This window comes from Simiaoa sp. (assembly GCF_051972595.1).
Classification (GTDB): Bacteria; Bacillota; Clostridia; order Lachnospirales; family Lachnospiraceae; genus Acetatifactor; species Acetatifactor hominis.
Window position 1 is genome coordinate 1 of sequence record NZ_JBOKRY010000004.1, and the last position, 115,343, is coordinate 115,343.

At 45.1% G+C, this 115,343-nt stretch carries 112 protein-coding genes, 1 pseudogene and 1 other annotated feature (1 of these 114 running past the window's edge); of the genes and pseudogenes, 91 read left to right on the plus strand and 22 right to left on the minus strand.

Translation table 11 applies throughout. The features are described 5' to 3' along the window. Positions 1-14 precede the first annotated feature (14 nt). A complete protein-coding gene (locus ACTRDR_RS02130) occupies positions 15-956 on the minus strand; it encodes a helix-turn-helix domain-containing protein (RefSeq protein ID WP_440525994.1) in 942 nt (313 codons plus the stop codon). Positions 957-1,120: 164 nt separating this feature from the next. On the opposite strand from ACTRDR_RS02130, the gene ACTRDR_RS02135 reads away from it, so the two are divergent. The 5 genes from ACTRDR_RS02135 to ACTRDR_RS02155 all read left to right on the plus strand — a co-directional run bounded on the left by ACTRDR_RS02135 (position 1,121) and on the right by ACTRDR_RS02155 (position 7,399). Then, positions 1,121-2,857, plus strand: coding sequence for an ABC transporter ATP-binding protein (locus ACTRDR_RS02135; protein WP_440525995.1), 1,737 nt, complete (start codon positions 1,121-1,123; stop codon positions 2,855-2,857). Further along, positions 2,854-4,488 carry an ABC transporter ATP-binding protein gene (locus tag ACTRDR_RS02140; protein WP_440525996.1) on the plus strand — a complete coding sequence of 545 codons (1,635 nt, stop codon included), beginning with the start codon at positions 2,854-2,856 and terminating at the stop codon, positions 4,486-4,488. The genes ACTRDR_RS02135 and ACTRDR_RS02140 overlap by 4 nt, the downstream gene beginning before the upstream one ends. Before the next feature lie 199 nt (positions 4,489-4,687). Beyond that, the gene (locus tag ACTRDR_RS02145) at positions 4,688-5,347 is read left to right on the plus strand and encodes a helix-turn-helix domain-containing protein (RefSeq protein ID WP_440525997.1); all 660 of its coding nucleotides are present in this window, start codon (positions 4,688-4,690) and stop codon (positions 5,345-5,347) included. Between the two features lie 12 nt (positions 5,348-5,359). Next, positions 5,360-6,082: a LytR/AlgR family response regulator transcription factor gene (locus tag ACTRDR_RS02150; protein ID WP_412194902.1), complete on the plus strand. Its 723-nt coding sequence runs from the start codon at positions 5,360-5,362 to the stop codon at positions 6,080-6,082. Between the two features lie 465 nt (positions 6,083-6,547). Next, complete coding sequence (locus tag ACTRDR_RS02155; RefSeq protein ID WP_440525998.1) at positions 6,548-7,399, plus strand: sensor histidine kinase; 852 nt, start codon at positions 6,548-6,550, stop codon at positions 7,397-7,399. A gap of 137 nt (positions 7,400-7,536) precedes the next feature. On the opposite strand, the gene ACTRDR_RS02160 is transcribed toward ACTRDR_RS02155, so the two are convergent. After that, entirely contained in the window at positions 7,537-8,109 is a 573-nt protein-coding gene (locus ACTRDR_RS02160) for an accessory gene regulator B family protein (protein WP_440525999.1), read from the minus strand. A gap of 280 nt (positions 8,110-8,389) precedes the next feature. Here ACTRDR_RS02160 and ACTRDR_RS02165 point away from each other — a divergent pair, with 280 nt between their 5' ends. From ACTRDR_RS02165 to ACTRDR_RS02305, 29 genes and pseudogenes are all read left to right on the plus strand, one after another. After that, complete coding sequence (locus tag ACTRDR_RS02165; protein ID WP_412194897.1) at positions 8,390-8,713, plus strand: helix-turn-helix domain-containing protein; 324 nt, start codon at positions 8,390-8,392, stop codon at positions 8,711-8,713. Between the two features lie 387 nt (positions 8,714-9,100). Continuing rightward, complete coding sequence (locus tag ACTRDR_RS02170; RefSeq protein WP_412194895.1) at positions 9,101-9,526, plus strand: RNA polymerase sigma factor; 426 nt, start codon at positions 9,101-9,103, stop codon at positions 9,524-9,526. A gap of 647 nt (positions 9,527-10,173) precedes the next feature. Continuing rightward, positions 10,174-10,569: a hypothetical protein gene (locus tag ACTRDR_RS02175; RefSeq protein WP_440526000.1), complete on the plus strand. Its 396-nt coding sequence runs from the start codon at positions 10,174-10,176 to the stop codon at positions 10,567-10,569. A 64-nt stretch (positions 10,570-10,633) separates the two neighbouring features. Further along, complete coding sequence (locus tag ACTRDR_RS02180; protein WP_440526001.1) at positions 10,634-11,086, plus strand: hypothetical protein; 453 nt, start codon at positions 10,634-10,636, stop codon at positions 11,084-11,086. A 92-nt stretch (positions 11,087-11,178) separates the two neighbouring features. Continuing rightward, positions 11,179-12,294, plus strand: a complete 1,116-nt coding sequence (locus ACTRDR_RS02185; protein WP_440526002.1) for a tyrosine-type recombinase/integrase — start codon at positions 11,179-11,181, stop codon at positions 12,292-12,294. A gap of 12 nt (positions 12,295-12,306) precedes the next feature. Beyond that, positions 12,307-14,133: a tyrosine-type recombinase/integrase gene (locus tag ACTRDR_RS02190; protein WP_440526003.1), complete on the plus strand. Its 1,827-nt coding sequence runs from the start codon at positions 12,307-12,309 to the stop codon at positions 14,131-14,133. Continuing rightward, positions 14,036-15,568 (plus strand): tyrosine-type recombinase/integrase, encoded by a 1,533-nt coding sequence (locus ACTRDR_RS02195; protein WP_440526004.1) that lies wholly within the window; start codon positions 14,036-14,038, stop codon positions 15,566-15,568. Before ACTRDR_RS02190 ends, ACTRDR_RS02195 begins: the two co-directional genes overlap by 98 nt. Beyond that, the gene (locus ACTRDR_RS02200; protein WP_440526005.1) at positions 15,537-15,920 is read left to right on the plus strand and encodes a DUF6262 family protein; all 384 of its coding nucleotides are present in this window, start codon (positions 15,537-15,539) and stop codon (positions 15,918-15,920) included. Before ACTRDR_RS02195 ends, ACTRDR_RS02200 begins: the two co-directional genes overlap by 32 nt. Positions 15,921-16,097: 177 nt before the next feature. Continuing rightward, positions 16,098-16,643 (plus strand): annotated as a pseudogene (locus ACTRDR_RS02205) (ABC-F family ATP-binding cassette domain-containing protein); the annotation flags it as partial. A gap of 412 nt (positions 16,644-17,055) precedes the next feature. Next, on the plus strand, positions 17,056-18,459 hold the full coding sequence (locus ACTRDR_RS02210) for a putative bifunctional diguanylate cyclase/phosphodiesterase (protein ID WP_440526006.1): 1,404 nt from the start codon (positions 17,056-17,058) through the stop codon (positions 18,457-18,459). Positions 18,460-18,788: 329 nt separating this feature from the next. After that, positions 18,789-19,904 (plus strand): ATPase, T2SS/T4P/T4SS family, encoded by a 1,116-nt coding sequence (locus ACTRDR_RS02215; RefSeq protein WP_440526007.1) that lies wholly within the window; start codon positions 18,789-18,791, stop codon positions 19,902-19,904. Between the two features lie 23 nt (positions 19,905-19,927). After that, a complete protein-coding gene (locus ACTRDR_RS02220) occupies positions 19,928-20,866 on the plus strand; it encodes a type II secretion system F family protein (protein WP_440526008.1) in 939 nt (312 codons plus the stop codon). Positions 20,867-20,913: 47 nt separating this feature from the next. Continuing rightward, the gene (locus ACTRDR_RS02225; RefSeq protein ID WP_440526009.1) at positions 20,914-21,738 is read left to right on the plus strand and encodes a hypothetical protein; all 825 of its coding nucleotides are present in this window, start codon (positions 20,914-20,916) and stop codon (positions 21,736-21,738) included. Between the two features lie 57 nt (positions 21,739-21,795). Continuing rightward, complete coding sequence (locus ACTRDR_RS02230; RefSeq protein WP_176862468.1) at positions 21,796-22,017, plus strand: hypothetical protein; 222 nt, start codon at positions 21,796-21,798, stop codon at positions 22,015-22,017. Between the two features lie 13 nt (positions 22,018-22,030). Continuing rightward, on the plus strand, positions 22,031-22,396 hold the full coding sequence (locus tag ACTRDR_RS02235) for a hypothetical protein (protein WP_440526010.1): 366 nt from the start codon (positions 22,031-22,033) through the stop codon (positions 22,394-22,396). Continuing rightward, complete coding sequence (locus tag ACTRDR_RS02240) at positions 22,356-22,991, plus strand: hypothetical protein (RefSeq protein ID WP_440526011.1); 636 nt, start codon at positions 22,356-22,358, stop codon at positions 22,989-22,991. Before ACTRDR_RS02235 ends, ACTRDR_RS02240 begins: the two co-directional genes overlap by 41 nt. Continuing rightward, positions 22,969-23,652 carry an SAF domain-containing protein gene (locus tag ACTRDR_RS02245; RefSeq protein WP_440526012.1) on the plus strand — a complete coding sequence of 228 codons (684 nt, stop codon included), beginning with the start codon at positions 22,969-22,971 and terminating at the stop codon, positions 23,650-23,652. The genes ACTRDR_RS02240 and ACTRDR_RS02245 overlap by 23 nt, the downstream gene beginning before the upstream one ends. A gap of 77 nt (positions 23,653-23,729) precedes the next feature. Then, a complete protein-coding gene (locus tag ACTRDR_RS02250) occupies positions 23,730-28,046 on the plus strand; it encodes an InlB B-repeat-containing protein (protein ID WP_440526013.1) in 4,317 nt (1,438 codons plus the stop codon). Between the two features lie 38 nt (positions 28,047-28,084). After that, positions 28,085-28,576: a hypothetical protein gene (locus ACTRDR_RS02255; RefSeq protein ID WP_440526014.1), complete on the plus strand. Its 492-nt coding sequence runs from the start codon at positions 28,085-28,087 to the stop codon at positions 28,574-28,576. 87 nt (positions 28,577-28,663) lie between these two features. Beyond that, on the plus strand, positions 28,664-29,503 hold the full coding sequence (locus ACTRDR_RS02260) for a basic amino acid ABC transporter substrate-binding protein (RefSeq protein WP_440526015.1): 840 nt from the start codon (positions 28,664-28,666) through the stop codon (positions 29,501-29,503). Positions 29,504-29,657: 154 nt separating this feature from the next. After that, positions 29,658-30,347: an ABC transporter permease subunit gene (locus ACTRDR_RS02265; protein WP_176862454.1), complete on the plus strand. Its 690-nt coding sequence runs from the start codon at positions 29,658-29,660 to the stop codon at positions 30,345-30,347. Continuing rightward, positions 30,334-31,056 carry an ATP-binding cassette domain-containing protein gene (locus tag ACTRDR_RS02270; protein WP_176862453.1) on the plus strand — a complete coding sequence of 241 codons (723 nt, stop codon included), beginning with the start codon at positions 30,334-30,336 and terminating at the stop codon, positions 31,054-31,056. The genes ACTRDR_RS02265 and ACTRDR_RS02270 overlap by 14 nt, the downstream gene beginning before the upstream one ends. 41 nt (positions 31,057-31,097) lie before the next feature. Beyond that, positions 31,098-32,123, plus strand: a complete 1,026-nt coding sequence (locus ACTRDR_RS02275; RefSeq protein ID WP_440526016.1) for a glycosyltransferase family 2 protein — start codon at positions 31,098-31,100, stop codon at positions 32,121-32,123. 63 nt (positions 32,124-32,186) lie between these two features. Further along, positions 32,187-33,248: a histidinol-phosphate transaminase gene (hisC, locus tag ACTRDR_RS02280; RefSeq protein WP_440526017.1), complete on the plus strand. Its 1,062-nt coding sequence runs from the start codon at positions 32,187-32,189 to the stop codon at positions 33,246-33,248. Positions 33,249-33,277: 29 nt separating this feature from the next. Continuing rightward, positions 33,278-33,754, plus strand: a complete 477-nt coding sequence (locus ACTRDR_RS02285) for a small multi-drug export protein (protein ID WP_176862451.1) — start codon at positions 33,278-33,280, stop codon at positions 33,752-33,754. A 21-nt stretch (positions 33,755-33,775) separates the two neighbouring features. After that, positions 33,776-34,588, plus strand: a complete 813-nt coding sequence (locus ACTRDR_RS02290) for a class I SAM-dependent DNA methyltransferase (RefSeq protein ID WP_440526018.1) — start codon at positions 33,776-33,778, stop codon at positions 34,586-34,588. A gap of 19 nt (positions 34,589-34,607) precedes the next feature. Beyond that, complete coding sequence (gene hslO / locus ACTRDR_RS02295; protein ID WP_440526019.1) at positions 34,608-35,477, plus strand: Hsp33 family molecular chaperone HslO; 870 nt, start codon at positions 34,608-34,610, stop codon at positions 35,475-35,477. A 25-nt stretch (positions 35,478-35,502) separates the two neighbouring features. After that, entirely contained in the window at positions 35,503-37,413 is a 1,911-nt protein-coding gene (locus tag ACTRDR_RS02300; RefSeq protein WP_440526020.1) for an NAD(+) synthase, read from the plus strand. Between the two features lie 116 nt (positions 37,414-37,529). Next, positions 37,530-37,880 carry a transcriptional regulator gene (locus tag ACTRDR_RS02305; RefSeq protein WP_176862443.1) on the plus strand — a complete coding sequence of 117 codons (351 nt, stop codon included), beginning with the start codon at positions 37,530-37,532 and terminating at the stop codon, positions 37,878-37,880. Between the two features lie 65 nt (positions 37,881-37,945). Here ACTRDR_RS02305 and fliD read toward each other — a convergent pair whose 3' ends face one another. Beyond that, the gene (fliD, locus tag ACTRDR_RS02310; protein ID WP_440526021.1) at positions 37,946-39,241 is read right to left on the minus strand and encodes a flagellar filament capping protein FliD; all 1,296 of its coding nucleotides are present in this window, start codon (positions 39,239-39,241) and stop codon (positions 37,946-37,948) included. 435 nt (positions 39,242-39,676) lie between these two features. On the opposite strand from fliD, the gene rpmG reads away from it, so the two are divergent. The 5 genes from rpmG to rplA all read left to right on the plus strand — a co-directional run bounded on the left by rpmG (position 39,677) and on the right by rplA (position 41,938). Beyond that, positions 39,677-39,826, plus strand: a complete 150-nt coding sequence (gene rpmG, locus ACTRDR_RS02315; protein ID WP_022153716.1) for a 50S ribosomal protein L33 — start codon at positions 39,677-39,679, stop codon at positions 39,824-39,826. Between the two features lie 27 nt (positions 39,827-39,853). Beyond that, positions 39,854-40,057, plus strand: a complete 204-nt coding sequence (gene secE, locus ACTRDR_RS02320) for a preprotein translocase subunit SecE (RefSeq protein WP_176862439.1) — start codon at positions 39,854-39,856, stop codon at positions 40,055-40,057. A 15-nt stretch (positions 40,058-40,072) separates the two neighbouring features. Then, a complete protein-coding gene (gene nusG / locus ACTRDR_RS02325) occupies positions 40,073-40,591 on the plus strand; it encodes a transcription termination/antitermination protein NusG (RefSeq protein WP_022153714.1) in 519 nt (172 codons plus the stop codon). Positions 40,592-40,760: 169 nt separating this feature from the next. After that, a complete protein-coding gene (gene rplK / locus ACTRDR_RS02330) occupies positions 40,761-41,186 on the plus strand; it encodes a 50S ribosomal protein L11 (RefSeq protein ID WP_117465604.1) in 426 nt (141 codons plus the stop codon). Between the two features lie 62 nt (positions 41,187-41,248). Continuing rightward, positions 41,249-41,938, plus strand: a complete 690-nt coding sequence (gene rplA, locus ACTRDR_RS02335) for a 50S ribosomal protein L1 (protein ID WP_118503843.1) — start codon at positions 41,249-41,251, stop codon at positions 41,936-41,938. Between the two features lie 41 nt (positions 41,939-41,979). Here rplA and ACTRDR_RS02340 read toward each other — a convergent pair whose 3' ends face one another. Next, on the minus strand, positions 41,980-42,651 hold the full coding sequence (locus tag ACTRDR_RS02340) for an FCD domain-containing protein (RefSeq protein WP_176862437.1): 672 nt from the start codon (positions 42,649-42,651) through the stop codon (positions 41,980-41,982). Positions 42,652-42,893: 242 nt separating this feature from the next. On the opposite strand from ACTRDR_RS02340, the gene ACTRDR_RS02345 reads away from it, so the two are divergent. From ACTRDR_RS02345 to rpoC, 14 genes are all read left to right on the plus strand, one after another. Further along, complete coding sequence (locus tag ACTRDR_RS02345) at positions 42,894-44,519, plus strand: M20/M25/M40 family metallo-hydrolase (protein WP_440526022.1); 1,626 nt, start codon at positions 42,894-42,896, stop codon at positions 44,517-44,519. A 13-nt stretch (positions 44,520-44,532) separates the two neighbouring features. Then, positions 44,533-45,687, plus strand: coding sequence for an iron-containing alcohol dehydrogenase (locus ACTRDR_RS02350; RefSeq protein WP_176862433.1), 1,155 nt, complete (start codon positions 44,533-44,535; stop codon positions 45,685-45,687). 21 nt (positions 45,688-45,708) lie between these two features. Next, positions 45,709-46,992, plus strand: coding sequence for an aspartate aminotransferase family protein (locus ACTRDR_RS02355; RefSeq protein WP_440526023.1), 1,284 nt, complete (start codon positions 45,709-45,711; stop codon positions 46,990-46,992). Beyond that, positions 46,989-47,900: an AEC family transporter gene (locus ACTRDR_RS02360; protein ID WP_440526024.1), complete on the plus strand. Its 912-nt coding sequence runs from the start codon at positions 46,989-46,991 to the stop codon at positions 47,898-47,900. Before ACTRDR_RS02355 ends, ACTRDR_RS02360 begins: the two co-directional genes overlap by 4 nt. Positions 47,901-47,935: 35 nt before the next feature. After that, positions 47,936-48,931 carry an arginine deiminase family protein gene (locus ACTRDR_RS02365; RefSeq protein WP_176862511.1) on the plus strand — a complete coding sequence of 332 codons (996 nt, stop codon included), beginning with the start codon at positions 47,936-47,938 and terminating at the stop codon, positions 48,929-48,931. 2 nt (positions 48,932-48,933) lie between these two features. Beyond that, complete coding sequence (locus ACTRDR_RS02370) at positions 48,934-49,572, plus strand: cytidylate kinase family protein (RefSeq protein WP_176862429.1); 639 nt, start codon at positions 48,934-48,936, stop codon at positions 49,570-49,572. A gap of 166 nt (positions 49,573-49,738) precedes the next feature. Next, a complete protein-coding gene (locus ACTRDR_RS02375) occupies positions 49,739-50,479 on the plus strand; it encodes an amino acid ABC transporter ATP-binding protein (RefSeq protein WP_440526025.1) in 741 nt (246 codons plus the stop codon). A 12-nt stretch (positions 50,480-50,491) separates the two neighbouring features. After that, positions 50,492-51,193, plus strand: a complete 702-nt coding sequence (locus ACTRDR_RS02380; protein WP_440526026.1) for an amino acid ABC transporter permease — start codon at positions 50,492-50,494, stop codon at positions 51,191-51,193. A 56-nt stretch (positions 51,194-51,249) separates the two neighbouring features. Further along, entirely contained in the window at positions 51,250-52,149 is a 900-nt protein-coding gene (locus tag ACTRDR_RS02385) for a transporter substrate-binding domain-containing protein (RefSeq protein WP_440526027.1), read from the plus strand. Between the two features lie 8 nt (positions 52,150-52,157). Beyond that, a complete protein-coding gene (locus ACTRDR_RS02390) occupies positions 52,158-53,132 on the plus strand; it encodes a C-terminal binding protein (protein WP_440526028.1) in 975 nt (324 codons plus the stop codon). 64 nt (positions 53,133-53,196) lie between these two features. Beyond that, positions 53,197-53,319 (plus strand) — a sequence feature (ribosomal protein L10 leader region). A gap of 52 nt (positions 53,320-53,371) precedes the next feature. Next, on the plus strand, positions 53,372-53,908 hold the full coding sequence (rplJ, locus tag ACTRDR_RS02395) for a 50S ribosomal protein L10 (RefSeq protein WP_176862420.1): 537 nt from the start codon (positions 53,372-53,374) through the stop codon (positions 53,906-53,908). Positions 53,909-53,961: 53 nt separating this feature from the next. Continuing rightward, positions 53,962-54,333 (plus strand): 50S ribosomal protein L7/L12, encoded by a 372-nt coding sequence (gene rplL / locus ACTRDR_RS02400; RefSeq protein WP_022153710.1) that lies wholly within the window; start codon positions 53,962-53,964, stop codon positions 54,331-54,333. Positions 54,334-54,669: 336 nt separating this feature from the next. Next, positions 54,670-58,599: a DNA-directed RNA polymerase subunit beta gene (rpoB, locus tag ACTRDR_RS02405; RefSeq protein WP_440526029.1), complete on the plus strand. Its 3,930-nt coding sequence runs from the start codon at positions 54,670-54,672 to the stop codon at positions 58,597-58,599. A gap of 36 nt (positions 58,600-58,635) precedes the next feature. Then, complete coding sequence (gene rpoC / locus ACTRDR_RS02410; protein ID WP_176862416.1) at positions 58,636-62,334, plus strand: DNA-directed RNA polymerase subunit beta'; 3,699 nt, start codon at positions 58,636-58,638, stop codon at positions 62,332-62,334. A gap of 84 nt (positions 62,335-62,418) precedes the next feature. Here the strand turns inward: rpoC and ACTRDR_RS02415 are convergent, their stop codons facing one another. The 9 genes from ACTRDR_RS02415 to ACTRDR_RS02455 form a co-directional block, all read right to left on the minus strand. Next, positions 62,419-62,835 carry a hypothetical protein gene (locus tag ACTRDR_RS02415; protein ID WP_440526030.1) on the minus strand — a complete coding sequence of 139 codons (417 nt, stop codon included), beginning with the start codon at positions 62,833-62,835 and terminating at the stop codon, positions 62,419-62,421. Further along, positions 62,828-63,280 carry a type IV pilus modification PilV family protein gene (locus ACTRDR_RS02420; RefSeq protein ID WP_440526031.1) on the minus strand — a complete coding sequence of 151 codons (453 nt, stop codon included), beginning with the start codon at positions 63,278-63,280 and terminating at the stop codon, positions 62,828-62,830. Before ACTRDR_RS02420 ends, ACTRDR_RS02415 begins: the two co-directional genes overlap by 8 nt. Positions 63,281-63,315: 35 nt before the next feature. After that, the gene (locus tag ACTRDR_RS02425; protein WP_176862412.1) at positions 63,316-63,819 is read right to left on the minus strand and encodes a DUF4860 domain-containing protein; all 504 of its coding nucleotides are present in this window, start codon (positions 63,817-63,819) and stop codon (positions 63,316-63,318) included. A 14-nt stretch (positions 63,820-63,833) separates the two neighbouring features. Further along, complete coding sequence (locus ACTRDR_RS02430) at positions 63,834-64,172, minus strand: hypothetical protein (RefSeq protein ID WP_440526032.1); 339 nt, start codon at positions 64,170-64,172, stop codon at positions 63,834-63,836. A gap of 11 nt (positions 64,173-64,183) precedes the next feature. Further along, positions 64,184-65,236, minus strand: coding sequence for a type II secretion system F family protein (locus tag ACTRDR_RS02435; RefSeq protein WP_440526033.1), 1,053 nt, complete (start codon positions 65,234-65,236; stop codon positions 64,184-64,186). Between the two features lie 19 nt (positions 65,237-65,255). Beyond that, positions 65,256-66,104: a transglutaminase domain-containing protein gene (locus ACTRDR_RS02440; RefSeq protein WP_176862406.1), complete on the minus strand. Its 849-nt coding sequence runs from the start codon at positions 66,102-66,104 to the stop codon at positions 65,256-65,258. Positions 66,105-66,320: 216 nt separating this feature from the next. Then, positions 66,321-66,833: a hypothetical protein gene (locus ACTRDR_RS02445; protein ID WP_176862404.1), complete on the minus strand. Its 513-nt coding sequence runs from the start codon at positions 66,831-66,833 to the stop codon at positions 66,321-66,323. Between the two features lie 16 nt (positions 66,834-66,849). Beyond that, complete coding sequence (locus tag ACTRDR_RS02450; protein WP_176862402.1) at positions 66,850-67,413, minus strand: sigma-70 family RNA polymerase sigma factor; 564 nt, start codon at positions 67,411-67,413, stop codon at positions 66,850-66,852. A gap of 32 nt (positions 67,414-67,445) precedes the next feature. Next, a complete protein-coding gene (locus ACTRDR_RS02455) occupies positions 67,446-68,147 on the minus strand; it encodes a diguanylate cyclase domain-containing protein (RefSeq protein WP_176862401.1) in 702 nt (233 codons plus the stop codon). 144 nt (positions 68,148-68,291) lie between these two features. On the opposite strand from ACTRDR_RS02455, the gene ACTRDR_RS02460 reads away from it, so the two are divergent. From ACTRDR_RS02460 to ACTRDR_RS02560, 21 genes are all read left to right on the plus strand, one after another. Then, a complete protein-coding gene (locus tag ACTRDR_RS02460) occupies positions 68,292-68,657 on the plus strand; it encodes a hypothetical protein (RefSeq protein WP_176862400.1) in 366 nt (121 codons plus the stop codon). A 20-nt stretch (positions 68,658-68,677) separates the two neighbouring features. Then, on the plus strand, positions 68,678-71,929 hold the full coding sequence (locus ACTRDR_RS02465) for a hypothetical protein (RefSeq protein ID WP_440526034.1): 3,252 nt from the start codon (positions 68,678-68,680) through the stop codon (positions 71,927-71,929). Positions 71,930-71,941: 12 nt separating this feature from the next. Next, on the plus strand, positions 71,942-72,139 hold the full coding sequence (locus ACTRDR_RS02470; RefSeq protein ID WP_176862398.1) for a hypothetical protein: 198 nt from the start codon (positions 71,942-71,944) through the stop codon (positions 72,137-72,139). Between the two features lie 96 nt (positions 72,140-72,235). After that, a complete protein-coding gene (pssD, locus tag ACTRDR_RS02475) occupies positions 72,236-72,694 on the plus strand; it encodes a PssD/Cps14F family polysaccharide biosynthesis glycosyltransferase (RefSeq protein WP_440526035.1) in 459 nt (152 codons plus the stop codon). After that, the gene (gene pssE, locus ACTRDR_RS02480; RefSeq protein WP_440526036.1) at positions 72,694-73,197 is read left to right on the plus strand and encodes a PssE/Cps14G family polysaccharide biosynthesis glycosyltransferase; all 504 of its coding nucleotides are present in this window, start codon (positions 72,694-72,696) and stop codon (positions 73,195-73,197) included. Before pssD ends, pssE begins: the two co-directional genes overlap by 1 nt. After that, a complete protein-coding gene (locus tag ACTRDR_RS02485; RefSeq protein ID WP_440526037.1) occupies positions 73,190-74,569 on the plus strand; it encodes a polysaccharide biosynthesis tyrosine autokinase in 1,380 nt (459 codons plus the stop codon). The genes pssE and ACTRDR_RS02485 overlap by 8 nt, the downstream gene beginning before the upstream one ends. Next, positions 74,547-75,299 (plus strand): CpsB/CapC family capsule biosynthesis tyrosine phosphatase, encoded by a 753-nt coding sequence (locus ACTRDR_RS02490; RefSeq protein ID WP_440526038.1) that lies wholly within the window; start codon positions 74,547-74,549, stop codon positions 75,297-75,299. The genes ACTRDR_RS02485 and ACTRDR_RS02490 overlap by 23 nt, the downstream gene beginning before the upstream one ends. A gap of 12 nt (positions 75,300-75,311) precedes the next feature. Beyond that, positions 75,312-76,301, plus strand: coding sequence for a glycosyltransferase family 2 protein (locus ACTRDR_RS02495; protein WP_440526039.1), 990 nt, complete (start codon positions 75,312-75,314; stop codon positions 76,299-76,301). Between the two features lie 4 nt (positions 76,302-76,305). Next, entirely contained in the window at positions 76,306-77,238 is a 933-nt protein-coding gene (locus tag ACTRDR_RS02500) for a glycosyltransferase family 2 protein (RefSeq protein WP_440526040.1), read from the plus strand. Positions 77,239-77,283: 45 nt separating this feature from the next. After that, the gene (locus tag ACTRDR_RS02505; RefSeq protein WP_176862392.1) at positions 77,284-78,639 is read left to right on the plus strand and encodes a hypothetical protein; all 1,356 of its coding nucleotides are present in this window, start codon (positions 77,284-77,286) and stop codon (positions 78,637-78,639) included. Continuing rightward, positions 78,636-79,652 carry a glycosyltransferase gene (locus ACTRDR_RS02510; protein ID WP_440526041.1) on the plus strand — a complete coding sequence of 339 codons (1,017 nt, stop codon included), beginning with the start codon at positions 78,636-78,638 and terminating at the stop codon, positions 79,650-79,652. The genes ACTRDR_RS02505 and ACTRDR_RS02510 overlap by 4 nt, the downstream gene beginning before the upstream one ends. A gap of 13 nt (positions 79,653-79,665) precedes the next feature. Continuing rightward, complete coding sequence (locus ACTRDR_RS02515; RefSeq protein ID WP_440526042.1) at positions 79,666-80,616, plus strand: capsular polysaccharide synthesis protein; 951 nt, start codon at positions 79,666-79,668, stop codon at positions 80,614-80,616. A gap of 16 nt (positions 80,617-80,632) precedes the next feature. Beyond that, positions 80,633-81,481 (plus strand): glycosyltransferase family 32 protein, encoded by an 849-nt coding sequence (locus ACTRDR_RS02520; RefSeq protein ID WP_440526043.1) that lies wholly within the window; start codon positions 80,633-80,635, stop codon positions 81,479-81,481. 29 nt (positions 81,482-81,510) lie between these two features. Beyond that, the gene (locus ACTRDR_RS02525; protein ID WP_176862388.1) at positions 81,511-82,101 is read left to right on the plus strand and encodes a VanZ family protein; all 591 of its coding nucleotides are present in this window, start codon (positions 81,511-81,513) and stop codon (positions 82,099-82,101) included. Then, complete coding sequence (locus tag ACTRDR_RS02530; RefSeq protein WP_440526044.1) at positions 82,094-84,187, plus strand: CotH kinase family protein; 2,094 nt, start codon at positions 82,094-82,096, stop codon at positions 84,185-84,187. Before ACTRDR_RS02525 ends, ACTRDR_RS02530 begins: the two co-directional genes overlap by 8 nt. Beyond that, entirely contained in the window at positions 84,180-85,694 is a 1,515-nt protein-coding gene (locus tag ACTRDR_RS02535) for a lipopolysaccharide biosynthesis protein (RefSeq protein WP_440526045.1), read from the plus strand. The genes ACTRDR_RS02530 and ACTRDR_RS02535 overlap by 8 nt, the downstream gene beginning before the upstream one ends. A 24-nt stretch (positions 85,695-85,718) precedes the next feature. Next, positions 85,719-87,770, plus strand: a complete 2,052-nt coding sequence (locus ACTRDR_RS02540) for a glycosyltransferase (protein ID WP_440526046.1) — start codon at positions 85,719-85,721, stop codon at positions 87,768-87,770. Positions 87,771-87,796: 26 nt separating this feature from the next. Beyond that, complete coding sequence (locus ACTRDR_RS02545) at positions 87,797-88,966, plus strand: nucleotidyltransferase domain-containing protein (protein WP_440526047.1); 1,170 nt, start codon at positions 87,797-87,799, stop codon at positions 88,964-88,966. 17 nt (positions 88,967-88,983) lie between these two features. Next, positions 88,984-89,421, plus strand: a complete 438-nt coding sequence (locus tag ACTRDR_RS02550) for a lasso peptide biosynthesis B2 protein (RefSeq protein WP_176862377.1) — start codon at positions 88,984-88,986, stop codon at positions 89,419-89,421. A gap of 49 nt (positions 89,422-89,470) precedes the next feature. Further along, entirely contained in the window at positions 89,471-89,737 is a 267-nt protein-coding gene (locus ACTRDR_RS02555; RefSeq protein WP_176862375.1) for a PqqD family peptide modification chaperone, read from the plus strand. Positions 89,738-89,755: 18 nt separating this feature from the next. Further along, positions 89,756-91,441, plus strand: coding sequence for an ABC transporter ATP-binding protein (locus ACTRDR_RS02560; RefSeq protein WP_440526048.1), 1,686 nt, complete (start codon positions 89,756-89,758; stop codon positions 91,439-91,441). Here the strand turns inward: ACTRDR_RS02560 and ACTRDR_RS02565 are convergent. From ACTRDR_RS02565 to ACTRDR_RS02590, 6 genes are all read right to left on the minus strand, one after another. Continuing rightward, positions 91,438-92,412, minus strand: coding sequence for a glycosyltransferase family 2 protein (locus tag ACTRDR_RS02565; RefSeq protein ID WP_440526049.1), 975 nt, complete (start codon positions 92,410-92,412; stop codon positions 91,438-91,440). The two genes, ACTRDR_RS02560 and ACTRDR_RS02565, sit on opposite strands and share 4 nt — an antisense overlap. Positions 92,413-92,517: 105 nt before the next feature. Continuing rightward, entirely contained in the window at positions 92,518-92,697 is a 180-nt protein-coding gene (locus ACTRDR_RS02570) for a hypothetical protein (RefSeq protein WP_176862368.1), read from the minus strand. A gap of 62 nt (positions 92,698-92,759) precedes the next feature. Then, a complete protein-coding gene (locus tag ACTRDR_RS02575; RefSeq protein ID WP_440526050.1) occupies positions 92,760-93,680 on the minus strand; it encodes a hypothetical protein in 921 nt (306 codons plus the stop codon). A gap of 2 nt (positions 93,681-93,682) precedes the next feature. After that, the gene (locus tag ACTRDR_RS02580) at positions 93,683-95,578 is read right to left on the minus strand and encodes an asparagine synthase-related protein (protein ID WP_440526051.1); all 1,896 of its coding nucleotides are present in this window, start codon (positions 95,576-95,578) and stop codon (positions 93,683-93,685) included. A gap of 85 nt (positions 95,579-95,663) precedes the next feature. Then, the gene (locus tag ACTRDR_RS02585) at positions 95,664-95,837 is read right to left on the minus strand and encodes a hypothetical protein (RefSeq protein ID WP_176862362.1); all 174 of its coding nucleotides are present in this window, start codon (positions 95,835-95,837) and stop codon (positions 95,664-95,666) included. A gap of 85 nt (positions 95,838-95,922) precedes the next feature. Beyond that, entirely contained in the window at positions 95,923-97,857 is a 1,935-nt protein-coding gene (locus ACTRDR_RS02590; RefSeq protein ID WP_440526052.1) for an asparagine synthase-related protein, read from the minus strand. A 149-nt stretch (positions 97,858-98,006) separates the two neighbouring features. On the opposite strand from ACTRDR_RS02590, the gene ACTRDR_RS02595 reads away from it, so the two are divergent. Next, complete coding sequence (locus tag ACTRDR_RS02595; RefSeq protein WP_440526053.1) at positions 98,007-98,927, plus strand: hypothetical protein; 921 nt, start codon at positions 98,007-98,009, stop codon at positions 98,925-98,927. On the opposite strand, the gene ACTRDR_RS02600 is transcribed toward ACTRDR_RS02595, so the two are convergent. Both ACTRDR_RS02600 and ACTRDR_RS02605 read right to left on the minus strand, forming a co-directional pair. Then, positions 98,909-99,718: a sensor histidine kinase gene (locus ACTRDR_RS02600; RefSeq protein ID WP_440526054.1), complete on the minus strand. Its 810-nt coding sequence runs from the start codon at positions 99,716-99,718 to the stop codon at positions 98,909-98,911. The genes ACTRDR_RS02595 and ACTRDR_RS02600 overlap by 19 nt on opposite strands. A 21-nt stretch (positions 99,719-99,739) precedes the next feature. Continuing rightward, on the minus strand, positions 99,740-100,438 hold the full coding sequence (locus ACTRDR_RS02605) for a response regulator transcription factor (RefSeq protein ID WP_440526055.1): 699 nt from the start codon (positions 100,436-100,438) through the stop codon (positions 99,740-99,742). Between the two features lie 189 nt (positions 100,439-100,627). Between ACTRDR_RS02605 and ACTRDR_RS02610 the strand changes: the two genes are divergently transcribed. The 7 genes from ACTRDR_RS02610 (at position 100,628) to tuf (ending at position 108,180) form a co-directional block, all read left to right on the plus strand. After that, positions 100,628-102,028, plus strand: coding sequence for a sugar transferase (locus tag ACTRDR_RS02610; RefSeq protein WP_440526056.1), 1,401 nt, complete (start codon positions 100,628-100,630; stop codon positions 102,026-102,028). A gap of 147 nt (positions 102,029-102,175) precedes the next feature. Beyond that, entirely contained in the window at positions 102,176-102,424 is a 249-nt protein-coding gene (locus tag ACTRDR_RS02615; protein ID WP_440526057.1) for a hypothetical protein, read from the plus strand. Then, positions 102,381-103,223: a dTDP-4-dehydrorhamnose reductase gene (gene rfbD / locus ACTRDR_RS02620; protein ID WP_440526058.1), complete on the plus strand. Its 843-nt coding sequence runs from the start codon at positions 102,381-102,383 to the stop codon at positions 103,221-103,223. The genes ACTRDR_RS02615 and rfbD overlap by 44 nt, the downstream gene beginning before the upstream one ends. Before the next feature lie 233 nt (positions 103,224-103,456). Then, on the plus strand, positions 103,457-103,879 hold the full coding sequence (gene rpsL / locus ACTRDR_RS02625) for a 30S ribosomal protein S12 (RefSeq protein ID WP_022153693.1): 423 nt from the start codon (positions 103,457-103,459) through the stop codon (positions 103,877-103,879). A 348-nt stretch (positions 103,880-104,227) separates the two neighbouring features. Beyond that, positions 104,228-104,698, plus strand: coding sequence for a 30S ribosomal protein S7 (rpsG, locus tag ACTRDR_RS02630; RefSeq protein WP_118545676.1), 471 nt, complete (start codon positions 104,228-104,230; stop codon positions 104,696-104,698). A 15-nt stretch (positions 104,699-104,713) separates the two neighbouring features. Next, positions 104,714-106,876: an elongation factor G gene (fusA, locus tag ACTRDR_RS02635; protein ID WP_176862346.1), complete on the plus strand. Its 2,163-nt coding sequence runs from the start codon at positions 104,714-104,716 to the stop codon at positions 106,874-106,876. 116 nt (positions 106,877-106,992) lie between these two features. Further along, a complete protein-coding gene (gene tuf, locus ACTRDR_RS02640) occupies positions 106,993-108,180 on the plus strand; it encodes an elongation factor Tu (protein ID WP_117465564.1) in 1,188 nt (395 codons plus the stop codon). A gap of 258 nt (positions 108,181-108,438) precedes the next feature. Here tuf and ACTRDR_RS02645 read toward each other — a convergent pair whose 3' ends face one another. Further along, positions 108,439-108,921 carry a helix-turn-helix domain-containing protein gene (locus tag ACTRDR_RS02645; protein WP_008790928.1) on the minus strand — a complete coding sequence of 161 codons (483 nt, stop codon included), beginning with the start codon at positions 108,919-108,921 and terminating at the stop codon, positions 108,439-108,441. Positions 108,922-109,153: 232 nt separating this feature from the next. Between ACTRDR_RS02645 and ACTRDR_RS02650 the strand changes: the two genes are divergently transcribed. From ACTRDR_RS02650 to ACTRDR_RS02690, 9 genes are all read left to right on the plus strand, one after another. Further along, a complete protein-coding gene (locus ACTRDR_RS02650) occupies positions 109,154-109,348 on the plus strand; it encodes a hypothetical protein (RefSeq protein WP_004850599.1) in 195 nt (64 codons plus the stop codon). 11 nt (positions 109,349-109,359) lie between these two features. Then, the gene (locus ACTRDR_RS02655) at positions 109,360-110,451 is read left to right on the plus strand and encodes a site-specific integrase (RefSeq protein WP_117598183.1); all 1,092 of its coding nucleotides are present in this window, start codon (positions 109,360-109,362) and stop codon (positions 110,449-110,451) included. Positions 110,452-110,620: 169 nt separating this feature from the next. Next, positions 110,621-111,703 carry an AAA family ATPase gene (locus tag ACTRDR_RS02660; RefSeq protein ID WP_015541740.1) on the plus strand — a complete coding sequence of 361 codons (1,083 nt, stop codon included), beginning with the start codon at positions 110,621-110,623 and terminating at the stop codon, positions 111,701-111,703. 67 nt (positions 111,704-111,770) lie between these two features. Further along, the gene (locus ACTRDR_RS02665; RefSeq protein WP_004850590.1) at positions 111,771-112,010 is read left to right on the plus strand and encodes a hypothetical protein; all 240 of its coding nucleotides are present in this window, start codon (positions 111,771-111,773) and stop codon (positions 112,008-112,010) included. 174 nt (positions 112,011-112,184) lie between these two features. After that, positions 112,185-112,412 carry a DUF5348 domain-containing protein gene (locus ACTRDR_RS02670; RefSeq protein WP_008373546.1) on the plus strand — a complete coding sequence of 76 codons (228 nt, stop codon included), beginning with the start codon at positions 112,185-112,187 and terminating at the stop codon, positions 112,410-112,412. 201 nt (positions 112,413-112,613) lie between these two features. Further along, the gene (locus ACTRDR_RS02675; RefSeq protein WP_330672975.1) at positions 112,614-114,029 is read left to right on the plus strand and encodes a plasmid recombination protein; all 1,416 of its coding nucleotides are present in this window, start codon (positions 112,614-112,616) and stop codon (positions 114,027-114,029) included. 4 nt (positions 114,030-114,033) lie between these two features. Then, positions 114,034-114,408, plus strand: coding sequence for a TnpV protein (locus ACTRDR_RS02680; RefSeq protein WP_396569842.1), 375 nt, complete (start codon positions 114,034-114,036; stop codon positions 114,406-114,408). 132 nt (positions 114,409-114,540) lie between these two features. After that, positions 114,541-114,864 (plus strand): PadR family transcriptional regulator, encoded by a 324-nt coding sequence (locus ACTRDR_RS02685; protein ID WP_004850579.1) that lies wholly within the window; start codon positions 114,541-114,543, stop codon positions 114,862-114,864. Then, on the plus strand, positions 114,861-115,343 hold the 5' portion of the coding sequence (locus ACTRDR_RS02690) for a DUF2812 domain-containing protein (protein ID WP_440526059.1). Its footprint extends 105 nt past the window's final position; only the first 483 of its 588 coding nucleotides appear in the window; the start codon lies at positions 114,861-114,863; its stop codon lies beyond the right edge, outside the window. Before ACTRDR_RS02685 ends, ACTRDR_RS02690 begins: the two co-directional genes overlap by 4 nt.

Sequence of the window (115,343 nt, forward strand, 5' to 3'; positions counted from 1 at the left end):
AGAGGCTTATAGCCTCAGAGCAAACCACCCGTTAGACGGGTGGTGGTGATTTTTTTCCCATCGTAAGCAGAATATGTTAGTGGATTCTTCCGATATATTGCTGGTGATATTCCCAGTTTGGCTGTAAATTGCTTGATAAAGTAGCTGTCATATTTGAAACCACAGCATTCTGCTATTTCATGTATTTTCATATTGCTGTTGGACAGCAACTCCTGGGATATTTTTAGGCGGTAGTTTAACAAGTATTCCATGCAAGTACAGGAAAACTGTGCTTTGAATTTCTGATTTAAGGAGGTGCGGTTGAGATTTACCAATTCGCACAAAGCACTGAGGGTAATGTTTTCAGCATAATGACTGTGGATATATTCTGCACAGATAGTAGCCGAATTGTAGCTTTCAAGGGGCTCAAATAATTTGAGTTTTTGTTGATCAATAAAAATATCATATAAACTATTCAAAAGTTGCAGGAGCATTCTACGAATTCTACAAGTCCAGAATCCATCACTCTGGGAAAAGGTTTCTGCACCAATCATCAGCATAAGTTCATTAATGTGAATATAGCTTTGAGGGGTGAGAGAGAGGATTCCTTGAAAATGCTCTGTGTGCTTGGTAAACATGTAAAGCTTTGTGCGATCATATGTGTATTGAGGATCGATAGGGATGGAGTCCTCCAGATTGTCAAAACAAAGACATGCTTTAATATACCACGGGTCAAAATGAAAGGATTTAGCACTAAGATTTTCACAGTGAATAAGTTCCACAGCATCGTATTGGGACAGGCATATTACGCAAGGAGAATTTAGCCTGCGAATATGGCTGTTTATTTTGATTGTAGCAGAGCCGCAAGTAATTAAAACAATGGAACAGCGTTTTTTTGCAGGAAGATGGTCTAATATGTCGTAAAAATTAAATTCAATAGGAATAACTCGTTCTTTATGGCGATCCTGTTGTGGCATAAAAAGCTCCTTTAAAATTATATAGTAAAAATGAAGAGTTCTGCAATTTATTGCAAGACTGTTGCAAAAAGTATATAAAAAACATGTATATTTGCAATTGCTGTGGAGGCTAATAGTTGATAAGCTGTAAAAAAGTATAACAAATAAAAGAGGGGATGTAAAGGATGAGACGTATTCTAGGCTACGCAAAGCATTATTGGACATGGATTATGGTGATTATATTGTCCGATCTGGGTTGTTCCATAGCAAATGTATACATAATCGATTTGTTAAAGAGAGTAATTGATTTTTCGATTGCAAAAGAAAGTGATTTACCCTTATGGATATTGATTGTCCAAGCACTTATGGCGGTTTTGGTTGGAATGTTGTCCAATTATCTCGTAGTTCGGATGACAGGAGCCTTTGGAGCTGCCATTTTAAGAGATTTACGTCGTGATATGGTAAATCATATTATGAAGGTTGCACCAAATGATATGGAAAAACAGAATTTCGGAGAAATCATGGAACGATTGTCTTCGGATATCTCGGTCGTAGCCGGATATATGGAGACTTATTTCAAGGATTGCTTGTATGTACCTATTGTAGTAACTGTATTTACAATATACTTGATTGTTATGAATCCCATGCTTGCTGTGTTATGTCTTAGTCCGTTATTTATTATGGTACCTGTTAGTATCAAACTCTTAAAACCGGTAAAAATGGCACAAACCGAGTACGTTAAAAAACTGGGTCTTACAAATAATCAAATACAAGAGGCTTTTGATGGTGTAGATGTAATTAAGTCCTATAATTTGCAGGAGAAAATGCAGAAAAAGTATTATGATGCATTGAAAGAAACATTAGATATTTCGAATAAAAATGATTTATGGCAATACAATATTGAACCGTTGTCGGCTTTGATTAGGGAAGCCCCTACAGCTATTGCATTATGTGCAGGAGGTTATTTGGCACTGAAAGGAGAGTTAACAATTGGTATCCTTGTAGCTTTCATCAGTGGTATCAACAAGATAAACGAGCCTCTGGTGTACGCATATCAATTGGTTGTCAGGACACAGATGGCAATGATATCTGCAAATCGTGTCTTAGAAATTCTGGATATTCCTGTAGAATGTAACAAGGAGAGTGTGCAAGCTTTTAACAAGTCTTCCGGAAAAGTATTTGAATTTAAAAATGTATCCTTTTCCTATATAAATTCAGAAAACGCCAAGCCTGTTCTGGAGCAATTTAATTTATCTGTTCACGAAGGTCAGAAAATTGCGTTAGTTGGAAAAAGTGGTTGCGGTAAAAGTACCATCATGAAGTTGCTATGCAGGCAAAATGAAGTGGATTCAGGGGAAATTTATTTCTTTGGAAACCGTTTTTCGGACATAGCTCCTAATAATGTGAGAGAACAGTTGTCGATAATTGCCCAGGAATCTGTGATATTTCCTATGAGCGTGTCAGATAATATTCGTATTGGCAGACTGGAGGCTGAAAGAGAAGAAATTATAGATGCAGCACAGAAAGCTGGCTGTCATGATTTTATTATGAAATTGCCAGAAGGATATGATACTTTATTAGATGAGCGGGGAAACAATCTTTCCGGTGGACAGAGGCAGAGAATCGCTATCGCCAGAGCTATTTTAAAGGATGCACCGATTATTTTGCTGGACGAGCCTACATCTGCATTGGATGAGGAAACCGAAGAATATGTAAATCAGACACTTTTGTCAATTTCCGAAAGTAAGACATTGATTACTGTTGCACATCGTTTGAATACTATTGTAGATTATGATGAAATTATTGTGTTAGAGGAAGGAAAAATCGTGGAATCTGGAACCCACGAAACACTTATGGAGAAAAAAGGCGTTTATTGGAGAATGTATAATGAATACATTCTGTCAGGAGGTGTTAGCAGATGAAAGAATTAAAGAGATATTTTTCTTATATAGGAAAGTATAAGGTTGCCTATTGGACAGTATTTGTATTTACTTTGGTCAGTTCTGCTGTATTAACCTTTGCCTATCCCTATATGAATAAATTAATTTTCAATGCTTTGGAATATAGAGATATAAAGATTTTTTGGCGTGCATTAGCTCTATGCATTGTGCTTGTGATTTTGAATTGTTTGGCTCCGTACAGAAGATATTTTCAGATAAAAATTGTGCGAAAAATAGTTTTTGACATCAAAATCCGACTTTTTGAGAAGCTTCTAAAATTGGATATGGAATATTATGAAAAAAATCATAGTGGCGATGCTCTCAAGACACTGAATTGGGATGCCAATTCTCTTAAGGATAGCTATTTTTCCCATGTATTCTGGGTGTTTGGAAGATTGGTCAATGGTATAACCTCTATTATGGCAATGTTTATTTATAGTCCTTTACTTATGTTGGTTTCGGTAGGCTTTTGTTTCATAACGGTATTTTCTTCTGTTCGGATTAATAAGCAGATAAAAGAAATGGACAAGGGGATTCAGAAAAAGATTTCTCACCTTACAACACGTTTGAGTGATATTTTATTTGGCTTTACGGAACTTAAAATGTATAAAGGAGCAACTATTGTCTGTGACTATTTTTATGAGGAAAATGGAAATCTTTTGAAGGATGAGCGAATAAGGGCAAGTCGAGCCGGAAGACTTGAGATGATAACTTTTTTCTTGGGAATTCTTGCAAGCTTTGGAACTATTGGTGTAGGTGCGTATCTGGTTTCTTGCGGAAGAATGGATTATGGAACGGTTATGGCAATTGTATCGCTTCAAATGGGTGTCTGTACGATGATTCAAGGTTTTGGTTCTGCACTTACTACGCTTTCTGCATCTTTGGTAAAAGCTGGAAGGGTATTCGATTTTCTTGAGATGGATTGTGAGGAGGGGCGGACAGAAGGAACTTTGTCACTGTTGAAGGACACAACTCCTATAGAGATAGATCGTCTTACTTTTTCTTATGATGGGGAGAAAAGGATATTGAATGATTTTTCTCTATGCATTAAAAAGGGAGAAAAAGTCATACTTATGGGAGAGTCAGGATGTGGCAAAAGTACTTTAATTAAGCTGCTGCTGGGTTTTTATCAAAAGATAAATGGTTCCGTAAAGCTGTATGGACGAGAGCTTAAGGAGTATTCACTTATTCAATTAAGGCAAATCATTACCTATGTCCCACAAAGAAATTATCTTTTTGAAGGAACGATACGAGAAAACATTATGATTGGCGGGATTGGCAGGGAACCTATTACGGAGGATGAAATAGTACATGCTGCCAAAATGGCTTATGCAGATGAATTTATTCGGACACTTCCGCAGGGATACGATACGCCATTAGTTGCAGGTGGAAATAACCTTTCAGTCGGACAGAAACAGCGAATCGCTATAGCGAGAGCATTTTTGAAAGATTCGCCAATTCTTTTATTGGATGAACCATCATCCGCGTTAGATGTTCATAGTGGAAAAATGATAAGTCAGGCATTGAGAGAATTAATGAAAGACAAGGTGGTGATTATGGTTAGTCATAAGAGGGATGGTTTTGACACATTTGACAGAGTGATAAATATGTAAATGATAGTTTCAAAAGTTAATTTCTGATAGGGGTTCATTTCTTAGAAAATAACTATCGTACTAGTTGATATTTAACTAGTATGATAGTTATTTTTTGCAATTGCACTACAATGGGATAGTCTCATATAGGTGCAAAATAGGAATATATGTTGACTTAAAATAGGTATAAATAGAATTATAGTTCAAAGGAAGATTACCTATGAGTGCAACGTATAATGAAATGTTAAAAAGGCTGATAGAAGAGCGAAAACGCTTGGGGTTATCTCAGCAACAAATGGCCCGTTTGGTTCATATTACGCAAAGTAACTACAGTAAAGTGGAAAAGGGGCTACACCGTCTGAGTTATGAAGAGTTAAAATATCTTTCCAAAGCAAACATAGATATTTTTTATATATTTACAGGATATAGATGTGCTGGAAAGTATGTTGCGTATTTCCAACAATGTGCATATGTTGAATTGTGCTGTTATTTAGGCATTATTTATCTACTGATAGTTTTGAATGATTGCAGATCCAATACAGAGCAATGGAAGGATATCGTGAAGAGGGTAAAATATGTGCCATTAGTACTGGATTGTAAAAAGTCTTCCAATATATTTCTTGTTATTAGACACACGACTTGTAGTCGGCAAGAGCCAATGGCTGAAAAATTAGGAGTTGATATCAAAAAATTTCGCGAATTAGAGAAGGACAGATGTTTGCCAGATAGCGAAATTATTTGGAAATTATACAATTTGTTTCATATATCTCCGGCAGTAGTACTGAAGGATAAAAATAGCATGATTAATGAAATATCTTCTCTTCTGGAAGCTGCTGAAGAAAACGGGGCAGAAATAATGGATATTATCAAACAGATATGATAAGGACACAATATGAAAAAGATATTGATACTGGAAGACAACCTTACCACATTAAAAAATCTTACGAAGATTGTTCGGGATCTTGATGAACGGAATGCAGTATTTTCATTTTGCGAGTTGAAAGATGCATATCAGTGTGCTATGGATAGGGTAATTGACTTGTTTATTGTGGATATTATTCTAGATAGAAACAGGCCAGGAGATTCATCTGGACTAAAGTTTGTGGAAAATATCAGAAAAATAAATCACTATGAGTTTGTGCCGATCATATTTGTTACATCTTTAGAAGACGCAAAATTATACACTTACGAGAATCTGCATTGCTATAGTTTTATTGAAAAGCCATTTGATGTAGAAAGACTTAAGCAGTTGGTGGAACAATGCCTACGTTTTGAAGAATCCCGGAATATATCCAAAACGCTATATTTTAGAAAAGACGGAATTATTTTGGCTGTTGAGCGTGAAGACATTGTTTACGCAGAAAGTATTAATCATATAATGCATATTCACACTAAGCAGAGTGACCCTCTTGAGATTCCATATATAACTTTAAAGAAATTTTTGGACGATTTGGATTGCTCGGATTTTATTCAATGCAGTCGAAACACCATAATTAATCAAAAATATATTGATAATTTAGATATTCCTAATCAAGTGATTAAATTGAAAAATGGCTATGGTCGAGTTGGAATAGGTATTAGATTTAAGAAAAATCTAAAAGGTATAGATGTATAGATCGTGCATATCCACAAAAAAGGAGGAAGAGAAGGAGCTTTGTAATAAATGTTATATCATGCGGGACTGATGCTCGAATATATTGCAATAATTGTTACACTTCAAAGAATATACAATAGAAAAGTATGCTTGAATATTGACTCAGTCGGGCTGTGTTTGATGTCTTTAACTATTGTAGAACTTGTGAGATATTACGGACTTAGTAATTTGTTCACAATAATAATATACATACTCATAGGGATATATTGTGTTCGTAAATATAATGACTCAGTCATTGGATCAATAGTAAGCGTTTTACTGTTACTAATAGTTATAGTAGTTTTGCAATATATAGCGATATTTCCTTGTTCATATTTCTTTTCAAATAATTTGGAATTGCAAATGTTAAGTACAAATGGGTTGGTTTTAGCTGCTGCAATATGGATTCTACCATTAGTTAGGATACATAAACTGCATGAGATTTTTATGAAGAGAGATACTTATATTGCTATAATATTGGGAACAGTTATGGCTGTTATTCTGATGATCATGTTAGAAGATAAAATTGGTAAACAAATACATTTAGCATTCTTCACTATTTCGGTACCTATGTTGATTGTTCTTCTCTGGGGGCTAAGTAAATGGCATATTGCTAATGAAGAAGCTAAGAATTCTAAAAATGAATTATCGCTAAATCGGACGATGCAGGGAAAATATGAAGATTTATTGACTTCTGTAAGATTACGGGAACACGGATTTAAGAATCATTTAGCAGCTTTACTGTCTATAAAATATACAAGCCGTTCATATGAGGAGCTAGTTGCAGAACAAGAGCGGTATTATTCTAAGATTTGTGACGAAAATAAATACAATAAGTTGCTATACTTGAAAGACAGTGTTGTTATTGGATTTCTATATGAAAAATTTCGCGTGGCGGAAACAATGGGAGTGAAAATACGCTGTGATATAAAAGGTACTTTTTCTCAATGCGTAATGCCAACCTATCATTTGATTGATATATTGGGAATATTAATTGATAATGCGGTAGAGGCACAAGAGAGTTCAAAAGAAATAAAACAACTAAAATTTCAATTTATGGAAAAAGAGGTAACATATATATTTACTGTTTCCAATCCTTATTTGTATGTGAGTTATGCCGAAATCCAATCTTGGTTCCAAATAGATAAAAGCAGTAAGGGAAAGCATCGTGGACTTGGACTATATAATGTTAAAGAGTTATGTGAGAAATATGACGCCAATATTGTATGCAGAAATAAATTAGATGACAGCGAAAACTGGGTAGAATTCACTCTGGAAATAGCGAAGGCGGATAAGTAATAAAAAACTTATCCGTCTTCCTGCTAATTATTCATTTTCTTCAGAGGGGTAGGGATATTCTCCAAATAAAACAATACTGGGTAGTGAAGTATCCACGATCCATGAAAAAGCAGCAACAGTTACTAAGATATGCGCTATCATTGTGTTGTCTCTCCTTTCTTTTGTATTTTCGCAACAAACAATTGGAGCGAATGCAATATAATCATCCAAACCCCTGCTGTAAGATAGGGATTTTCAGGGATTATATATAGGATTAATGCATACATAAAAATGTTAAGGCAGGTGATATTACGACAAAAATATAATTGCTTTCTAGGAAAATGAGTTCGGTATTTAGAGAGAACCGGACCTATTGAATAGCAGGACATAATACACACAGTTAATAAAAGCAATTGTACATATAAAGGAAGCAATATTTTTGAAAAAAAGAAGATGATAATTCCCATATATGTGGTGGATGCCAGTAGGCACTTTTTGTATGTGTAAAAATGAAGACCACCGGAAAATGTTCTTAAAAAACACATTATTATTAATAAGAAGATATATAGTTTTAGATGGTATTGAAACGCAATACCCATCAGTAGTATTTTGCTTAATTCTGATGAAGTACTTTTGATTACAAAGGTAAGTTGAGCCATTTGATAATTACTTAATCCATATTTGTCTTTAATATATATTTTTATCTTGTCCATACGAAGATCTCCCTTCATCTATTCCAAGAATATCCCATAAAACTGAAAAAACCTCATTTTGAACTGAATATATTGTTTTTTTTACTGACATACAAAAATGGGTAAATAAGCATATGATAAAGCTTTCAGAGAGGAATTCCTTGGATTTTCGGACAATTTTTTTATTAATTAAGTAAATAAGTTATGGCTTATTTGTTTATGATGTAAACTTAGAACTGGAGGTATAGAGCGTATGAACAACGGACAGTTTAACACTACTGGTAATAAGATGTAGAATTATAGCATCTGGAGGTAGATTATGTCGAATATAGAAGTTGGGGCAAGGATAAGAGAACTCCGGGAAATACAAAATTATACAAGAGAAGGTTTGGCTGAAAAAGTGGATATTTCTGCTAAATTTCTTTATGAGATAGAAATGGGCAAGAAGGGATTTTCTGCTGATACATTATGTAGAATATCGAAAGCTTTATCTGTAAGCTGTGATTATATTATGCTTGGTGAGGATGCGGGAAGTGGCGGCAAAGAAAAGATTATTTGTGTATTAGAAAAGCTGGAACCAAAACAAACGAGTAAGATTCAGGATATACTTAAAATTTTATCCGAATTGTGTGAAGTAATATAAATTCAGTTAATAAATAGCATTGTTTAGTAAAAAAGGAAATATTGTCCTCCGCTTTGCAGGATAATGTGAAAAACATTAGTGAGGTGGAGGGTTTTATGAAATTTTGTAGAAGAAAGTCTTTTTGGTGGACAAATAGTATTTTTTGCTCACGATATATAGGATTGAATAGTTTAAAAAAAACAGAAAAGTATACCCTTCCGAAAGTAATTTTGGAAGGGTTTTTGATATTTATCCAAAGTAAGACACCATATATACAATCATTACGTTTTTAGTATACATCCGGAGTAATGGATTGTGTTTTTAGTCGGAGTCTTCTGGGGTATACATAGAGGCAGAGGTCCGCCATGTGTTCTTCACTTCAAGAATTTTAGGAATGGAGAATACAAAATGTCAAAGTGTATAAAGATTAGAATAAAGGATTTCTACAAAGATGCAGTCGGCGAAACTGAATATACATATGTCACCGAGGAGGTCTATGAAGCTTTGGTTAATACTTTCCGAAAAGAAACTCATGCAGAAGAAATGAGAGATTTACGGCACATAACAGTAAACGGTTATGTGGAGGGAATGACAGAAGATTTAATCAAGGAAACGGGAATCTCTCTGGAGGATATGGTAATCAGGCAGATTGAAATAGAGATTTTACAAAAAGCGATGCAGTCACTCACGGAAGTACAAAAAGAGCGACTGCATCTTTATTTTTTTAAGGGAATGACAACTAGAGAAATTGCTGATAAACTGGGTGTTTCTCAAAATGTTGTTTGGAAGTCTATCCGGGGATCTATAAATACTTTAAAAAAATTTTTTGAGTAGAGGGGTGTCAAACGCCGATTTTGTGTGAGTACCTTATGAGAGGTGCTTTATCGGACGGATGGTCTCTTCCGAAAATCTTCTCATGATACGCACATTGACAAATGCCGGAGAAGAGTTTTTACACTTACTTCGAGAGCAACACAGAATTACACCGTGCTTTGCCAGCCATACCCAGCAATCCAGATACATTAGCCATTTCTTGAGCCGTAAACGGGGCGCGAAGATACTCCTGCATTTGTATGTCAAATGTAAAAAAAGATTGCATCTAAGGAGTTGAGCGAGACAACCGAGGATACAGCCGGTCTGTGGTAGACAGGTGCGAAGAAAGAAATGGTCTATAATGATACTCCTTGAGATTAGCCAGCACGCAGTGGTGGAGGTGAGATTCCTGTGATGTCTGTCTGCCTTTTACGGTAGGAACCGCAGACAGTCTGGATTGACTGCCCAGCAAATGCCTTGATGTTTATTCTTTCTGTCTTTGCGGCATTTCGGTTCCGGGGAGTAGTGTCGAATAGGAACCAAAGTATTAAAAGTGAAGGATTATGGCAGTAAGACTTAATAACAGAATTCATGCGGCGGAGGGAGACTTCCGCCGTATTCTTGTGGTATTAAGGTTACCCAAAGGACAAAACGGAGGAAAGCAGAAAATGAAAAAAGAAGATCGGGAAATGATTGAGAAAATCATGGCAACAGAGAAAGTGGGGTATGCGTATGTGTACCCGATGGATGGTGGGGCAAGGAAGGAGCATTACATTTCCATGACTCCAGAGAATATTGCAAATTACATCGGAACGTATATGGTAGAAGCGGAAAGCATGGTGTTCACAGATATCGCAGATAATCTGGAACTGAATACCTTTGGCTGCTTCATTAATACCTGTCCGAGCCGGAAATTATGTATGGAATTACAGGAACTTCTGTTTCCAATCCAGTGTGGAGACGAAGAACCGGGAAAAGTACTGGCAGTAGACAGAAGCGTGGCGGATAAGTATTTTCAGCAAGAGGACGAAGCGGTGACAATGGCAGAAATGAGTATGCCGTAGGAACGCGGGAGGTATTACAAATAATGAGGTTATTCCTTAAAAACAGGGGAAGGAGAAAAGAAAAATGGATTTGAAAAAAACAGAAGAACTTACTGTGAGTAAGATGAAAAGAACATTATCTGTGATTTTAGAGTATGCAAATTCCCTTGCATTAACCGATTTAGAAGAAAATCGGGACAAACTGAAGAGGTGGAAGCGGTTCTCAACTGGAATGGCACAATACTATTGTGTCGAAGGACATGAAGCAAACTGTGATGACATTATCGCAGAAAAGTATACAAATCCTTTTGAGAGAATGCTGGAAGGGAGCAGGGAGGCATTACAGGGTGTTGAGTGTGAGAAAGTTTCCGACGAAATCAAAGAGGAAGCAATTAACGGAATTAACAGATATCGGGAAGATATGCTTATGGAGAATGTTCCGGGATACGAGACTGATATTGAAACGTGTAGCAGTCTCATTGAGGAATTATCGGAGTGGAGTAGACATGTAGAAGAGCAGCAGATGATGGGAATGTAAAAGGAATGATAGGAGAATAATTAGCTGGATATAATTACCGGTATGTGGTAGTGTATGGAGTAGAAAAGCCCGAAATACAAGGAGAACGGATCGTGAAACAATATGCGGTAAAGACGCTGACGGAAGGTAGACATAAGCTGTTCTACATACAGGATAACGAAAGCTATGAAATAGTTTTACATCCCAGTAAGTATCTGAAATACAAAATAGATACGAACTGTTCTCCCAATACGGTGAGAAGAATTGCCTTTGCATTGAGCTATTATATGGAATATCTCAGTCAGCAGGAACTGGAACTGATTGAGGTAGGAGAACTGGGGTATGAGGAGCAAAATAGACACTTTGTACAATTTTTGTATTGGCTGTTAGAAGGCAGACATTTAGAAAAACATAGGAAACAAAGCACTGGAAAAGGAACCTGCAACGCATATTTAAAAAGTGTGTTCGGGTTCTTTTTATATATGGCGGAGTGTGGGCAGATCAAGTATTTAAAGGTTTTAAGCTACAATCAAGTGACGGTGGCAACAAGTGTTGGAATTAAAAGGACGATCCGATCACAGACTTTTAGGGGGTATTTCAAACCAAAAGAGAGAAATGTCCGGGCGGCCGAGGAAGTAGAGATTATAGAGATCCTACAAGCGTGTACAAATACAAGAGATCAGTTGCTTTTACTGATGATTGCAGAAACGGGTTTTCGTATTGGAGAAATCCTGGGTGTAGATTATACAAGGGATATTGATTATCAACGCAAGACTGTTAGAGTATATTTTCGTGATGACAATGAAAATGAAGCCAGAGCGAAAAACGCAGAGCATCGGAGAGCGAGAATCAGTGATGAAACATTTGAGTTTTTGCTGAGTTATCTGAACGAGTACCGGAAGCTGCTACAACGTGGGACATTTTTATTTATCAATATTGAAGGGGATAGGGCTGGCAAGCCCATGATGGTAGGGAGCGTATATGATATGCTCAAACGAATGGAGAAAAAGACAGGACATAAGATTACTCCACATATGCTCAGACGATATTTTGCACGATCCAGAAGACAGGAGAATTGGAATCTGGAAATGATCAGCATGGCATTAGGTCACAAGCACCTGGATACTACTATAAAATATCTCGGGAATCTGGATGACAAATTACTGGAAGCGAGTAAAGAGTTTTATGAAAAACATTCGGAACTGTATGGGATTGACAGATTACTGTAAAGGAGAAAATCTATGCTTGCGGAAGCACTGCGGCTGACAACATCACAGGAAGACATAGACGAATTAACAGCGCAGTTGGAGACAGAGCTTAAGGAATGCGAAGCAACTACAGTTTCCTATAAGAATAAGCTAAAACAGTTCATGATGGAAAATGAGATTTGGCAGATCAGTGAACTGAATTACTATTGGAGAGAGAAGTACTGTGAATATTTAAAGCACAGGATGAGCAAAACTTCCTGTGAATTATACATAAAGACATTTGACCGGGTAAAATTACATTCTCTTAGAAAGCAACCGCAGATAATTCTTGCAGGGAAGAGACAGAGACCAGAGTATGCGGATGAAATACTCTATCTTCCATATCACCCCAATATAGAAATAGCAGAAAGATTTTGCAAGGAAAACAATAAAAACCTGCTAGCATGGGATTTTACCTTAAAAACGGCTGAAAAACTAAAAAGGCAGATATTTCAGGTATTGCATTATTTTATAGAAAATGCCGCTAACAGTGAGAGGATGCATGCACAGCTTGGTGGACTGGCAAGATTATACGATTTCTGTGTGTTGGAACAGATCGAAGATCTGGAGAAATTGGAAATAGATCAAATCGAAAGATTCCAGAAAACATTTACAACAGAATATCAGCGTCACTATTATGCAGGGGTCACATACTGGTGTGGCAGAGCGCTTTTTATGGAAGCAGAAGAAATTCACTGGGATGCGAATGTATGGTATATGGATCGGATGCATCTGCAGCCGGAGAGAATAGATCCAGCGGCCCCCGTAATGTCGCTGTCCTTTGCAGAGGTTACGAATAAAGAGAATCGAAAACTACTACAAAAGTATTTAAGATATGGCATCGGAATTACAAACATCTCTATCAGCAGTTTAAGAACAGAGTTTCTTGTGGTAAGAAAATTTCTGGGAGATATGAATCAGCCGGAGAAGGAAAATATCTGTATGGTGACAGAACAGCAGATGGATGCATGGCTCAGAAGTGAACAACAGCGGGAAGTGCAGGCGGATACATTTAATAAGAAGGTTATGTGTATTCTGCACTTTTTCCAATATTTACAAATTAAAGACTATATCACAGCCATACCGTTTGACCCGAATTATTACCTCAAGAAAACCTTTATGCAACATCATGACCGAAGTGTTGCGCAGGAAACCATGGATCAGATTCGACGGAATCTATATCGATTTCCAGAGGAAGTGAGGTTGATGTATCTGCATCTGTGGGGAGTAGGGCTTCGGATCAGTGAAGTATGTACATTGAAGGGAAACGCCTATTATCTTCAGGGGAAGGATGCCTGGATACAGGTATATCAGATCAAAATGCGAACCTATAAACGCATACCGATACCGATGACTTTGTATCGACTGATGCAGGTTTATATTACAAAATACAAACGTAAGGCTGAGGAATATATATTTCAGAATCGAAATGGTGGGGCGTACAGAAAAACAACTTTTCAACAAACAATGAAACGACTCTGTGAAGAATGCAATATTCAGAATGGCGAATATCTTTTCAAAAGTCATGACTATCGTCATACGCTGGCAACAACATTTTATGATGCCGGTGTTCCTATACAGAGTATTCGGGATTATCTGGGGCATGAGTATGAAGAAATGACACTTCAATATTTGGATTATATGCCAAAGAGAATAGAAAACGCTAATGAAGAGTATTTCAAGAGAAAAAGTCTGGCAAGTTGTCTGAGAAAGGGGGTGGAAAATGGAGAACAGAATCTATATCAGGGAAATGACACAGTACAGAGCGATTGCGTTGACGAAACAGCAGGAGAAGTATATAACTGGGGACCCGTTCTATGATCTGAATGAATTGACAGCAGCGAGTATACGGACAGAAGTGAGAGATTTTCTTGTGGACAGAAGTCAAAAGGTGAATATAGTGACTTTTTGTGCAGAGAGAGTCCGATACAGAAAAATATGCTGTTTTTTAAACAGGTATGCTCAAAATGTGGAAAGTCTGGCTGATATAGAAAAAGAAGTGTGGATGAAAAAGCTGAAGGCATGGATGCTTCAGGAAGGAATAGAAATTACCAAAAAGCGGGAAGGCGTATATGGAACCGCCACTTTTCCAAAGACGAGAGAGTTTGGATATCTGGATGCAATACTGGATTTTGTCAATGAACGAAGGATGATGCAGAGTGGGGTGGCGGAAAAAGAGAAGGATATTTGGCATCTGGAGAAATTGGACATACCGTATAAGGACAATCCTGTTAAAAATGTAAAATCAATCGATTTCACTGCAATATCACAGAAATGTATACGGGAGGAACTAAAAAAAGGAATTTATCTAAATCTTCAAAGTGAGGCGATTGCCTGCGTAAAAAAGGAAATGACAGCCATAAGGCGGCTGTCGAGATATTTAAAAGAAAAACAACCACAAATACAATCTTGCGGGGAACTGAATCGCAATATTATAGAAGAATATCTGACTTACTTGAAAACGGAAGATGTTGGAATGAAATATTTTCATGCAGAGTTGAACCGACTCCGGTCTATATTGGAAAGTATAGGTCACGCCTGTGAATATGGAAATCTGAGTATGCTGTTTCTGAACAGAGATATTCCGCCTGCACGCAGAGGAGAGTTTAGGACATATTCCGATGAAGAACTGAAGAGATTGAACGCAGCGATTGTGGAGATGGATGAGCAGACGGCCAGAATTATGATCATCCACCAGATGTTGGGAACCAGAATATCAGATACACTTACGCTGGAAACGGACTGCCTGTATGAAAAAGAAGAGAATATTATCATACGGATACGGCAAATGAAAAGTAGTACTTATGAGAAACCAATCAGCGCAGAACTGGCGCAGTTAATCAGAATGGCCATTACTTATGCCAGAGAGAAGTACGGAGAAACAAAGTACATTTTTGTTAATGATAAGGATCCTGCAAAACCATTGCAATATGGTACGATACAAAGTCGGATTGTGAAAATGATCCATGAGAAGGATATCCGGGATGATAACGGTAATTTATTTGGATTCGGATCTCATTTGTATAGACATTATTACAGCGTGAAATTGTCAGAGATGCATCTGGACGATTGGACAATAGCACAACTATTGGGGCATAGATCTGTCAGAAACGTAAAGTATTATCGAAAGATGAGTAACCAAGCTCTGGCAGATGATACGAGAGAAGTGCTGAAGATGTTATCAGATCAGATGAAAGAAAGCTTGGATGGTTGGGAGGAAGAATATGAGCAAATACGACAAAATGGTGGAATGTAACCAAAAGGTCAGCAGGGAGAAAATCGACCTCGCCAGAAAAACGATATTGGATATGATGGAAGAAGGGGAAAAGGTGACAATTCCAAAGCTGATGGCACAGACAGGACTGTCGAGAGGTTTTTTCTACAAAAATCCTACCGTGCGAAATCTGCTGGATGAAGCGATGCAGAAACAGGTTGGCATGGTTGATCCTCGGAGAGAGATACTGGATATGGCTATGGACAATGAAATTGTGAAGCTGCATGAACAGATGAAAATACTGCGGGGAGAAAATGAGGAACTTAAGATGGAAAACCAAAGAATGCAAAAAGCGTTGGAAAAGAAAAATGCAAATATTTTAAGAATGCTGTAGGTAGAACAACATAACTGAAATCGAATATTATGGCTTCGCAAGAAGCCATTTACAAACGCATGGTTGGATTGACTATGCGTTTTCTATTATATAAAATGAAAAGAAGAACATGAAACACAGTTGTACATTCTGTTAAGTCCAGTAAAATAGAGAGGTATAGGGAAGGAGCTGCATTTTCTGGATGAGCCGACTAACGATCTGGATATTGCCACCCTGCAGGTACTGGAGGATTATCTGGACACGTTCCCGGGCATCGTCATCGTCGTGTCCCATGACCGGTATTTTCTCGACCGCGTGGTCCGCAGGATCTTCGCCCTGGAGGATACCCGCATGGTGCAGTACGAGGGCGGCTACACGGATTATGCCAATAGAAAAGCCGCAGAAGGAACTACGGAGAGCACGGGAGCGGCGGCAACATCCCAGCCGAAGAACGCCGATGAGGAAAATACTTCTAAGAACTGGAAAAGCGGACAGAAACGCAAATTAAAATTCACCTACCAGGAACAGAAGGATTATGAATCCATCGAAGGGGAAATGGCGGCGTTAGAAGAAAAAATCGCGGCACTGGAAGCGGATTTCTCAAAATACGCCAGTGATTTTGTAAAGCTGAATGAATTAACACAGGAAAAAGAGGCTGCGGAACAGCAGCTGGAAGAAAAAATGGAACGCTGGATGTACTTAGAAGACCTGGCAGCGAGAATTGAACGGGGAGAAGAAAACTGACAGTCAGAAAAATCAGACTGTCAGTCTTCTGCATCGTCGGTAGCTGCTGCCACTGCGGATACCACGGAGGATACCACTGCGATCACTACCGCTAAAAGGATGATTAAAAGCCCACCGGCTAAAAGCATAAACATAAGGCATACTCCCTTTCTTATTAGATTCGTTCTTATCACATAATAACACAATTAGAGAGTGCGAAGCACGGAAAAATTGTTACATCTATGTTTCATTATACCATTTCCGGAATAAAAAACAAGAAAAGTAGTGAAAAGTTAAAAAATTTAGGGTTTGTAAGAAACTGCCCGTAGGGTAAAGTTTTTGTAGGAAAAGTTAATAGAAAAAAGAAATAAAAAGAGTTATAATAAACAAATAGAGAAGGTACTGATAACATGGATTCTTGTGAGGGATGCTTATGGCATATCAGAGAGCAAAAGAAGAAATAGTGGAGGCGTCTCCGCAGACTACGGATGCCGGGAAAGAAGAACTGTATCTGTATTCTCTCCGGAAAATGGCAGAGGATAATGTGGAAAATAATCGTACGGAGCTGACACATCTGCATAACATAAAATCCTTTTTTTATTTGTGCGGAGAAATGATCAAGGAAGAACCGGATCAAAAATATAGTGTCGTGATCCTGGACATTGTTCAGTTTAAAGCGGTGAATGAGTTCTGCGGCAGGAAGGAAGGGGACAGACTGCTAAAATTTATAGCAGAATGTTTTCAGTGGTACGAAGACCATCGGCCGGACACCTATTGCTGTCATATCCGGGCGGATATTTTCTGCCTGTGTACACGGTATGAGGATGTGGGAGAACTGGAGAACATCGTCAGTGAGATCAAGAAAAAGATCGACGAATTCCCCTTCACTTATAAAGTACAGCCTTCCTTCGGCATCGGTATCTCTCCGGAGAGAGAACCGGCAGTCAGTTACCTGAAGGACTGTGCCACCATGGCAATGAACAGTGTCAAGGGAAAGGTATACAAGACCTACGCTGTTTTTGATGACAAAATGCGCAGACAGCTGATGCGGGAACGACAGGTGGAAAATGATATTGTAGGAGCTCTGGAGAATGGAGAACTTCTGCTGTATATACAGCCTAAGGTGAATATGAATACCGGAGAGATCATTGGCGGGGAAGCACTGGTACGCTGGCAACATCCGGAGAAGGGGATGATATCTCCCGGAGAATTTATTCCGGTATTGGAGAAGAACGGTTTTATTATCAATGTGGATGATTATATCTGGGAGAAAGTGTTTGCCTATCTCAGTAAACTCCGAAAGGCGGGGCGAACGCTTGTCCCGATTTCCATCAATGTGTCCAGATTACATGCTTATGACGACAAGCTGACGGATACATTGCTCCGGCTTACGAAAGAATATGAGGTTCCGGCTGGATATGTTCCGTTAGAATTGACAGAAAGCGCGTTCCTCGAGGACGAAGAGGGAATGTATCAGCGGATGGAAAATCTGCGGGCACATGGTTTTTTGGTGTCCATGGACGATTTCGGAACAGGTTATTCCACTATGAATATGTTGAAGAACCAGACACTGGATGAGATCAAGATTGACAGAGAGTTTATCCGGGATCTGGAGAAGGACAAGAGCCGGATCATTATCCGTAATACCATTGCCATGCTGCAGCAGCTTGGGGTACATATTGTCATCGAAGGGGTGGAAACACAGGAACAGAAGAAATTCCTTTTGGGCTGCGGTTGTGCAGATGTACAAGGCTTTCTTTTCTACCGCCCGATGCCGGTGGAGGAATTCGACCGCCTGTTACTCGCCCAGGAACAGGGCTCTCATAGTGCAAAATAGACAAAGACAAAATACACAAAGCAAAAGACCGCATTCTGACTGGATTTTTGAAGAACATCCGTCAGAATACGGTCTTTTTTTGAGCATTATCATGAAAATAGGGAAATAGTTTTAGAGGCATTGACATATCTTTGCAGAGGGAGTAATCTGCATATTACCGACAGGTTCTATCAGAGTCGGTGTCTTATGATCGGGTCATATTCGACCAGGGTTCACATTACAGAAGAAGTGATTTGGAAGCGTTCAAGGGTAGGTTTTTAAAGCCTGAATAGAACGATATTAAGAATTATATACAACGTAATAAAATTTATAATGAAAAGAGGGAGAAAATGGAAGAGGAATTACAGAGACTGATAGAAGATTTCCTGACACAGAAACAGACGCTGTTATTACAGGTGAAGAAGGGGATCCTGGGAAAAGAAGATTTCCTTGCGGAAGCGGAGAAGCACCTGGACAGAAGCTACTCCTTCCCAAAGGATAAAAAAGAAGCGCTGTTAAAGGAATTTGAGCAATATGTGTTTGGATATTCCAGACTGTCACCACTCATGGATGATAAGGAAATCTCAGACATCCGTGTGGTGAGCCATGACTGTATCCGGATCAAGAGGCAGGGAAAACGTATGGACGCCGGGATCGCTTTTACCTCGGAGAGAGAATACCGCCAGTTTATCGACTATATTGCTGCCAGGAATCAGGTGAATATCTCGAATCTGAATGCAATTCAGAGATTTACGGATACGGAGAGCCATCCGGATTTTATTTTCCGATTTACTCTGTCCATGCCGATTGTGAATACGTACAGTGAACCATATCTTTGTATCCGTAAGGTCCCGAAGGCTTTTCCCATGATGTCGGAGCTGGTGGAGAGAGAAATGCTGGACCGGAACACGGCAGAGCTTCTGGTACAGAGATTCCGGCAGGGATCAACGCTGATCTGCGGAGGTAATTCTTCCGGTAAGACCACACTACTGAATGCACTGAAGGAGACACTTCCCGATGATATGGCGATTCTGGTGGCACAGCAGGCGGATGAACTGACGACGATCTACCATCCGGATATGATGTTTCTGCATTCTCTCCCCGGTACTTCGGAGAGTAGTGTGAACTATGACCTGAAGCATATCAGCATCGCGGGACTTACGATGGATGTGGACTTTTTTATTATCGGTGAAGTGAAAGGAGGAGAGGCATTGTATCTGTTAAATGCTGCCTATACGGGACAGATCTGTGCTGCTACGGTTCACGCCCCGTCGGCGGACAGGGCACCGGAGAAGATTGTGGATTATGCCATGTATGACAGCAGGTATTCCCGCAATGAGTTAATGAAAATGATGGACTGCTTTCAGACCCTGGTGTTCATGGAACATTATAAAGTAAAAGAAATTTTTGCCTGCCTTGGCTGGAATGCGGAGAAAGAGAATCTGGAATATGAGAGATTGTTTTGAACAATACCTGAGAGGAGAAACGTATGATCATATACGCATGGATCTTTTGTTTAATATTTATGGGATTTTTGCTCCTTTTCGGTCAGATGACATGGCTGAAAAAGGTGCAGGAACTATTGCGGCGGACAGAGGAAGGGATGGATCAGGCTTCCCATCTGCGGGCACTGGACAACAGACACCGGCTGATGGAACTTAGGCAGAGAAACAGTATCTGGCGCTGCATGGAAGATACTCTGCGATACAGCGGACTGTCGAGAAGATTTCCGGGGTGCACCGCGGAGAAGTGGATCGCAGGGAATCTCCTTATGTATGCCGGCGTGTTCTGTATAGCGCAGGTGGCCGGCGGAAAGGTGACAGTTTCAGTAGCTGTAACGGTGAGCGTAGCGGTTATGGAATGGATGGTCATGAATACCTTACGTTTTTTGGAATTTCGCTCGGTGAACGAGGATTTGTTAAAGTGTCTGAATTTTTTGGGAAATTACAGCCTCACCGCAGGGGAGATCACCTCCGTATTGGGACAGGTCAGCAAATACATGGAGGAACCGCTGCGAAGCGCAATGGAGGAATGTGCTTATGAAGCCCAGATTACCGGAGACCACTCTACAGCACTGCTAACGATGGCGGAAAAGGTAGAGCATCCCAAATTCAAAGAACTGGCAAGAAATCTGGAGATCAGCATACGGTACATGGCTGATCTGACCACACTGGTGGACAGTAGCAGACGCTCCGTGCGGGAATATCTGAGGACAGAGGAAGAACGGAAAGGAATGCTACGGGAGGCAGCAATCAATATGGGGCTTCTGGCAGCCATGTCAATATTTGCACTTCTGACGGTGGATCGTCTGATCGACGAATCCGTTTGGAAGATATTGCTTCAAACGCTTCCGGGACATCTGGCGGCAGGCAGCTATGTGGGGATCTTTTTCCTGTTCCTGCGCAAGGTGTACGGATTCCGGAGATAAGAACATGCCTGCACGGAATTGCAAAAGAGGAAAAGGAGGAAACAAGATTGAGCTTTCGTACATTATGGATACCGCAGCTATTGGAGGCGGTGCTTAGCGGAATATTTGTATTTCGGCTGGGAACGGGCACAACACCGCAGACGATCGTGCACACATGGGAGGAACTGACCGGGCTCGTTCGTCAGAATCAAAAGCTTGGCAGTTGGAGGGAGAAAACAGAAAAAAAGTTGAGGCGCAATGGCGCAAAGTACCATTACGGCAAAAATATTACCGCCATGAAATATTTTTTGGGAAGAATTCTGCTGGCATGTGCAGGGGCAGTGGGAATGTCGGTGATCGGCATCGGATATGCACTGCTTGCAGCGGTACTTTTGTATTATCTGCCGGAGGTGCTTATGATATACATAAACGAGTGCGACAACCGGAGCATGCTGCCGGAGATCAAACTGATCTATCAGGCGTTGGAGGTGCAGATCCATGCAGGAATCTATGCAACAGATGCCCTGACAGAGTGCTGCCAGAGTGTGAGACAGCGGAGACTGCAGCAGGCGCTGATGGAACTGGCAGGGGACCTGGTCATGCAGTCGGATACGTTGACGGCATTATCTGATTTCCAGGAGAAATTCGATAATCGCCAGATAGATGCTTTGTGTATTACTCTGATCCAGGCGGGAGAATCCGGACAGGCTGTGGAACTGTTTCAGGATATGGGAGAACAGCTGAAGGATCTGGAGCTGACGGCATTAAGACACCAGAAGAGCGCGCTCGACCGCAGTATTACGTTCTATCAGCTGGGAATGCTCGGCGCAACCCTGGGGGTGATTCTATATGCCTGTGTGGGATACATGTTCCGGGCGGCAGTGAAATTTTAAATAGGTCCAAAACAAAAGAAAGTAAAAAGAAGCAGAAAAAAGAGGGAGAAACGACAAATGAAAAATCAGTGGATGAGAAAGTGGGAACAGATCAGAAAAACAGTAACGGAATATGCCCTGCGCAAAGAGCCGGGAATCGACGGAATCCTGGTAACAGTGGGATTGTGCATTATTGCACTGCTGCTATGTGTTGTAATGAAAGACAGTCTGACAGCATTCATACAGACCATTGTGACGGCTATGCAGACGAAAGCGGCGGATATTCTCACGGGTGTATAAGATGGGAGCAGATATGGCAGGACGAAAAAGGGAACCCGGAAATGTGGGGGAGATACTGGCGATGGGGTTGTGTGTACTGGCGCTTACAGCGGTGATGTTAAGCTATATGGAGAATGTACAACTGATCGCGAAAAAGGCAGAAGTGGGACAGCTGGCAAGGTGCTATCTGTTGAAAATGGAGACGGTCGGCTATCTGACGGCGCCGGATCAGGCGGAACTAAAAGACCGGTTAGAGGTTCTTGGACTTACGCAGATCGATTATGACGGCAGTTCCCTGGAACCGGTGGGGTATGGCAACGACGTAGTGCTGCAGATCCGGGCACAGCTGGGAGAAGACTATGAAATATACGAGAAGAGAGTATCTACGGCAAAAAATTAAGACAAAGATGTGGGATATAGAACGTGGACAGGTATCCTGGGTGCTCGGACTGTTTCTTCTGCTGTTTTTATCGATTTTATTATGCATGCAGCTGCAGATCGCTCTTTACAGGGAATCCGCTATGTATATGGAAGATGCGCTGGCGTTGTCGGGGCTGGCATCCGCAGTAATCGATGTGGAAGAATACGGCATTACGCAGAAAGTGCGGATCACGGATCCGGAAGAAGCCTATGAACGGTACTGCCATGCCCTGAAGGAGAATCTGGGACTGGATGACGCGTTCTATGCCGGGAACCGGAAGCTGATCTCGGGACAGGTCACGGTACAGCAATATATCCTGTACAATGTCGCGGGGGAGCAGGTGGAAGTATGGCAGAAGGGTGCAGACGGACAGATACAGGAATGGGAAGGAACACTGGGGGAGGTAAAATCCCCCGACGGGCAGTACATAGAACACACCGGTGTATACAGTGAGATCACTTATTTTGTAGAAGGATTTATGGGAACTGACATGGAGGCACATAAGGGAAAACTTGTGGATGTGGTAAGAGAAAATAACAAGGAGAGGGAAGATGAAATTACAGAAGCCGAATAAATGGAATAAAACCATAAAAAACAGAATATGGAACGGCAGCATTTTGGCGGCATTTATTGCTGCCGCTGCGGTATTTGCCGTAATGCTTCAGACTGAGAAGAGGACGCTTGCGGAATACGAGAAAAAGGAGGTATATGTGGCAGCAACGGATATTCCCCGGGGAGAGGAACTGACGCAGGAGAATATCGAAGATTATGTAATGCCTCTGGAGATTGACCAGAGAATCGTGCCGGGGACGGCAGTGATGGACAGGGACAGTCTGTATGGCAGAATAACGGTATGTGATATCGGGCAGGGCAGCGTTATCACCGGGGAAATGACAGAGGGTAAGGAGCAGATTCTGGGAGAAATGACGGAACCGGTGATCGCCGGTTTCCGGGCGGAAGATCTGTACCAGGCTGTGGGAGGTGTCCTGCGCGCCGGGGACAGAATACATATCTATTGCATCGATAAGGATAAAGACGATTTTTCCGGTGAAAATCCGGGCTGGCAGAATCTGTTCGTACAGCAGGTGTTTGATCAGAGCGGCAACATCATTCCCTGTGAGGATACCACTACACCGGCACAGAGAGTGAATATTTATCTGGACAATAAAAATGTGGAGGAGTTTTACAGAAATCTGGCAAAAGGGTCACTGCGGGTCGTTAAGATCTGCAACTGATCCGTCATAGGAAAGACACTGTAAAAAGACCCTGTAAGAAGATGCTGTAAGAAGATACTGCAAGAAGGAGAACTCGCATGACAAAGAAAAAGCGTCGCAGGCTGTGCATTGCTGCTATGCTGGCACTGGGGATCGTACTGTTACTTCCCGTACGGACGGTACAGGCTTATGAGAAGAAGACCATTTATAACAGCCCTTACGTGTCCTTCAGTCCGGACGGGAAAGCATGGACTACCTGTGCCGGAGAGAAAGGATATCGTTGGTATGAAGAAAATACGGTCGTATTTACGGGAATAAAATCTTCTCTGAGAAAGCCCGTTGCGGGAGAACATTATTACAGTGTCAGCCGCATGGGAGAAGTACCGATCGGAGCCTGGAAGGTCTGCTGGCGGAGGGCACAGTGTATTCATAATGCCTATGGGAGAAAACAGGGCTGGCATGGTCTGCGATTTGGTACAGCAAAATGTCAGGGATACTATAATTCCGGCTGGAAACCGGTCTGTGCGGATTGTGGGGAATGGATAGAATCGTGGAACATCTATATGAGCAGAGATGCGGCAGCGACAATCCACTACATGGAGCTTGGCAATGAGGAGACACCGGAGACCTATTATTATCTGTGTCCGTATTGTACCAACCTGGAGCAGGGAGTGACATTCCCGGCACACCGATGCAAGAAGATTTCTCCCAATCAGTATAAGGCAATATATGATGCAAATGCAGATCCCGGATCCTGTGTAGGATTTATGGGGGAAAGCTATCATATGTATGATAACGCGGAAGTTTACGAAGGTGGCGAAGTGACTCCGGTCACCCATCTGACGAAGAACAATTATACCCGTATCGGCTATCTGTTTACCGGGTGGAATACCGCACCGGACGGAAGCGGCGATTCCTACGCGGATGAGGCCGAGATATGTAATCTTGCCACAGCGGATCACCGGGACAGGACGACCTGGACCGACAGAGACAACGGATCGGTCACACTGTACGCCCAATGGACTCCATGTGAGAGTACACTGTGTATCGATGCCGGCGGCGGTAAATATCTGGGTAAAAACATTTTGGAGATTACGGATGTATACGGTAAAAAATACCGCCTGCATACGGAAGGGATTCAGCCGCCGGCCGGATCTACACTGACTTTTGAGACAAACGGTGGAACGGCAGTACCTTCCATCCGGGGAACACAGCATTTTGAAGAATGGACGCGTGTGCTTCCCTTCCTGGGAGAACTGCAGGGAAATGTCTATACCTACTGTGCCACGGAAGGAAATAGGGATACTGTAAAGGCACTGTACCGGAGGGATTGCGTGACTCTGCCGGGGACAGTCAGAGAAGGCTGGTCTTTCGGAGGCTGGTATTATGATAAAGCATTTACATTGCCGGCGGGGGCGGCAGGGGAAGAGATTATTCCTTCCGCTGACAGCACACTGTATGCCCAGTGGGTCGATCTGAAGCTAGAGTCTGCAGACAATTATAAGGCAAATGGTGGGAAGGGTGCAGTGGATCTTAGCTGGTCACAGACGGATCAGAAGAACAAGACCTATCTGCTGTTCCAAAAGAAGGATAACGGCACTTGGACCCGCATCAATTCCGCCGAGGATATCAGCAGCATGACACGGGTCGCGATAACAGAGAATTACAGCGGCAGTGCCGAAGAATATACCATCCCTTACACGGGGCTGTATACGCTTACAGCAGAGGGGGCCCAGGGACAGGATTTTGAATCCTGCACAGGAGGATACGGTGGGCGCGTGTCCGGGACCTTCTGGCTGCAAAAGGGAGAGAAGATCACATGTTTCCCGGGAGGACAGGATGGCGGTAACGGCGGAGGAACTGCTTCTGCTTACGGCAATGGAGGTGGCATGACATCTGTGACATCAGACCGCAAGGGAATCCTGCTCATTGCCGGTGGCGGCGGAGGCGCTTCCCCGGCGGGAGACGGAAAAAGCGGTGGCAGTGCGGAGAGCGCGCGGGAAGAAAGCAGCGGTGAGGACGGAATGGCGGGTGGTGGTGCCGGATACCGGGGAGGAAGTGCTGGAGAGAAGATTGTACACTCCCATACGAATCAATGTTACAGGGAGGCAGCCTATACCCCGGCACTTGGCAGCTGGGAGCACTATGTGACCGGCCATGATGATTATTGTGAGACTTACACTGCCACCAGGGCTTACAGCCATACCAGGGACGACGATCCTTATCATATTATCCGTGCAGGCTGGTCCCGGTATTACTGGGATGAGGGGAATCGGTGGAATACGAGAGGATACCCGGGAATCAACACTAACGGTAATACGAAATTAAATATTTCGGTCTATGCGGACAGCTGGGGATCCTCCTGTAATTTTTCTCTGAATAAGTCACAATATACGATTTTGAACCAGGACGGAAAAGTAATCCTGTCAGGGAGCTTTCGGGATGCGGTTTATTCCATGAGCGGGTCTTCCAGCTCTGCATGGGAGAATCCGGACGGTTCCTGGGGCGGTGCACCGGGCGGCAGTAAGTTCGCCGGTACCTTTCATTTTACCCTGCCGGAGGGGACGACGAAGATCTTCGTAGACCTGAAGTTTTCCCATGACTGTTCGGATGCATGGCTCACTTCGGAGATCACGGGCTTAAGCTTTTCCGGCGGCAGAATGCTGACCTGCGGTTATACGGAGGGACAGGTACTTTCCTCGAAACCGGCTTACGGAGGAAGTAATTATGTGAATATGGCGTATGCCCGGATGTACAAAAGCGAAAGCGGCGTACACCGGGGAGACGGAAGCATACAGATACAGTCCGAGGCAATAGGTTATCAGGAAGAGTGCCATATGGAGGGGGTTGTGGCAACAGACCTGGCAGCACCGGATCGGATCCCTGCGGAAATGACCATGGAAGCACTGGATCATAAGCGGGTACAGATTACCTGGCAGCAGCCAAGTGATAACGGAACCCGGTATTATCATAAGGCGGAGTCCTATCTGACCGGGAGTACTAAAAGACTTTGTACTTCTAATATTACCGGGAATCTGTTGGTCAGCGGCATTGCAGGTTACTATTTCACAATAGACGACGCGGCAGATACAAAGGTGGGAGCGCAGAATGCAAAATACACCGAAAAAACGGTTGCTGAGTTGACTGCAAACGGAAAAACACAGTATTTTCATGTGGCAGCTGTGGACGTGGCAGGCAATGTAGGACCTACGACACATTTTAGTATGAAAGATACCGATGTAAAGTGGAAGATTTATACCGGACCGTTGGAAATAGAGAGCGGAGACAACGTGTATCCTGCGCCGGAGGCAAAAAGCTGGTATGTCCGAGCGGACGGTAAGACCCCGTTCACTTTAAAAAATAATGCTTCTCTGGACGGGGATGCCTGTGAGGAATATCAGCCCAATGAAAATATCTATGAGACCCGAAGCGAAGACGGCACCGTAGCACGCAATATCATCCATACGCCTTCCGGAGAAATCCGTAAGGGCAATATCCGTACCGATGCTTCCGGACTGTCCTATACCACAGAAGGAGTGGCAGTACTGCAGCAATATCCGTATTCCTATACGGTAAGATCGAATCTGTGCAGGGAGCTTACCGGTGTGCAGAAATTCACGATCGACGCGGCTTATTCCGGACAGAGAATCCAGGCGATTCCCATTGCGGAGGCAGATGCGGGAGATACAAAAGTATATTCGACACATGCACTGGATGAAAAAAATAAGATCACGCTGATTGCAGATGGAGAGGCTCCGACAATCTACGGACTGGATCTGTTAGAAGACCGTGAACTGATCGACCGCAGGGAGGGAGAGGTCACCGTTACCGTGACAGCCTCCGACGCGGTCAGCGGCGTAAAAGAATTCTACGTCAGAATACAGAATACCGATAATACGGTAGCGAAGACCTTTGTACCGGATGACACCGGAAGTATCCGGATCGTGATCACGGAGGATGACGCAATGTTCAGCGGGGATTTTACGGTAATGGCATATGCGGCAGATTATGTGGGAAATGAGACGGAGATAACCAAAGGGACAACGGAATTCGGTCTGGAAGCGGATGTTATGAGAATACGGGAACCACAGGGGACGACATTTCGCTGCGGCGAGAGCGGTATACTGACATTTACGGTATGGGGATATGCGGATCTGGTGGAGGTGATCTTCCCGGAAGAGATGACGAGACAGAATCCGGAACTGAACAGGGTCTATGATTATAGGGATCAGCCGGGGTATCGAATCACGGAAAGTATACAGTTCATGGTGCCTCTGTATACACCGGAGAATGAACAGCTGCCGATCACTGTGCGGGCTTATAAAGGGGATAAGAAACTGGAAGATCATCCCCAGATCAGTGTCATCGGTGTGAAAGGAAGTGTATTAGAGGATCTGCGGACGAGACTGCGGTAAACAGACAGGATAACAGGGGAAAACCACAGGACGGGAGCATGCAGAGAGTGCGGAAGGGAGCGGGTGTGATCCGGATTATGGCATATATCATGCTGTCAGGAGGACTTCTGATGGCATCCTGGATGGATAGGAAAGAGTGCCTAGTGTATAATTATGTATGGTGGTGGTGCCTGCCCTGGGCCTGTCTGCTGGCCCTGTCGGAAGGATGGGATATCAGAACCTGGATTACGGCAGCAGGATTTGCAGCCTTGCAGCAGCTGGTATTTGGTCATATGTACGGAAAGGCGGACTGCTATGCTTTTTCGGTGTGTGCATTGGCGGAATGTACCGGGGATACCGGAATCCTATGGCCGTTGTGTCATATGCTGCTGGCGGTGATACTGCTTACGGTGGTGCAGCTGTTTCACGGAAATGTTACGCTAGACGGGAGACTGCGGGTTCCACAGCCGTTTATTCCTTATATTACCGTTTCTTTCTGGATGGTTACGGTGTTACGATATTTTCTGAATGCAACGTATATTTATGCATAAACAGTTGCGTATTTCGGGAAAAAGTGATATAGTAATCAAAGTTTAGGGGAGGATGGCTCCCGTATAAACAGACAGGAGGAAAATATTATGAAAAAAGCAATCGCAATGTTACTTGCAACTGTAATGAGTACAGCAATGCTGACAGGTTGTGGTTCTGATTCCACAACAAAGGAGAGCACCCAGGCTACTGAGAGCAGTGTAGCTGAAACTGCTGCTGCAACTACCGAAGCTGCAGCTACTGAGGCAGCTGATAAGACCGAGGGCGGCGTACTGGTATTCGGTACAAACGCAGAATTCCCTCCCTTTGAGTATGTAGGAGATGACGGAGAGCCTGATGGTTTTGACGTAGCTCTGATCAAGGCAGTAGGAGAGAAGCTGGGCATGGAAGTCCAGGTAGAGAACATGGAGTTCGATTCTCTGGTAAGCTCTATTGGCAACAGAATTGATGGTGCTATCGCAGGCATGACCGTTACCGACGAACGTAAGGAACAGGTGGATTTCTCTGATCCTTATTACGAGGCTGTACAGTTCGTCATCGTACCGGCAGATTCCGATATTGCAACCGCTGATGATCTGAAGAACAAGACGATCGGCAGCCAGCTGGGTACTACCGGAATGTTCCTTTCCGAGGACATTGAAGGTGTTACCGCACAGACCTATAACAGAGCCATCGATGCTGTCAACGATCTGGTAAACGGCAGAGTAGATGCGGTTATCATCGACAAGAACCCTGCAGAAGTATTCAACACGAAGTTCGAAGGCAAGGTTAAGATTATCGATGGTGCAGAGTTCGGTTTCGAGACCGAAGAATATGCAATTGCACTTCCTAAGGGAAGCGAACTGGTAGAGCAGGTAAATCAGGCACTGGCAGATCTGAAGGCAGACGGTACCTTTGATACACTGGTATCTGAGTACATCGGTGAATAATATATACAAAATATGTGTAAAAAATATGCATGAAAATATATATAAAAAAGAAGAGAATGGCTTGTGCCATTCTCTTCTTTTTGCTATATTAAGGTAGGTAATGGCAATTTTTATACATTTCATCATTTCATTTAAGAAAGGCATAGGAAATAACATGCAAAATATCTGGCAACATATTTATGCAGCCTTCATTGAAGCGGACAGATGGAAGCTTTATCTGAAAGGACTGGGAGTAACCTTAGAGGTTTCTTTTTTTGCGGCACTGCTCGGTATTCTGATCGGAACCATAGCAGCATTTTTAAAACTTTCTACGAGAAAGAACGGATCGAAGACCATAGCGTCCCGCATCGCAAGCGCTTATATTGATATTATAAGGGGAACACCTACCACAGTACAGCTACTGATCATGTGGTCCGGTATTCTGGCTACCTGTAAGAACAGTGTGCTGATCGCCAGCCTGACCTTTGGTATTAACTCCGGAGCCTATGTTGCGGAGATCGTAAGAGCAGGTATCCTGGCAGTGGACAAGGGACAGATGGAAGCCGGAAGATCCCTGGGACTGAACAAGCTCCAGACCATGCGCTACATCATTATCCCTCAGGCGTTTAAGAGCATTCTGCCTCCTCTCGGCAATGAATTTATCGTGCTGATCAAGGAGACTTCTATTGTAGGTTACGTAGGAATGAGTGACCTTACCCGTGTGGCAAATCAGATGACTTCCAAGCTGTTCGATGTATTTACACCGCTGCTTGGTATCGCGTTCATCTATTTCGTGCTGACCAAGGTACTGTCTATCCTGCTTGCAAAACTGGAAAGGAGGCTGCGTAAGAGTGATAATCGTTAAAGATCTGCATAAAAGCTTTGAAGATAATCAGGTGTTAAAGGGAGTAAATTACCATATTCATCCCGGAGAGAAGATCGTAGTGGTAGGACCCTCCGGATCCGGTAAGAGTACTTTCCTGCGTTGCCTGAACCTATTGGAGAGACCTACTAGCGGTGAGATATGGTTTGACGGACAGAACATCACGGATCCAAAGATCGACATCAACAAAATCCGTCAGCATATGGGTATGGTGTTCCAGCATTTTAACCTGTTTAATAATCTGACCATCATGAATAATATTACTCTCGCTCCGGTGAAGTTAAAACTGATGAACGAGGAAGAAGCCAAAGAAAATGCGCTGAAGCTGTTAAAGAGAGTAGGGCTGGAGGAAAAAGCGGATGCATATCCTGCCTCCTTAAGCGGCGGTCAGAAGCAGAGAATCGCCATCGTAAGATCCCTGGCAATGAACCCCAGAGTAATGCTGTTCGATGAGCCTACCTCCGCACTGGATCCTGAGATGGTAGGAGAAGTACTGGAAGTTATGAAGGAACTGGCAGAGAGCGGCATGACCATGGTGGTGGTTACCCACGAGATGGGCTTTGCCAGAGAAGTAGGTACGAAGGTGCTCTTTATGGATGGCGGTAATATCGTGGAGGAGAATACGCCGCAGGAATTCTTTACCAATCCCCAGAGTCCGAGATTACAGGAATTTTTATCCAAAGTACTGTAGGAACAGCATCGCATGTAAAAATGCGGGAACGGAGATCCGAAATGATCACAATCTCTTTATGTATGATCGTTAAAAATGAAGAACGGATTCTGGCTAGATGCCTGGACAGTGTGAAAGACCTGGTGGATGAGATCATTATCGTGGATACGGGATCAGCGGATGCCACGAAGCGGATTGCCGCAGAATATACCGATAAGATATACGATTTTACCTGGATCGATGATTTCAGCGCAGCAAGGAATTTCGCCTTTTCCAAGGCGTCGAAGGAATATATATATTCAGCGGATGCGGATGAGGTGCTTTCGGAGGAGAACAGGCAGAGATTCCGCCAGCTGAAAGAAACACTGCTTCCTGAAATTGAGATCGTCCAGATGAAATACGGCAATCAGCTGCACAACGGCACGGTCTATAATTTTGATGAAGAGTATCGTCCCAAATTATTCCGCAGACTGCGGAACTTTGTGTGGGAGGAGCCGATCCATGAAATGGTACGGCTTGCGCCGGTGGTCTATGACAGTGACATCGTGATCACTCACATGCCGGAGCAGAATCATGCAGGCAGAGATCTGGGCAATTTCCGAAAACAGATTGCTGCGGGGAGACAATTATCCAGAAGACTGTACGGCATGTATGCCAGAGAACTGTTCCTGGCAGGAAGTGTGCAGGATCTTCAGGAAGCGGAAAATTACTTCCGGACGGAAGTTTCTTCCCCGGACAGAAGTACGGACGAAATCACGGAAGGCTGTTGTGTGGCAGCCAAAGCGGCCAGACTGCGGGGCGATACCGTGGCGTTTTTCAAGCACACTTCCAAGGTGATCGCGGGAGAAGGGTGTTCGGAGATCTGTTGTGAACTGGGTCATTTTTATGAAGAGAAGCAAGACTACGAAGAAGCAGCCATCTGGTATTATAATGCAGCATATGAGACACGGCCGGCGTTAACGCTTAGAAGCGCAGGAGAAGAACCGTTGCAGGGACTGATCCGGTGCTATGAACAGTTAGGGGTTCCAAAACAGGCGGAAAGCTATCGGAAAGAGTTAAAACAGCGACAGAATGAAAATGAGAAATAACTGCCCGGCACACAGGGTAATGAAGTCATGAAAAAGTGTGCGGAATGAGGAGCAAACAACATTATGAAATGGGAAGAAAATGTACGTAAGGTGGTGCCCTATGTGGCAGGCGAGCAGCCGAACCGCCCGAACATGATCAAACTGAATACCAATGAATGCCCGTATCCTCCAGCACCCGGAGTACGGCAGGCAGCGGAAAATATGGAAAGTGCATCTCTGCGGCTGTATCCGAATTCCAACGCACAGCCCTTAGTGGATGCGCTGGCTGCATACTATCATGTGAAGCCGGAACAGGTATTTGTAGGTGTGGGATCCGACGATGTATTATCCATGGCATTCCTGACCTTTTTCAACAGCGGAAAACCGATCCTGTTCCCGGATGTGACATATTCCTTTTACGATGTATGGGCGGATCTGTACCGGATCCCGTATCGTACCTGTGCCCTGGATGAGAACTGGCACATTGATCCCGAGGATTACAAGCAGCCAAACGGCGGCGTGATCTTCCCGAACCCCAACGCCCCCACCGGTGTGGAGGAATCGCTGGAAATGATCGAAGAGATCCTGCAGGCGAATCCCGATGTGGTAGTGATCGTGGATGAGGCTTATGTGGACTTCGGCGGTAAGAGTGCCCTGCCACTGCTTAAAAAATACGAAAACCTTCTGGTGGTGCAGACTTTTTCCAAGTCCAGAGCCATGGCGGGAATGCGTATCGGTTTCTGCATCGGTAATGAAAAGCTGATCCATTATCTGAATGATGTGAAATTTTCCTTCAACTCCTACACTATGAACCTGCCTTCTCAGGTCATGGGTGTGGAAGCGGTAAAGGATGATGTTTATTTTAAAGAGACTACGGCGAAGATCGTGGCGACCAGAGAGCGCATTAAGAAGGAGCTTTCGCAGCTTGGATTTACTTTTCCGGATTCTAAGGCGAACTTTATCTTCGCTTCTCATAAGGAAGTACCTGCCGAAGAGCTTTTCCTGGCACTTCGTGCAGCAGACATCTATGTCAGACACTGGAACAAAGAAAGAATTGCCAACTCCCTGCGTATCACAGTCGGTACGGATGAAGAGATGGACCGTCTGATCGCTTTCCTGAAAGAATATCTGGAAAAGCGGGCATAATTAAAAAATAAAAGAATTGGAGCAAACACATGTTAAAAAAGTATTTGATCATTTTTCTGGTATCTATGGTTCCTTTGATTGAGCTTCGAGGCGCTGTCCCTATTGCGGTGGGAATGAATCTGCCGCTGCTTCCCAGCTATATTGTCTGCATCCTGGGCAATATGCTTCCTGTGCCGTTTATTTTCTTTTTTGCCAGAAAGGTATTGGAATGGGGCGCAGACAAGCCGGTCATCGGTAAATTCTTCACCTTCTGCCTGGAAAAAGGACATAAGGGTGGCAAGAAACTGCAGGAGAAGGCCGGAAGAGGTCTGTTCGTGGCACTGCTTCTCTTTGTAGGCATTCCGCTTCCGGGAACCGGCGCCTGGACCGGAACTCTGGCAGCCAGTCTGTTAGACATGGACTTTAAGTCCAGTGTCATTGCCGTGATGTTGGGAGTGGTACTGGCAGGTGTGATCATGGGTCTGCTCAGCATGGGCGTATTTGGAGCACTTGGAACTATTTTCTAAAAAAACGGGGATACTGTAATTATGGAAAATACAGAAGAAATCTACACAGACTTTGCAAGAGTATATGACGAACTCATGGACAACACGCCCTATGATATGTGGTGTGACCGCTTAGATGAGCTGATTACGGCTTACGGTGTATCCAAACCTACGCGGGATGCGGAAGGCATTCTGGATTCTGAGCGAAATCTGGTGGTGGACTTAGGGTGCGGAACCGGCACACTGACGGAGCTGTTGTATAAAAAGGGGTATGACTGCATTGGCGTGGATAATTCCGAGGAGATGCTGAACATTGCCATGGACAAAAAAGCACAGAGCGGTTCGGAAATCCTCTATCTTCATCAGGATATGCGGGAACTGGATCTGTATTCTACCGTAGGTACGGTGATCAGTGTCTGTGATTCCGTGAATTATATTCTGGAAGAAGAGGAACTGTTGCAGGTATTTCAGCTGGTGAACAACTATCTCTATCCCGGCGGGGTATTTATCTTTGATTTTAATACCGCCTATAAATACCGGGAAGTCATCGGCAATACCACCATTGCGGAGAACAGAGAGGACTGCAGTTTTATCTGGGAGAATTATTACGATCCGGAAGAAGAGATCAATGAGTATGATCTGACTATCTTCGTACAGGAAGAGGACGATGTTTTCCGGAGATTCACAGAGACCCATTTGCAGCGGGGCTATACGGTGGAGCAGATGCGGGCGCTTGTGGAGCAGGCAGGATTAAAGGTTCTTGAAATCAAGGATTCCGATACCGGTGAAGCAGCGGCTGAGACCAGCGAGAGAGTATATATCGTAGCAAAAGAGCAGCAAAAAAAGCTGCCGTAAGAAAGGTTCGTGGAATAAAATGAAAGATTATATGGTACGCGCAACTGCCGCAAATGCACAGATCCGTGCATTCGCCTGTACAACGAAAGAGACAGTGGAGACGGCTAGAGCAGCGCATAATACAAGCCCGGTGGTTACAGCTGCACTGGGAAGACTCCTCAGTGCCGGAGCTATGATGGGCAGTATGTTAAAAGGAGAAGATGAACTGATCACACTGCAGATCAAGGGAGACGGTCCCGTGGGAGGACTTACAGTGACAGCAGACGGTAACGGACATGTAAAGGGCTACGCGAATGTACCCGATGTGATCCTGCCGGCAAATGCCCAGGGAAAACTGGATGTGGGCGGCGCCGTGGGAAACGGTGTCTTAAGTGTGATAAGGGATATGGGACTGAAGGATCCTTACGTGGGACAGACCGAGTTACAGACCGGTGAGATCGCAGAGGATCTGACCTATTATTTTGCCGTATCCGAGCAGGTGCCTTCCGTGGTGGGACTGGGAGTACTGATGAACAGAGACAACACTGTCAGACAGGCCGGCGGATTCATTGTACAGTTGATGCCCTTCGCAGAGGAGGGGACCATCAGCAGGCTGGAAGAGAATATCAAGAATCTCTCCTCCGTGACCGCTATGCTGGATGCAGGTAAGACTCCGGAGGGGATGCTTGAAGTACTGCTTTTGGGAATGAATCCGGAGATCACCGATACGCTTTCTGTGGAATTTGCCTGCAATTGCAGCAAGGACAGAGTGCGCAAGGCCCTGATCAGTATCGGAAGAGAAGAGCTGCAGTCTATGATCGATGATGATAAGCCGATCGAGGTGAACTGCCATTTCTGTAATAAAAACTATAACTTTACCGTGGATGAATTAAAACAGATGATCCGGTAATGGATTCCGTAAAGTGAGGAAGCTTATGAAACAGGGATTTGTCAAAGTTGCGTCCGCTACACCGTGGATCCGGGTGGCGGATCCGGTCTATAATGCCCGGGCAATCTGTACCCAGGCAAAAGAAGCGGCAGAACACGGAGCGAAGATAATAGTGTTCCCCGAACTGTGCATTACCGGGTATACCTGTAATGATCTCTTTTTGCAGAATCTTTTGCTGAAGAAGGCAAAAGAAGCACTGCTTACGATCGCAGAAGAGACAAGCCGGTTGGAGGCATTACTTTTTGTGGGACTTCCCGTGGAAAAGGACGGTCGTCTGTATAATGTGGCTGCCGCAGTATATCGTGGAAGTATTCTGGGCATGATCCCGAAGAAAAATATTCCGACATATGCGGAATTTTACGAGGGCAGATATTTTACTCCCGGGGAGGAAAGGATAACGAATTTCCGCCTGGGAGAATATGAGGTCCCTTTTGGAACGAATCTTTTGTTTTGTTGTGAGGAATTGCCGGAGCTGGTTCTTGGCTGTGAGATCTGCGAGGACCTGTGGGTGGCGGATCCGCCATCCACTTCCCATGCATTGGCAGGGGCTACGGTGATCGCCAATCTGTCGGCATCTAATGAGACGGTATCCAAGGACGCTTACCGTGAACTATTGGTAAAATCCACCAGCGCAAGACTTCTGTGTGGGTATATTTATACTTCCGCCGGAGAAGGAGAATCCACTCAGGATCTGGTATTCGGAGGGCATAATCTGATTGCGGAGAACGGAACACTGCTGGCACAGTCTTCCCGTTTCGCCACAGGAATTCTCTACACAGACATGGATGTGCTCAAAATAAGCAGCGAGCGCAGAAGAATGGGAACCTTTGGAAAACAGCCGACGGTTTCCTATTGTAAGATTCCGTTTTCCATGGAACTTACGGAGACCAGACTGGAACGGAAGTTCGCGGCGCATCCTTTTGTACCGGAGGATCCGGCTCTTCGCAACAGAAGATGTGAAGATATTTTATCCATTCAGGCGTATGGTCTGAAAAAACGCTATGAACATATCGGTGGTAAGACGGCGGTTCTCGGAATCTCGGGAGGACTGGATTCTACACTGGCACTTTTGGTGACGGTGAGGACGTTTGATCTGTTAGGACTTGCAAGAAAAGGAATCATTGCCGTGACCATGCCCTGCTTCGGTACCACGGACCGGACCTACGAGAATGCCTGCCTGTTAGCGAAGACTCTGGGTACGACACTTCGGGAAGTGGATATCCGTGAGGCAGTGACCGGACATTTCGCAGACATCGGACAAGATATGGAATGTCATGATATTACCTATGAGAACGGACAGGCGAGAGAACGCACACAGGTGCTTATGGATATCGCGAACAAGGAGAATGCCCTGGTCATCGGTACAGGAGACATGTCGGAGCTCGCACTTGGCTGGGCTACCTATAACGGAGACCACATGTCCATGTATGGCGTCAATGCAGGCGTGCCGAAGACACTGGTAAGACACTTAGTGCAGTATTACGCGGATACCTGTGGACAGGAAGAATTGTCGAAAGTACTGAAGGATGTGCTGGATACGCCGGTGAGTCCGGAACTGCTTCCGCCGGTAGAAGGAAATATCGCGCAGAAGACAGAGGATCTTGTGGGACCTTATGAACTGCACGACTTCTTCTTATATTATATGCTGCGCTGCGGCTATGCGCCGGATAAGGTATACCGGATCGCAGAAGAGACCTTTGCCGGAAAATATGATGCAAAGACCATTAAAAAATGGCTGAAAAATTTCTATCGGAGGTTTTTCTCGCAGCAGTTTAAACGCTCCTGCCTGCCGGACGGACCCAAAGTGGGAAGCGTGGCACTTTCCCCCAGAGGGGATCTGCGCATGCCCAGTGATGCCTGTGCAAGGATCTGGCTGGACCGCCTGGAGGAAATATAAAAATATTGTTAAAATTTCGTCGAAATTCTTAATTTTCTGTTTTTTACTTGAAATGGAAAACGGGAAATCGTATATTATAGCTGTACCAAGTTTAGAGGATATGTGGAGGAATAAATATGACTAAGGCGGAAATCTTAAAAAAAGAAATCTTAAGACAGTATCGCAGTGTCAGACAGTTTGCCATGGAGATGAATATTCCTTACAGCACACTGGTAACGGCTCTGGAGCGCGGCATTGAAGGGATGGCATACGGAACAGTTATCAAAATGTGTGACAAGCTGAGTCTGAATCCTGTAGATTTTTCATCATTGGAGAGGGATGCATCCCTGGGAGCACAGCTTTTGGAAAATCGTGTCATGCAGAATTATGTGAAACTGAATCAGACCGGAAGAGATAAGATTCTGGAGCTGATGGATGATTTTGTACAGATTGATAAGTACAAGGCAAAAAACAAGAAAACAAAATAAGAAGTAAAAAACAAGTAAAATAAGTAAAATAAAACAGCTACTGATCGAATCCCCTAAAACGGGGATCAACAGTAGCTGTTGAACATCATACCGCTGTAAGCGCTGGTGGTATAAGGACTGATGAAATTGTGACCGGGATTTTTGTAGGCCACAATTTTTTTGTCTACGTAATCCATGGGATTCAGCGAGACCTGATCGCTTTTGTGTAACAGAGAGCTGCTGAAATCCTTTAATACACTGAAAGCCGACAGATCATTTCCCGAGGCTGCCGCGGTCTGCCGCAGTCTTTCGTCATTGACGGAGAGCATACCGTCATCCTCCAGATGCATTCCCATACTTTCCAAAGAATTGCCATACAGGGAAGCGATGGATGAAAATTCCCGTACCAGCTGTCTGCTTCTGGACTGGGTATTCAGATAGGAAGATGCCGCACGTATGAAATTATTGTAACTGCCTACCAGCTGGTTAATATTGTCGGTGATGGATTCGGTATCTGTCTTCAGCCCGATATGTACCGGTTTATCTTCGGGGCTTACGGCTTTAATCTGTACATCGAACAACTTGCCCACCGTGAAATGGTTGGAAGAGGAAGAACGTTCCTCACCGTTGATCAGGAAGCTTGCGTTGTCAGCGGAATGACTGATATAATTCAGTCCCATATTGTCTACGACACCGGAGGTCTTGCTGGTATGATCATCACTGACCCGGAAATGATACGGTCTGCCGTTCAAAATACCGGTGGCGTCGGATGTCAGGCGGAGTGCGTAACGGGAATCGGATTCCGCTACCTCTGCACGGATGCCGATGTCCGCGTTGTTGATCAGCCTCGACAGCCGCTCCATGATCTGACGGTTGGTATCGCCCTCGTTAATATTGAACTGGAATTCATAGTTCATATCGTTGACCGCAATATCAAAGGAATAAGTATCCGGAGCCAGTGTGGTAGCCAGATCCGGGAGGAAATATCCAAGATTCTCCTGGGGAGTGGCAAGGGTGCGTACCTCCAGATCGAATTCGGGAGAAGCAGCGGAAGAGGCTTCGGAACCGATATAGGTGACCTCAGCGATATCGTTGTTGGTGGAATAGGCACTTTTTTTACGGAACATGCCGTCCTGCTCCAGCCCGCCGAGCTGAGCGATGGAGTTGTGAAGCTCTCTGGCGTTCTCCTTGACATCCACAGCATAATACTGAGTATCCTTACTGGTGGTGGGGAGATACCAGGGTGCATCCTTGTTCAGTTTTATGATGGAATTATAGACACTGCGAAGTTCGCTCTTTTTATGTGTGTCGTATTTCGTCAGCTGTCTGGGCGAGTACGCCGTCAGATAATTATTGTAAACAGTATTGAGAACTGCACTCATAGATATCTCCTTTCTCCTCCGTAATCAAGGAAATTTTAGATGTCGCGGTCAAAAGCCCCCGACTTTGATGCCTGCGGATTGCTCCGTGCTGCGCACTCTCACAATCCTCCCCTCTATTCGCATATCGTGGGATTATCATCCCACTTTTATGCTCATATCGGGGCGGGTCCTAAGGTCTTTCACCCACATATGAGCAAGCTCATGTGGGCTTAGACCTGTTGACCCTGGCATTTATTTTATAAAAAATTACAGTAACCCACTTTTATGAGAGGATTATAGCATAAATAATAAGAAGAAACAAGAAAAATAAAGGGATTTTCGGGAAAAACAGTTGACGGACAGGGCGGATTATGGTATAGTATCCAAGCGAGATGAGATTTAGGTCTTTTTTTTATGCTTAAATTTAGAGATCAGAAAACAAGTGGAGGTAGAAAAATGCGTACAAAAATTACTTTAGCATGTACCGAGTGCAAGCAGCGTAACTACAATACTACCAAGGATAAGAAGACTCATCCTGATAGAATGGAAACCAAGAAGTATTGTAGATTCTGCAAAACACATACATTGCACAAAGAAACCAAATAATCAGCCGTTCTAACATGGGAGGTCGAAATGGGAGATTCCGCAGAAAAACAGAAGCGCCCCAGTTTCTTCAAAGGCGTAAAAGCTGAATTTAAGAAAATTTCATGGCCGGACAGACAATCCACATTGAAGCAATCCGTAGCGGTTGTTGCAATTTCAGTTGTAGTTGGTGTGATTATTGCAGTGCTGGATTATTTTATTCAGTACGGCGTAAACTTCTTAACATCATTATAGAGCGAGGGTGATTGTATGGCAGAGGCAAAATGGTATGTAGTCCATACCTATTCAGGATATGAGAACAAGGTCAAAGCCAATATCGAGAAGACCATAGAGAACAACAAGAATCTGGCAGAACAGATTCTTGAGGTAAGAGTCCCTATGCAGGATGTGGTGGAACTGAAGGACGGAGCCCGCAAGACGGTATCCAAGAAGATGTTCCCCGGATACGTACTTCTTAATATGGAAATGAACGATGATACCTGGTATGTCGTTCGTAATACCCGTGGTGTGACCGGTTTCGTAGGTCCCGGAAGTAAACCTGTACCTCTTACAGAAGCTGAGATGAAGCCTTTGGGCATTAAGACCGAGAATGTATCGATCGACTTTGGCGAGGGCGACAGCATTGCTGTTGTGGCCGGAGTATGGAAAGATACCGTCGGCGTGGTGCAGAAACTGGACTATGGCAAACAGACAGCTACCATCAATGTAGAACTGTTTGGAAGAGAGACCCCTGTGGAAATCAGCTTTGCAGAGGTCAGAAAGCTTTAAAAGCAGACAAAGATATTTTCTTCCGGAAATCTCCGGGATAAAATATAAACTTTCTGGTCCGTAAGGATCGGAAAGAGGCAGCACAAAAGGAACGGAAACGTTCCAGTGGGAGCAGGGGGCAGCACCAAAGCAGCCTGCGCCGAATTACCACATTATAGGAGGTGCCACAATGGCAAAGAAAGTAGAAGGATATATCAAGTTACAGATCCCTGCCGGCAAAGCAACACCGGCTCCCCCTGTTGGTCCTGCACTTGGACAGCACGGGGTGAACATCGTTGAATTTACAAAGCAGTTCAACGCAAGAACAGCAGACAAGGGAGATCTTATCATTCCCGTAGTTATTACTGTATATGCAGACAGAAGCTTTAGTTTCGTTACAAAGACTCCCCCTGCAGCAGTACTGTTAAAGAAAGCCTGCAACATCAAGTCCGGTTCCGGCGTTCCCAACAAGACCAAGGTAGCTACCATTTCCAAGGCTAAGGTTCAGGAGATCGCTGAGATGAAGATGCCGGATCTGAATGCAGCAAGCCTGGAAGCAGCTATGAGCATGATCGCTGGTACTGCGCGCAGCATGGGTATTGTTGTTGAGGAGTAACTTATAAATATTTGGGAGGCAATCGACAATGAGATTGCCGCTGGAACCTAGGAGGTAAAATAATGAAACATGGTAAGAAATATACCGAAGCTGCCAAGCTGGTAGATCGCGCTACATTCTATGAGCCTAACGATGCTATCGCTCTGGTTAAGAAAACTGCAACTGCTAAATTCGATGAGACCATCGAAGTTCACATCAGAACCGGTTGTGACGGACGTCACGCTGAGCAGCAGATCCGTGGCGCAGTTGTACTGCCTAACGGAACCGGTAAGACTGTAAAAGTTCTGGTATTCGCAAAGGGCGATAAGATCAACGAGGCTGAAGCAGCAGGCGCTGATTATGTTGGCGGCGAAGAGCTGATCCCGAAGATCCAGAACGAAGGATGGCTGGACTTCGATGTTGTAGTAGCAACCCCTGATATGATGGGTGTTGTAGGTCGTCTGGGTAAGGTTCTCGGACCTAAGGGCTTAATGCCTAACCCTAAGGCTGGTACCGTAACCATGGATGTAACCAAGGCAGTTAACGATATCAAAGCCGGTAAGATCGAGTACAGACTTGACAAGACCAACATCGTACATGTTCCCGTTGGTAAGGCTTCTTTCTCTGAGGAAGCTCTGCAGGAGAACTTCAATGCACTTATGGACGCTATCGTAAAGGCTAAGCCCAGCGCATTAAAGGGTCAGTATCTGAGAAGCATCACCTTGACCAGCACTATGGGACCTGGCGTTAAGGTCAGCGTTGCAAAATTCTAATCTGATCTCTAATCTAATTAGATAATAAAAAGGAGCGATAATTATCGCTCCTTTTTGCTTTCGGAAAGCATTCTTTCTTCCACATGCTTCAGGTGCTCAGACAGAGCAACCTTTGCAAATTCCCGCTGACCTTTTTTTAGAAATGCAATAATATTTTCGTGCTCGATGAGAGCATCTTGTCTGTTTTGCGGAAGAGTTCCGGACAGAACATTGATCCTTACCATAACGTTGTTGATGTTTTGAATAAATTCAATCAGGGAAGCATTGTCACAGCACGCAGCAATTGCACAGTGAAATTCCTTGTCCAGCTCTGCAAATCTGAGATTATCCTCCGGATGTGTGGCGATTAATTCATGCTGTTCCCGGTCGATCCGCTCCAGCTCCTGAAGCTTTGCTTCCGATAATGGAAAACTGGCGGAATCAATAGCCATACATTCCAGTACAGTGCGGACTTTTGAGGTATCCTGCACATTTTTCTCCGTAATGGTAGATACATAAATATGTCCGGTGGCATCCTGACTTAATAATTTCTCATATACCAGCTGTTGAAGAGCAGACCGTATAGGAGTACGACTGATGGAAAGCATACTGCTCAGCTGTTCTTCGGTCAGAGAGGTACCCGGTTTCAGGGTATTGGTATTGATAGCCTGACGGATCTGTTCATAAGCCTGATCTTTTAATGTAATGTTTTTTCGAATAGGTTTTAATTCCATAGAAAGTCTTCCCTTTCACTTAATGTATACATTTATACTACTATAAAAATGTGAGCTCTGCAAGTATAAAAGAAAAAACCCTATAAAATAGGAATGATTGTATTGACAGATGAATAAACATATGCTAAAACTGTATACAGTACACATGGCAAAGGGGCCGGACAATGAGATGTCTGGCTCCTTTGTACGTTGTTGAAAAGAAATATCAGAATATAGGTGATAGGAAAAGGAAGGTGACGGATATGAGAGAGGATATGATTCAGATAACAAAAGAAATGGTTAAGATCCCGAGTATCAACACCACGGAGGGCGAAAAAAAGATCGGAGAGTACATAGAGAATTTTATCAGAGAAATTCCCTATTTTAAAAAGCATCCGGAGCAGGTAATCGTTCGGGAATTAAAAAACGATTCTCTTCACAGAAGAAATGTCATCGCTATCCTGTTGGGAGAAAAGGAGCCAAACGGAAAAACATTGTTATTTCATGGGCACACAGATACGGTGGGACTCGAAGGTTATGGTGCATTAGAGAATTATGCCTGTGATCCGGAGCAGTTGATACAGCGTCTGGAAGACGTGGAGTTGCCGGAGGAAGTACGAAAGGACCTGCGATCCGGAGATTATATGTTTGGCAGAGGCACCTGCGATATGAAGGACGGAGATGCAGTATTTCTCGGTATTCTGAAGGACGCCTGTGAGCATCCGGAGGAACTGTCAGGAAACATTGTGGTATCCTTCAATCCGGTGGAAGAAAATTTGCATACCGGAATCATAGAGGCAACGGATATACTTGTGGAATTAAAAGAAAAATATCACCTTTCATATATTCTGGGAATTAACAATGATTATATCTGCCCTCTGTATCCTGGGGATGAGGTCAAGACAATTTATATAGGCATGGTAGGAAAACTACTTCCCTGTTTCTATATTCAGGGAAAAGAAACGCATGTGGGGCAATGCTTTGAAGGGCTGGATGCATCCATGATAGCGGCAGAACTGGTGCGCAGAATTCATCTGAATCATGATTTTATCGACGAGTACGAGGGTGAATATACCTATCCGCCCAGTGTCCTGAAAATGAAAGATCTGAAGCCCTGGTACAATGTTCAGACCACTGGGGAAGCTCTGGTATACTTCAACTATTTTGTACATAACGCGACCATTGATGCGATCACTGGCAAATTGAAGAAGGCTGCAGAGGAAGTAATGGAGACAATCCTTGAGAGAACTCGTCGGGAAATCGAGTGGTTTTCTGCAAAAAGCGGAAATAACATCAGCGTCCGGGATTATAAATGTAAGGTCATGACCTATGAAGAGTTATATGAAAAAGTCAGAAAAATCAAAGGATTTTCAGAAGAAGAGATGCACCGTCGGATGGAAGAGGAAGTAAGAAGCGGAGTCGATAAGAGAGAGGTTCCTATTGCCATGATCCGATACCTGCTGCATACAGCGGGAATTACTTCGCCGACCATTGTTATGTATTATGCAGCACCCTACTGTCCTCACAATACGCTGCAGGAAAAAAGCGAAAAACTGATCGGAGAGCTCCGGAAGCTGACAGATGAAATGTCCGCAGAGTATAACGTGACATACCGCATCATGAGATTCTATCCCAGCCTGTCAGACAGCAGTTACCTTAATATTGATGATCCGGAAGAGTCGGTAGAAGCATTGGTGAAAAATTTCCCGGGATTCGATACGCTGTATCCACTACCATTACAAAATATCCGGAAACTGGCAATTCCGGCAGTAAACTTTGGGGGCTTTGGAAAGGATGCCCATAAATGGACAGAACGTGTTAATGTACCCTACACCTTTGAACTGCTTCCGAAGCTGCTCCAGAAAACGATTGATCATTATCTGAAATAAAGGAGGAGATGAGATGCGTAAGCTCGTATTAAGTGGAAAAGGAATTTTTACAGGGCGGGGGTCTTTGGAGGCATTGGAGCAATATTCTTTTGAGAAGGTCATGATCGTCACCGGAGGAAGCTCCATGATGCGGACCGGTGTGGTGGACCGGGTCAGAGGTATGTTAGAAAAAAATAACAGCCATATTGTGGTATATTCCGGAGTGCCGAAAAACCCGTCTATTGCGGACGTACAAAAAGGACTGGAGCAATGTCTTGCGTTTGGCCCGGATTGTATTTTAGCTTTGGGCGGAGGTTCTGCCATGGATTGTGCCAAAGCAATCCTGCTGTTCTATGAGTTCCCGTATCTGACATTCGAAAATGTTCTGGAATATAATTCCCGTGGAGAAATTCCCACAGAGAGGAAAACAGCACTGATCTGTGTCCCTTCTACTTCGGGAACCGGTTCAGAGGTTACCAGGGGGACTGTGATCACGGATCCAGAACAGGAACTCAAGGTACCGATCATGACAGACTGCCTTCGCCCGGATCTGGCGATCCTGGATCCGGATATCGTGATGACTATGCCGAAAAATATAGCAGCTGAGACAGGAATGGATGCTCTGACTCATGCCATTGAGGCATACACCAACCATAATCTGGACGATTTTGACGAAGGGCTGTGCAGCTCTGCAATTGTCGGGATTATGGAATGGCTTCCGAAATCGGTGCTGGAAGAGGATCCTGTGGCCCGGGAAAAGGTTCACAATTTCCAGGCTATGGCAGGCATCGGTTTTGCCAATGTGGGACTGGGAATGGTCCATGGAATCGCACATTCCTTCGGTGCAGCCTATGATATGGCGCATGGACTGACAAATGCTGTTATCTTGCCTTATGTTCTGCAATATAACAGTCGGGATCCGCTGGTAAAGGCAAAGCTTACGGAATTATCGTATCGCTGTCACTGTGAAGACATTATATTAAAAATTGAGGAAATGCGGGAACAACTGGGGATTCCTCGCTGCTTCCGGGAGGCAGGGATCACGGAGGAGATGTTTAGGGAGAAACACGATCTGTTGCTTCAGCATGCCATGCTGGGAGCAACAAAGGTGAATCCGGTGAAAATGACAGTGGAAGAGATGGATAAAATGTTGACTCAGGTCTATATGGGAAAACGGGAAGAAAAATAGTAGGAGAAAAAAGGAGGAATTATGATGAGCAGTATGTATGAAAGATGCAGCAAGGTAATGCCGGCGGTGGCCAACCGGGCAACGACTCTTGGAATCGTGGACGGTGAAGGGTGTTATGTTTATACGGAGGATGGACGAAGAATTCTGGATTTTGCCAGTGGTGTTGCTGTAAATAATCTTGGAAATAAAAATCCTGAGGTGGTGGAGGCCATCCGGGAACAACTGGACACTATGATCCACGTGGGGCACAATGTGGTCTACAATGAATCTTATGTAAAACTGGCAGAACGTCTGGTGGAACTGACAGGAGGGGATACCAAAGTGTATTTCAGCAACTCCGGTGCAGAAGTCAATGACGGAGCAATGAAGCTGGCAAAATATGTCACGCGCAGACCGGGCATTATTGCTTTCCGAAACTCTTTTCACGGAAGAACCATCGGCTCCATGTCCATTACAGGCTCCAGCAGTGCCTATCGGAAATTTTATGAGCCGTTGATGCCTTCCGTATACTGGGCGGATTATGCAAACTGTCATCATTGTCCATTTGGTAAAACAGAAGGGGAATGCCATATGGAATGTCTGAAGCAGTTTGATGCGATCTTCGCAAAACAGATCGATCCGGAATGTGTGGCAGCGATCATTGCGGAACCGGTACAGGGAGAAGGAGGGTACATTCCTCCTAAGCCGGAATTTTTAAAGGGACTTCGGGAGATCTGTGACAGGTATGGCATCATGTTAATCTTTGACGAAGTACAGACCGGTATCGGCAGAACAGGAGAGCTTTATGCATATCAGACGTTTGGTGTGAAGCCGGATATTCTGACATCTGCCAAGGCTTTGGGGGGAGGTGTCCCCTTGGCGGCAATCATTGCCAAAAAAGAAATTATGGATCAATGGCCTGCAGGCGCTCACGGAGGAACCTTTGGCGGTAATCCGCTGGCTTGTGCCGCGGGGTTGAAAACGCTGGAAATCATTGAAAGAGATCATCTGTTAGAAAATGCAAGAAAACAGGGTGCATATATGCGTGAAAAACTAAACGGACTAAGGAGCAGGTATCCGAAGCGTATCGGAGATGTCAGAGGCGTCGGCCTGATGAATGCCATGGAGCTGGTGACAGAAAACGGAGAACCGGATGCGTCTCTGACAGGACAGATCAAGCAAAAAGCTTTGGAGAAGGACTTACTGTTGCTGACTTGTGGCAGTGATCATAATGTGGTCCGCTTTATCGCACCGCTGACCGTTACCGGACAGGAAATAGACATTGCCATCCATATTCTGGAGGAAGTATTAGAGGAATTGCTATGATTTTATGCAGACAGCTGCTGATATTGTTTTTCTTTATGCTGCTGGGATTTGGTATGGCAAAAAGGAAAATACTGGATCGGCACAATAGTGTTTTCCTGTCGTGGCTGATCGTCAACGTGGCGAATCCGGCCCTGATTCTTTCCGGTGGTATCGGAAACAGCATTGACAGACGGGAATTGTTCAAGGTAGTTCTGGTTGCAGCAGGTGTTTACCTGTTTCTGATCGTTGTTTCGGAGATAGCGGTTAAACTTCTTGGAGTAGACCGGAAAGAAACAGGGATCTATAAAGTGCTGCTGATATTTACTAACATGGGATTTATGGGATTCCCACTGCTGGATGCTATGTACGGGGCGGAGGCTTTACTATACGGAGCAGTATTTTTGCTGCTTTTTAATCTTCTGATCTATACTTACGGTATTTTCCGTATTGCGGGTACTGCAGGGAGTCCGGCAGAGATTCTCAAGAAATTTGTGAATCCCGGCGTGGCAGCGGGGGTACTGGCGATCATGCTGGCGTTTCTCCGGGTAGAACTGCCGGGAAGTGTGAATCAGACAGTATCCATGTTGAGCAATCTGACAGCTCCTTTAAGCATGATGGTGATCGGAGCCTCCTTTTTGGAGGTACAATGGAAAGGATTTTTAAGGGACATCAGATTATTGATCTTTGTAGCCTTAAGGCTTGTGATCATACCAGTGTTGGGAATGCTGATCCTTCGAAATTTTGTCAGTAATCAGTATTTGCTGGGAGTGTGCTTCGTGACTTTGGCAGCCCCTTCCGGGTCCATGGCTGCTATGCTGGCAAGACAGTACCGGGCTGATTATGTGACAGCATCCAAGGGGATCGGACTGACAACTTTGCTGTCTGTGATCACTATGCCACTATTGTTCTGGGTGTTGCAACTAAGATAACCGGATGAATGGATAACTGGAAAGGAGAATGTGCTATGGCAACGTTGCAGATGTATATGAATCAAAGTAAGATCGAAAATATGTTTACTTCGGAAGTGTATGAGGAAGTCTGGGGAAAAAAATTTGGTGTGGATAATTCTGTGGGAAAGATCCGCAGAATTCTGCTTCACTGTCCCGGCGAGGAGATCAGGCAGCTGAAGGACGGTGTGTATGAGGAAGAGGCGGGAGCCAGAATATTGAAAAGTCCCTCCGGTAGAATACGTAATTACTGGAAGGGGACGGAGCTTCCCAATCTTGAGCTACTGCAAAAGCAGCACAATCATATGGCGGAGCTTTTACAAAAAGAAGGGATAGAGGTGAATTATCTTATTGATCCCACTTATTATTGGACCAACCTGACCTTTACGAGAGATGTGGCACTGATGACGCCCAAGGGAGCTATCCTGACCAGGTTTGCTATGTATTTTCATCAGGGAGATACTTACGTGACCCAAAAATTCCTGGCAGAACAGAATATTCCCATCATAGGTGCCATTCAGGGCAGGGGAACTGTGGAGGGAGGCTCATTTTCCCTGTTGGATCCGCATACGGCAATTATTGGACGGTCCGTCCGGATTAATGATGAAGGAATTGAACAGCTTCGTACCCTGCTGTCCTATCAGGGAATTGATCTGATCGTGATCGATATGCCCGCTTATTATATTCATCTGGATGAGGCATTTGTTCCGGTGGACCGGAACAAATTATTGGTCAGTACCTTTATTTTGCCGCACTGGTTCCTGCATATGCTTAAAGAGCGCGGGTACGAACTCATAGAGACGGATAGAGAGGATCCTATGTTGACCAACAATTGTATTGCCTTAGAACCGGGAAAAGTCCTTTTTTCTGAAAAAGGTATACGCACAGCAAAGAATCTGGAAAAGGCAGGAATCGATGTCATTCCGGTAGATATTTCGGAGATCAATAAGCTCGGAGGAGGAATTCATTGTTCTACACTTCCTCTGCTTCGGGATTCCATTCAGGAGGAATAAAAATGAGTGAAAAAAAGTATGTTATCACAGTATCCAGACAGTTTGGCAGCCTGGGGAGACCTATTGCCCGAAAGCTTGCGGAACGACTGGGTATTAAATATTATGACAGAGATATCGTGGATATGACGGCTAAAAAAATGAATATGCGGGCGTCGGAGATCGTGGAACTGGAAGAGTCTGTGCAGGGAGGCTTTTTTCGCATGAAGTACCCTCTGGGAATGGGAACCGGTAATATCCGGGATCAGATCTTTGAGAATCAGAAGACGATCATAAAGGAACTGGCAGAAAAAGAATCCTGTGTGATCGTGGGAAGATGTGCAGATTCCATTTTGTCAGCCTATGAGAATACCATGCATGTGTATATCTATGCATCGGCGGAGAAAAGGTTTGAGAATTGCAAAAAGGAGTTCGGCATGGAACCTGATGAAGCCAGGCGGATGATGCTGGAGGTGGATAAAGCAAGAGAACGTTATCATCTGGAGTATGCAGGCTATCTGCCCCAGGATCCGAATCATAAAAATCTGATGATCGATGCCGGTATACTGGGAGTGGACAAAACGGTGGAACTTCTGGAGAATTACGTGAAACTGTTTTTACAGTGTGAAACCTATAAGAAAACAAATAAATGTATACAATTTTAATGTTTTTAGAATTGACTATTGACAAAGCTTCGAGAATATGGTAGCATCTGCAACATAAAGTTAATGAATACGGTATACAAAACGAAGGCGTTTCTACAGAGTAGAAGCGCCTTTTTCTGTATAGCCGGAAGTCGGATAGTGCGGCTTGCGGAAGAAGGAGAGAACTATGCAAGAGGAAAAGAATGTAATCATTTCAGTAAAAAATCTATCGAAAAATTACAGCACACTTGCTGTTCTGAAAGATATTAATCTGGAGGTCAGAAAAGGAGAGGTGATCGCAATCATCGGGCCGTCGGGATCCGGAAAAAGCACTATGCTTCGCTGCATGAATGCACTGGAGACTATCAGCGGCGGAGAAATTTACTATAAAGGGGAGCCAATCTCCACAAGAAAAAAATATACAAAACTTCGCGAAGAGGTAGGAATGGTGTTCCAACATTTCAATCTGTTTTCACATATGACGGTGTTGGAAAATGTCATGTATGCTCCGGTAAAGGTTAAAAAAAGAAATAAGGGAACCGTGTACATGGAAGCCATGGATATTCTGGAAGTCGTGGGACTCGCGGAAAAAAAGGATGTATATCCGGAAATGCTCTCAGGGGGACAGAAACAGAGAGTTGCCATTGCAAGAGCCCTTGCGATGCAACCGGAGGTATTATTGTTTGATGAACCCACATCGGCACTGGATCCGGAGATGGTGGGTGAAGTTCTTTCTGTAATGAAGAATCTGGCAAAAACGGGTATGACGATGTTAGTTGTCACACATGAGATGGGATTTGCCAGGGAAGTGGCCGACAGAGTGGTTTTTATGGATGAAGGTTACATTATGGAAGAAGGAAGTCCGGAGGATATTTTCGAACATACACAGAATGACAGAGTAAAAGCTTTTTTAAGCAAGATGCTGTAAGGAGGAACCCCTATGCTGGCTTTGTGGAAAATCTTAGTGAAATATAAAATGCTTTTGATCGGCGGAGTCAAGATCACAGTGATCATTTCTATATTGACGATCCTTTTTGGATTGATTTTCGGTACTCTGATGGCTTTTATGAAAATGAGTAAGGTTAGACTGCTCCGATGGTTTGCAAATGCTTATGTGGAATTTATCCGGGGAACTCCCGTGCTGGTACAGATATCCATCGTATTTTATGGATTACCAATGATAGGGATCCAGGTTCCCAGCATTATGTTCGGTGGTGTGGATATTTCCCGTCTGGTCTCCGGTATTGTTGCTCTTACAATCAATTCCACGGCGTATATCTGTGAGATCGTCAGAGGTGGTATCCTATCCGTAGACAGAGGACAGACAGAAGGAGCCCTGGCACTTGGAATGAGCAATGCAAGGACTTTACTGTGTATTGTACTGCCACAGGCCATGAAAAATATTCTTCCGTCCCTGAGCAATGAGTTTATTACGATCATTAAAACTTCGTCACAGGTATCTGTTATCGGTATCGGTGAATTGATGTATGCTGCGGATACGATCCGCGGAATCAGCTTCCAGCCGATGGCACCGCTGATTCTGGTAGCACTTATTTATTTTCTGATCACTTCGGTGTTCTCTTTCATCTTGAAAAAAATCGAGAAGAGGATGTCACGGAGTACACAACGTGTAGCAAACTAATGTGGTATTTTCGAATGTCCACTTTAGGAATAAAAAAGAAAAGAGAGGAAAAAATTATGAAAAAACGAGTTTTAGCAATGGTAATGACAGCAGTAATGAGCGTTATGACTCTCGGGGGATGCGGTGCGGATAGCACAACGTCGACTACGACAGCCGCAACTGCAGAAATTTTATCCGCAGCCGAGACAACTGCAACAACGGAAACAGCAGCGGAAACAGAGTCCGGAACAGGTCTGCTGGCCAAGATTAAAGATTCCGGGAAACTGGTCGTAGGAACAGCATCCGGATATCCTCCTTATGAATTTGTGGATATCACATCAGCAGATCAGGCGGTCATCGGCGTGGATATGGAGTTGGCAAAGGCTATTGCGGAGAAGTTGGGAGTAGAACTGGAGATCCAGGATATGACCTTCTCATCTCTGCTGGCAGCAATTCCCGCTGGTAAGATCGATATGGCTATCGCCGGTGTGGCACCGACAGATGAAAGAAAAGAAACCATGGATTTCTCAGACAGCTATTTGTTCTCAGATCAGGTGGTTATCATCAACAAGACAGATGCAGACAAATTTAAGACACTGGATGATCTGAAGGGAGTTCCTCTGGCGGCAGAGAAATCTACCACACAGGAGAAGCTTGTTCAGGAACTGCTTCCTGATAATTCCCTGACTTCTCTGGAGCATGTGCCGGATTGTATTCTGGAACTGAAAAACGGTAAGGTCTCAGGTGTTGTAGTAGAAAGCATCGTTGGAAAACAGTATCTGCTTGCAGATGATACTTTACAGTTCGCAGATGCCAACTTCGGCAGACAGAAGGAATCTGCCATCGTTTTGAACAAGGGCAATGAGGATCTGTTAGAGATACTGAATGCTGTAATCAAGGAAAATCAGGATGCAGGAAATTTTGACAAATGGGTAGAAGAGTACAGCCAGATCGCGGCTGACAACGCAGGCGAATGAGACGAATTGTGATAACGGATTATCCGGGAGTACTGCACAGGGATCTGGAGTATGAGAAAAATAGAATACTTGCAGCTCTTAAGGATACGGAGGTCGAAGTGGTTCCGTTTGAAAACCGTGAACAATGGATCCACGCAGTAGGCAATGCAGATGCATTGCTTACTGCGTTTCTTCCTATTAATGATGCGGTAATGGAGGCTGTTCCGAAACTTCGGTGTATTGTATTGAATGCTTCAGGATATGATAATGTTGATCTGGCTGCCGCAAGCAGGCGCCATATAGCAGTGATACCAATAGAAGAATATTGTACGGAAGAAGTGGCAGAACATACCATGGCGCTGATCCTGGCATTGTCCAGAGGACTGAAACACTATGGAAAAGAAATTGATGAACAGTACAGATGGCAATATACCAGCCTGCAGGGATTACACAGGCTGAAAGGTCAGACACTGGGGATTGCCGGTTTTGGTAAGATCGGCAGGAGGGTAGGAAAGCTGGCAGATGCCTTCGGCATGCGGATCCTGGTATATTCTCCTACCGGAAAAACTATCAACAAAGAGGCATACCCTGTACAATTTGTTCCCGCAGAAGAATTATTTGAAAAAAGTGATATCATTACAAATCATATGGCCATTGGAAAAGAGCATTATCATTTTTTCAATGAAGAAGCTTTCCGGAAAATGAAAAGACACCCCTTGTTCATTAATGTGGGCAGAGGAGCAGCTGTGGAGGAAGCGGCGCTTTTGAAAGCTCTGCAAAATGGCTGGATCCGTGGTGCCGGGCTGGATGTATTGGAGTCAGAAATGCCGGAACTTGGAAAAACAGGACTGACAGGACGGGAACAGGTGATACTCACGCCACATAGTGCCTTTTATTCAGAGGAATCCCTCAGGGCACTACAGGATATTTCCTGTGATAATCTGATTTATTTCTTCAAGGGAGAATGGAACAGAATACATTATATAGTTAACAAAATGGCATAATAAAAAATAATATCATAATCACTAAATAATCCTTGACAAGCGCGGTCTCCTATGCTATTCTATCTGAGGTTGTAAAACCATGCCGAAGACAGCAGGTGCAAGGGAGACCGAGCGTAAGTCCTGCCGAGGAGATAAGTATGATGATTTCATCTCTCTGTGTCTTCACAGAGAGTTTTTTTACTTTATAGGATTTTATCCTATTCTTCTTATCGGCACAAAATCTATAAGGAGGTAAAGAAATGGCAAAAGTTGAATTAAAACAGCCTGTAGTAGAAGAGATTTCTGCTGGTATCAAGGATGCCCAGTCTGTAGTTCTGGTAGACTACCGTGGACTTACTGTTGAGCAGGATACCCAGTTACGTAAGAGCTTACGTGAGGCAGGAGTTACCTACAAGGTTTACAAGAACACCATGATGAACTTCGCGTTCAAGGGTACACAGTTCGAAGGTCTGTCCGAGTATCTGGAAGGACCCAGCGCAATGGCTTACTCTACCGAGGATGCAACCGCTCCTGCAAGAGTACTGGCTCAGTTCGCGAAGACTGCTGATAAGCTTGAGATCAAGGCCGGTGTGGTAGAAGGTACTGTTTATGATGCTAAGGGTATGGCTGCAATCGCTAACATCCCTTCCAGAGACGTACTCATCTCCAAACTGCTTGGCAGCTTACAGAGTCCTATCACCAATTTTGCACGTGTTATGAATCAGCTGGCTGAAAAAGGCGGCGCAGCAGCTTGTGAAGCAGCAGCACCCGCAGAAGAAGCACCCGCAGCTGAATAATAATTGCAGCTAATTGACAATCAATCAAAATATTTCAAATGGAGGAAATTAAAATGGCTAAATTAACAGCACAGGAATTAATCGATGCTATCAAAGAGTTATCTGTATTAGAGTTAAATGATCTCGTAAAGGCTTGCGAGGAGGAGTTCGGTGTATCCGCAGCAGCTGGCGTTGTTGTAGCAGCAGCTGGTCCTGCTGAAGCAGCAGAAGAGAAGACCGAGTTCGACGTAGAGCTGACCGAGGTTGGCGCTGAGAAGGTTAAGGTTATCAAGGTTGTTCGTGAAGTAACCGGTCTGGGCCTGAAGGAAGCTAAGGACGTAGTTGACGGAGCTCCTAAGGTTGTTAAGGAAGGCGCTTCTAAGGAAGAGGCTGAGGACATCAAGAAGAAGCTTGAGGAAGTTGGCGCAAAGGTTACTCTGAAGTAATTTTTAACCAGTATATGACGGACCATGTGCCGGCACCTGCCGGTGCATGGTTCTTTCTTGTTATTATTTTCTTATTTTTCATTTTTTGTAACTATTCAGAACCCCATTCGCAAAATCGCCTCTACGAGGCTTCCTTTTTGCTCTGAATAGTTATCATTTTTTCAAAAATATTCAAAATATTTCCTTGACGTATTTCCATCATTGTGCTATTATGGATAGTGCACTATTGTGCGGTGCTATGCTTATTTGTCATGCATAAAATTTGACGTTTATATATATTGCATTGTTGCCGACGCAAAATAGGCTTTAAATCTGAAAGAACGGGGTGAAATGTCAATGGAAAAGAACAGAATACGTCCGATTGCCGGTACCAAGGTTATGCGTATGAGTTATTCAAGACAAGAAGAGGTTTTAGAGATGCCCAATCTGATCGAGGTCCAGAAGGACTCCTATCAGTGGTTTTTAGACGAAGGCTTGAAGGAAGTCTTTGACGACATCTCTCCGATCGCTGACTACAGCGGTGCCTTAAGTCTGGAATTTGTGGATTTTGAACTCTGCAGGGACGATGTGAAGTATTCTATCGAAGAGTGTAAAGAGAGAGATGCTACCTATGAGGCACCTCTTAAGGTTAAGGTCCGTCTCTATAATAAGGAGAAGGAAGAGATCAGTGAGCACGAGATCTTCATGGGCAATCTTCCTCTGATGACCGATACCGGAACATTCGTGGTAAATGGCGCAGAGCGTGTTATCGTCAGCCAGCTGGTTCGTTCTCCCGGCATCTACTATGGAATCGGACATGATAAGATTGGTAAGAAGCTCTTCTCCTGCACCGTGATCCCGAACCGTGGTGCATGGCTGGAGTATGAGACAGACTCCAACGATGTCTTCTATGTACGTGTGGACAGAACCCGTAAGGTTCCCATCACTGTACTGATCCGTGCACTGGGCATCGGTACTAACGATGAGATCCGTGAGCTGTTTGGCGACGAGCCTAAGATCGAGGCAAGCTTTACCAAGGACACTGCTGAGAATTATCAGGAGGGTCTGTTAGAGTTATACAAAAAGATCCGTCCCGGTGAGCCTTTAAGTGTTGAGAGCGCAGAGAGCCTGATCAATGCTATGTTCTTCGACCCCAGAAGATATGATTTAGCCAAAGTCGGAAGATATAAATTTAATAAGAAATTAGCTCTGAAGAATCGTATTCGTCATCAGATCCTGGCTGCAGATGTAGTAGATCCTTCCACCGGTGAAGTGATCGCATCCGCAGGTGACAAGGTGACAGCAGAACTGGCTGATACCATTCAGAACAGCGCAGTTCCTTTCGTATATATTCAGACAGAAGAGAAGAATGTAAAAGTACTGTCTAACCTGATGGTAGACCTGACCCATTATGTAGACTGCAATCCCAGAGAGTTCGGTATCCATGAGCTGGTATACTATCCCGTTCTGGAGAAGATCCTTGAGGAGTTCGGTGAGGATCCCGAGAAGCTGGCAGAGGCAATCAAGAAGAACGTACATGAACTGGTACCCAAGCATATCACGAAGGAAGATATCTTAGCTTCCATCAACTATAATATGCATCTGGAGTATGGTCTGGGCAACGATGACGATATCGACCATCTGGGCAACAGACGTATCCGTGCGGTAGGTGAACTGCTGCAGAACCAGTATCGTATCGGTCTGTCCAGAATGGAGAGAGTGGTACGTGAGCGTATGACTACCCATGACGCTGAGGAGATCTCTCCCCAGTCTCTGATCAATATTAAGCCTGTGACCGCAGCAGTGAAGGAGTTCTTCGGATCTTCCCAGCTGTCTCAGTTCATGGACCAGAATAACCCTCTGGGTGAGCTGACCCACAAGAGACGTCTGTCTGCACTGGGTCCCGGCGGTCTGTCCAGAGATCGTGCCGGATTCGAGGTTCGAGATGTACATTACTCCCATTACGGAAGAATGTGTCCTATCGAGACTCCCGAAGGTCCTAACATCGGTCTGATCAACTCTCTTGCAAGTTATGCAAGAATTAATGAATATGGTTTCGTAGAGGCTCCTTACCGTAAGATCGACAAGTCCGATCCGAAGAACCCTCGCGTTACCGATGAAGTAGTCTATATGACTGCGGACGAAGAAGATAATTACCATGTAGCACAGGCGAATGAAGCACTGGATGCAGAAGGACATTTCGTGAGAAATTCCGTTTCCGGACGTTATCTGGATGAGACACAGGAATATCCCAAGGCTATGTTTGATTACATGGATGTATCCCCGAGAATGGTATTCTCTGTGGCTACTGCACTGATTCCTTTCCTGCAGAACGATGATGCGAACCGTGCGCTGATGGGATCCAACATGCAGCGTCAGGCAGTACCTCTGTTAAGCACCGAGGCACCCGTAGTAGGTACCGGTATGGAAGTAAAGACAGCGGTTGACTCCGGTGTCTGCGTTGTGGCTAAAAAGCCCGGAACTATTACTTACGTATCTTCCAAGACCATTCGTATCGCTTATGATGACGGTGAGAAGGCAGAGATCCATCTGACCAAGTTCTCCCGTAGTAACCAGTCCAACTGCTACAATCAGAAGCCCATCGTATTCAAGGGCGACCATGTAGCGGCAGGTCAGGTCATTGCAGACGGTCCTTCCACTTCACAGGGTGAGCTGGCTCTGGGTAAGAACCCTCTGATCGGTTTCATGACCTGGGAAGGTTACAACTACGAGGATGCTGTTCTGTTAAGTGAGAGACTGGTACGTGATGATGTCTATACTTCTGTTCATATCGAGGAGTATGAGGCAGAAGCACGTGACACCAAGTTAGGACCCGAGGAGATCACCCGTGATGTTCCCGGTGTCGGTGATGATGCGCTGAAGGATCTGGATGACAGAGGTATCATCCGTATCGGTGCAGAAGTCCGTGCCGGAGATATTCTGGTAGGTAAGGTTACTCCTAAGGGAGAGACTGAGCTGACTGCTGAAGAGAGACTGTTACGCGCGATCTTCGGTGAGAAGGCAAGAGAAGTAAGAGATACCTCCCTGAAGGTACCTCACGGTGAATACGGTATCGTAGTGGATGCCAAGGTATTTACCCGCGAGAACAGCGATGAGCTGGCTCCCGGAGTAAATCAGGCAGTCCGTATCTATATTGCACAGAAGAGAAAGATCTCCGTAGGTGATAAGATGGCAGGTCGTCACGGTAACAAGGGTGTCGTATCCCGCGTGCTTCCGGTAGAAGATATGCCTTATCTGCCCAACGGACGTCCTCTGGACATCGTGCTGAATCCTCTGGGTGTGCCTTCCCGTATGAATATCGGACAGGTCCTGGAGATCCACCTTTCCCTGGCTGCTAAGGCACTGGGCTTCAATGTGGCAACACCTGTCTTCGACGGTGCAAACGAGAAAGACATTATGGATACGTTGGATCTTGCCAACGATTATGTAAATCTTCCTTTCGACGATGCAGAGAGTGCAGAGTGGAAGGAAAAGGGTCAGGAGACTACCGCAGACGGTAAGCCCTGGGCCGGAGAGACCTTCACCAGCAAGCACGGTGAGGAGCTTCTCCCTGAAGTTATGCAGTATCTGTCCGAGAACAGAGACCACAGATCCGTATGGAAGGGAGTTCCTATTTCCAGAGACGGTAAGGTACGTCTGCGCGACGGTAGAACCGGCGAATACTTCGACGGTCCTGTAACCATCGGACACATGCATTACCTGAAACTGCATCATTTGGTAGATGATAAGATTCATGCGCGTTCTACCGGACCGTACTCCCTGGTAACACAGCAGCCTCTGGGTGGTAAAGCACAGTTCGGCGGACAGCGTTTCGGAGAGATGGAAGTATGGGCACTGGAGGCGTATGGTGCATCCTACACCCTGCAGGAGATTCTGACTGTGAAGTCCGATGATGTTGTAGGACGTGTGAAGACTTACGAAGCAATCATCAAGGGAGACAATATCCCTGAGCCCGGTATCCCCGAATCCTTCAAGGTTCTGCTGAAGGAATTACAGGCACTGGGTCTGGATGTCAGAGTGCTGCGTGAGGATCATACCGAGGTTGAGATCATGGAGACCGTTGATTACGGTGATACCGATTACCGTTATGAGATGGAAGGTGATCGTAAGTACGATGACGATTACGATAAGAACTCCCTTGGCGAGATGGGCTATCAGTCACAGGAATTCGATGATAACGGTGAACTGGTGAACTCCGAGGACGACGATTACGTTGAGGATGATTACACCGATGATAGCTTTGACGGCAGTGAAGATGAATTTTAATGCTTTGTATAGTTTGTATAGAAGGGAGTGCCATTAATGTCAGAAACAAAAAATGAAACAACCTATCAGCCTATGACATTTGATTCCATCAAGATCGGATTAGCTTCCCCGGAGAAAATCCGGGAGTGGTCCCATGGAGAGGTATTAAAGCCGGAGACAATCAATTACAGAACACTGAAGCCCGAGAGAGACGGTCTGTTCTGTGAGAGAATTTTCGGACCCAGCAAGGACTGGGAATGTCATTGTGGTAAATATAAAAAGATCAGATATAAGGGCGTTGTCTGCGATCGTTGTGGCGTAGAAGTTACCAAAGCCAGCGTTCGTAGAGAGCGTATGGGACATATCGAGCTTGCTGCTCCGGTATCCCATATCTGGTATTTCAAAGGTATCCCCAGCCGTATGGGTCTGATCCTGGATCTGTCTCCCAGAATCCTGGAGAAGGTTCTGTACTTCGCTTCCTATATCGTTCTGGATCCGGGAACCACCAACCTTGAGTACAAGGCAGTGCTGTCCGAGAAGGAATATCAGGATGCAAGAGAGACCTGGGGCAACAAGTTCCGTGTAGGCATGGGTGCGGAAGCTATCAAAGAGCTGCTGCAGGCCATTGACCTGGAGAAGGATGCAGCAGAACTGAAGACCGGACTGAAGGAATCCTCTGGTCAGAAGCGTGCCCGCATCATTAAGAGACTGGAAGTTGTGGAAGCTTTCCGCGAGTCCGGCAATAAGCCCGAATGGATGATCATGGATGTGATCCCTGTGATCCCGCCTGATCTTCGTCCTATGGTACAGCTGGATGGCGGACGTTTTGCAACCTCCGACCTGAATGATCTGTACAGAAGAATCATCAACCGTAATAACCGTCTGAAGAGACTGTTGGAGTTAGGTGCTCCTGATATTATCGTTCGTAACGAGAAGAGAATGCTGCAGGAAGCTGTGGATGCTCTGATCGATAACGGCAGACGCGGACGTCCTGTTACCGGACCCGGCAACAGAGCACTGAAGTCTCTGTCCGATATGTTAAAGGGTAAGACCGGTCGTTTCCGTCAGAACCTGTTAGGTAAGCGTGTAGACTACTCCGGACGTTCCGTTATCGTCGTAGGACCGGAACTGAAGATTTATCAGTGTGGTCTGCCCAAGGAAATGGCAATTGAGCTGTTTAAGCCCTTTGTAATGAAAGAGCTGGTAGCCAAGGGAATCAGCCAGAACATCAAGAATGCCAAGAAGCTGGTAGAGAGACTGGATACGCAGGTATGGGATGTGCTGGAAGAGGTTATTAAGGAACATCCTGTTATGCTGAACCGTGCACCGACACTGCACAGACTTGGTATTCAGGCATTTGAGCCCATTCTGGTAGAAGGTAAGGCCATCAAACTGCATCCCTTGGTATGTACCGCATTTAACGCGGACTTCGATGGAGACCAGATGGCAGTACATCTTCCTCTGTCCCAGGAGGCACAGGCAGAGTGTCGTTTCCTGCTGCTGTCTCCGAATAACTTACTGAAGCCTTCCGATGGTGGCCCAGTAGCTGTTCCTTCCCAGGATATGGTACTTGGTATCTACTATCTGACCCAGGAGAGACCCGGAGCAATCGGCGAAGGCAAGTATTTCAAGAGCGTAAATGAGGCGATTCTGGCATACGAGAATCAGGCACTGACCTTACATTCCCGTATCCATGTGCGTATGCACAAGGTAAATGCAGCCGGAGAGACCATCACCGGTACGGTAGAGTCCACTCTGGGAAGATTTATCTTCAATGAGATCCTGCCTCAGGATCTGGGATTTGTAGACAGAAGCGATCCCGAGAACTTCATGAAGCTGGAAGTAGACTTCCATGTAGGCAAGAAGCAGCTGAAGCAGATCCTGGAGAAGGTTATCAATACTCACGGAGCATCCAAGACTGCAGAAGTACTGGATGATGTTAAGGCAATCGGTTATAAGTACTCTACCAGAGCAGCTATGACCGTATCCATCTCCGATATGACCGTCCCTGAGAAGAAGGGTGAAATGCTGGCAGCCGCACAGGCTACCGTAGACAAGATCGCAAGCAACTTCAGACGTGGTCTGATCACTGAGGAAGAGCGTTATCGTGCCGTTGTAGAGACCTGGAACGAGACCGATAAAGAGCTGACCGACGTACTGCTGTCCGGTCTGGATAAATACAACAACATCTTCATGATGGCAGACTCCGGTGCGCGTGGTTCCAGTCAGCAGATCAAACAGCTGGCAGGTATGCGTGGACTGATGGCAGATACCACAGGTAGAACCATCGAGCTGCCCATTAAATCAAACTTCCGTGAAGGTCTGGACGTACTGGAGTACTTCATGTCTGCACATGGTGCACGAAAAGGTATGTCCGATACCGCTCTGCGTACTGCAGACTCCGGTTATCTGACCAGACGAATGGTTGATGTATCTCAGGAACTCTCTATCCGTGAGGTAGACTGCTGTGAGGGTCAGGCAGAGATCCCCGGTATGGTAGTCAAAGCATTCATGGATGGTAAAGAGACCATTGAAGGCCTGAAAGACAGAATCACAGGAAGATATTCCTGTGAGGATATTTACGATAAAGACGGTAACATGATCGTAAAGCACAACCACATGATCACCCCCAGCCGTGCAGCCAAGATCTTAAGTGTTGGCGTAAATGCACAGGGTGAGCCTATTGAGGAAGTGAAGATCCGTACGATCTTAACCTGTCGTTCCCATGTTGGTATCTGTGCAAAGTGTTACGGTGCCAACATGGCAACCGGTGAAGCTGTACAGGTAGGTGAAGCAGTCGGTATTATTGCTGCACAGTCTATCGGTGAGCCCGGTACCCAGCTGACCATGAGAACCTTCCATAGTGGTGGTGTCGCAGGTGACGATATCACACAGGGTCTTCCCCGTGTCGAGGAGTTGTTCGAGGCCAGAAAGCCTAAGGGACTTGCAATCATCGCTGAATTCGGCGGTAAGGCGGAGATCCGCGATACCAAGAAAAAGCGTGAAGTTGTGATCACAAATGAAGAGACCGGTGAATCCAAGGCATATCTGATTCCTTACGGTTCCCGTATCAAGGTAGTGGACGGACAGGTATTAGAGGCCGGTGATGAACTGACCGAAGGTAGCGTAAATCCTCACGATCTGTTGAAGATCAAGGGAATCCGTGCCGTACAGGATTACATGCTGCGTGAAGTACAGCGTGTATACCGTTTACAGGGTGTAGATATCGCTGATAAGCATATCGAAGTCCTGGTACGCCAGATGTTGAAGAAAGTTCGTATCGAGAATAACGGAGACACCGAGTTCCTGCCCGGAACTCTGGTAGATGTTCTGGATTTCGAAGAGATGAACGAGAAGCTGATCGCAGAAGGCAAAGAGCCTGCAGAAGGCAAGCGTATCATTCTTGGTATTACCAAGGCAGCATTGGCGACCGAATCCTTCCTGTCAGCAGCATCCTTCCAGGAGACCACCAAGGTCCTGACCGAAGCTGCGATCAAGGGTAAGGAAGATAAACTGATCGGTCTGAAAGAGAACGTTATCATCGGTAAGCTGATTCCTGTAGGAACCGGTATGAAGAGATATCGTAACACCAGACTGAGCACCGATGCCGTAGAGACCATTGATTTTAGTGGTGATATGTACGGTGATGATGCAGAGTTGAATCTGAGCGATGGAACCGATCTGGATGCAGAGAATGCAGATGCCAGTGCAGAAGCAGAAACTGTAGAAGTAGGAACCGAAGCTGATAATCAGTAAAATAAAACTCCCCGGGGAATTAACCCGGGGAGTTTTTTTGCCTTAAATTCGGTAGTTATGTAATTTCAATTATTGTAATTTCAGTTATTGTAATTCATCAATATTCAGTACCTGCCAGGCGGTAATGCGGTAGAAAGTATCCTCATCGGTCTGTGGATAGAGAATCTCGATGGTGACCTGCAAGGACTGCAGATCGGAGATGGGGATCACGTAGGATTTCCCGTGACCGACAGAAGCGAAATAAGCATCTTCACTGTCTGAGGAAGCATAGATGCGTTGTAATGTTTTGTCCATGCCGGCTAACGACTGTTCCGCCTGATTGCAGGCGTCATAATAGGCGGTGGTACGTTCCAGTACCCGGTTGCTTAACTTACTGTCGGCATTGGCACTGACGATGGACAGTACCGCAAAGGATACCAGACAAAGGATCACGAATACCAGCAGGATAGAAGCAGATCCGATATTCATGCCGAATTGTTTTTTCTTAGAAGCATTACTCATGTAAGTCTTTCCTTTCTGCGGCGTGGTGCATGACAGAGAGCGTATAAATGGGAGAATCCGGGGAAGAAATCTCAATGATACTGATCTGCGCTTCCATAATACCGGTTCCGGGATCCGGTGTATGTGTCAGTTCTGCCGAAAAGCCGGCGCTGTCACCGGGGGAACACAGATTCCACTGGCTGTCAAAGTACAGCGTCATGGTATCTTCTTCTGTCTGTTGTGAAGGGGAAAACAGGTCATGCATGGCGCCCAGATCGCCCTCCGAAGCCAGATAAGATTCCGCCAGATTCTGTGCCCAGATAACGGCGTGATTTTTGTTGACTGTCTGTGTGCTCAGCAGATGCGATTTAGCGAACAACTGAATGCAAACAGCACTGGCAAGGGAGAAAAACAGGATCGCTATGATCATTTCCATTAAAAATAAACTGGATCTGGAGTGCTTCATAATAAATTCCGAATCCTTTCCATCATTCTATTCTTCTATTCCGTAGTACTGCAATGTACATGAATGTAAAAGGTATGGGTCTCCCGGGAAGGTGTCTGTAAACAGACCCGGATCAGATCATTGCCTGCATAGGAAAAGGTAAGATCCGTCAGCTCCAAAATATCCGTACCGGCGGGCAGAAGCTGTCCGCCGAGGGAAGTTCCCTGTCGCATGAAGAGCTCTTTCAGATGTCCCTCATAATAATAGAGATAAGTGCAGTAAGTATCTTCATCGATCTTTGAAAGCATACAGAGTGCCGGAACATCCTCCAATGTAGTTAAGGAGATGCTATCTGCTGTGTCACTTTGACGCACCTTTTCCATAATATAGGATACAGCAGTCCGGCTATCATAGTTCACGCTCATATCTTCCACCGTGTGCTGGTAGACATCAGCTCCGATGGTGACGAGAGACAGGGCGGAGACGGCAAATACACCGAACAACGCCAAAACGAACAAGATATCCACAATAAAATGTTTTTCCTGTGTCTTATCGTTCATATGTCAGAACTCCTTTAACGGCCAACGGTTCTGCGGAGTACCGTGACCTCCGGCAGAAGGTTGCTGCCATAGTATTCATAATCAATGAAGAAGCTGTCTTCATCATATAACAGTCCGTAATGCTGTTTCAGATATTCCAGGGATGGAGGATAACTGCCCTCTACGGCGTAACACTGGGAAATGCTTCGCTCCAGGGCTGTCTCCAGACTTTCCTGTTGTTTGCTTAAGGTAGATTCACTGACCGATCCGATGCCCTGCAGAAAAAGAACAAATAACACTATGAATGCCAGGATCGGAAGCAGGTAGATCATCTTCTGCCAGAGAGACCGGTTTTTTTGCTCAAAACGATTCATAAGCAGCGCTCCTATCCGATGCTGGTCATAATACCCATCAGGGGCAGGATGACCGATAACAGAATCAATCCGACAATAACGGAGAGAATGATTACCAGTGTGGGCTCTAAGACAGCAATGATGGACTGCAGTTTACGGTTGGTATTTTCTTCATAGCGGTCGGCAATCTTTTTGAGCACGACATCTACGTTACCGCTGCGGAAACCAACGGATACCATCTGGGAATAGAGATGATTGAAAATACCGGCACCGGTCAGGGCTTCGGCAAAATTAGCTCCGGCATGAATGGATTCCTTGCAGCTTAGAATCTTTTGTTTCATTTTCTCATTGCTTACCAGGGAAGCGACCATATCGAGACTGGAGTAGGTATCCATGCCGCTGCCTAAGGTTAGTGCCATGCCGCTCGCAAAACGCTCACAGGCAACACTTTCATAAAAATTTCTCGTCAGTGGAAACCAGTTTAAGAACCGGGTGGTGACACGTTTACCGGTCTGGGTTCTGGTGGCGAACAGATATAACAGAAGTAATATACATAAAATACTTACAAATACAAAGGAATAGCGGTTCAGATGATTACCCACCCGCAAAAGGGAAGCAGCAAATCCGGTCATTTCACTGCCCAGTTCCACATAGACCTGCTCGAAGATCGGCATAACGCGGCTGACCAGTACCACAATGACGGCAGCCATCATGGCAATCATAATAAAAGGATAGGTCACAGCATCCCGGATGCTGTGGGAGATGGCATCTTCTTTCTCGTAGTAATCCGCCAGGGAAAGCATACATACGTCCAAATTACCGGATTCTTCTCCCAATGCGATCATGCGGAGGCAGTAATCCGGAAAAACATTTGTAGATTCCAATGCTTTGTGAAAGCTTTCTCCCTGTCTGCAGACGGTGAGGATCTCGTCAAAGATCGCTTTTCCCTCCGGGGACCCTGCATCGCTCTGTAAGATCGCCATACCCTCCATAGGTGGGATTCCCGCCTGGAACAGCATAGCTGTCTGGCTGCAGAAGGAGGCGATCTCTTCGTTGGACAGTAACTTTTTCTCCGTAGTCTTCATTTCGATTTGTTCCCTTTCACTAATACATTTTCTGAAGGATATAATTGGTGCCGTCCCCGATGAACTTCTTCAGTGCCTTGTCATCGGTGTTGGCACCGAAGGTGGGATCCACCAGTGTCCATACATTGCCGTCGAATTCGATAATACCGTTCAGCCAGCCTGTATCCGCAGTATATACACTGATCCAGGCATGGTAGGCATCCTGTGCATAACCGACTTCCAGTCTGGTAGGGATCCGTTGACTTCTGAGCATGCTTGCCATAACAGCGGCATAGTCCAGACAGATACCGGTTCCGGAAGTCAGGATAGCATCCACATCGGAAGTATATCCGGTGGGGGGATCGGAAGCTTTCGCATAATCATAAGTGATATTTTGTGTGATATAGTCGTAGACCCGGGTGATCACTTCCAGGTCCGAGGAAGCACCCTCGGCAAGTTCCTGCCCTTTCGCCACGACTTTACTGTCCGCATTGAAATTCACATATTGATTCGGATAGAGGAAAGGTCCGAAGGTATCGCTGATCTGTACCTCCAGATCCGCATACAGGCAGGTGGCATAGTTCGTACCGGAGATATTCTCATAGATCGTCACATCATAATAGCCGTCCCCGGAGGACAGAGGAAAGGTCTCGTAGCCGTTCCCGTGCAGGTCGTAGGTATAGACTACCGTGTCGGGACCGGTGATCCGCAGCTTGACCTTCGGGCAGGTGCCGGTATAGTTGGCACAGATATATCCGTCCGACATATGGGAATAGTCGATGACTGCCACATCGTTGGAGACCACCGCGGTGCCGTCGGCCTGCGGTACGAGGCAGACGGGAGTGGCATCCCGCAGGGCTTCTGTGGGAGCAGAGTCCGATGGCTCCATAGGAAGTGTCACCGGTGAAGCGGTCTCAGAATTTACAGAAGACGGCAAAACGTCAGTCTGGTCTGTATGCGTATCAGTGGCAGGAGCATTGACAGGGTGACTGTCAGAAGCAGAGCCACAGGCACATAACCCAGCCATGATACAATATGTAATTAATAAAATGCGCAGCCGCGCAAAGGATCCGGGTATTAGCATAGAAGCATCAACATCCTGTTGTTATCGTGTCATTCCTGTGACATTGTCGGGGGTAAAGAGGAGATGTATCGTCTCGCCGCCACTCACGGGAACATAAATATTGGCTTCCTCCGTAAGGAAAGGAAAACTGATCACGCCTTTGGCACTGTCCACGGAGAGCGGTTCGATGATCTCACCGGACAACGTCTCCATAAAAGCCTCGTCATAGAGAATGTTATCTCCGGTAAACTTAAGGCTTAAAACATTATTCTCCACATAATCCAGAGTAAGCTCCGCGGGAGCGGGGGCAAACAATTTCTCGTTAAATTCGGAGAGCGGAACGATGATTAAGGGCGACAGAAAAGTCAGCACAAAGATCACAGCGGTAGCCACGATCAGACGGTTATAGGAAGCTGCATTGATTTTTTTACGAAGCACCAGCTTGTCAAAAGGAATGGTATTGACTGGCTGGTTACAGGTGGACAGGATATTCTGCAGAGCATTGTTCGCAGTGTTCATGTCCAACTCATAACGGTTCTTTTTATGAAAAAACATAACTGTATTATCCTTTCTATCCTCTCATGCTGGCTTTCAGCTGCTCCTGTCCGGAGGCGATATAGCGTTTTACGCTGCTGCGGCTGATCTCCATGGCGGCAGCGATCTCCTCAAGCTTCATGTCGTTATAGTATCGCATGATCAGGACCTGCTTCTCATTGAAAGGAAGCTGTTCTAAGGCGTCCGTCAGCCGGGAATATTCATCCTTCTGCTGGTAATGCAGCTCCGGATTGGTATCCGGGTGAGGATCCTGTACAATATCGAGAATCTCCTGATTTAAGGTCTGACAGTCGTTCTGCGGCCGCTGCTTCTTGGTCATATCGTAGCAGACGTGGAAGCAGATGCGATTCAGCCAGGCGATAAAAACAGTAGGATCATTCAGTTTTCCAATGTTTTTCAGAGCCAGTATGTAGACCTCCTGCATGGCATCCTGAGCAAGAAAGTCGTCTCTCAGATAATGCCTGGTATAGTTGTACACTTTATTATAGGTAAGAGCATACAATTCCGCGAAGGCATCCGAGTCGCTGTGTTGGGCACGGATCACAAGACCGGCAATGTAAGAAATATTCAAATCTTTCATGCGTTCGTCTCACTGTCTGGTTAACGGGTTCCTTAAGCGTGGAGCTTATTGTATGTCTCGGTCAGCAGAGTGGAGAAATACTCTGCATGTGCTTCTTCATTTAAAATATATGCGTACTTGATCTGAATGGGCGCATTACTGTGTTCCTCGTTGTATTCCTTCAGCTGCTGTGCCAGACTTTCGATAAAATAGTCCATGGTATCATGGGAGCCGTGATTGACGATCATTAAGAATTCGTTACCGCCGTTACGTCCCACCACACCGAAGGCATCACCGACACTCTCTAAGATACCGGAGAAATCCTTCAACATCTGGTCGCCCACGACATGTCCCATGGTCTGATTGATCTCCTTTAAGTTGGTGATGGTGACCATATAGCAGGCTACATGCTCCAGAGATTCCGGGGAGTCATAAGTCTCAAACACGACATCCAGTCCGTGTCTGTTGGGGATGCCGGTCAGATGATCCAGGAAAGCTGCGCGGTTCAGCGCATGACTTTCTTCGGCGAAGGTGCGCAATTTATAGAAATCATATAATAACCATACCAGATTAAATAAAGCAAGAATCCAGGAGAGTGTGCATAAGATAAAAAGTGTCCGGTTCTCAAACAGCTGCGTGCCGAGTGCGGGATGCAGGGTCAGCACCAGAACATACGCAGCTTCCAACAGAAGCAGAAGGACTAACTGCACGGTTTTGGTGTTACGGAAGGTTTTTACAAATTTTTTATTTCGCATAGCAACAAAGCTCCTTTGTATAAGGTAAATACATGAATTTACTTATAGTATAGGGCAGAATGAAAAAAAAAGAAAGAATTTCTGAACCTTTTTTCAAAATACGACAGTCTTTATAGATGAAAAGTAATTATGGAGGAACCGGTTATGCTCGGTATCATATATTCCGGATTTGCCATGCTGGCAAGTTACCGGATCATAAGAATTGAAGATGATCCTACCCCATTGGCTGCAGGTACGCACAGCACAGGAATCTACAGCCGGGCAGTACAGGAAGGTTATTACGGTGATACGCTGGCGGCAATGCTGCTCATCGGTCTGATCCTGATGGTTACAGCATACATCCTGATATGCATAAGATACCGTAAGAGGATCCGGGAACTACAGCCGGGGGAACATCCGGGATGGAATTGGTGGAAGCTCAGAAGGCAGATCACAGAGCTGGAATATCAGAAAGCAGAAGGAATTGTAGAAGATATCCGTAAAGCGGCAGAAGGTTACATGACGGTTTAAAAGTGATAGGAGAGGAAGATATGAAGAAAAAATTATTCAAAAGAATCTTAACAATCTGTATGTGTGCTACCATGCTGGTGGAGACAGTGAACGTCAGCACATTTACCGTAAGAGCAAGCGAGGAAAGCACAGCTGTGTCTGCCATCACACAGGACTCCGATCTCAAGGAGGCAGTGGGAAACGGCGAAGCGGCGGACAAGGCAGCATACGATGCGGCACAGGCTGCCCAGAATGCAGCAACCGCGGCGGAGGATGCGAAGAACGCGGCAGTTAATCTTGGAAAAACAGCAGCAGATGCTGTTCTGGCCAGTCCTGCTCCGGAAGCTACCGAGGACCCGTCTGTTGCTCCGGAAGCTACTCCGGCATTAAAAGAAGAGATCGAAAAGGAGATAAGTGAAGCGGAGACAGCAGTAGCCGACTCCAATCAGAAAGTGGAAGAAGAATCCAAGAATCTGGAGAATATTGCAACCGAGGCAGAGAATAAGACTGCAGAAGAGGCAACGAAAGCCCAGAATGCAGCAACGAAAGCCCAGGAGGCTGCAAAGCAGGCAGAGGCTCTGAAAGCTCAGATCGAAAATGCAGAACGGGCGGATGCCAAGCTGGAGGATGTGCTGGATGCTGCAAAGAAAGCTGCGGAGGATGCGCAGGCAGCAGCAGATCAGGCAAAGCAGGCATATGATAATGCAAAGGATACATTAGATACAGCACAGAAAGCCTATGATGAGGCAAAGGAAAAGGCGGAAGCAGATATCAAAGCCGGTATCGAAAATGCAGACAAGGAACTGGAAGAGGCTGAAAAAGCACTTGCAGCGGCAGAAGCAGAAGTAGGTAAGGCAGAGGATGCTTACAAGACCGCTACCGGCAGCAATGAGATCGCACAGAAGACAGCAGAGGCTGCAAAAGAAGCAGCGGATCAGGCAGGAATCGCTGCAGGGAAATCCGACGAAGCAGCAGCAGCGGCTAAGGTAGTGGACGAGAAAAAGACTGCAAAAGAGGATGACAATACACAGCTGGAACAGCAGAAGTCCGAGATCCAGGGACAGCAGGATGCCCTGAGAAGAGAGATCACCGACAAAGAAGCACAGATCACAGCCAAGGAAGCAGAGATCAAAGCCGTAGAGAAAGCAATTGATGATCTGGGCGGAAGAAGACATCTGGTATGGTCCGATGAATATAAAAAAGCACAGGAACTGAAAAATCAGATTAACAATTTGGAAAATGATATCGACACCCTGAAGGGTGACATCAATATTGCGAAGGACACCATTTCCCTGAAGGATACCGAGATTGCCGCAAAGGATGCACAGATTGCCGAGAATAATACTTACATTGCAGGTATTGTGGCATCACAGAAGGTTGTAGAAGATCTGGTAGCTGATAATAATACCCAGATCACTTATCTGGACAAGGAAAAACAGGATGAGTTCAATACGCTGCTGGATGAATTGAAGGAATCCACCCAAAAGTATGAAGATGCGAAGGATCTTCGGGAGGAGTATCAGGATGCCATTGACAGAAGCAATGTTGGACTGATCGAATGGTTCCGCAAGGTATACAAAGAGTTGTCCATTGAGGCCAAGAATGACAATGCGAAGATCGAGATGGACTGGGAGCATCTGGAACTGAAATACACCAACGACGGACTGACCCTGTTACTGGGCAAGAACAAGAATAACGAGCAGGTATTACTAACCTGGGAAAACAATAAACTGACCGCAACTCTGGTAGATGAGCATGAATTCGCTGCATACTCCACCGCTTTTGATAAGGTGGCAGCAGCACAGGCAGCAACAAAGGCAGCAGATGCCGCAACTGCAGCAGCAAAGGCAGAACAGGCAGAGAAAGAAGCACTGGATCAGTACAACGCTGCAAAAGAAGCTCTGGAGGCAGCAAAGAAGAGACTGGAAGCGGCCAGAAAGGCTAAACTGAACGATCTGCAGCTGGATGCAGCACGGAAGGCACTGGAAGCAGCTAAAGAAAATGTAGCGGATGCCAAGAAGGCTTACGAGGACGCACAGAGTGCAGCAGATGATGCAAAAAAGGATTATGAAGATGCTCAAAAGGATTTCGCTGAGAAACCGGTAACGGCATACTTCTATATCCTGAACAGAGGACTGACACAGCCCTCCGAGGTAAGCTCTTATCCTTCCTCAAATTACAGCAAGGCTCGTCCCGGACAGTTGAAAAAGGGCGAAAACAACAGCTATCTTGATCAGTATGCAAGAGGCAGGGGAATCAAGGATACGGATCTGACACCTTACATCGAAAAGGCACCAACTGCGGCAGACTTCGGACTGACTCTGAAGGAAGGCGAATATATCAAATGGTATGTAATTAAAACAGAGAGTGATAATTCTATCCATGTAGACGGCATTATCATGAACCAGAAGTTCAATGTGACAGTACATTATCTGTATGAGGATGAAACCGGTAACACGGTAAAGGTAGCAGAAGATTTCGTAGGAACCTACGGACTGGGTGAAGAATATCACATTACCACTCCGAGTGCAGTCATTGACGGATTTAGTTTCACTGCTAAAAACGCAACGGAGGCGGAGATTAGCGGTACCGCGACTGCCGACAGAGAAGTAACCGTATGGTACAGTAAGGAAGAAGGCGTACCTATTATCGTGAACTACTACCGCGACAGCGTGAACGGAACACTCCTGCACACAGAGACCCGTAACATCGGAAAGTCTCAGGCAGCTGATTATCACGCAACGTTCACAGAAGATTCTCTGAATGCATGGAGACCCGGTGACTGTGAGAACGGTGTCCTGGCAGGATATGAGAAGACTGAAGACGGATATGTAGCAAATATTATATACAAACCGATCATCGTAACTCCTTCCGAAACCGAACCTACCGGTGGTGAAGGTGGCGGAGAATCCGGAGAAGGCGGTACGACTACCGGAACCGTAACGGCACCGGAAGCAGCTGCTCCCGCAGACAACACAACCGTAGCTACCGTACAGCAGGTAGCAGGTGCCAGACAGCAGCCCGTTGCTCAGACAGTGATCGAAGAGGAGACCACTCCTTTGGCACCTGCTGCGACAGAAGAACCGGAGCAGGGAATTACAGCAACAACGAATAATAATGTAGTCAGCATTGAGGATGAGGCGGCACCTCTGGCAGCATCTGCAAACTGTTGGATCCACTGGCTGATCCTGTTGCTGACAGTCGTATATACTGCATATGAATTGATCCGCTGCATCAACAGAAACAAAAAGATCAATGAACTTCGCGGTGAAGCACGCCAGACAGAGGTGTAAGGAGGAGACAAAATGAAAAAAATGAAATGCATTGATATTGCGGTTCCGGTTTTGTTTGTCCTGGCGCTTGTCGTTCTGTATTTCTTCTGGGGATGCCATCTGGATCTGTATGTGACGATCCTGGCAGCGATTATTCTCGGAGTGACGGTTCTGACTACGTATATCCAGTATAAGAAAATAGATAAGTTACAAAAGCACGAGGAATCGTAAAAACGAAAAAGTCCATCGTCCGAAGGAAAGAACCGGAGGACGATGGAATTTTTACTGTTTATTATCAGAAAACAGGATAGGAAACGGAAGGGGAATATGAAATTATGCTTTACGGCGTCCTCGGGAGGCCATTTGGAAGAGATCACGTGTCTGAGACAGATTACTAAAGAGAACGATTCCTTTTTGATTACGGAAAAAAGCGGAGAAGACATTACAACAGCATGGGGAGACAGAACTTACTTTTTACGACAGATCAATCGCAAGGAACCGTTTTTTCTTATTCATTTTATCAAGCTTTTTTTTCAGGCGTATGCTATCTTGAAGAAGGAAAAGCCGGACTGTATCATATCCACAGGAGCATTGATGACATATCCGGTCTGTCTGTTAGGTAAAATGAGAAAAATTCATATTATATATATAGAATCTTTTGCCCGGGTAGATGAAGCTTCCCTTACGGGGAAGCTGATGTACCCATTGGCAGACCTGTTCCTGGTACAATGGGAAGATATGCTGAAGGTGTTTCCGAAGGCGATTTATGCGGGAGGAATTTTTTGATGAAGGGAAAGCTGATATTTGTGGTGCTGGGAACCCAGAAATTCCAGTGTAACAGATTGTTGAAACAGATAGACCGGCTAGTCGAAGAGCAGAAAATAACAGATCCGGTATTTGCGCAGAAAGGCCACTCCGACTATATCCCACAATACTATCCTTCGGTGGATTTTCTGAACAAAGAAGACTTTGAGCAGAAGATGGAGGAATGTTCTCTGCTGATCACCCATAGCGGTGTCGGGACCATATTGTCGGGAATCCGTCATGGGAAACCTGTGATCGTATTTCCACGACTGAAAAAATATAAAGAACATGTGGATGACCATCAATGGGACATTGCAAAGGCTTTTGGGAAAAAACATCTGGTGTTGGTATGTGGGGAAGAAGATTCGTTGGAGAATATCATTCGGGAAAGCGAAACGTTTGATTTTCAGCCATACGAATCGCACAGAGATCAGATGCTGCAGACGATAGAAACTTATCTGAGAGAGGAGATCGAAAATGTTTAAGACGATTCTGTCTAACTTTCATTTGGAAAAAATATTTTGGACATTAAAGAAGAAAGCATTATACATTTTCCTGAGCACAGCAGTATTGGGAATGGTGGCAGGGGCTTACGCCAGCATTACCAGTACATCCCTGTATATGGCACAGATTTCATTTTATGTATACAGTAATCCGGATTATATTACGGACTCGTCTGTAAATATCGGAAGTTCTGATATCACGCAGGCGAAAAATCTGATCACGAGCTATATGCAGATATTGAAGAGCCGGACCTTTCTGGAAAAAGTAAAAGAGGAAACGGGACTGGGTTATTCCACGGATTATCTGAAATCCCAGATCAGTGCCAGTGCGATTGAAAACACGGCTGCATTTGTGGTACGTGTAGTCGATCAAAACCCGGTGAATGCCATGGATATAGCAAATGCTATCGGTGAACTGGCGCCGAATGAGATCATACGGATCGTGAAATCCGGTGGAATCGAAGTACTGGATGAGGCAGAGCTTCCAACGGTACCTTACCAGTCCACCAGTGTATTGAAATATGCAGTATTGGGTGCGGCAGCAGGTTTCCTTCTGGCTGCGGCATGGTTCCTGCTACGAAGTATGCTGGATACTACCGTCCGCCGGAAATATGAGATTGAAGATCTGTTTACCATTCCTATTCTGGGAGATGTACCACAGATGGAACCGGCGGCAAAAGGTGAAAAGGTCAATAAAATATTACATAAGGAGAGCCCTTTTGCAGTGCGCGAATCTTATAACAGTATCCGTGCAAAGCTCCTGTTCACCGGTAAAGGTGAGAAATGTCCCGTATATGCCATTACCAGTGCGGACCCCGGGGAGGGAAAAACACTGACCTGTATCAATCTTGCTTCTGCTTACGCTCAATTAGGGAAAAAGATTTTATTGATTGATGCGGATATGAGAAAGAGCAACCTGAAAAGTCTGCTGGACATTGAGGGGAAGGAAGGTTTAAGTGAATACCTTGCAGGGATCACGAAAGAACTGAAGGTCTATAAGAGAGCCGAGAATCTCTATGTTGCAATGGCGGGAGAAGTACCGCCCAATCCGGCAGAACTTCTGTCCGGTGAGCGCTGGAGTGAACTTTTGGAAAAATGCAAGGAGGAATATGACTGTATTTTCGTAGACCTGCCTCCGGCAGGAATCGTGGCAGATGCTCTGGTCCTGGCTGCAACAGCGACCGCATATATTCTGGTGGTAAGAGAGGGCGTGACAAAATTTGACAGAGAGCAGATGGTCGTGCAGATGCTGGAGCCGGTGGGAGCGAACATCTGTGGATTCGTGTTCAACGGAATCTCTATGAAATCTCAGGATTATCATTATAAACATTATGCAAAAGACTACAAATACTGATATTCTTAAGATATATGATTTCCACAGCCATATTTTGCCCGGTTTGGACCATGGATGCAGTGATACTGCGGTAGCAATGGAGCAGATCCGGAGAGCGGTGCGGGCAGGGGTTCACTGTATCCTTGCCACCTCCCATTTTTACCCACATGCGGAGAGTGTGGACAGTTTCTTAAGACGCCGCAGGCTGGCGTGGGTGCAGCTGCAAAAGGAACTTGCCGGAGAGGAAGAGATCCGGGCGGCAGGAATACAAATTGTGCAGGGAGCGGAGGTCCTGATCTGTAAAGGACTGGAACGGATGGAAGGGCTTGAACAACTTTGTATAGATGGAACGAAGGTATTACTGCTGGAAATGCCTTTTACGGAGATATGGGATCCGGAATTGATAAATACAGTGACAGCATTACAGGATAAATGTGGTCTGCAGGTGGTGCTTGCCCATGTAGAGCGATACCGGATGTCACAGATTATGCCTTTATTAGAGGCAGGATGCCTTGCACAGGTGAATATAGGCAGTCTGGTGGGAAGATGGAACAGGCAGAGGTTCCGCGCACAACAGTATTTGAGACATGACAGGATCAGTGCGCTGGGCAGTGATATTCATGGTGTCGGTGACCAATATACAGACTTTACGCATATAATAAAAAAGCATAATAAGGCAGTTGGGATGATCATGGAACGGACACGGGAATTACTGGGAGAACGTACGGATACGCATCCTAAGATACCATAGAGGGGAAAAAAGATGGATACAGCAAGCAGGCAGGTGAGTGTGATCGTACCGGTTTATAATACAGAAAAATATCTACGCAGATGTCTGGAAAGTCTGGTACATCAAACCCTGAAGGATCTGGAGATCCTGGTGGTGGATGATGGTTCCACGGATCACTCTCCGGAGATTCTTTCTGAATTTGAAAACAATTATCCGGGAAGAGTCAGAGTTATCCGCAAGGAGAACGGAGGACAGGCAAGTGCACGGAATCTGGGAATTCGGGAGTGCAGTGGGGATTATGTAGGGTTTGTGGATTCGGACGATTATGTAGATACCGCAATGTATGAGGAAATGCTTCGGGCAGCTCTTGCGGACAATTGTGATATGGTGGAATGCAGTTATCACTACCTTCAGGAAAAGGATGGTCAGCAGAAGGAACTGACTACCAGAGGAAATATCAGGCAGTACGGGGACAGGAAAGATATGTTTATCGATCCTATGACCTGCCCCTGGAACAAGCTGATCCGCAGGGAGATCCTGCTGCGGGAGGGAATGGAATTCCCGGAGGGAAGAATCTATGAGGATACAGCATTCTGTATCAAACTGATCCCGTATCTTCAGCGGGAAACCTATGTAGACCGTCCCTTTGTATCTTATATCCTTAGGGAGACCTCTACTATGAATGCCAACAAAAGTAAAAAAGTGGCTGATATTTTTCCGGTGTTACAGAATATACTGGATTTTTACAGGGAGAGAGGGTTTTACGAGGAATATCGACAGGAGTTGGAATACTTTTGCGTTAAGATACTTCTGTGCAGTTCCTTGAGCCGGATCGGCAGAGTACCGGATGCAAGGCTGCGCAAGGATCTGCTGGATCAGACCTTTGCCTTTTTACAGGAGCATTTTCCGGACTATCGAACGAACCCGTATGTACGGGGGAAGATCGGCATCTATCTGAGAAATGTCCGCAGATGGAATTGTCAGCCGGTGGCGGTACTGAGTGGCAGGATTCTGAAAGGATAGTATTATGATAAGAACATCCGTAGCAATGGCAACTTACAATGGAGCGGAATATGTAGTGGAGCAACTGGAGTCTATCCGGACCCAGAGCATGCCGGTGGATGAAGTGATCATCCACGATGATCGTTCCACTGACGATACCGTAGCAATCGTGGAAAAATATATCAGGGAACATGGACTGGAAAGAACCTGGAAGGTATCGCAGAATCCAAAGAATCTGGGATATGCTGCAAATTTTATCGGTGCAGTGAAGGAGACGGTGGGAGAATATATTTTCTTCTGCGATCAGGATGATATCTGGGTACCGGACCGGGTGGAGGTCATGGTGGGACAGATGGAGGAGCATCCCAAGATCCTGCTGCTGTGTTCGGAATTCGAGTCTTTTGTGTCATCTCCGGACGCCCCCAGTGTTCCAACATGGGAACAGAAGCAGTTCCGCCGGGATCATTCCCTTGAGCATCTACCCTATGAAGCGCATAATCTGTTTATCAACTGTCAGGGATGCAGCATGTGCATCCGCCGGAAATTCTGGCAGGAGGTGGAAAACAGATGGTATCCGAACTGGGCCCACGATGAATTTGTCTGGAAGCTGGCATTATGCAGAAATGGACTGTATGTCTACCATGGGGTGACATTGCGCAGAAGACTTCATTCCAATAACGTGACAATGCATAAAATGCGTGATCTTCCGGAGAGAGTCCGTTTTTTGGAGGATCTGAAGAAAAGCCATGAGGCTACCCTGGCCTTTGCAGAGTCACTGTCAATGAGTGGTCGGGATTGTAGATTATTACATCGGAATATACGGGCAACGCAGCTGAGGATTGAATTGCTGCGTGACCGGAAAGTATGGAATACTTTGCCACTGTTATTTGGATATGCGGACTGTTATCACAGCAGAAAGTCTATTCCCGTAGAGCTGATGATGGCGATCCGTGGATAGAGGATCAAAGAGATCAGCGGGAAAATTGTGGGAAGGAGGAGAGAAATGGCACAACAAAGCAGATATCTGAAACCGCAGAGAGAACTGAAAATCTTTCAGGCGGTTGCAGTGTTGTTCTTTTTTACATTATATGTATTGCCGCAGTATTTTGGACTGCCGTTTCCTCTGTTCGACCTGACGGCACTGCGTATCATGATCGTGGCGGTATTATTCCTGATGCTGGCAGAGCCGGAGCGTATCCGGGGATTCGTGCTGCTGGTGGTGGAAGAACCATGTACCAAAGTGTTACTTCCTTACCTTATGGTGATCGGATATACTATGGTATTACGTGCGGATGTCAACGCCTTTCTAAATCCGTTTATTGAATTGTTGACGTTTTATCTGTTGATTTATCTCATCCGGAACACTTTGGGAGTGGAAAAAACGATACAGATGATCGTTGTATTTTCTTATGTGATCGCATTGCTGGGCATCGTGGAATATGTGCTGGGGAGATCACCGTTCTCCTATCTGGAGACGATCAAGGGACTCTATACGGGACGATTTGTACGATCGGGAAGCTATCGTATCATGAGCTCCTGTAACCACTCTCTGGGTTATGGTCTGATGCTGGTCACCATGGTTCCCTTTGCCTGTTATGACAGGAAAAATAAGAGTGTCAATCTGCTGGCACAGCCGCTCTTGTTACTATTGCTGGGGGGCAACGTATTTTTATGTGGGTCGAGATCCACACTGAGCGTATTTCTTTTGGAAGTGATCCTGCTGGTGGGCTTATCTTCTAAAATGGAGATTAAAAAATTTGTGATGATCGCGCTTGTGTTGGCGGGTATTTTTGCAGTAATTCTGGCAGCTATCAGAAATACGACAATGGGAAGATACATATTGTTACAGATCACCAGTATCCTGGATGAACTGCTGGGAACGGAACTGGCGGTAAACTATGGCGCTAATATAGAGGCGTTAAGCAGCAGTTCCAATTACCGGGACCAGCTCAAATATATTTTCACGGTGAGCTGGCTGAATCCGCTACTGGGGCTGGGAAGGAAGCGTTCGTTTAGGTCGGAGATCAACGGTTCTTTCATTGAATCTGTGGATAATTTCTACATTGCGGAATATGTACGTTATGCGTATCCGGGAATGATCACCTATCTGCTGTTTCTCGGAAGTATGATCGCGGGTATGATAAAGAGGGTCCGCAGAGATAAAAGCGGACTGCCGAAGATCCTTCTGGTAGGCAGTGTCTGTTATCTGATCAATCTTTTTTGGGTCGATTCACTGCAGACATTGAAATATCTCTATATTTTGTTCGCCCTTTTTCTGTGCCTGGATCCGGTACGGGAGGGGGAAGATGCACCGCCCATGACAACATCGAAGTATTTGAAGAAAAGAGGAGCAAGATGAATCCGTTAGTAAGCATTGTAGTGCCGGTATATAATGGAGAACGTTATATTGACGACTGTATGAAACGGCTGTTGGAACAGACCTATGCTCCTTTGGAGATCCTGCTGGTGGACGACGGCAGCGGGGATAGCTCCGGTGGCATTTGCGACCGCTATGCGGCGGCTGTCTCCCATGTCAGAGTCATTCATCAGGAAAACGGCGGCCCCAGCAGGGCGAGAAATACCGGAATTGCACATGCACAGGGAAAGTATCTGATGTTCACGGATGTGGACGATCTGCTGCAGGCGGATGCCGTGGAGAAAAATGTCCGGATCGCGGAAGAGAACGATGCGGATGTGCTGATGTTCGGGTTCTGGTATTATGATGTGGCCAATGACCGCAAAGTGACGAGACCGATGAAAACATCCTTTTGTGGAAGCAGAGAAGAGTTTTTCCGGGACTGTCTGGTGGAAACCGTGGAGACAGAGGTGATCAACGCACCCTGGAACAAAGTGTTTCGCAGAGAATTTCTGCGGGAACAAAATCTTGCGTTTGATCCGCAGATCCGTATTTACGAAGACCTGTATTTTTCACTGCAGGCAGTGAGCAGGGCCCATAAGATTGCAGTCAATCCTAAACTGTTCTATCAGTATAATGTGCAGACCCAGGGAACCCAGTTAAACAGTTACGATCCACGCTTTTTTGATAATATCACGAAGATTTATCATTATGCGATGGATTTCTGTCGGGAATTCCCGGAACACGAAGAGCAGGAGATGGCATTCTGCCGGGTCTATTCCGGGCTGGGACTGACATTTCTCAAGCAACTCAGCTGCCGCAGAGGAATCGACGACTCTGAGAGAAAAGAGATTGTACGGAGAATCTGTCGGGAACAGGATTTCCTGGAAGCAGTAAGAAAATCCGGACTTCAGGGAAAACGAAGACTGCTTTATCTGTTGTTAAAGACGCAAAGTACCAGATGGATCATTGCACTGTACCGGAGCTGGAACGGTATTCAGCAGAGATGTTTTTGAGAAGGGGACAAGCATGGGAGATACTTCATTGCGAAGAATCAAAGAAAAAATACAGGATCATATGTTGCTGGGGTCGATCTATGACAATGTGATGCTGAAGACAAAGTACCGGGATGCAAAATTGTCCTTTTTGTACAATGTGATGATCGGGCAAAAGCACCGGATGCTGTATTATAAAACATTAAAAAGAAAATATCTGGAGAAAGTGACGGCGGACCGTCCATGGGAGACACTGGAAAAGAAAGTTAACCAGGGCAGAATCTGGTTCTGCTGGCTGCAGGGATTGGAGCAGGCACCACCTTTGGTGAAGCTGTGCTATGAAGCTCTTGGACAAAAGCTTCCGGACCGGGAGATCGTCGTGATCGATGCGAAGAATGTATTTGATTATATCACACTTCCGGAAGAGATTGTCGAAAAATGGAAGAGAGGGATCATCGGTCCGGCACATTTCTCAGATCTGATCCGTCTGGAGCTTCTGGTCCGTTACGGCGGATACTGGATCGATGCAACGGTCTACTGTACGGACGGGGGACTACTGGCATATACAGATCAATTGTCGGTTTTCATGTACAGCTTTTATTATTTCGGATTCAATCCGGAGATCATGGAGACAAATAACTGGTTTCTGTACGGAACCACGAATCAGAACATCTATTGTCTGACCAGAGAACTGCTCTATGCTTACTGGAAGGACAACGACCGGGCAGTGGATTACTATATTTTTCACCTGTTTATGACTATGGCATGCGATTATTATCGGGAAGAGTATCAGGCGATGCCTATTGTAAGTCAGGTGGAGTCGCATGTGCTGGCGACATATATGGGACAGCCATACGACGGAATCAAATATGAGGTTCTGAAATCAAGATGCGGATTCCATAAGTTAAGTACACGTTTCAGTGAGAAAGAGACTTCGGGGCAGGATACCTTTTATCAGTATCTGATGCAGGGAAAATTAAGATAATTGTGAGGAGAGAAGTATGGAAGGAAAGGGAAGTAAGGGGACGATACCCAAGATCATACATTACTGCTGGTTCGGCGGTAAGCCGATTCCGGAGGATCTGCAGAAATGCATTGATTCCTGGAGCAGACTGGAAGGTTACAGGGTCATGCGATGGGATGAAAGCAACTGTACCTTTGATGAAAATGAATTTGTACGCAGAACCTATGCGGAAAAGCAGTTGGGATTTATCGGTGATTATTATCGCCTGAAGGCGGTATATGAATACGGTGGGATTTATCTGGATACCGATGTGAAGGTATGCCGCTCCTTTGATCCGCTGCTATCCTATCCGGCATTTTTCAATTTTATTTTTGATTGTTCGGTGGGATCGGCCATTATCGGAGCACAGCCGGGAAATCCTTTGGTGAAAGCGCTGTTGGATATGTACGATGCCACCGAATTCGGCAGGAATCCGGATGGAAAAGTATTTAACTTCCGGGACGGCAGACTTATCGTGGATGGATATGCCACCAGCAATTATTATTATACCTACTATATTTTGAAACATTATCCGCAGTTTCGCCTGAATAATCAGTTCCAGGATCTGGGGGATTTCGTGATCTTCCCGAAGGAGCTGTTCGAGATCGGAACGATCACAGGGAAACAATATGCAGTACATCTGTGTGCCGGAGAGTGGAGATTGAAAACGGATGACAGTAAGACAATGAAGAACCGCATCAAAAAAATGATCGGGAAATGGCCATGGCTGTTTGACAAAGTCCAGATACTGGTGCGGAAAAAACGCTATGACAAGCTCAAGACCCAGATACCATTCTATGAATACTATCTTGCACAAAAGGAAAACCATCCTCTTCCGAAGCTGTAAATAATTCGTAGAGGAAGGAAGGGTTGACAATGGAAGAGTTTATAGTCAGATGTAATGCACTGATCGCAGAACAGTTGGAGGGAATCTCCTGGACATTATTGCTTCTCATGATGACAGCAGTTTTCTTGCTGGTGCATGTCGCAGTGCTGATTTGGTCCAGGCTGCGGGGGAAAGAAATGCGCCCCGGAAAAGAGATACTGCTGATGCTTCTGGCGGGATATGCATGCTTTCTATTTCAAATAACATTCTATAATCGGGAAGAAGGAAGCCGTTCCGGAATTTTCACCCATATTTCCATGTGGTTGAAAAGTGGCAGTCCGGATCTGTCCAATCAGATGATCTATGACCTACTCAACGTATGTCTCTTTGTGCCCTGGGGAGCGCTGATTGCCCTGTTCCGCGGACGCGAGAAGATAGGCAGGAAGTTGTTTCTAACGACCTGCTACAGTTTCCTGACCAGCTTCTGCATCGAAGTGATCCAGCTGCTGACACATAGAGGTTATTTTGAATTGATGGATATTCTTACAAATGTTACAGGTGGAATTCTGGGTGGTCTGGCAGCGGTGCTTTTGTATGTAATTGTGCCGGCTCAGGGAAAGGCAAGGAGCAATCATGGATAAAAAATCAAGATTTTCTAAAAAAGACAGGATTGTGATCCTGCTGAGTCTTGCGTCAGTGCTGGTGCTCGGATATATTATGTGGGATTCCTCCCGCAAACAGCAGCAGGAACAGGAGATGCTGCAGGAGATCAGTGAGGAACAGAGTACGGCAGATGCAAAACAAAAAGACCTGACGCAGCTGGCAGAAGGGCTTTACATCAACGAGATAAATCAGGCAGGCTGGATCGAACTGTACAACGGATTATCCCGGGATGAAATTCCCCTGCAGGACTGTAAGATCACAGTGAACGGACAGGTGAAAAAAGAATTTACCAAAGAAGTGGTATTGCCGGCAGCAGGGTATCTGTGCGTGGAGAATCTGGGATCTCTGGCAGCGGGAGATGTGATCAGCATATTTTTCCCGGAAGAGGTATTGCACAGCAGTATGCTGGTCCCGGATCTGGAAAGCGGAGAAAGTTACGGACGGATCACGGATGGCGCAGAAGTCATGGAATGGATGACCGCCACCAAAGGAGAAAGCAATACGCAGGGAGAAGTTGTAGAGACGGAAAAGCTGCATTTCTCTGTTCCCGGAGGTTTCTATGATAATGACATACAGGTGGAATTGTCTGCCGGGGAGAACAGCCGGATCTATTATACCCTGGATGGTTCCGAGCCTACCACACAGTCCGCGCTGTACGAGGGTCCTATTACGATTATAAACCGGAGCGGCTCGGACATGACGCTGGCAGTGAATCCTCAGATGGAGTATTCCTATGCATATCAGCCTGCCAGTCTGACTATGGGAACAGTAGTGAAAGCCATGGCTGTGGATAGTCAGGGGCAAAGCAGCGATACGGAAACACAGTCGTATTTTATTGGAATCGCAAAGTCGGGCGATGTGGCAAGTCTTCCGGTATTGTCAATCTCCACAGAAGCAGATAATTTCTTTGATTATTTTGATGGTATTTATGTCAGGGGACGCACATACGAAGACGCAATTGCCCGGGGTACGGATGGCGGACATGCCGCGAACTATTATCAAGGATGGAGCAGACCGGTCTGTGTGGAATTTTTTACAACGCAGAAGGATAAGACTTTTCAGGAAGATATGACGGTTCAGATGCTGGATGACTTTAGCATCACATCCTCACAAAAGAGTATGCAGTTTACAGGGAATGTGGCAGCAGGAATGGGAACCGGACTCGAAAATTATTACAGAGATCCGGAAATGACTCTGACGTTGCAGACGCATCGAAGAGACAACGATTATATGACCAGGGATTATCTGGCACAGAGATTATTGGCAGGCACAACGGTAAGAAGCCGCGATATGCAGCCCTGTGCGGTATTTCTGAATGGAGAATACTGGGGTGTCTATATGTTGAAGGGAGCTTACGATGCGGAATTTGCGGAACAAGCCTACGGAGTGAATGCCGGGGATGTGACTATTGTCAGTATGGATCCGGAGACAATTCCGATGCAGGAAGATTATGGGGAGCTGTATAGGTTTGTAACAGAAAATGATATGGGAAATACTTCCAATTATCAGAGAGTACAGGAACAGATGGATATCGACAATTATCTGGAATATTTCTGTGCAAATATGTATCTTTCCAATGCATTTTACGGTCAGGACCAGCTGACAGTCTGGAGAGTGGATCCGGACAAGGCAACAGGAAATGGTTATGAAGATGGTCGGTGGAGATATCTGATGCCCCGCATGGATAACAGTATGGCAAACGGGACGACTGGAGGGATGTGCACCTCCAGTATTGACTCTTATCTGATGCAAAGTGTTACGGAAGATCCGTTTTTTACTTCCTTGTTAAGAAACAAGGAATTCAGGAATCGCCTGAGTGGTACGATGACAGAAATGGCGGAGACTGTGTTTGGAATAGATCAGGTGGACCAGGTGCTGGATGAACTTGCCGGGGAGAGAAAGAAAGCAGCAACCGGTAATTATAAGAGGTTTTTTGGAAATACAGACGATTCAGCATATATCCGTGAAATGGAGAAGATCCGCACATTTTTTGAGGAAAGGACCGGGTATATTCTGCTCTATACGACAGAGGTGGTGGAAGGAGAGGAAACGATGAATGAGTAGTCGTATTAAAAATTCAGCCCGCAATATGTTGTCCGGATTTGCCTATCAGTTTATTTCACTGGTACTAAGCTTTGTATCCAGGACAGTGTTTGTTCATACGCTGGGTACGGAATATCTGGGACTGAACGGTATCTTTTCTGATGTGCTAAATCTGTTGTCCATGGCAGATCTTGGCTTTAATACTACTATGGCTTACAGTTTTTATAAGCCTTTGGCGGAACATGACGAAGAGAAGCTGGCTGGATTGATCCATTTTTACAAAAGGGTCTATAATGTAATAGCAGGAGTTGTAACAGTAGTGGGAATTGCAGTGATCCCATTCCTGAAATATATCGTCAATACGGAGAAGGAGATTCCTCATCTTGAGGTATACTATCTGTTTTCACTGGCAAATGTGGTAATTTCCTATCTGTTTGTCTATAAATCCACGATACTTACTGCAGATCAGAAAAACTACAAGGTGGTCAATATTTCAATTTGGACCAGCCTGCTCAAGACAATTCTGCAGATCCTTGCACTTTTATTACTGCAAAATTATATTCTGTATCTGGCGATTGGAGTTGCAGTGCAATTTTTTAATAATCTCATGGCCTCCAGAGAGGCACAGAAGCAGTATCCGTTCATTAATAGAAAAGCTGCGGTCACTGTGGATGAAGAAAAGAGTATTTTTGAAAATATGCGCTCCGTTTTTTTGTATAAGATCAGTTCCACAGTCTTCACGGCCACGGATAATATCCTGATCTCCGTGCTGGTGGGAACAGCAATGACGGGAATCTATTCTAATTATCTGATGGTGAGTAATAAACTCCTCCTGATCATCCAGATCATCTTCTCGGCGCTGACGGCCAGCATAGGCAATGTCATTGTCAGGGAGAAGAGTGGGAAGCGTTACGAAGTGTTCTGCGTAATACAATCTGTCAGCTTCATTCTCTGTGGAACTATTGTTAGCGCATTTTGCATCATGGCAAATGATTTCGTCTATGTGTGGCTGGGAAGTGACTTTACAATCAGCACAGGTGCCATTTTGGCGATGACGCTGAATACGTATCTTTCCTGTGTGCTTCAGCCGCTGTGGATCTATCGGGATGCCACCGGACTTTATGTACGCACGAAGTATGTTATGCTGGCCGGTGCGGTGCTGAACCTTGTGCTCTCGGTTCTTCTGGGAAAGGCTATGGGACTGACCGGAATCATTCTGGCATCGGCGATCGCAAGGCTGAGTACTTATTTCTGGTATGAACCGAGGCTTTTGTTCCGGGAGTATTTTGAGAAAAGTGCAGCGGGATACTATGCATCACTTTTCAAAAATGCATTACTTATGGTAGTTACGATAGGGGGACTATGGATGCTTTTATCCGGAGTGCAGGCACAAAACTGGCTGCAGTTGATCGGTAAAGGGGTTGTGATCGGGGGAATCTGCAGTGTGGTATTCTTATTGGCATATTGCCGGACAGAAGGCTTCCGGCTCATCATAAAAAAGCTGAAGAGTATTTTGCCGAAAATATAGCATGATGTAATTGGAGGAATTGGGATGCTGGAACAGCATTTGATCACAGTGATCATACCGGTGTACAAAGTAGAAGAATATTTGGAAAAGTGTGTTCAGGCGGTTTGCCGACAAACCTATAAAAACCTGGAGATCCTGTTGGTGGATGACGGATCGCCTGATCGCTGTCCGGAAATGTGTGATGCGTTCGCATTGCAGGATGATCGTATCCGAGTGATACATAAAAAAAACGGTGGTTTATCCAGTGCCAGAAATGCTGCGCTGGATGTGGCACGAGGAGAATATATTGCATTTGTGGACAGCGATGATACAGTAGAAGCAGATATGATCGAGAGTCTCTACCGCGGAATACAGAAATACAATTGTGAGATCGCCATCTGCAATCACTATGTGGAGGAAAACGGGAGACTGGTGATGGAAATACCACCACTGGATGAAGAAAAGGTATACACTGCAGAGCAGGCACTTAAGCTTTTGTTGGGAGATATTTACATACGGAATTATGCATGGGATAAGCTTTATGCCGGAAAACTGTTCCGGGGGATCCGGTATCCGGAGGGAAGAAATTACGAGGATATTGCCACGACCTATTTGCTGTTTGACCGGGCTGAAAAAATCTGTCAGGTGCTGGAGTACGGTTATTATTACGAAAAAAGGGATAGCAGCATTTCCGCTAATCTGACGAAGGAAAAATGGTTTCATAATACCGGAAATATTGTAAAAGGAATGGAAGAAAGATATCTTTATTTCCAAAAAATGGGGAGACGGGAATTGGCAGACAGAAGTATGGTCGATCTGGAAAAATATATGGTCACGTTTCTGAATCTCAGTTTTATCCTGCATGACAAACGGGAACGCAAATATTATCGGTCTTTCCTGAAAGAACATCTGGAGGAGATCCGGCAGAATCCGCAGATTCCGGAAAAAGAGAAAAAAATAGCAAAAATATATACCATGAAAACACCCGTGGCAGCCGCATATGCGGAAGCTTCTTATCTGCGCAGAGAGAATCGGTTGTTTCAAAAAATGTTTCAGGCCATGCAACGCATAAAACAACGGATGAGAGTGGAACAGGTTAAATTTGATTTTTCATGCATGCAGGGAAAGCAAAGAAGAATTTTTATGTTTGAACTTCCCTGTTTTGATAATTTGGGAGATCATGCGATCGCTTACGCAGAGTGGAAGTTTTTACAGCAGATAGAAAAAGACCACCCGGAGATACAACTGATCCGGATCGAGGGGTGGGATACTCCGGCAGCGGTACGGCAGCTGAAGCGGGAGATTACGCCACAGGATATGATATTCTGCCAGGGAGGCGGCAATTTGGGGAACCTGTATGCGTTCGGTGAAGCATTCCGCCGTACTATCTTCAGGGCATTCCCTGAACAGTTTTTACTGGTATTTCCACAGACGATGTACTTTACTCCGGATGATGCCGGTCGGAAAGAACTTAAGAAGAGTCAAAAAATTTATAATCGGTGTCGTAATTTAACGCTTCTGGCCAGGGATGAACGCTCCTATTCCCTGATGAAGGACACGTTTACCTGTAACCTGTTGCCTGCGAAAGACATTGTTACCATGCTGGATGAAACGGAATATGCTGCTGGGCGGCGGGAGGGAAGTATTCTGTGTCTGCGTTCCGATAAGGAGGCAGCACTCACCGCGGAACAGAAGAGGACACTGAAGGAAATGTGTGTCCGGAATACGGGAAATGTATTGATCACAGACACAGTTACATTAACCGAGATATCCGGACAGGACAGAGAGCAGGTCTTAAGAAAAAAGTGGGAGACATTCGGAAAGCGGAGAATAGTGGTGACAGACCGGCTTCATGGGATGATTTTTTCTTTAATAACTGCGACTCCTTGTGTGGTGCTTGGAAACAATCATTTTAAAGTTCGGGAGACTTATAGAACACTGAGTGCATGTTCCTATTTGAGATATGTGGAAACGGTGGAGGAAGTACAGGGAGCCATGAAGGAGCTTTTGGCAGATGGACAGATATTTGAAAAACCTTCGTTTTCTCAAGATTTTAACAGACTGTATCGCTATATAGAGGATAGGATGAAAGAGTAGAAGCAGATTGTGGAGGAGGTGTGCCTATGGGAAAGAAAGAAAAATACCTGGCAAAACTGATACGCGCCCAGCTGAAACAGAAGGAAGTACCTTCCCTGCCGGAAGGCGTGACGGTGGATGAAATCGTGCAGATTGCGAAAAAACATCATCTGAATTACCTCCTATTGGGAGCTTTGATCCGGGTAGACAATCTTACAGAGGAAGAACGCAGCAGGCTGCGGTCTCCGTTAATGAACAGTATTTTGCGCTGCGGTGTGCAGGTGCAGGAACAGAGAGAGCTGGAAAGATTGTTTGAGGAAAAGGGGATTATCAATCAACCCATGAAAGGGGCGGTATTACGATTCTACTATCCGGCACCGCAGATGCGGGAGATGAGTGACCTCGATATTTTGTTCGCCGAACAAAACATGGGAGAGGCACAGGAGTTGTTAAAAGAACGGGGATACACTCTGTACCGTGCAGTAAAACACCATGATATTTTCCAGAAACCGCCGTTTCTGGTGATCGAGGCTCATCGTGCCATGTACGACAAGACGGTGGACCGCAATCAGTACGGTTATTTCAAAAACTTTTCCCGCACGCATACCAGAAACGGATGTACATATACACAGGACTTCGGAACGGAAGATTTTTACGTATATATGATGGCGCATGCGGCCAAGCATTTCTATCAGACCGGCTGCGGTATCAGACATCTGATCGATATCTATGTCTATCTGGAACGATTTGGCGAACAGATGGACAGAAACTATCTGGATAAAGAACTGGAACAGTGTGGCATTCTCACATTTACCGGGCACATGGAGAAACTGGCCTATCTGTGGCTGGAGGAAGAGGAGAGCAATGCACTGTATGACAATCTCTTTGCCTATCTGCTGGACAGCGGTATCTACGGCAAAGATGAGAACGGCATCTGGAATAAATTTGCCGAGGAGAAAAAGAAGGGAAAAACCGCAGGCAGACAACAACTGAAATTCTGGTATGCATTTCCCCCATTGCACTATATGGCAGAATACTATCCTTACCTGGAGGATTGTCCATGGCTGCTCCCCTGGGCATGGCTGGTCAGAGGAATCACAGGTCTGGCAAAGCATAAAGGCACCTATAAACGTCAGATGATGAATCACATTGATGAAGAACGGATCCGGACGGTACAGGATATCTATGAGAAGATGGATCTGAAGTTCCAGTCATAGAAAGGCAGAAAACGGAAATGACAATTTTGAAAAGAGGATATCGTTTTCTCAGATACAACGATCATAAATGGTTGTCTGTACAATGCTGGATTTATTCTGCCATCTATCGCCTGCAGGTGCTCTACGGTAATACAACCAGGCTGCGCGTGAAATGGGGCAGCGAGGGCGAAGAGTCTCCCGAGGAGGAGACAATCGAGCATTATCGATATGCCAAAAAGGTGGCATACTGTGTGAACCGGGTCTGCAGCAGGACGAGCTGGGAGAGCAAGTGTCTGGTGCGGGCACTTACTGCGCAGAGATTATTGAAAAACAAAGGGATTTCTTCTACAATGTATCTGGGATGTAAGCTCGAAGAAGGAAAGATGGTAGCCCATGCATGGATACGTTGCGGCAGAATGTACGTCAGCGGAGGAAGCGGAGAAGATTATTCGGTAGTGGATAAATTCCGAAAATAAGTGGAAATAAGAGAAAAATAAGTTAAGTAAGAAAATGGAGGGTAAAAGGATGGAGAAAAATGCAATCATCAAACTGAAGAAGCAATTAAATGTGACGGATCTGGCAGGAGAAAAGGTCATGATCGATTTTGAATCAGGAAAATATTTTCTGATCAAAGGAGCGGGCAATGATATCTGGGATATGCTGCAGGAGGAGATCACTCCCACGCAGATCGTGGACCGGTTACTGACCATCTATGAGGTGTCCAGAGAGGAGTGTGAAGAGTCCGTCATGAAGTTCCTGGAACAGATGAAGGGGAATGGCTTTATAGAGTAAATCCGGGGGCTGTGAGATATGGGTAAAATTAAAAAAATATGGCAGGATCGGGGAAATCAGTACCGGTATGCACAATGGTTATGGCAGTATTCCAGACCGTATCTGGGGAAAATACTTCTGGTTATGGTGTTCGGACTGTTGGAGACAATTGCATCACTGCTGATGGTTCAGATCTCCAAAGAAATCATAGACCATGCCACCTTTGGCAATGCATTTGTACGCCTGATGGTGGTCTATGTATTGTTAATGCTGGGAATGCAGGCGGTGACGGTAATTTCGTCGCTGGTATCTGCCATGCTGACGGAGAGATTTTCTTTTGGCATACGGAAACAGATCTATGAGAAGATCATTCATTCCCACTGGATGGATGTGAAAAAATATCACACCGGGGATCTGATGACGAGACTTACCAGCGATGCGGGGAATGTGGCGGACGGTATTATCGGAACTATTCCAAGTATTATCCAACTGGCGGTGGAACTGCTGCTGGTATTTTTTACGCTGTTCTATTATTCGCCGATGCTGGCAATGTTCGCCCTGCTGGTAGCTCCGGTGGCAGCACTCAGCTCCTGGTGGCTTGGCAAAAAACTTCGAAAACTTCAGGTGAAGGTGCAGGAGAGTGAAGCAGCATATCGGTCTTTTTTACAGGAAAGCCTGGCAAATCTACTGATCGTAAAAGCGTTTGCCAACGAGGATTATTCCACGGAGCGTCTGACACAGCTTCGGGAGGAGAGGTTTCACTGGGTATACCGTCGGACGAAAATGGGAGTAGCCAGTTCCACAGTGATGTCACTGGCATTTCAGACCGGATATATTGTAGCATTTTGCTATGGAGCAATACAGATTTCCCGCAAGATGATCACCTACGGAACCATGTCGGTATTTTTGACACTGGTGAACCGTGTGCAGGCACCGGTCATGGGACTTGCGCAACAGATTCCCAAGGTAGTGTCTATACTGGCTTCCGCTGGAAGAATCATGGAATTGCAGCAGATTCCACTGGAGATGAAAACGGACACTCAGATCCCGTCGGCCCGGATCGGCGTGGAGATAAAAGACATGACCTTTGGTTATACGGATGAGACAGTACTGGAGAATGTAAATCTGCGGATCAATCCAGGAGAATTTGTGGCTATAATCGGAGAATCCGGTATCGGCAAGACCACACTGATCCGTATTATCATGTCCTTTATGAGTAACATCCGGGGAAATGTTACCTTTTTTAATGAAAAAGGGGATCTGGAACGGGCGAATGCCGCTACCCGGAAATTTATATCTTATGTACCCCAGGGGAATACATTGTTCAGCGGTACGGTGCGGGAGAATATCCGTATGGGGAAACTGGATGCAACGGAGGAAGAAATGTATGAGGCACTGAAATTGGCATCCGGATATGAATTTGTCATGGGACTTCCAAAGGGGATCGATACTGTGATCGGAGAGAGAGGACACGGTCTGTCCGAGGGACAGGCACAGAGGATTGCCATTGCCAGAGCCTTTTTAAGGAAAGCCCCGTTCCTGATACTGGATGAGGCGACTTCCGCATTGGATGAGAAGACAGAATTGGAAGTGCTGCAGGGGTTGAAGGAATTGTCGCCACGTCCTACCTGTCTTATCATTACCCATAGGAAAAGTATTCTGCCTTATTGTGACAGAGAACTGCAGATCGTGGACAAACAGGTGATGGAAGTGACGAAGGACTAGATACGGATGCGGTTTTTCTGCAGCATATAATAAAGAGGAAAACAATACCGGGCAAGGAAAAGCTTACCACGTGCAGACAGAGTCTCTGCATTTTGATGATAACGCTTGTAGCTGTCCCGGTATTTTTGCGCTAAATAAGAAAAGGTGTTCTGCCAATGATATTTGCGCGACTTCACGCACAATAGGGCCAGCTTGTTGGTCACATAGACAGCGTAGGCAGCGGAAAAGTCAGAAGCTTCCGGGGATGTCTGAATACGGTCGAGGGAATACAACAGTGCATCCGCATAGTCACAGCTAATATCAGAGAATCCTTCCTCCATAGTGCTGTCTTTGCGCTGACGGTAATAGTTTAAAGTCTCTTCGAGCCATACTACCTTTTGACATTGCAGTGCATAATCGGTCAGAAAAGAAATATCTTCCATTTTCTTTCCTTCCTGGAAATGGATATCGGATAGCAGACTGCGTCGGTAGAGTTTATTCCACACCCAGGTTGCAGGCCCCGTAAAGGGATCCATAAAGTGCAGAAAAAATCCTTCCTGCGATTCTATATTCTGTAAGTGATAGGTATGGCAGGCTTCCATGGAAGGCAGCACTCTGCTGTCGGAAAATATCTGTTCATGACATATCACCAGATCCGCAGATTCATGGATCATGGCGGAAAGCATGAGACGATAAAAATCCGGATGGATCAGATCGTCGGAATCGATAAAAGAGATGTAGTCGCCGGTCGCAAGGGACAGTCCCACATTGCGGGCATGGGAGATGCCACCGTTGTCCGTATGCCGGACAGTGATGCGGGAATCCGTAAGGGCGAGTCTGTCACACAGAGGACCGCTGCCGTCGGTGGAACCGTCGTCAATGAGCAGAATCTGGAGATTCCGGTAGGAAGAAGCGGTAACACTTTCCACACAAGATATCAGATAATGGGCTACATTGTAGACCGGAATAATAACGCTGATGAGAGAATCCATGGATGCCTCCTGAAAAATGAAGTGACAATACAAGAACGACAAGAACGGGCAGAAAACTGTTTTCTGCCCGTTTTCTTTATTAATTCATTATCTTACGTGAGAGAATCAGTGTACGGTTACGTCACCGTCGATATCGGGGTGGGAATCAAAACCACTGGAGAAGCCTAACCAGTAGTTGCCGTTTTGATCTACGCGGATTTCATCATACTGGGAGGAGAGATTTTTACCCTGCTCAGTACAGGAAATAGATAATTCTTCAACTTCAGGTGTTTTCCATTTTTTCATAGCTCTCATATACTCCTTTTCTATCAAACTATCAATAACTGACAACTCAGACTATAACTGATTCAGGAGGGAAATACAAGAAATCTAACATCATTGATATATTTTGAGATGATTTCCGGTATCTCTTTTGTGGTGTCACGGTTCTGTGGCCTTGCGATCTTATATATGGGAAAGCTTGTTACTGCGCTTAAGAACTGCGTCATGCGGGCGGGAGTGATGCCGAGTAGGTTCAGCAGTTCCCCACGGAATAGATTATGAGTCAGGACCTGCAGCTTTTCGCTGCCGGATAATTCCTCACAGGACAATTCCTCGCAGTTATCCCGGTAGATTGTAAACATGCCTCCCACGGGAAGCGGTTTCCGGCAGTAGGAGTCTGTAAGTTTTCTCCCGTATTTCTCATCGGCTTCCCGGATATAGGTATATTCACTGTCCGGATCGCGTCGCATGACATCCGCGCATACCCGCTGCCAGGGAGGTCCCGGATAGAGGATGCTCTGACCATTTTCCGTGCGGATGGCACAGATGTCGTCGGAGGCAAACAGGATTCCCGGTTGTTTCATCAGATGCAGAGCGGTGGTGGATTTACCGCTGCCGCTAGGGCCCGAGATCAGATAAGCCTTATCCTTGCAGCACAGCGCACTCCCATGGATTAGAAGATAGCCACGCTGTAAAAGGAGAAAAGTGATGGCTCCGGACAGAAGATAAGTCCGCATACGCACTTCGTCGAGAGCAGGATCTAACTTCCAGACGATAGCCTTTGAACCTTGTTCTACGTAGACCAGTAGTTCATCATACAATCGAAACCACATGACCTGCTCGGTGATCGAAGAAAATTTTCCCTGTCGGTATTCCGTAACGACCCATTCAGGGGGCATGCCAAGGGTCAGTGTGGCATCCGGAGTGACCGGAGGCGTTAGTTCATCGGCCTCCGGAAAGCAAAGCTCACTCTCCAGCAGCATGCCGTAGAGACGATAATAATACATACTCAGACCTCCTTTAGAAACAGACTGCAGGAATACAGGACATTTGCCATACGCAGATCGGAAAAGGTCAGTTCGGATGCGGAGGCCTCTTCCAGGCGGATGAGCAGGGGATCCAGTTTCCCTGGATCTATATAACGGCGTAGCGTGGGGGAATGCAGTGCCTCCAGAATGTCCCTGCGGTTCTCATTCCATAGAAGCTGGCTGCGGAATGTAGAGTCAGCACTTTGTACCCCGCGGTGAAAGATTTCTTTCCGGATGGAATCCGGGACGATTCCCTCCAGATATGTGCGGACCATACCCCGCTCCAGAGAACCACTGAGACTACATTCCACCGGGAGACTGCAACATAGTTCTATGATCCTTTTGTCCTTGGAGGGATCGCGGATCAATACTCCGTGGATCAGACTCATGGCTGTATCGAACATCCCAAGCTGCATTTGCGCGGTAGGATTGAAGATAAAAGACAGACGTTTTTCCCGGGAATCCATCTCGCCACCGCCGGCAGAACGCATCTGCTTCCGGTAGGCGCGGGAAATATGATAGCGTTGCATAAGTCCGGGGGCCGTCAGCGGATCTTCCGGCTTGGCAGGGAAGAGATTGCCTATCCATTCGGTCAGTATACATTTTAACATATATTTCCTCGGAATGCCGTACCGGTGACCAAAGTCTTTCATCGTCCGGAGAGCAATCCGGGGATGCCCGGAACAGAAAAGCTGATAAAATACAGACAAAGCCTTGCCCCAGGAGATCGTGGCATTACCATATTGTCCTTTTAACACGACCCGGCAGCCGTCGCGGTGAGCTTTTTCATAGATGGCATCCAGCCAGGTCAGGTTGTGACCGGACTTCATAGGATAGCCCAGAAGCGGCACCAGCCGGGAAAGCTCGGTGAAGGCATCCTGTCCTGGACAGGAGAGGAAGGCAGGTGAGATATTCGGATATTGTCTGCAGGTAGCCAGCACTCCCGCAGATTCATCCGCCGGCTCCGTCCCTTCCGGTACAAAATCCCGCAAAGGCACGGAGGTATAGCTGTATAGCTGTTCGCCCATCTCTGCCAGCCGGGGAGCTGCCAGCGCAGCAATTGCGGAGGAGTCTAAACCGCTGCTTAGTGTGCATCCGGTATGTTCTGCACTGCGGAGCATGGAAGAAACGCAGGCAGAGAGTGTGTCCCGGAACAACGTCTGGTAGTGCATCGGATCTTTATGCGGCAGAGGCTTGGGAAGAGAAGTACGATCCCAGTAGATATCAAGGGAGGAAAACTCCGGTGTCCAGGTCAGGTGGCCGGCAGCAGGCATCTGGAGGATGCCTTCATAAGGAGTCAGAGCTTCATAAAGCATCATATCTGCCGAAGTGGTGGCGAGACATGCAGCAAGCCATTTTTCGGAGACGGCTGCTGACAGAGTGCGGGCCAGAGGAACCAGTGCAGTGCTAAACAGAATACGGTCCGGCAGAATGGCATAGAACAGGCTGCGGTTTCCCATATGATCAGTATATAAATGAAGTGTGTGGGTACTTGTATGATAGATAGCAAAGGCAAACGCGCCCAGAAGATGATCACATACAGAAGATCCCCATTTTTCCAGAGCAGCCAGAAGCAGACCACTGTCAGTAGTGTCCCCGGAGAGCAGAGGAAATTGCGAAAGAAGTTCCTCCCGGTTGTCCAGAACGACATCGGCAGTGAATAAAACCCCTTTGGTATTATCATAAAAAGGAAGAACCTCCTGAAAGGATTCTTCGGTAAAAAATTGCAGACCACAGTGAAAAGAGACTCCGGTATCAAGAGACAGTGATGAATAGCGGTCGATCGCAAAGGGCGTATAAGAAGTACGCATAGTATGTAAGGCTTCTTCCGTTTTCTCTGTGGAAGAGACAGGAACGATTCCCCAGATGGCAGACATAGATATTCCCCTTAGTTTGATAAAGCAAACAAAACCACAGGTGAAGTGCCTGTGGCTTAGTTGTTTTGTTCTGTGTTTGAGATGATTAGCTGAGCTGATCAGCAGGATCCTTGGGTTTGCCCTCAGAATTGTCCCAGCTCAGATGACCGGAAATAATACCGTCACCGATATAACCACCATCCCGGTATATACCGGTCCAGTTGTGAGCGGTTTCGTTGATGTTTAATTCTTCTACGGAAGGAGCATTCCACTTTTTCATAATTAAATACCTCACTTTTTGATAATATAATATATCAAGGACTATGGTCTTATACTATGGCAGTTTTATGTAAAAGTAAACAAATCTAACAGAAATGATAGATTTTCAGATACTTTTGTAATATATACACGAAGCACAGATACATAAAATCATCCTGGGCCTCATCCGGCAGTCCCGTACGGTAATGTGCCAGAAAGGCTTGTACAGTACCTTCGGAACAATAGTTGCAGGGAGAGGCTTCCAGTTCCTTCTCCAGATCCGGGAGCAGTTTCTGCCAGTCCCGTTGGATCCGGAGATAGTAATCAGAATTTTGCACACCGTAGCGCATCCATTGGTCCAGCAGATCTGTAGGCAGCAGATCCCGGAAGTTCCCCCGGATCAGCCAGCGGGGAGTTCCCTGCCATGCGAAGATTTCATAGGGAAGGTGATAGCAGAAATTCACCATGCGGGAATCTCTGGTGGGATCCCGCAGGATCAGGCCATAGTGAAGTCCCATTTTGGTCTCCAACTCTCCGATATAAGTCAGAAACGGTGCGAACCAGACCCAGGAGCGATAATCCTTCTCCGTCATCGGAAACCCCGGAGTACGGGTGGGGGCATATTTCGTATGACGCGCTGCTAAGGGATAGTCCGTTAAAATCTCAGAGTTCACAAAGGGGTTGTCAGTCTTTGATCCGGGGACCGTATCCGGCAGATTTTGTTGTCGGGCGGCAGCATTGTAATAGCGGATACAGGATTTCAATGCAGATCTTCGACTCTCCTTTACATGTTTTGCGTAGCGGTTAAGCCAGTACAGGAACGTCATATAGTGTTTACGATGATAGACATGACAGAGAATATTGTCAATATATCCATAGGAAACGGTACTGTTGCCAGCCTGTCCTGTTAGGAGTACTTTGCAGCCGGCTGCGGAGGCTTCCTCATAGATTTCCATAAGGTTTGGAAGGTTTGCGTAGGCCTTAAATGGAATTTCCATTATTTCCAACTCTTCCTGCAAGGCCTCCAGACAATTTTTCCCATGATTGTTCAGAAAGTGGGGTTTCATATTAGGATACATGTCCAGTATTTTTTGCACATCGGCGGTCTCATCCGTGACATGGTCCCGGTTTTTATCCGGATGAGGTGTCTCATAGGGGACGTAAGTATAGGCATACAGATTACGATGCCCCTGTTGCAGATGGGTGGCAGCCAGGGTACCGACACTGGCAGAATCCAGACCGCTGCTTAAGCAGATTCCGACTTCGCCGTTGCAGCGCAGAGCATCCCTGACACAATCACTGTATAACTGCCGGAAGGACCGGCCGTACCGGGCGGCGGAAAAGCTGCCGCAGGAAAAAGGGGATGCCTCGTCTGCCGGAGTCCAGTAGGTGTGTTCTGTAATTCCGCGTGAGGTGATCTCCAGACAGGTGCCCGGTTTTAATTTATACATTCCCCTGTAAGGAGTATCCTCGGGAGAAATATTGGGAGCAAGACCGGGAGCAGTCAAAAAGTCTTTGAAAAACAAGGGGTTTTCAGGAATCTCCGGAAATACTTGGAGAATCGCAGAACTGAGAGTGGAAAAGGACACCTGTCTTCCTGATTCGTAGTAATAGAGACAGCGGGAAGCCATCTGATCTGCCGCCAGATACAGAGTCTTCTTGGCAAAATCGTAGACCGCCAGGGAAAACAGTCCACGGAAATATTTCAGACAGGAAATCCCGAAGCGGGAGTAGGCCTGTGCCATCACGGTGCCGTCCGGAGTGGAGGCAGGAAGCTGCAGCAAGGAAAGGAGTTCTTTCCGGTTGTCTAACAGGCAGTCTGCGGTCATGAAAAAATCGGGGCTGCCGGAAGTATAGGGCAGCACCTCTGACAGAGACTCGTCTGTCAGATATTGTATTCCGCATCCCATGAAAACAGTATCTTTCTGTACGGAGGAATAACGGTCAATCTTACATTTTTTTTGAAACGGTAGCTGCATTTGTTCTTTTATATTCTGTGGTAGTGGCGCATCCCATGAAATGATTCCCCAGATTGCCGACATAAAATGACCCCCTTTTTGCGGACTTCGACAGTCGAATCAGTGCGGAAACCGACTTGTTTCGTAATATAGGATATGATAACATAGTTTTCGTAAGATATCCATGCGATTTTCAGGTGATATAGACGACGGACTCATGGAAGGATGAGAAAATGGCACAGTACAGCTACAGACTTTACGGACTGCGGATAAAGACGGATCTGGACTTCTCCCAACTGGTGGCGGAAGACGCGGAAACTGTTACAGAACCGGTTCCGGAGATCCGGATCGAAGAGGGAGAGATTCCGAAAGAAATTTTACGGGAAACAACACGGAAATATGACTTTGGACCGGACTTTAGCTTCTTAAGCAACAGAACCATGTGGATGGTGGTGGAACAGGGCAGATTCATCAGATACCGCAGGAAGGAGGGAAGTAATCCCTTCTATGTGAAAACTTATCTGCTGGGATACGGTATGGCGATGATTGCAATGCAGAGGGGACAGCTGGCCATTCATTGCAGCGCAGTAGCAGATGAGCGTGGCGCTGTGCTGATCGCAGGAGAGAGTGGCGCCGGAAAATCCACGATCACCACAATGCTGCTTGAACAAGGGTATGAACTGATGGCAGATGATATGGCGGTAGTGGAACCGCGGACTGACCGGACTTTTGTATATCCTGCATTTCCCTATCAGAAGTTGTGCCGCAATGTAGCGGTAGAACAAGGATATGATCTGACACGATTACTTTATATTAATGAAGAAAAGGATAAATTTCTAGTGCCTTACCGGGGGGCATTTTCCACAGAAGCCAGACCGGTAAAAGCGTTCATTATGTTGGGGATTACAAAGGGTGAAAAGGTGCAGACCGGGGAAATTATGGGAATCCATAGGTTCCCGGTATATGCGGATAATCTTTTCCTGAGGCATCTGCTGCAAAAGGAGAAATACACTCCTCAGATCGGGTCAAAATGTATTGCCATGGCTACAACGGTTCCGACCTTTTATATAGCACGTCCGGCAGAAGGGGACAGCACAACGGAAGTAGCGCATATCCTGCACCAGATTCTGAAATGTCAGATACAGGGCAGCTGAATCAGGAAGCAGCAGCCTTCTCCCGGCTCGCTGGTGCAGCAGATGCTTCCTTCCAGACGCTCTACGATAGCTTTGGCGATAGAAAGCCCCAAACCGCTTCCGGTAGCGGATCCCGGGGTGCGTGAATGTGACACAGTGTAGGTCCTTCGGAAAATATGGGGAAGGGCATCTTCCGGAATGCCGGGTCCATTGTCGATGACTCTGATCTGCAGCTGCTTGCCGATGCATCCGGCTTGTAGGGTGATGCGGCTGCCGGTGCCGGAGTATTTTGCAGCGTTGGTGAAAAGATTGTCCAATACCCGGATCATTTTCTGGACATCAACAGAAAACTTACAGGAAAGATTCTCCGGAAGGTCCAATACCATGTCATGATCGTCATAGCGTTTGTCTGAAATCATATCATAAAAATATTCTTCCAGAAACGGTGCTGCCTCCAAGGTGACAAGCTCAAGTTCCCGGGATGTATCTTCTACACAGAACAGATAATACATATCCTGGATCAGATTTTCCAGTGTCTGTGTCCTGCGGTCGATCAGCTGCAGAGAAGCTATGTAATCCTCCATGGATATTTCCTGACCGGAATTCAGATAATCCAATGCACTCCGGATAGCGGTTATGGGAGCCCGCAGATCATGCGAGATATTGGAAAGCATTTCTTCCTTTTCTGACTGTACGCGCTTCAATTCTCTATTTGCTTCGGTTAACTGCCGGTTGACTTCCAGCAGCTTCTGGGAAAGACTTTCAATGGTCTCTTTTTCTACGGAAGGAGAGACAAAACTGGCTTTATTCATTCTGGGATTCCCCCTGCAATATTATTGACGATAAGAGGCAATGATAAAACGATATCCCTTGCCCCATACAGTTTCAATGTGATTAGACAGTTCATGGCTGCAATCTAATTTTTTGCGCAGTCTGCTTACATTCACCATAACTAAACGGCGATCGGCTTCCATATAAGTCCCCAATAGGGCCTTGCCCAGTTCTTCAAAGGTAATATCCCGGTCGGGATGCTCCGCAAGATAGAGGAGAACCTCGTATTCCCGGTTAGCAAGTCCAAGATCCTCGCCCAGGAACAGCGCTTTGTGTGCCACCTTATCAATGGTAAGATTGCCGATGACCAAAGTGTGATTATCGGATGCCGACTTCAACTGTCCCATACGCCGGAGGAGTATATCAATGCGGGCTTTCAGCTCTCGCAGACTGTATGGCTTTACAATATAATCATCGGCACCACTGGTGAGACCGGTGATCTTATCGTCTTCGCTGCTTTTTCCGGTAAGAAACAGAATGGGAGCAGAAGTGAAAGTGCGGAGTATGTGGCACACTTCATAACCGTTCCTGTCCGGCATCATAACATCCAGCAGAATACAATCCGGAGAACATTGCTTTGCCAGACGGATCCCCTGCTCTGCGGAGGATGCGATCGATACGTCGAAGCCTTCGCCGGTCAGATATTTTTTATTGATTTCCAACACTTCACGATCATCATCTATCATCAGGATCACTGCCATGAAACACCTCCTATGTCAATGCCTTACTAAGTCGGGGGGCTTTTGACCCCGACATCATTGTATCATTATCAGAGTAAAAAGTTAATATGTGGAATGAGAAAAGCTATCGCGCAGCTTGATTTTGCCGGATTCTTATAATAAAATAAATTGAGCTGTTGGATGTGGAAGACTATGAGAGGAGACGGGGAATTGAACAAGACAAATTCAGGGGCAAATACGAATACAACCCAGATATTATTGGATATCTTTGTGCTTGTATGCGCATTTGGAATTACGTTTTTGATAAGGGGACAGCGGCTGGATGATCAGACACAGTTGCGACTGGAGGTTCTGACGGGAGTATTTTTGCTGCTTTATCTTCTTTCCAACAAAGAAGGATATCTATACAATGTAACAATGTTTTATTATCTGGACAGAGTGCACCGAAAGATTACGAAATCCTTCGTTGTTGCCATGCTGGTGACGGGGATCCTGCTGCAGTTTGTCGCTCCGGGACAGGAGGCAAGAGAATTCTTTATTATTTATCTGATCATGGCTTATCTGTTGATCAGTATAAAAATGTTTTTTGGCAAACCGTTGATCAGAATGCTGGAAGAAGGCAGGGCACCCAGAACGGCATATGTGGGGAAAAAAGGAGAATTCAATAAATTCAGTTATTTTTTGGATAAAACATCCATACCGGTCAAAATGGTTGGTTATATTGCAATGAAGCGAGATGAGTATGAGGCGGATAAGGAAGAATATCTGGGATGCCTAGAAGAACTGGAGCAGCTGATCAGAGAGAATAATCTGGATCAGATATATATTATTCAGAAGCATGGGGAAGAACTGCCATTTACACAGCAATATGTAGATATCTGTATTGACATGGGAGTGACGGTACGCCTGGTGGTGGACTTTTATAAGAAAAGACGTGCCTATAGTTATGTGAGTACCGTGGGCACCTATCCGGTTATCACGTATCATACCATCAGCCTGAACACTTATGAAATGGCTATAAAGCGACTTATGGATATTATTGGTGGTATGGTGGGGATCCTTTTATTTTCCCCGGTTATGCTGGCGACGGCGGTTGCCATCAAACTGGATTCTCCGGGACCTGTGATCTTTAAACAGACCAGGGTGGGGCAGAATGGCAGAAATTTTAAAATCTATAAATTCCGCAGTATGTATATTGATGCGGAAGAGCGTAAAAAAGAACTGATGGCTCAAAACGAGATTGCCGGCGGTGTAATGTTCAAAATGAAGGATGATCCCCGGATCACAAAGGTAGGCAGGGTGATACGCAAGTTCAGTATTGATGAACTGCCGCAATTTTTTAATGTGGTAGGCGGATCCATGAGTCTGGTAGGTACCAGACCGCCGACACTGGATGAAGTGGAAAAATATGAGAGAAAACAATGGCGTCGCATCAGTATCAAGCCGGGAATTACAGGAATGTGGCAGGTGAACGGACGAAGCAAGATAGATAATTTTGACGATATTGTTGAGATGGATGTGGAATACATTGACAACTGGTCACTTATGTCTGACATTAAGATCATATTAAAAACGTTCATTGTTCTGCTGAAGCATGATGATGCCTATTAAAGTAATGAAATATGTATAGATAATAACAAAACAGCATAAAATATTTTTCTCAAAAGATGACCCTTTTTGGTGTGAAAGGACGTCTTAAACTGTTAGAGAGATCAGAACTCGGGGAGAATACTGATTCTCGGAAAGACAGGGGAAAATATGAAGAGAGATTATGCGGAGATAAACTGGTTCGGCGTGGTGGCTGCTGGCACTCTGATCGTAACCGGTGTGATCATTGAGCCTCTTTTGGCTGTTCTGGGATTGCTGATGCTGAGTGTGGATGTTATAATCAGAGTTGTTGAACCTATGCAATATGTGCAGGAACATAAAGAACATAAGAAAGAAAAGGAAGGCAAGGCATTCTATGAAAGTCTTAGTAACAGGCGTAAAGGGCCAGTTGGGATATGATGTGGTAAATGAACTTACAAAGCGCGGCATTGAGGCGGTCGGCGTGGATATTCAGGACATGGATATCACGGATGCTGCCAGCGTGGAAAAAGTAATCGGTGAGGCAGCACCGGATGCTGTGATTCACTGCGCAGCCTACACTGCAGTGGATGCAGCGGAAGACAACGTAGAGCTCTGCCGTAGGGTCAATGCGGACGGTACACAGAATATTGCCAATGTCTGCAAGAAGTTAGACTGCAAGATGATCTATATCAGTACCGATTATGTATTTGACGGTGAAGGCACCAGAGCCTGGGAGCCTGACGATGAGCGCCATCCTCTGAACATATACGGACAGACCAAATACGAGGGTGAGCTGGCAGTGCAGAATACACTGGAGAAGTATTTTATCGTAAGAATCTCCTGGGTATTCGGTGTGAACGGTAAGAATTTCATCAAGACCATGCTGAACCTTGGGAAGACCCATGATCATTTGACTGTAGTGAATGACCAGTTCGGCTCTCCTACTTATACTTATGATCTGGCAAGACTTCTGGTGGACATGGTGCTGACCGACAAATACGGCATTTATCATGCGACCAATGAAGGTATCTGTAACTGGTATGAGTTTGCCTGCGAGATCTTCCGCCAGGCGGGAATGAATGTGGATGTGGCTCCCGTACCTGCCTCTGAGTATCCCACAAAGGCGAAGAGACCGGAGAACAGCCGCATGAGCAAGGAGAAACTCACAGAGAACGGTTTTGAGAGACTTCCCTCCTGGCAGGATGCTCTGGAGCGTTATCTGAAGGAAATTCTGTAAGGTTTTCCTGAACAGGGGCCTTGTATAGGCAGGAAAATAACAGGAAATACTTCATGGAGCGGTATCGGAAACGGTACTGCTCCTCTTTTGGTTATAATAATATGAAAAAGTCGTGAAAAACCCTGTAAATTTCACGAAAAACCAGTTGACAACGGAAGTTGGAACAAGTATACTATTAAAGCGTGCCAGAAAAGGTGCGTCTATTATACTATTTAAGAAAGAGGTGAAACAGAATGCCAACATTTAACCAGTTAGTAAGAAAAGGACGTCAGACCTCTGTTAAGAAGTCTACTGCACCTGCTCTCCAGAAGGGTTACAACTCTCTTCACAAGAAAGCAACAGACGTTTCTGCTCCCCAGAAGCGTGGTGTATGTACCGCTGTTAAGACAGCAACTCCTAAAAAGCCTAACTCTGCTCTTAGAAAGATCGCCAGAGTACGTCTTTCCAACGGAATCGAAGTTACCAGCTACATTCCCGGTGAAGGTCACAATCTGCAGGAGCACAGCGTTGTTTTGATCCGTGGTGGTCGTGTTAAGGACCTGCCCGGTACCAGATACCACATCATCCGTGGTACCCTTGATACCGCCGGTGTCGCTAACAGAAAACAGGCTCGTTCCAAGTACGGCGCTAAGAGACCTAAGGATGCTAAGAAATAAGTAGTATCCGGGGCGTTTTGAACGTCGGACCGAGAGTTCGATGAAAATCCGCGAGGATTTTTGGAGACGATGCGCACATCGTCTTTGTACCACAAAAACGAAACTAAGAAAAGTGTTGGAATTCTGTGATACAGATATAACAGCGCGAACACTTGGGGAAACACATGTGAGTACCTATGATTTAACGTAACTAGTGAGAAGGACAGAACTGACATAAAAGCGAGTGCAAGCTTGCTTGCAGACGAACTTTTATGGAAGGGATGGGTCGGCGAACAGCCGACATCGAGGCATCTTAGATGCCGAGATAACGTAATCTCACGAGAACAATTTGTTAAGGAGGGAAGAACCGTGCCACGTAAAGGACATATTCAGAAAAGAGATGTATTAGCAGATCCTTTATACAACAACAAAGTGGTTACCAAGCTTGTCAACAACATCATGTTAGATGGCAAGAAGGGTGTAGCCCAGAAGATCGTATACGGAGCATTTGCTAAGGTTGAAGAGAAGAGCGGCAAGCCTGCTCTGGAAGTATTTGAAGAGGCTATGAACAATATCATGCCTGTTCTGGAAGTAAAAGCAAGACGTATCGGTGGTGCTACCTATCAGGTACCTATCGAGGTTAGACCTGAGAGACGTCAGGCTCTGGGCCTTCGTTGGTTGACTATGTTCTCTCGTAAGAGAAGTGAGAAGACCATGGAAGACAGACTTGCTAACGAAATTCTTGACGCAGCCAACAATACCGGATCTGCAGTTAAGAGAAAAGAAGACATGCACAAGATGGCAGAGGCAAACAAGGCTTTTGCTCATTACAGATTCTAGTAGGAGGGAAAAAACTTGGCTGGAAGAGAATATCCGTTAGAGAGAACCAGAAATATCGGAATTATGGCTCATATCGATGCCGGTAAGACCACTACTACCGAGCGTATTCTGTATTACACAGGTGTTAACTACAAGATCGGTGATACTCACGAAGGTACTGCTACCATGGACTGGATGGCTCAGGAGCAGGAGAGAGGTATTACCATTACATCTGCAGCTACTACCTGTCACTGGACTCTTGAAAAAGAGACCAAACCCATGCCCGGTGCTCTGGAGCATCGTATCAACATCATTGATACCCCGGGTCACGTAGACTTCACCGTTGAGGTTGAGCGTTCCCTTCGTGTGCTGGATGGCGCTGTCGGCGTCTTCTGTGCAAAGGGTGGTGTAGAGCCTCAGTCCGAGAATGTATGGCGTCAGGCTGACACCTACAACGTACCTCGTATGGCATTCATCAACAAGATGGATATCCTGGGTGCTAACTTCTACGCAGCAGTAGATCAGATCCGTACCAGACTTGGTAAGAACGCTATCTGCCTTCAGTTACCTATCGGTAAGGAAGATGAATTCAAGGGAATCATCGATCTGTTCGAGATGAAGGCTTATATCTACAACGATGAGAAGGGTGACGATATTACCGTTACCGATGATCTTGGAGATATGGCTGATGAGGCTGCTTTATATCATGACGAGCTCATTGAAAAGGTTTGTGAGCTTGATGATGATCTGACAATGATGTATCTGGAAGGTGAAATTCCTTCCGTTGAAGAGATGAAGGCTGCTTTGAGAAAAGCTACCTGTGAGTGCAGAGCCGTTCCTGTATGTTGCGGTACTGCTTACAGAAATAAGGGCGTTCAGAAGCTCCTGGATGCTATTATCGAGTATATGCCTTCTCCTTTGGATGTACCGGCTATTAAGGGTGTTGACCTTGATGGTAATGAAGTAGAGAGAAAGTCCTCCGATGAAGAGCCTTTCGCTGCACTTGCATTCAAGATCATGACCGACCCGTTCGTAGGTAAGCTTGCTTACTTCCGTGTATATTCCGGTACTCTGAATTCCGGTTCTTATGTACTCAATGCTACTAAGGACAAGAAGGAACGTGTAGGACGTATCCTGCAGATGCATGCGAACAAGCGTGCAGAGCTGGAAAAGGTTTACTCCGGTGATATCGCAGCAGCAGTTGGTTTCAAATTCACCACTACCGGTGATACCATCTGTGATGAGCAGCACCCTGTAATCCTGGAGTCCATGGAGTTCCCTGAGCCCGTTATCGAGCTGGCTATCGAGCCTAAGACCAAAGCCGGTCAGGGCAAGATGGGTGAGGCTCTTGCAAAACTGGCAGAAGAAGATCCTACTTTCCGTGCTCATACCAACCAGGAGACCGGTCAGACCATCATCGCCGGCATGGGTGAGTTACATCTGGAGATCATCGTTGACCGTCTGCTTCGTGAGTTCCATGTAGAAGCTAACGTAGGTGCTCCTCAGGTTGCTTACAAGGAGACCTTCACCAAGGCTGTTGATCAGGAATACAAATATGCAAAACAGTCCGGTGGACGTGGACAGTATGGTCATTGTAAAGTTAAGTTCGAGCCCCTGGAGGCTAACTGTGAGAAGTTTGACTATGATCCTAAGGCAAACATTCTGATCAACGATCCTCCTACCCTGTTATTCGAATCTACCGTTGTCGGTGGTGCTATTCCTAAGGAATACATTCCTCCCATCGGTGAAGGTATTCAGGAAGCAGCAAGAGCTGGTATCCTGGGTGGATTCCCTGTACTTGGTGTTCATGCGAACGTATATGATGGATCCTATCATGAGGTCGACTCCTCCGAGATGGCATTCCACATTGCAGGTTCCATGGCATTCAAGGAAGCAATGCAGAAGGCAGCTCCTGTACTGCTCGAGCCGATCATGAAGGTTGAGGTTACCATGCCTGAGGAATACATGGGCGATGTAATCGGTGACTTGAACTCCCGTCGTGGTCGTGTAGAAGGTATGGAAGACATCGGCGGTGGTAAGATGGTTAAAGCATACGTACCCCTTGCTGAGATGTTCGGTTATTCCACAGACCTGCGTTCCAAGACTCAGGGTCGTGGTAACTACTCCATGTTCTTCGAAAAGTATGAGCCCGTTCCTAAGAACGTTCAGGACAAGGTTCTTGCTGCAAAAGCAAAATAAGTATTAAATCAATAAAATGACTTGAAAAACCTCTGATTATTTAATATAATCAGAGGTAGCGAGTTAAAAAAATAAAACTACGAAACTGTTTAATTATTTTAAGGAGGACTTAAATAATGGCTAAAGCTAAATTTGACAGAACAAAGCCCCATTGTAACATTGGTACCATCGGTCACGTTGACCATGGTAAAACTACTCTGACCGCTGCAATCTCCAAGGTTCTTTCCGAGAGAGTACCTGGTAACGAGAAGGTTGACTTCGATAACATCGATAAGGCTCCCGAAGAGAGAGAGCGTGGTATTACTATTTCTACCGCTCACATCGAGTACCAGACCGAGAAGAGACACTATGCACACGTTGACTGCCCGGGCCATGCTGACTACGTTAAGAACATGATCACCGGTGCTGCACAGATGGATGGTGCTATCCTCGTTGTAGCTGCTACTGATGGTGTTATGGCTCAGACCAAGGAGCACATCCTTCTGTCCCGTCAGGTAGGCGTTCCTTACATCATCGTATTCCTGAACAAGTGTGATATGGTTGACGATCCCGAGCTGATCGAGCTGGTTGAGATGGAAGTAACCGAGCAGCTGGAAGAGTACGACTTCAATGACTGCCCTATCATCAAGGGTTCCGCTCTGAAGGCTCTGGAAGATCCCAGCAGCGAGTGGGGAGACAAGATCATGGAACTGATGGATACTGTAGATTCTTATATCCCTGATCCTCAGCGTGATACTGATAAGCCTTTCCTGATGCCCGTCGAGGACGTATTCACCATTACCGGTCGTGGTACCGTTGCTACCGGTCGTGTAGAGCGTGGTGTTCTGCATCTGAATGATGAAGTTGAAATCGTTGGTATCAAGGAAGAGACCAAGAAGACTGTTGTAACCGGTATCGAAATGTTCCGTAAGATGCTGGATGAGGCACAGGCTGGTGATAACATCGGTGCTCTGCTTCGTGGTATCCAGAGAACTGAAATCGAAAGAGGACAGGTTCTGGCTAAGCCCGGTACTGTTACCTGCCACAGAAAGTTTACCGCTCAGGTATACGTTCTGACCAAGGATGAAGGTGGACGTCATACTCCTTTCTTCAACAACTATCGTCCTCAGTTCTACTTCAGAACCACCGACGTTACCGGCGTTTGCGAACTGCCCGCTGGTGTTGAGATGTGCATGCCTGGTGATAACGTAGAGATGACCATCGAACTGATCCATCCTATCGCTATGGAGCAGGGTCTTACCTTCGCTATCCGTGAGGGTGGACGTACTGTAGGATCAGGACGTGTTGCTACAATCATCGAGTAATTATAACTTGATATAAATTGAGTGTCAGGAGTACACTCTGTGTCCAAACGTAAGATACCCCAGAAACCTTGTGTTTCTGGGGTTTTTCTGTACTCTAAGAAAAGAATTATTCGTAAATTTATCAGATTTGCAATAGCGAAACATTTATCAGCAAGATGAAATACAGATAAATTTATAATTGAAAAATAAGACCAGCGGTGCCAAAACGGTGCCAAAAAGAAACTCCTGCGAATGTTTGCTATTCACAGGAGTAATTTTTTACCAGCCTTTGATCTGTTTGATCTGTTCAGCACGTTCCGGATCACGATGATATTGTAGTTTCAGACGGATAGTTTCCACAACTTCCTGTCTGGATTCATCATCAAGCTGATAGAACGATGTAAGCAGATTATCTACATCAGGCATACTGTTCTTACCGAAAAGGTACATCAGCGGATACATAGAATTTTTTAAGTAAGTCTTTACACGACTTGCGTCTAATGCTCCGTTCAAACCGTCTGGAAGTGTAGGATAAATCTCTTCTTCCTTAATTGTGCCAGAAAATGGACTGGCAGAACATATCTCATTCACATCAATTTGCAATTCATTCGCAAGTCTTAATGCAAAATCAAATCGAATATTGGAATCTTTTTGAATAATTGAATATAAGGTTGTAGCACTGATTCCGGTTGCCTTTGCAATTTTGCGGACATTTGTGCCTTTTTCATCAAGATATTTCTTTAAATTTTTACCGTCACCCATAGAATCCTCCTTTTTCATATATTAGAAAATTACGAAAAACATAAATCTATAAAATATCATAACACAGACGTGGAATAAAATAAAGAAAAAATAGTGTACGAAGTTCGTAAAAATGTGTTTACGAAATATTGACAACGATATAAATACATGATATTATCAATTTACGAAAATCGTACAGATATAGAAATACAGTAAACGTATTCTATATCTGGAGAGGAAAGGAGGAGGCAATATGGCAAGTTACAATTATATGATGAGTGCTGATGAAGTGGCACAGGAATTAAACTGCTCAAAATCTCATGCCTATAAACTGGTAAAAGCTATGAATAAAGAATTATCTGCACAGGGATATATTACGATGGCTGGAAGAATACCAAAGGCGTTTTGGGCAAAAAAGATGTATGGCTATGAAATAGCAGGAAATTAGGGAGGATCAATATGGCTTACAGAGAAAAAGACACAAAAAAATGGACAGCCCAGTGGTTTGAGACAAATGTCATGGGTGAGAAGAAAAAACGCAGAAAGCGTGGATTTGAAACAAAGCGAGAAGCATTGGAGTTTGAACGAAGCAAAAAGTTGAGCAATGAGCGAAGTATGGATATGAAGCTGAGCGATTTTATTGAGATTTATTTTTCAGACAAACAAAATGATCTGAAAGATCGAACAATCAAAAATAAAAGATATATGATGCAACAGCATATAGTTCCATATTTTGGAAATCAGATGATGAGTGAGATCAAGGCTTCGCAGATTATTCAGTGGCAGAATGAAATACAGAAGAAAGGATATTCAGATTCTTATTTGAGAATGATACAGAATCAGTTGACCAGCCTGTTTACACATGCAGCTAAAATCTATGATCTGCCGGTTAATCCATGCAAGAAAGTGAAACGAATGGGAAATTCAGATTCGAGAAGTTTGAACTTCTGGACACTGGACGAGTACAAACAGTTTATACAGACAATGGAGCCGGGAACAAGATATTATCTTATGTTTGAGATGTTGTTCTGGACTGGATGCAGGATCGGGGAGCTGCTTGCGATTACAAAAGCTGATATCAATTTTGAAAAGAATCGGCTTAGTATCAATAAGACTTATTACCGGACAGGAATGCAGGATATTATCACAGAACCGAAAACAAAACAGTCCTTTCGGACAATCGAAATTCCGGAATTTCTGAAAGAGGAAATTAAGGAATTTGTAGATGGTCATTACGGAATGCCGGATACAGAAAGATTATTTCCGGTTGTTCAGGAAGCGGTACAGCATAAGATGAAACGGCAGATTGAGCTGGCAGGAGTGAAGAAAATTCGAGTGCATGATATCAGGCACAGCCATGTGGCTTATCTTATTGAGAAAGGTGTGGAACCGTTATTGATTCGGGACAGATTAGGTCATAAAGATATTCGTATCACATTGAACACTTATGGACATCTTTATCCAAATCAGCAGAGAAAGATTGCAAATCTTCTGGATAATGAAAATGGAAATGCTGTTACCGGATTGGGAGAAGAAAGAGATGAATGTTGAAAAGGCAAAAGAAAAAGCCCAGATAAATAATCTGAGCAAGTTCTCTGATAATCAGATTCACTGATATACCATCTTGGCAGATTCAGTATATCACGAATCGGGAAATACGACAATTCCCGAATATCTGTTCATCAGAGACTTGCCCGGAAGGGCAAGAGGAGATGATGGAATGAATATGAATGAAAAAAATAAAATTGAGAATTGTAGAATAGAACCAAAACTGAAACTGATCAATATGGATTCAGTAGAGGTGGAACAGGTAGAATGGCTGCTTTATCCGTTTATTCCTTATGGAAAAGTGACCATTATACAGGGAGATCCAGGAGAAGGCAAGACAACGATGGTACTTCAGATTATTGCAAAACTGACCAGAGGAGAGCCGATTCTTCCTGTTACTGATACAACGAAAACAAAAGAAAAACGAGGTGATGAAGTCGATAGTGAGAATGAAGATTTAGATGCTGAAGATAATATGCAGGAACAGTCTTCTGTGTCACCTGTAAATGTAATCTATCAGACAGCAGAAGATGGACTTGGAGATACTATCAAACCCAGATTACTTGCTGCAGGTGCAGATTGTTCAAAGGTGCTGGTGATTGATGACAGTGACCAGCCACTGACAATGGCAGATGTCAGATTGGAAGAAGCAATCGTGCAGACAAAAGCAAAAATGGTTGTTCTTGATCCGATACAGGGCTTTCTGGGAGCGGACGTAGATATGCACAGGGCAAATGAGATCAGACCACTGATGAAGCGTATCGCAGTGCTGTCAGAAAAATATCACTGTGCAGTCATTTTAATCGGTCATATGAACAAAAACAGCAACGGCAAATCTTCTTATCGAGGACTTGGATCCATTGATTTTCAGGCTGCTGCAAGAAGTGTTCTGATTGTCGGGCGAGTGAAAGATGAACCGGAAGTAAGAGTGGTATGTCATACGAAGAGTTCTCTTGCACCGGAAGGAACGTCCATTGCATTCAGACTGGATAAGAATAATGGGTTTGAATGGATTGGAGAATATGATATCAGTGCCGATGAACTTCTTAATGGAGACGGAAGAGGACAGAAAAGTCGGAAAGCAAAAGAATTTCTCCTTGAGATACTGGCAAATGGAGGAATGACTCAGAAGAAAATTGCAGAAGAAGCAGAAGCCAGAGGAATCAAAAGTAAAACGCTATGGAACGCCAAACGGGAACTTGAAATTGATTCCGTAAAACGTGGAAAGCAATGGTATTGGATGTTGCCAGAATAAAAATGGAAGATGGCAAGATTACCATTTCTTAAGAAGAGGGAATCTTGCTACCTTGAAAGGAGAACAGATGCAAAATAAAAGTGTACAGATTCCATACGAGTTATTCTTTCAGCTCTTGCAATATTTTTTGATGGATAACTACGATGGCGAAGAAATAATCCGGTTGGGATTGGAGAAAAAACTGGATGCAATGGTGAATCGTGAAGTATACAGCAAATCCAAAACAGCACCAACGGAAGAAGAAAGAGAAAAGTTCCGGCAGGAATATCTGGACAGACGGGGAATACCGGAGAACTTTCGATGGTAAAGGTTCTTTCTGAACACTTTATTACAGGAGCGTGTCACGCACCTGTAGATAGCAGACAAGGAGAATGTTGGTAAGGTGTAGTCGGGAGTTGACTGGCGTAGAAGAGAATTTTCAAAAGGGAGCCCTGATTCAGGGCGCCCCTGCGGAAACGGTAGATGAAAGGAGATTGGCACAATGAGAGAAGGAAGATTAGGATATAACAGTTATAACAAAAGATATGGATTATTATCATCAGATCTATGGATTGATACAGGATTTCACTGTGGAGAATGCCTGGAAGTGTTGCTTGATGATGAATGGGTTCAGACCAGAATGGAAATGAATCCTGCAAGAGAATGGTATCTTGTAGGGACACCGTATTGTGGTGATTTGGAATATATTCGGGCAAGGATACCGGAGTAAAGGTCTCTGTACCCCCGGAGGGCGCAAGGGTACTTTTGATGGACGGTACGGCTGTCGAAAGTGCTTTTGCGTTACTTTTGACAAAAGTAACAAAACCGCCGTATCCGGCGAATATTTCTTTTTATACTATAGCTGGCAAAGATACAAATTTATGTGCCATGTCTGGCACTGGTTTTAGAAAGCGGGGTGAGGAATATGACGATGAAACGAACAATCAGTGGTATGATCGGGACAGGGTCTCTGGCTCATAACAGACGAGATTTTATAGCAGAAAATGTTGATCCAGACAGAGTGCAATTAAATATTTGTTACCGGAATGAGAATCTGAAAGAAGTCTATAAAGAGCTGTTTGATGAAGCTGTAGAACGGTATAATGTCGGGAAAAGAAAAGATCGGCAGATTACAAATTATTATGAAAAGATTCGCCAAGGAAAACAGGAAAAGTTGTTCCATGAAGTGATTTTCCAGATTGGAAACCGAGAAGATATGGCTGTTGGAACAGAAGCAGGAGATCTGGCTGTAAACGTACTGGATGAGTATGTAAAAGATTTCCAGAAACGGAATCCGACACTTCGGGTATTTAGTTGCTATCTGCATCAGGATGAGGCTACTCCACATCTCCATATTGACTTTATTCCTTATGTGACGGGCTGGAAAGGAAAAGGAATGGATACCAGAGTTTCACTGAAACAGGCATTAAAAAGTCTTGGATTTCAAGGTGGAAATAAGCATGATACGGAACTGAATCAGTGGATAAATCATGAAAAAGAAGTTCTGGCAGAGACTGCAAAGCAGTATGGAATTGAATGGGAACAGAAAGGTACTCATGAGGAACATCTGGATGTCTATAACTTCAAGAAAAAAGAACGGAAAAAGGAAGTACAGGAATTGGAGCAGGAGAAAGAGCATCTAACTGCTGAAAAAGAAGAATTAACAGCACAAATTGCAGAATCCAGAGCAGATATCCAGAATCTAAAAGACGATAAGGAACAGGCAATCAAGGCGAAGCAAGAAGCAGAACAAAAGGCAGGGAGCGCAGAAAAAGAACTAAAAAGCCTGGAAGATCGCAGAGAACAGCTACAACCGATTATGGATAGTGTGAGCAAAGAAATCAAAGAATATGGAACGGTTAAAATGTTACTGCCGGAGGCGGGCACGCTAGAACGGGCAGTAACCTATCGAGATAAAAAAATTAAACCACTGTTTCTTCAAATAAAGAATAAGGTTGCTGTAATGGCGGCTCAGGTTAAAGAACTCACGAAAGAGGTGGAAGGTTGGAAGAGAAAATATCAAAAGGTGAAACAAAAATATAATGCTATTCAGAGAGAACTGGATGATATACGTAAAGATAATCAGAAATTGTCAGAAGAAAAAGATATATTACAAGGTGTTTCTGATAGGTATGATCGTGTTGTGCGTGTTCTTGGAATAGAAACTGTAGATACAGCAGTACAGCAGGATATTCAAAACGAGAAAGTCCTGAAAGAAAAGCGACGGATGGAACAAATGCCGAAGGGAAATATTCATGAAAGATTGGCATGGGGAATGAAAAAAAGCGAGATGGAGAATCAGCAGCGTAAGAAAACTAAATCAAAAAACAGAGAAATGGAGAGATAAGATTATGGAAACACACATTTATGATGAAAAGAACGGATTAAGCTATACTTTGCATGGAGATTATTATTTGCCGGATTTGGTATTGAATGAAGAAGAATCGATATATGGGAAATATGGAATGCTGAGGAAACAGTTTCTGAAGGAACACAGATTAGCAAAATATCAATATTTGTTGTTGACTGGAAAGCTGACGGAACACCTGAATCAGATTGATCAGGAGAGCAGAGAGCAGGTGGAAATGCTTATGGAACAGATGGCAGAAAAACAGGGCGTAACTGAAGAATTAAAGGTACAGAATCGGACGAAGTGGGTTAGACTGATGAATAATATAAAAGCTAGTGCAGAAGAAATGGTGTTGAGAGAAATACTTTATATATAAGTATTGTTTGTAAAGGACTGAACAGGAAAAGCATAATACTATCCGGCTTATTAAGATTTATTTCACATCTCTTGATTTTTATTACGGTTACTGATATAGTTATTACAGTAACCGTAATAAGGAGGGAATGCTATGAGGGATAATGTGAAAAGTGGTGCACTCACAGAAGTGACATTCTATATTTTGCTTTCACTCTATTCACCTAAACACGGATATGCTGTCATGCAGTTCATTGAAGAAAAAACAGGTGGGCGGCTTTCATTGGGAGCAGGCACTTTATATGGTGCATTAAATTCAATGCTGGAAAAGGGATGGATTGAGCTTTTCGGAGATAGTGAAGGTAGAAAAAAAGAGTATCTTATCACTGTAAAAGGAAAGGAGATAGCTGAAAAAGAACTTATCAGACTTCGTGAACTTGTAGGTATTGCAAGCGGAATTGTAGGAGGTACACTATGAGCAAAAAGTGTTATCGTTTTTTTGGTGGGCTATTAACGGTACAGAAAAACTGGCTGAATAAGATGGCTGAAAAAGGTTATCGCCTTATTCGAACGGGAAAATTACTCTATGAATTTGAAAAATGTAAGCCAGGTCAAGTTCAATATTGCGTGGAGTTTATAGGACAAAAATCAAAAGCTAATGCTGAAGATTACCATGATTTCTTGGAAGAAATGGGATATTCCGTATTCTATAAAAATATCAATCTTAATTATTCTGTTGGTAAAGTTCGCTGGCGTCCGTGGGCTGAAATTGGCGGTCGTGTTGCAACAAACACTACAACATTTAACAGGGAATTGCTGATTGTAGAAAAAGAAAATGATGGAAAACCTTTTGACCTTCATACGTCCTATGAAGATAGGGCAAATTATTACAGTAATTTGCGAAATCCCTGGCTGTTATTAATGCTTATGCTCGCGGCATTTGCTACTGTAAATCGG

What these genes read in the sequence shown, in the direction of transcription:
- ACTRDR_RS02220 (WP_440526008.1), top strand. Translation starts at nt 19,928, where the DNA reads ATGATCATATACGCATGGATCTTTTGTTTAATATTTATGGGATTTTTG.
- ACTRDR_RS02145 (WP_440525997.1), top strand. Translation starts at nt 4,688, where the DNA reads ATGAGTGCAACGTATAATGAAATGTTAAAAAGGCTGATAGAAGAGCGA.
- ACTRDR_RS02425 (WP_176862412.1), bottom strand. Translation starts at nt 63,819, where the DNA reads ATGAACGATAAGACACAGGAAAAACATTTTATTGTGGATATCTTGTTC.
- ACTRDR_RS02290 (WP_440526018.1), top strand. Translation starts at nt 33,776, where the DNA reads ATGGAAAATACAGAAGAAATCTACACAGACTTTGCAAGAGTATATGAC.
- ACTRDR_RS02555 (WP_176862375.1), top strand. Translation starts at nt 89,471, where the DNA reads ATGGAGAAAAATGCAATCATCAAACTGAAGAAGCAATTAAATGTGACG.
- rpoC (WP_176862416.1), top strand. Translation starts at nt 58,636, where the DNA reads ATGTCAGAAACAAAAAATGAAACAACCTATCAGCCTATGACATTTGAT.
- ACTRDR_RS02190 (WP_440526003.1), top strand. Translation starts at nt 12,307, where the DNA reads ATGCTTGCGGAAGCACTGCGGCTGACAACATCACAGGAAGACATAGAC.
- ACTRDR_RS02460 (WP_176862400.1), top strand. Translation starts at nt 68,292, where the DNA reads ATGCTCGGTATCATATATTCCGGATTTGCCATGCTGGCAAGTTACCGG.
- ACTRDR_RS02520 (WP_440526043.1), top strand. Translation starts at nt 80,633, where the DNA reads ATGGAAGGAAAGGGAAGTAAGGGGACGATACCCAAGATCATACATTAC.
- rpoB (WP_440526029.1), top strand. Translation starts at nt 54,670, where the DNA reads ATGGAAAAGAACAGAATACGTCCGATTGCCGGTACCAAGGTTATGCGT.
- ACTRDR_RS02285 (WP_176862451.1), top strand. Translation starts at nt 33,278, where the DNA reads ATGTTAAAAAAGTATTTGATCATTTTTCTGGTATCTATGGTTCCTTTG.
- rpsL (WP_022153693.1), top strand. Translation starts at nt 103,457, where the DNA reads ATGCCAACATTTAACCAGTTAGTAAGAAAAGGACGTCAGACCTCTGTT.
- ACTRDR_RS02160 (WP_440525999.1), bottom strand. Translation starts at nt 8,109, where the DNA reads ATGAAGGGAGATCTTCGTATGGACAAGATAAAAATATATATTAAAGAC.
- ACTRDR_RS02445 (WP_176862404.1), bottom strand. Translation starts at nt 66,833, where the DNA reads ATGTTTTTTCATAAAAAGAACCGTTATGAGTTGGACATGAACACTGCG.
- ACTRDR_RS02535 (WP_440526045.1), top strand. Translation starts at nt 84,180, where the DNA reads ATGAGTAGTCGTATTAAAAATTCAGCCCGCAATATGTTGTCCGGATTT.
- ACTRDR_RS02550 (WP_176862377.1), top strand. Translation starts at nt 88,984, where the DNA reads ATGACAATTTTGAAAAGAGGATATCGTTTTCTCAGATACAACGATCAT.
- ACTRDR_RS02660 (WP_015541740.1), top strand. Translation starts at nt 110,621, where the DNA reads ATGAATATGAATGAAAAAAATAAAATTGAGAATTGTAGAATAGAACCA.
- ACTRDR_RS02175 (WP_440526000.1), top strand. Translation starts at nt 10,174, where the DNA reads ATGAAAAAAGAAGATCGGGAAATGATTGAGAAAATCATGGCAACAGAG.
- ACTRDR_RS02180 (WP_440526001.1), top strand. Translation starts at nt 10,634, where the DNA reads ATGGATTTGAAAAAAACAGAAGAACTTACTGTGAGTAAGATGAAAAGA.
- ACTRDR_RS02685 (WP_004850579.1), top strand. Translation starts at nt 114,541, where the DNA reads ATGAGGGATAATGTGAAAAGTGGTGCACTCACAGAAGTGACATTCTAT.
- ACTRDR_RS02305 (WP_176862443.1), top strand. Translation starts at nt 37,530, where the DNA reads ATGACTAAGGCGGAAATCTTAAAAAAAGAAATCTTAAGACAGTATCGC.
- ACTRDR_RS02255 (WP_440526014.1), top strand. Translation starts at nt 28,085, where the DNA reads ATGCAGAGAGTGCGGAAGGGAGCGGGTGTGATCCGGATTATGGCATAT.
- ACTRDR_RS02230 (WP_176862468.1), top strand. Translation starts at nt 21,796, where the DNA reads ATGAAAAATCAGTGGATGAGAAAGTGGGAACAGATCAGAAAAACAGTA.
- ACTRDR_RS02200 (WP_440526005.1), top strand. Translation starts at nt 15,537, where the DNA reads ATGAGCAAATACGACAAAATGGTGGAATGTAACCAAAAGGTCAGCAGG.
- rplJ (WP_176862420.1), top strand. Translation starts at nt 53,372, where the DNA reads ATGGCAAAAGTTGAATTAAAACAGCCTGTAGTAGAAGAGATTTCTGCT.
- ACTRDR_RS02135 (WP_440525995.1), top strand. Translation starts at nt 1,121, where the DNA reads ATGAGACGTATTCTAGGCTACGCAAAGCATTATTGGACATGGATTATG.
- ACTRDR_RS02240 (WP_440526011.1), top strand. Translation starts at nt 22,356, where the DNA reads ATGAAATATACGAGAAGAGAGTATCTACGGCAAAAAATTAAGACAAAG.
- ACTRDR_RS02355 (WP_440526023.1), top strand. Translation starts at nt 45,709, where the DNA reads ATGATGAGCAGTATGTATGAAAGATGCAGCAAGGTAATGCCGGCGGTG.
- ACTRDR_RS02300 (WP_440526020.1), top strand. Translation starts at nt 35,503, where the DNA reads ATGAAACAGGGATTTGTCAAAGTTGCGTCCGCTACACCGTGGATCCGG.
- ACTRDR_RS02485 (WP_440526037.1), top strand. Translation starts at nt 73,190, where the DNA reads ATGTTTAAGACGATTCTGTCTAACTTTCATTTGGAAAAAATATTTTGG.
- ACTRDR_RS02590 (WP_440526052.1), bottom strand. Translation starts at nt 97,857, where the DNA reads ATGTCGGCAATCTGGGGAATCATTTCATGGGATGCGCCACTACCACAG.
- ACTRDR_RS02140 (WP_440525996.1), top strand. Translation starts at nt 2,854, where the DNA reads ATGAAAGAATTAAAGAGATATTTTTCTTATATAGGAAAGTATAAGGTT.
- ACTRDR_RS02210 (WP_440526006.1), top strand. Translation starts at nt 17,056, where the DNA reads ATGGCATATCAGAGAGCAAAAGAAGAAATAGTGGAGGCGTCTCCGCAG.
- rfbD (WP_440526058.1), top strand. Translation starts at nt 102,381, where the DNA reads ATGAAAGTCTTAGTAACAGGCGTAAAGGGCCAGTTGGGATATGATGTG.
- ACTRDR_RS02245 (WP_440526012.1), top strand. Translation starts at nt 22,969, where the DNA reads ATGAAATTACAGAAGCCGAATAAATGGAATAAAACCATAAAAAACAGA.
- ACTRDR_RS02530 (WP_440526044.1), top strand. Translation starts at nt 82,094, where the DNA reads ATGGATAAAAAATCAAGATTTTCTAAAAAAGACAGGATTGTGATCCTG.
- ACTRDR_RS02150 (WP_412194902.1), top strand. Translation starts at nt 5,360, where the DNA reads ATGAAAAAGATATTGATACTGGAAGACAACCTTACCACATTAAAAAAT.
- ACTRDR_RS02580 (WP_440526051.1), bottom strand. Translation starts at nt 95,578, where the DNA reads ATGTCTGCCATCTGGGGAATCGTTCCTGTCTCTTCCACAGAGAAAACG.
- ACTRDR_RS02415 (WP_440526030.1), bottom strand. Translation starts at nt 62,835, where the DNA reads ATGAGTAATGCTTCTAAGAAAAAACAATTCGGCATGAATATCGGATCT.
- ACTRDR_RS02510 (WP_440526041.1), top strand. Translation starts at nt 78,636, where the DNA reads ATGAATCCGTTAGTAAGCATTGTAGTGCCGGTATATAATGGAGAACGT.
- ACTRDR_RS02215 (WP_440526007.1), top strand. Translation starts at nt 18,789, where the DNA reads ATGGAAGAGGAATTACAGAGACTGATAGAAGATTTCCTGACACAGAAA.
- fliD (WP_440526021.1), bottom strand. Translation starts at nt 39,241, where the DNA reads ATGAGTGCAGTTCTCAATACTGTTTACAATAATTATCTGACGGCGTAC.
- ACTRDR_RS02195 (WP_440526004.1), top strand. Translation starts at nt 14,036, where the DNA reads ATGGAGAACAGAATCTATATCAGGGAAATGACACAGTACAGAGCGATT.
- ACTRDR_RS02265 (WP_176862454.1), top strand. Translation starts at nt 29,658, where the DNA reads ATGCAAAATATCTGGCAACATATTTATGCAGCCTTCATTGAAGCGGAC.
- ACTRDR_RS02275 (WP_440526016.1), top strand. Translation starts at nt 31,098, where the DNA reads ATGATCACAATCTCTTTATGTATGATCGTTAAAAATGAAGAACGGATT.
- rpmG (WP_022153716.1), top strand. Translation starts at nt 39,677, where the DNA reads ATGCGTACAAAAATTACTTTAGCATGTACCGAGTGCAAGCAGCGTAAC.
- ACTRDR_RS02450 (WP_176862402.1), bottom strand. Translation starts at nt 67,413, where the DNA reads ATGAAAGATTTGAATATTTCTTACATTGCCGGTCTTGTGATCCGTGCC.
- ACTRDR_RS02600 (WP_440526054.1), bottom strand. Translation starts at nt 99,718, where the DNA reads ATGAATAAAGCCAGTTTTGTCTCTCCTTCCGTAGAAAAAGAGACCATT.
- ACTRDR_RS02130 (WP_440525994.1), bottom strand. Translation starts at nt 956, where the DNA reads ATGCCACAACAGGATCGCCATAAAGAACGAGTTATTCCTATTGAATTT.
- ACTRDR_RS02165 (WP_412194897.1), top strand. Translation starts at nt 8,390, where the DNA reads ATGTCGAATATAGAAGTTGGGGCAAGGATAAGAGAACTCCGGGAAATA.
- ACTRDR_RS02525 (WP_176862388.1), top strand. Translation starts at nt 81,511, where the DNA reads ATGGAAGAGTTTATAGTCAGATGTAATGCACTGATCGCAGAACAGTTG.
- ACTRDR_RS02540 (WP_440526046.1), top strand. Translation starts at nt 85,719, where the DNA reads ATGCTGGAACAGCATTTGATCACAGTGATCATACCGGTGTACAAAGTA.
- ACTRDR_RS02675 (WP_330672975.1), top strand. Translation starts at nt 112,614, where the DNA reads ATGAAACGAACAATCAGTGGTATGATCGGGACAGGGTCTCTGGCTCAT.
- ACTRDR_RS02645 (WP_008790928.1), bottom strand. Translation starts at nt 108,921, where the DNA reads ATGGGTGACGGTAAAAATTTAAAGAAATATCTTGATGAAAAAGGCACA.
- ACTRDR_RS02365 (WP_176862511.1), top strand. Translation starts at nt 47,936, where the DNA reads ATGGCAACGTTGCAGATGTATATGAATCAAAGTAAGATCGAAAATATG.
- ACTRDR_RS02435 (WP_440526033.1), bottom strand. Translation starts at nt 65,236, where the DNA reads ATGAAGACTACGGAGAAAAAGTTACTGTCCAACGAAGAGATCGCCTCC.
- ACTRDR_RS02350 (WP_176862433.1), top strand. Translation starts at nt 44,533, where the DNA reads ATGCGTAAGCTCGTATTAAGTGGAAAAGGAATTTTTACAGGGCGGGGG.
- ACTRDR_RS02490 (WP_440526038.1), top strand. Translation starts at nt 74,547, where the DNA reads ATGCAAAAGACTACAAATACTGATATTCTTAAGATATATGATTTCCAC.
- ACTRDR_RS02385 (WP_440526027.1), top strand. Translation starts at nt 51,250, where the DNA reads ATGAAAAAACGAGTTTTAGCAATGGTAATGACAGCAGTAATGAGCGTT.
- ACTRDR_RS02575 (WP_440526050.1), bottom strand. Translation starts at nt 93,680, where the DNA reads ATGTATTATTATCGTCTCTACGGCATGCTGCTGGAGAGTGAGCTTTGC.
- secE (WP_176862439.1), top strand. Translation starts at nt 39,854, where the DNA reads ATGGGAGATTCCGCAGAAAAACAGAAGCGCCCCAGTTTCTTCAAAGGC.
- ACTRDR_RS02170 (WP_412194895.1), top strand. Translation starts at nt 9,101, where the DNA reads ATGTCAAAGTGTATAAAGATTAGAATAAAGGATTTCTACAAAGATGCA.
- ACTRDR_RS02360 (WP_440526024.1), top strand. Translation starts at nt 46,989, where the DNA reads ATGATTTTATGCAGACAGCTGCTGATATTGTTTTTCTTTATGCTGCTG.
- ACTRDR_RS02650 (WP_004850599.1), top strand. Translation starts at nt 109,154, where the DNA reads ATGGCAAGTTACAATTATATGATGAGTGCTGATGAAGTGGCACAGGAA.
- nusG (WP_022153714.1), top strand. Translation starts at nt 40,073, where the DNA reads ATGGCAGAGGCAAAATGGTATGTAGTCCATACCTATTCAGGATATGAG.
- ACTRDR_RS02665 (WP_004850590.1), top strand. Translation starts at nt 111,771, where the DNA reads ATGCAAAATAAAAGTGTACAGATTCCATACGAGTTATTCTTTCAGCTC.
- ACTRDR_RS02545 (WP_440526047.1), top strand. Translation starts at nt 87,797, where the DNA reads ATGGGAAAGAAAGAAAAATACCTGGCAAAACTGATACGCGCCCAGCTG.
- pssE (WP_440526036.1), top strand. Translation starts at nt 72,694, where the DNA reads ATGAAGGGAAAGCTGATATTTGTGGTGCTGGGAACCCAGAAATTCCAG.
- ACTRDR_RS02595 (WP_440526053.1), top strand. Translation starts at nt 98,007, where the DNA reads ATGGCACAGTACAGCTACAGACTTTACGGACTGCGGATAAAGACGGAT.
- ACTRDR_RS02380 (WP_440526026.1), top strand. Translation starts at nt 50,492, where the DNA reads ATGCTGGCTTTGTGGAAAATCTTAGTGAAATATAAAATGCTTTTGATC.
- ACTRDR_RS02570 (WP_176862368.1), bottom strand. Translation starts at nt 92,697, where the DNA reads ATGAAAAAATGGAAAACACCTGAAGTTGAAGAATTATCTATTTCCTGT.
- ACTRDR_RS02440 (WP_176862406.1), bottom strand. Translation starts at nt 66,104, where the DNA reads ATGGAGCCATCGGACTCTGCTCCCACAGAAGCCCTGCGGGATGCCACT.
- ACTRDR_RS02420 (WP_440526031.1), bottom strand. Translation starts at nt 63,280, where the DNA reads ATGAAGCACTCCAGATCCAGTTTATTTTTAATGGAAATGATCATAGCG.
- ACTRDR_RS02345 (WP_440526022.1), top strand. Translation starts at nt 42,894, where the DNA reads ATGAGAGAGGATATGATTCAGATAACAAAAGAAATGGTTAAGATCCCG.
- hslO (WP_440526019.1), top strand. Translation starts at nt 34,608, where the DNA reads ATGAAAGATTATATGGTACGCGCAACTGCCGCAAATGCACAGATCCGT.
- ACTRDR_RS02375 (WP_440526025.1), top strand. Translation starts at nt 49,739, where the DNA reads ATGCAAGAGGAAAAGAATGTAATCATTTCAGTAAAAAATCTATCGAAA.
- ACTRDR_RS02455 (WP_176862401.1), bottom strand. Translation starts at nt 68,147, where the DNA reads ATGCGAAATAAAAAATTTGTAAAAACCTTCCGTAACACCAAAACCGTG.
- ACTRDR_RS02470 (WP_176862398.1), top strand. Translation starts at nt 71,942, where the DNA reads ATGAAAAAAATGAAATGCATTGATATTGCGGTTCCGGTTTTGTTTGTC.
- ACTRDR_RS02260 (WP_440526015.1), top strand. Translation starts at nt 28,664, where the DNA reads ATGAAAAAAGCAATCGCAATGTTACTTGCAACTGTAATGAGTACAGCA.
- ACTRDR_RS02465 (WP_440526034.1), top strand. Translation starts at nt 68,678, where the DNA reads ATGAAGAAAAAATTATTCAAAAGAATCTTAACAATCTGTATGTGTGCT.
- rplL (WP_022153710.1), top strand. Translation starts at nt 53,962, where the DNA reads ATGGCTAAATTAACAGCACAGGAATTAATCGATGCTATCAAAGAGTTA.
- ACTRDR_RS02505 (WP_176862392.1), top strand. Translation starts at nt 77,284, where the DNA reads ATGGCACAACAAAGCAGATATCTGAAACCGCAGAGAGAACTGAAAATC.
- ACTRDR_RS02655 (WP_117598183.1), top strand. Translation starts at nt 109,360, where the DNA reads ATGGCTTACAGAGAAAAAGACACAAAAAAATGGACAGCCCAGTGGTTT.
- ACTRDR_RS02370 (WP_176862429.1), top strand. Translation starts at nt 48,934, where the DNA reads ATGAGTGAAAAAAAGTATGTTATCACAGTATCCAGACAGTTTGGCAGC.
- ACTRDR_RS02495 (WP_440526039.1), top strand. Translation starts at nt 75,312, where the DNA reads ATGGATACAGCAAGCAGGCAGGTGAGTGTGATCGTACCGGTTTATAAT.
- ACTRDR_RS02515 (WP_440526042.1), top strand. Translation starts at nt 79,666, where the DNA reads ATGGGAGATACTTCATTGCGAAGAATCAAAGAAAAAATACAGGATCAT.
- ACTRDR_RS02340 (WP_176862437.1), bottom strand. Translation starts at nt 42,651, where the DNA reads ATGGAATTAAAACCTATTCGAAAAAACATTACATTAAAAGATCAGGCT.
- ACTRDR_RS02430 (WP_440526032.1), bottom strand. Translation starts at nt 64,172, where the DNA reads ATGAATCGTTTTGAGCAAAAAAACCGGTCTCTCTGGCAGAAGATGATC.
- ACTRDR_RS02235 (WP_440526010.1), top strand. Translation starts at nt 22,031, where the DNA reads ATGGCAGGACGAAAAAGGGAACCCGGAAATGTGGGGGAGATACTGGCG.
- rplK (WP_117465604.1), top strand. Translation starts at nt 40,761, where the DNA reads ATGGCAAAGAAAGTAGAAGGATATATCAAGTTACAGATCCCTGCCGGC.
- tuf (WP_117465564.1), top strand. Translation starts at nt 106,993, where the DNA reads ATGGCTAAAGCTAAATTTGACAGAACAAAGCCCCATTGTAACATTGGT.
- hisC (WP_440526017.1), top strand. Translation starts at nt 32,187, where the DNA reads ATGAAATGGGAAGAAAATGTACGTAAGGTGGTGCCCTATGTGGCAGGC.
- ACTRDR_RS02500 (WP_440526040.1), top strand. Translation starts at nt 76,306, where the DNA reads ATGATAAGAACATCCGTAGCAATGGCAACTTACAATGGAGCGGAATAT.
- ACTRDR_RS02680 (WP_396569842.1), top strand. Translation starts at nt 114,034, where the DNA reads ATGGAAACACACATTTATGATGAAAAGAACGGATTAAGCTATACTTTG.
- ACTRDR_RS02615 (WP_440526057.1), top strand. Translation starts at nt 102,176, where the DNA reads ATGAAGAGAGATTATGCGGAGATAAACTGGTTCGGCGTGGTGGCTGCT.
- ACTRDR_RS02585 (WP_176862362.1), bottom strand. Translation starts at nt 95,837, where the DNA reads ATGAAAAAGTGGAATGCTCCTTCCGTAGAAGAATTAAACATCAACGAA.
- ACTRDR_RS02560 (WP_440526048.1), top strand. Translation starts at nt 89,756, where the DNA reads ATGGGTAAAATTAAAAAAATATGGCAGGATCGGGGAAATCAGTACCGG.
- rplA (WP_118503843.1), top strand. Translation starts at nt 41,249, where the DNA reads ATGAAACATGGTAAGAAATATACCGAAGCTGCCAAGCTGGTAGATCGC.
- ACTRDR_RS02670 (WP_008373546.1), top strand. Translation starts at nt 112,185, where the DNA reads ATGAGAGAAGGAAGATTAGGATATAACAGTTATAACAAAAGATATGGA.
- ACTRDR_RS02155 (WP_440525998.1), top strand. Translation starts at nt 6,548, where the DNA reads ATGAAGAGAGATACTTATATTGCTATAATATTGGGAACAGTTATGGCT.
- ACTRDR_RS02605 (WP_440526055.1), bottom strand. Translation starts at nt 100,438, where the DNA reads ATGGCAGTGATCCTGATGATAGATGATGATCGTGAAGTGTTGGAAATC.
- ACTRDR_RS02565 (WP_440526049.1), bottom strand. Translation starts at nt 92,412, where the DNA reads ATGGATTCTCTCATCAGCGTTATTATTCCGGTCTACAATGTAGCCCAT.
- pssD (WP_440526035.1), top strand. Translation starts at nt 72,236, where the DNA reads ATGAAATTATGCTTTACGGCGTCCTCGGGAGGCCATTTGGAAGAGATC.
- ACTRDR_RS02250 (WP_440526013.1), top strand. Translation starts at nt 23,730, where the DNA reads ATGACAAAGAAAAAGCGTCGCAGGCTGTGCATTGCTGCTATGCTGGCA.